This window comes from Salinispora cortesiana (genome assembly GCF_000484695.1).
Classification (GTDB): Bacteria; Actinomycetota; Actinomycetes; order Mycobacteriales; family Micromonosporaceae; genus Micromonospora; species Micromonospora cortesiana.
Genome location: NZ_AXVR01000001.1, coordinates 230,158 through 328,021, shown reverse-complemented (window position 1 = coordinate 328,021; position 97,864 = coordinate 230,158). Strand labels below are relative to the sequence as shown.

Annotated in this window: 89 protein-coding genes, 2 tRNA genes and 2 pseudogenes (1 of these 93 cut by a window edge); 38 read left to right on the top strand and 55 right to left on the bottom strand. The window is 71.2% G+C overall.

The features are described 5' to 3' along the window. From K228_RS30340 to K228_RS0101555, 4 genes and pseudogenes are all read right to left on the bottom strand, one after another. A pseudogene (locus K228_RS30340) lies at nucleotides 1-105 on the bottom strand (IS5 family transposase); the annotation flags it as partial. Nucleotides 106-326: 221 nt separating this feature from the next. Then, nucleotides 327-1,883 carry a S1C family serine protease gene (locus K228_RS0101565; RefSeq protein ID WP_025616823.1) on the bottom strand — a complete coding sequence of 519 codons (1,557 nt, stop codon included), beginning with the start codon at nucleotides 1,881-1,883 and terminating at the stop codon, nucleotides 327-329. Between the two features lie 62 nt (nucleotides 1,884-1,945). Continuing rightward, nucleotides 1,946-3,514: a sensor histidine kinase gene (locus tag K228_RS0101560; RefSeq protein WP_018252237.1), complete on the bottom strand. Its 1,569-nt coding sequence runs from the start codon at nucleotides 3,512-3,514 to the stop codon at nucleotides 1,946-1,948. Beyond that, nucleotides 3,511-4,212: a response regulator transcription factor gene (locus K228_RS0101555; protein ID WP_018252238.1), complete on the bottom strand. Its 702-nt coding sequence runs from the start codon at nucleotides 4,210-4,212 to the stop codon at nucleotides 3,511-3,513. Before K228_RS0101555 ends, K228_RS0101560 begins: the two co-directional genes overlap by 4 nt. Nucleotides 4,213-4,316: 104 nt before the next feature. Between K228_RS0101555 and K228_RS0101550 the strand changes: the two genes are divergently transcribed. The 7 genes from K228_RS0101550 to K228_RS0101520 all read left to right on the top strand — a co-directional run bounded on the left by K228_RS0101550 (nucleotide 4,317) and on the right by K228_RS0101520 (nucleotide 14,519). Beyond that, the gene (locus K228_RS0101550) at nucleotides 4,317-5,060 is read left to right on the top strand and encodes a hypothetical protein (RefSeq protein WP_188116151.1); all 744 of its coding nucleotides are present in this window, start codon (nucleotides 4,317-4,319) and stop codon (nucleotides 5,058-5,060) included. A 100-nt stretch (nucleotides 5,061-5,160) separates the two neighbouring features. Then, nucleotides 5,161-6,096 (top strand): ABC transporter ATP-binding protein, encoded by a 936-nt coding sequence (locus K228_RS0101545; RefSeq protein ID WP_018252240.1) that lies wholly within the window; start codon nucleotides 5,161-5,163, stop codon nucleotides 6,094-6,096. Then, a complete protein-coding gene (locus K228_RS0101540; protein ID WP_025616821.1) occupies nucleotides 6,093-6,917 on the top strand; it encodes an ABC transporter permease subunit in 825 nt (274 codons plus the stop codon). Before K228_RS0101545 ends, K228_RS0101540 begins: the two co-directional genes overlap by 4 nt. Before the next feature lie 261 nt (nucleotides 6,918-7,178). Further along, nucleotides 7,179-10,895: a multifunctional oxoglutarate decarboxylase/oxoglutarate dehydrogenase thiamine pyrophosphate-binding subunit/dihydrolipoyllysine-residue succinyltransferase subunit gene (locus tag K228_RS0101535; protein WP_025616820.1), complete on the top strand. Its 3,717-nt coding sequence runs from the start codon at nucleotides 7,179-7,181 to the stop codon at nucleotides 10,893-10,895. 63 nt (nucleotides 10,896-10,958) lie between these two features. Continuing rightward, on the top strand, nucleotides 10,959-11,153 hold the full coding sequence (locus K228_RS0101530; RefSeq protein ID WP_018726034.1) for a DUF6104 family protein: 195 nt from the start codon (nucleotides 10,959-10,961) through the stop codon (nucleotides 11,151-11,153). A gap of 178 nt (nucleotides 11,154-11,331) precedes the next feature. After that, nucleotides 11,332-13,407, top strand: coding sequence for a phosphate acetyltransferase (gene pta, locus K228_RS0101525; RefSeq protein ID WP_025616819.1), 2,076 nt, complete (start codon nucleotides 11,332-11,334; stop codon nucleotides 13,405-13,407). After that, complete coding sequence (locus K228_RS0101520; protein ID WP_025616818.1) at nucleotides 13,404-14,519, top strand: acetate/propionate family kinase; 1,116 nt, start codon at nucleotides 13,404-13,406, stop codon at nucleotides 14,517-14,519. The genes pta and K228_RS0101520 overlap by 4 nt, the downstream gene beginning before the upstream one ends. A 6-nt stretch (nucleotides 14,520-14,525) precedes the next feature. On the opposite strand, the gene K228_RS0101515 is transcribed toward K228_RS0101520, so the two are convergent. The 3 genes from K228_RS0101515 to K228_RS0101505 form a co-directional block, all read right to left on the bottom strand. Continuing rightward, on the bottom strand, nucleotides 14,526-15,488 hold the full coding sequence (locus tag K228_RS0101515; protein ID WP_025616817.1) for a zinc-binding dehydrogenase: 963 nt from the start codon (nucleotides 15,486-15,488) through the stop codon (nucleotides 14,526-14,528). Between the two features lie 96 nt (nucleotides 15,489-15,584). Continuing rightward, nucleotides 15,585-16,760 (bottom strand): NAD(P)-dependent malic enzyme, encoded by a 1,176-nt coding sequence (locus tag K228_RS0101510; protein ID WP_025616816.1) that lies wholly within the window; start codon nucleotides 16,758-16,760, stop codon nucleotides 15,585-15,587. 142 nt (nucleotides 16,761-16,902) lie between these two features. After that, the gene (locus tag K228_RS0101505) at nucleotides 16,903-17,304 is read right to left on the bottom strand and encodes a S24/S26 family peptidase (protein ID WP_033776349.1); all 402 of its coding nucleotides are present in this window, start codon (nucleotides 17,302-17,304) and stop codon (nucleotides 16,903-16,905) included. A 24-nt stretch (nucleotides 17,305-17,328) separates the two neighbouring features. Here K228_RS0101505 and sodN point away from each other — a divergent pair, with 24 nt between their 5' ends. Together sodN and K228_RS0101495 are read left to right on the top strand one after the other, a co-directional pair. After that, entirely contained in the window at nucleotides 17,329-17,733 is a 405-nt protein-coding gene (sodN, locus tag K228_RS0101500) for a superoxide dismutase, Ni (protein ID WP_018216841.1), read from the top strand. 143 nt (nucleotides 17,734-17,876) lie between these two features. Next, nucleotides 17,877-18,278, top strand: a complete 402-nt coding sequence (locus tag K228_RS0101495) for an ATP-binding protein (RefSeq protein ID WP_025616814.1) — start codon at nucleotides 17,877-17,879, stop codon at nucleotides 18,276-18,278. A gap of 49 nt (nucleotides 18,279-18,327) precedes the next feature. On the opposite strand, the gene K228_RS0101490 is transcribed toward K228_RS0101495, so the two are convergent. Beyond that, nucleotides 18,328-18,717 (bottom strand): hypothetical protein, encoded by a 390-nt coding sequence (locus tag K228_RS0101490; protein WP_025616813.1) that lies wholly within the window; start codon nucleotides 18,715-18,717, stop codon nucleotides 18,328-18,330. 42 nt (nucleotides 18,718-18,759) lie between these two features. Here K228_RS0101490 and K228_RS0101485 point away from each other — a divergent pair, with 42 nt between their 5' ends. Both K228_RS0101485 and K228_RS0101480 read left to right on the top strand, forming a co-directional pair. Then, nucleotides 18,760-19,710: a diacylglycerol/lipid kinase family protein gene (locus tag K228_RS0101485; protein ID WP_025616812.1), complete on the top strand. Its 951-nt coding sequence runs from the start codon at nucleotides 18,760-18,762 to the stop codon at nucleotides 19,708-19,710. A 424-nt stretch (nucleotides 19,711-20,134) separates the two neighbouring features. Further along, the gene (locus tag K228_RS0101480) at nucleotides 20,135-20,392 is read left to right on the top strand and encodes a WhiB family transcriptional regulator (protein WP_025616811.1); all 258 of its coding nucleotides are present in this window, start codon (nucleotides 20,135-20,137) and stop codon (nucleotides 20,390-20,392) included. 110 nt (nucleotides 20,393-20,502) lie between these two features. Here K228_RS0101480 and K228_RS0101475 read toward each other — a convergent pair whose 3' ends face one another. From K228_RS0101475 to K228_RS0101460, 4 genes are read right to left on the bottom strand one after another with little or no spacing between them, the layout of a single operon-like run. Further along, complete coding sequence (locus tag K228_RS0101475) at nucleotides 20,503-21,264, bottom strand: sirohydrochlorin chelatase (protein ID WP_025616810.1); 762 nt, start codon at nucleotides 21,262-21,264, stop codon at nucleotides 20,503-20,505. Next, nucleotides 21,246-22,001: a phosphoadenylyl-sulfate reductase gene (locus tag K228_RS0101470; RefSeq protein WP_025616809.1), complete on the bottom strand. Its 756-nt coding sequence runs from the start codon at nucleotides 21,999-22,001 to the stop codon at nucleotides 21,246-21,248. Before K228_RS0101470 ends, K228_RS0101475 begins: the two co-directional genes overlap by 19 nt. Then, on the bottom strand, nucleotides 21,998-22,156 hold the full coding sequence (locus tag K228_RS28700) for a hypothetical protein (protein ID WP_188116148.1): 159 nt from the start codon (nucleotides 22,154-22,156) through the stop codon (nucleotides 21,998-22,000). The genes K228_RS0101470 and K228_RS28700 overlap by 4 nt, the downstream gene beginning before the upstream one ends. After that, complete coding sequence (locus tag K228_RS0101460; protein WP_025616808.1) at nucleotides 22,153-23,862, bottom strand: nitrite/sulfite reductase; 1,710 nt, start codon at nucleotides 23,860-23,862, stop codon at nucleotides 22,153-22,155. Before K228_RS0101460 ends, K228_RS28700 begins: the two co-directional genes overlap by 4 nt. Before the next feature lie 338 nt (nucleotides 23,863-24,200). Here K228_RS0101460 and K228_RS0101455 point away from each other — a divergent pair, with 338 nt between their 5' ends. Then, nucleotides 24,201-25,649, top strand: a complete 1,449-nt coding sequence (locus K228_RS0101455; RefSeq protein WP_025616807.1) for a glycosyltransferase family 39 protein — start codon at nucleotides 24,201-24,203, stop codon at nucleotides 25,647-25,649. Nucleotides 25,650-25,704: 55 nt separating this feature from the next. Here K228_RS0101455 and K228_RS0101450 read toward each other — a convergent pair whose 3' ends face one another. Next, on the bottom strand, nucleotides 25,705-27,231 hold the full coding sequence (locus K228_RS0101450; protein ID WP_025616806.1) for a sensor histidine kinase: 1,527 nt from the start codon (nucleotides 27,229-27,231) through the stop codon (nucleotides 25,705-25,707). A gap of 25 nt (nucleotides 27,232-27,256) precedes the next feature. After that, nucleotides 27,257-28,288 carry an SIS domain-containing protein gene (locus K228_RS0101445; protein ID WP_025616805.1) on the bottom strand — a complete coding sequence of 344 codons (1,032 nt, stop codon included), beginning with the start codon at nucleotides 28,286-28,288 and terminating at the stop codon, nucleotides 27,257-27,259. Between the two features lie 185 nt (nucleotides 28,289-28,473). Here K228_RS0101445 and K228_RS0101440 point away from each other — a divergent pair, with 185 nt between their 5' ends. Then, nucleotides 28,474-30,288, top strand: coding sequence for a tetratricopeptide repeat protein (locus K228_RS0101440; protein ID WP_025616804.1), 1,815 nt, complete (start codon nucleotides 28,474-28,476; stop codon nucleotides 30,286-30,288). 43 nt (nucleotides 30,289-30,331) lie between these two features. Here K228_RS0101440 and K228_RS0101435 read toward each other — a convergent pair whose 3' ends face one another. Then, nucleotides 30,332-31,888 (bottom strand): MDR family MFS transporter, encoded by a 1,557-nt coding sequence (locus K228_RS0101435; RefSeq protein ID WP_029723269.1) that lies wholly within the window; start codon nucleotides 31,886-31,888, stop codon nucleotides 30,332-30,334. A gap of 104 nt (nucleotides 31,889-31,992) precedes the next feature. Between K228_RS0101435 and K228_RS0101430 the strand changes: the two genes are divergently transcribed. Continuing rightward, nucleotides 31,993-32,688 carry a TetR/AcrR family transcriptional regulator gene (locus K228_RS0101430; RefSeq protein WP_025616803.1) on the top strand — a complete coding sequence of 232 codons (696 nt, stop codon included), beginning with the start codon at nucleotides 31,993-31,995 and terminating at the stop codon, nucleotides 32,686-32,688. On the opposite strand, the gene K228_RS0101425 is transcribed toward K228_RS0101430, so the two are convergent. Together K228_RS0101425 and K228_RS0101420 are read right to left on the bottom strand one after the other, a co-directional pair. Beyond that, nucleotides 32,595-33,098, bottom strand: a complete 504-nt coding sequence (locus tag K228_RS0101425; RefSeq protein ID WP_025616802.1) for a GNAT family N-acetyltransferase — start codon at nucleotides 33,096-33,098, stop codon at nucleotides 32,595-32,597. The two genes, K228_RS0101430 and K228_RS0101425, sit on opposite strands and share 94 nt — an antisense overlap. Then, complete coding sequence (locus K228_RS0101420) at nucleotides 33,095-33,316, bottom strand: biotin/lipoyl-binding carrier protein (RefSeq protein ID WP_018216856.1); 222 nt, start codon at nucleotides 33,314-33,316, stop codon at nucleotides 33,095-33,097. The genes K228_RS0101425 and K228_RS0101420 overlap by 4 nt, the downstream gene beginning before the upstream one ends. Before the next feature lie 243 nt (nucleotides 33,317-33,559). Between K228_RS0101420 and K228_RS30335 the strand changes: the two genes are divergently transcribed. Next, complete coding sequence (locus K228_RS30335; protein ID WP_372492465.1) at nucleotides 33,560-33,634, top strand: 50S ribosomal protein bL37; 75 nt, start codon at nucleotides 33,560-33,562, stop codon at nucleotides 33,632-33,634. Nucleotides 33,635-33,726: 92 nt separating this feature from the next. Here K228_RS30335 and rsrA read toward each other — a convergent pair whose 3' ends face one another. The 5 genes from rsrA to K228_RS0101395 form a co-directional block, all read right to left on the bottom strand. Further along, nucleotides 33,727-34,014: a mycothiol system anti-sigma-R factor gene (rsrA, locus tag K228_RS0101415; RefSeq protein WP_025616801.1), complete on the bottom strand. Its 288-nt coding sequence runs from the start codon at nucleotides 34,012-34,014 to the stop codon at nucleotides 33,727-33,729. A gap of 1 nt (nucleotide 34,015) precedes the next feature. After that, the gene (locus tag K228_RS0101410) at nucleotides 34,016-34,822 is read right to left on the bottom strand and encodes a sigma-70 family RNA polymerase sigma factor (RefSeq protein ID WP_025616800.1); all 807 of its coding nucleotides are present in this window, start codon (nucleotides 34,820-34,822) and stop codon (nucleotides 34,016-34,018) included. Nucleotides 34,823-35,029: 207 nt separating this feature from the next. After that, the gene (locus K228_RS0101405; protein WP_025616799.1) at nucleotides 35,030-35,698 is read right to left on the bottom strand and encodes an alpha/beta hydrolase family protein; all 669 of its coding nucleotides are present in this window, start codon (nucleotides 35,696-35,698) and stop codon (nucleotides 35,030-35,032) included. Nucleotides 35,699-35,750: 52 nt separating this feature from the next. Continuing rightward, entirely contained in the window at nucleotides 35,751-36,140 is a 390-nt protein-coding gene (locus K228_RS0101400; protein ID WP_025616798.1) for a WhiB family transcriptional regulator, read from the bottom strand. A gap of 191 nt (nucleotides 36,141-36,331) precedes the next feature. Continuing rightward, entirely contained in the window at nucleotides 36,332-37,051 is a 720-nt protein-coding gene (locus tag K228_RS0101395; RefSeq protein ID WP_033776347.1) for an SOS response-associated peptidase, read from the bottom strand. Nucleotides 37,052-37,156: 105 nt separating this feature from the next. Between K228_RS0101395 and aroA the strand changes: the two genes are divergently transcribed. The 4 genes from aroA (at nucleotide 37,157) to K228_RS0101375 (ending at nucleotide 41,379) form a co-directional block, all read left to right on the top strand. Then, nucleotides 37,157-38,458 (top strand): 3-phosphoshikimate 1-carboxyvinyltransferase, encoded by a 1,302-nt coding sequence (gene aroA, locus K228_RS0101390; RefSeq protein ID WP_025616796.1) that lies wholly within the window; start codon nucleotides 37,157-37,159, stop codon nucleotides 38,456-38,458. Beyond that, nucleotides 38,428-39,552: a ribosome small subunit-dependent GTPase A gene (rsgA, locus tag K228_RS0101385; RefSeq protein WP_033776344.1), complete on the top strand. Its 1,125-nt coding sequence runs from the start codon at nucleotides 38,428-38,430 to the stop codon at nucleotides 39,550-39,552. Before aroA ends, rsgA begins: the two co-directional genes overlap by 31 nt. Nucleotides 39,553-39,577: 25 nt before the next feature. Further along, entirely contained in the window at nucleotides 39,578-40,381 is an 804-nt protein-coding gene (gene hisN / locus K228_RS0101380; protein WP_025616794.1) for a histidinol-phosphatase, read from the top strand. A gap of 74 nt (nucleotides 40,382-40,455) precedes the next feature. Further along, nucleotides 40,456-41,379, top strand: coding sequence for a hypothetical protein (locus K228_RS0101375; RefSeq protein ID WP_029723267.1), 924 nt, complete (start codon nucleotides 40,456-40,458; stop codon nucleotides 41,377-41,379). Here the strand turns inward: K228_RS0101375 and K228_RS0101370 are convergent. Continuing rightward, nucleotides 41,334-42,536 carry a glycosyltransferase gene (locus K228_RS0101370; RefSeq protein WP_025616792.1) on the bottom strand — a complete coding sequence of 401 codons (1,203 nt, stop codon included), beginning with the start codon at nucleotides 42,534-42,536 and terminating at the stop codon, nucleotides 41,334-41,336. The genes K228_RS0101375 and K228_RS0101370 overlap by 46 nt on opposite strands. A gap of 175 nt (nucleotides 42,537-42,711) precedes the next feature. On the opposite strand from K228_RS0101370, the gene K228_RS0101365 reads away from it, so the two are divergent. Further along, nucleotides 42,712-43,284 (top strand): DUF5709 domain-containing protein, encoded by a 573-nt coding sequence (locus tag K228_RS0101365; protein WP_025616791.1) that lies wholly within the window; start codon nucleotides 42,712-42,714, stop codon nucleotides 43,282-43,284. 91 nt (nucleotides 43,285-43,375) lie between these two features. Then, nucleotides 43,376-43,831 carry an ATP-binding protein gene (locus tag K228_RS0101360; protein WP_025616790.1) on the top strand — a complete coding sequence of 152 codons (456 nt, stop codon included), beginning with the start codon at nucleotides 43,376-43,378 and terminating at the stop codon, nucleotides 43,829-43,831. Nucleotides 43,832-43,846: 15 nt separating this feature from the next. Here the strand turns inward: K228_RS0101360 and K228_RS0101355 are convergent, their stop codons facing one another. From K228_RS0101355 to K228_RS0101340, 4 genes are all read right to left on the bottom strand, one after another. Then, nucleotides 43,847-44,785, bottom strand: a complete 939-nt coding sequence (locus K228_RS0101355; RefSeq protein ID WP_025616789.1) for a ribose-phosphate diphosphokinase — start codon at nucleotides 44,783-44,785, stop codon at nucleotides 43,847-43,849. 22 nt (nucleotides 44,786-44,807) lie between these two features. Continuing rightward, nucleotides 44,808-45,641, bottom strand: a complete 834-nt coding sequence (locus K228_RS0101350; protein WP_025616788.1) for a phosphoribosylaminoimidazolesuccinocarboxamide synthase — start codon at nucleotides 45,639-45,641, stop codon at nucleotides 44,808-44,810. Between the two features lie 99 nt (nucleotides 45,642-45,740). Further along, a complete protein-coding gene (locus K228_RS0101345) occupies nucleotides 45,741-45,983 on the bottom strand; it encodes a hypothetical protein (RefSeq protein ID WP_025616787.1) in 243 nt (80 codons plus the stop codon). Nucleotides 45,984-46,059: 76 nt separating this feature from the next. Then, nucleotides 46,060-46,133, bottom strand: a tRNA-Met gene (locus K228_RS0101340). Nucleotides 46,134-46,254: 121 nt separating this feature from the next. Here K228_RS0101340 and K228_RS0101335 point away from each other — a divergent pair. Continuing rightward, the gene (locus K228_RS0101335) at nucleotides 46,255-46,869 is read left to right on the top strand and encodes a dihydrofolate reductase family protein (RefSeq protein WP_025616786.1); all 615 of its coding nucleotides are present in this window, start codon (nucleotides 46,255-46,257) and stop codon (nucleotides 46,867-46,869) included. A gap of 79 nt (nucleotides 46,870-46,948) precedes the next feature. Here the strand turns inward: K228_RS0101335 and K228_RS0101330 are convergent. The 3 genes from K228_RS0101330 to K228_RS0101320 form a co-directional block, all read right to left on the bottom strand. Beyond that, nucleotides 46,949-47,022 (bottom strand) — tRNA-Met (locus K228_RS0101330). A 116-nt stretch (nucleotides 47,023-47,138) separates the two neighbouring features. Further along, on the bottom strand, nucleotides 47,139-50,132 hold the full coding sequence (locus K228_RS0101325; RefSeq protein ID WP_188116147.1) for a UPF0182 family membrane protein: 2,994 nt from the start codon (nucleotides 50,130-50,132) through the stop codon (nucleotides 47,139-47,141). Between the two features lie 109 nt (nucleotides 50,133-50,241). Further along, nucleotides 50,242-51,255: a YlbL family protein gene (locus tag K228_RS0101320; protein WP_025616784.1), complete on the bottom strand. Its 1,014-nt coding sequence runs from the start codon at nucleotides 51,253-51,255 to the stop codon at nucleotides 50,242-50,244. Nucleotides 51,256-51,437: 182 nt separating this feature from the next. Here K228_RS0101320 and K228_RS0101315 point away from each other — a divergent pair, with 182 nt between their 5' ends. Next, the gene (locus K228_RS0101315) at nucleotides 51,438-52,652 is read left to right on the top strand and encodes a zinc-dependent metalloprotease (protein ID WP_050580922.1); all 1,215 of its coding nucleotides are present in this window, start codon (nucleotides 51,438-51,440) and stop codon (nucleotides 52,650-52,652) included. Nucleotides 52,653-52,669: 17 nt separating this feature from the next. Here K228_RS0101315 and K228_RS0101310 read toward each other — a convergent pair whose 3' ends face one another. Together K228_RS0101310 and K228_RS0101305 are read right to left on the bottom strand one after the other, a co-directional pair. Then, a complete protein-coding gene (locus K228_RS0101310) occupies nucleotides 52,670-53,332 on the bottom strand; it encodes a hypothetical protein (RefSeq protein WP_025616782.1) in 663 nt (220 codons plus the stop codon). Between the two features lie 29 nt (nucleotides 53,333-53,361). Then, nucleotides 53,362-53,880, bottom strand: coding sequence for a M48 metallopeptidase family protein (locus K228_RS0101305; RefSeq protein ID WP_018216877.1), 519 nt, complete (start codon nucleotides 53,878-53,880; stop codon nucleotides 53,362-53,364). Nucleotides 53,881-54,356: 476 nt separating this feature from the next. On the opposite strand from K228_RS0101305, the gene K228_RS28695 reads away from it, so the two are divergent. From K228_RS28695 to K228_RS0101290, 3 genes are all read left to right on the top strand, one after another. Next, a complete protein-coding gene (locus tag K228_RS28695; protein ID WP_012014940.1) occupies nucleotides 54,357-54,524 on the top strand; it encodes a DUF5679 domain-containing protein in 168 nt (55 codons plus the stop codon). Between the two features lie 180 nt (nucleotides 54,525-54,704). Beyond that, nucleotides 54,705-55,757 carry a thiamine biosynthesis protein ThiF gene (locus K228_RS0101295; RefSeq protein ID WP_025616781.1) on the top strand — a complete coding sequence of 351 codons (1,053 nt, stop codon included), beginning with the start codon at nucleotides 54,705-54,707 and terminating at the stop codon, nucleotides 55,755-55,757. Nucleotides 55,758-55,890: 133 nt separating this feature from the next. Beyond that, nucleotides 55,891-57,237 (top strand): ABC1 kinase family protein, encoded by a 1,347-nt coding sequence (locus tag K228_RS0101290; protein WP_025616780.1) that lies wholly within the window; start codon nucleotides 55,891-55,893, stop codon nucleotides 57,235-57,237. 339 nt (nucleotides 57,238-57,576) lie between these two features. Here K228_RS0101290 and K228_RS0101285 read toward each other — a convergent pair whose 3' ends face one another. The 3 genes from K228_RS0101285 to K228_RS0101275 all read right to left on the bottom strand — a co-directional run bounded on the left by K228_RS0101285 (nucleotide 57,577) and on the right by K228_RS0101275 (nucleotide 60,604). After that, on the bottom strand, nucleotides 57,577-57,939 hold the full coding sequence (locus K228_RS0101285; protein ID WP_025616779.1) for a WhiB family transcriptional regulator: 363 nt from the start codon (nucleotides 57,937-57,939) through the stop codon (nucleotides 57,577-57,579). A gap of 129 nt (nucleotides 57,940-58,068) precedes the next feature. Continuing rightward, complete coding sequence (locus tag K228_RS0101280; RefSeq protein ID WP_025616778.1) at nucleotides 58,069-58,323, bottom strand: hypothetical protein; 255 nt, start codon at nucleotides 58,321-58,323, stop codon at nucleotides 58,069-58,071. 121 nt (nucleotides 58,324-58,444) lie between these two features. Continuing rightward, entirely contained in the window at nucleotides 58,445-60,604 is a 2,160-nt protein-coding gene (locus K228_RS0101275; protein WP_025616777.1) for an ATP-dependent DNA helicase UvrD2, read from the bottom strand. Nucleotides 60,605-60,686: 82 nt separating this feature from the next. On the opposite strand from K228_RS0101275, the gene K228_RS0101270 reads away from it, so the two are divergent. Beyond that, nucleotides 60,687-60,929 (top strand): mycoredoxin, encoded by a 243-nt coding sequence (locus K228_RS0101270; protein WP_025616776.1) that lies wholly within the window; start codon nucleotides 60,687-60,689, stop codon nucleotides 60,927-60,929. Here the strand turns inward: K228_RS0101270 and K228_RS0101265 are convergent. Continuing rightward, on the bottom strand, nucleotides 60,898-62,238 hold the full coding sequence (locus tag K228_RS0101265; RefSeq protein ID WP_025616775.1) for an MFS transporter: 1,341 nt from the start codon (nucleotides 62,236-62,238) through the stop codon (nucleotides 60,898-60,900). The genes K228_RS0101270 and K228_RS0101265 overlap by 32 nt on opposite strands. Before the next feature lie 159 nt (nucleotides 62,239-62,397). Here K228_RS0101265 and K228_RS0101260 point away from each other — a divergent pair, with 159 nt between their 5' ends. The 3 genes from K228_RS0101260 (at nucleotide 62,398) to K228_RS0101250 (ending at nucleotide 64,191) form a co-directional block, all read left to right on the top strand. Further along, nucleotides 62,398-63,378 (top strand): helix-turn-helix domain-containing protein, encoded by a 981-nt coding sequence (locus K228_RS0101260; RefSeq protein ID WP_025616774.1) that lies wholly within the window; start codon nucleotides 62,398-62,400, stop codon nucleotides 63,376-63,378. 71 nt (nucleotides 63,379-63,449) lie between these two features. Continuing rightward, nucleotides 63,450-63,677, top strand: a complete 228-nt coding sequence (locus K228_RS0101255) for a DUF397 domain-containing protein (protein WP_025616773.1) — start codon at nucleotides 63,450-63,452, stop codon at nucleotides 63,675-63,677. 238 nt (nucleotides 63,678-63,915) lie between these two features. After that, nucleotides 63,916-64,191, top strand: a complete 276-nt coding sequence (locus K228_RS0101250) for a hypothetical protein (RefSeq protein WP_025616772.1) — start codon at nucleotides 63,916-63,918, stop codon at nucleotides 64,189-64,191. 156 nt (nucleotides 64,192-64,347) lie between these two features. Here K228_RS0101250 and nudC read toward each other — a convergent pair whose 3' ends face one another. The 9 genes from nudC to dapE form a co-directional block, all read right to left on the bottom strand. Further along, on the bottom strand, nucleotides 64,348-65,295 hold the full coding sequence (gene nudC / locus K228_RS0101245) for an NAD(+) diphosphatase (RefSeq protein ID WP_025616771.1): 948 nt from the start codon (nucleotides 65,293-65,295) through the stop codon (nucleotides 64,348-64,350). Further along, a complete protein-coding gene (locus tag K228_RS0101240; RefSeq protein WP_025616770.1) occupies nucleotides 65,292-66,635 on the bottom strand; it encodes a M16 family metallopeptidase in 1,344 nt (447 codons plus the stop codon). Before K228_RS0101240 ends, nudC begins: the two co-directional genes overlap by 4 nt. Beyond that, nucleotides 66,632-67,945 carry a M16 family metallopeptidase gene (locus K228_RS0101235; RefSeq protein ID WP_025616769.1) on the bottom strand — a complete coding sequence of 438 codons (1,314 nt, stop codon included), beginning with the start codon at nucleotides 67,943-67,945 and terminating at the stop codon, nucleotides 66,632-66,634. Before K228_RS0101235 ends, K228_RS0101240 begins: the two co-directional genes overlap by 4 nt. 51 nt (nucleotides 67,946-67,996) lie before the next feature. Beyond that, nucleotides 67,997-68,179: a hypothetical protein gene (locus K228_RS0101230; protein ID WP_025616768.1), complete on the bottom strand. Its 183-nt coding sequence runs from the start codon at nucleotides 68,177-68,179 to the stop codon at nucleotides 67,997-67,999. A gap of 113 nt (nucleotides 68,180-68,292) precedes the next feature. Further along, nucleotides 68,293-71,724: an ATP-dependent helicase gene (locus K228_RS0101225; protein WP_025616767.1), complete on the bottom strand. Its 3,432-nt coding sequence runs from the start codon at nucleotides 71,722-71,724 to the stop codon at nucleotides 68,293-68,295. Beyond that, the gene (locus tag K228_RS0101220; RefSeq protein ID WP_025616766.1) at nucleotides 71,721-75,155 is read right to left on the bottom strand and encodes an ATP-dependent helicase; all 3,435 of its coding nucleotides are present in this window, start codon (nucleotides 75,153-75,155) and stop codon (nucleotides 71,721-71,723) included. Before K228_RS0101220 ends, K228_RS0101225 begins: the two co-directional genes overlap by 4 nt. A gap of 141 nt (nucleotides 75,156-75,296) precedes the next feature. After that, nucleotides 75,297-75,842: an LOG family protein gene (locus K228_RS0101215; protein ID WP_025616765.1), complete on the bottom strand. Its 546-nt coding sequence runs from the start codon at nucleotides 75,840-75,842 to the stop codon at nucleotides 75,297-75,299. Between the two features lie 2 nt (nucleotides 75,843-75,844). Next, nucleotides 75,845-76,696 carry an LOG family protein gene (locus K228_RS0101210; RefSeq protein ID WP_025616764.1) on the bottom strand — a complete coding sequence of 284 codons (852 nt, stop codon included), beginning with the start codon at nucleotides 76,694-76,696 and terminating at the stop codon, nucleotides 75,845-75,847. A gap of 50 nt (nucleotides 76,697-76,746) precedes the next feature. Beyond that, nucleotides 76,747-77,820, bottom strand: coding sequence for a succinyl-diaminopimelate desuccinylase (gene dapE, locus K228_RS0101205; protein WP_025616763.1), 1,074 nt, complete (start codon nucleotides 77,818-77,820; stop codon nucleotides 76,747-76,749). Between the two features lie 24 nt (nucleotides 77,821-77,844). Between dapE and dapD the strand changes: the two genes are divergently transcribed. Next, complete coding sequence (dapD, locus tag K228_RS0101200; RefSeq protein ID WP_025616762.1) at nucleotides 77,845-78,804, top strand: 2,3,4,5-tetrahydropyridine-2,6-dicarboxylate N-succinyltransferase; 960 nt, start codon at nucleotides 77,845-77,847, stop codon at nucleotides 78,802-78,804. A gap of 117 nt (nucleotides 78,805-78,921) precedes the next feature. On the opposite strand, the gene K228_RS0101195 is transcribed toward dapD, so the two are convergent. The 6 genes from K228_RS0101195 to fdxA form a co-directional block, all read right to left on the bottom strand. Further along, entirely contained in the window at nucleotides 78,922-82,278 is a 3,357-nt protein-coding gene (locus tag K228_RS0101195; RefSeq protein WP_025616761.1) for a S8 family serine peptidase, read from the bottom strand. Nucleotides 82,279-82,543: 265 nt separating this feature from the next. Then, nucleotides 82,544-83,191 (bottom strand): nucleoside/nucleotide kinase family protein, encoded by a 648-nt coding sequence (locus K228_RS0101190; protein WP_025616760.1) that lies wholly within the window; start codon nucleotides 83,189-83,191, stop codon nucleotides 82,544-82,546. Continuing rightward, a complete protein-coding gene (locus K228_RS0101185; protein WP_025616759.1) occupies nucleotides 83,191-83,829 on the bottom strand; it encodes an SIMPL domain-containing protein in 639 nt (212 codons plus the stop codon). Before K228_RS0101185 ends, K228_RS0101190 begins: the two co-directional genes overlap by 1 nt. A 9-nt stretch (nucleotides 83,830-83,838) precedes the next feature. After that, entirely contained in the window at nucleotides 83,839-84,900 is a 1,062-nt protein-coding gene (locus K228_RS0101180; RefSeq protein WP_025616758.1) for a prephenate dehydrogenase, read from the bottom strand. An 18-nt stretch (nucleotides 84,901-84,918) separates the two neighbouring features. Beyond that, the gene (gene dapC / locus K228_RS0101175; RefSeq protein WP_281171541.1) at nucleotides 84,919-86,025 is read right to left on the bottom strand and encodes a succinyldiaminopimelate transaminase; all 1,107 of its coding nucleotides are present in this window, start codon (nucleotides 86,023-86,025) and stop codon (nucleotides 84,919-84,921) included. After that, nucleotides 86,022-86,348: a ferredoxin gene (gene fdxA, locus K228_RS0101170; protein ID WP_012014965.1), complete on the bottom strand. Its 327-nt coding sequence runs from the start codon at nucleotides 86,346-86,348 to the stop codon at nucleotides 86,022-86,024. Before fdxA ends, dapC begins: the two co-directional genes overlap by 4 nt. A gap of 79 nt (nucleotides 86,349-86,427) precedes the next feature. Between fdxA and K228_RS0101165 the strand changes: the two genes are divergently transcribed. After that, a complete protein-coding gene (locus K228_RS0101165; RefSeq protein ID WP_025616756.1) occupies nucleotides 86,428-87,390 on the top strand; it encodes a GNAT family N-acetyltransferase in 963 nt (320 codons plus the stop codon). A gap of 6 nt (nucleotides 87,391-87,396) precedes the next feature. On the opposite strand, the gene K228_RS0101160 is transcribed toward K228_RS0101165, so the two are convergent. From K228_RS0101160 to mshB, 3 genes are all read right to left on the bottom strand, one after another. Beyond that, on the bottom strand, nucleotides 87,397-87,864 hold the full coding sequence (locus K228_RS0101160) for a hypothetical protein (protein WP_025616755.1): 468 nt from the start codon (nucleotides 87,862-87,864) through the stop codon (nucleotides 87,397-87,399). A gap of 81 nt (nucleotides 87,865-87,945) precedes the next feature. Beyond that, complete coding sequence (locus K228_RS0101155; RefSeq protein WP_033776340.1) at nucleotides 87,946-88,389, bottom strand: hypothetical protein; 444 nt, start codon at nucleotides 88,387-88,389, stop codon at nucleotides 87,946-87,948. Nucleotides 88,390-88,400: 11 nt separating this feature from the next. Then, on the bottom strand, nucleotides 88,401-89,378 hold the full coding sequence (mshB, locus tag K228_RS0101150) for an N-acetyl-1-D-myo-inositol-2-amino-2-deoxy-alpha-D-glucopyranoside deacetylase (protein WP_025616753.1): 978 nt from the start codon (nucleotides 89,376-89,378) through the stop codon (nucleotides 88,401-88,403). Between the two features lie 85 nt (nucleotides 89,379-89,463). Here mshB and K228_RS0101145 point away from each other — a divergent pair, with 85 nt between their 5' ends. Next, complete coding sequence (locus K228_RS0101145; RefSeq protein ID WP_025616752.1) at nucleotides 89,464-91,596, top strand: S9 family peptidase; 2,133 nt, start codon at nucleotides 89,464-89,466, stop codon at nucleotides 91,594-91,596. A gap of 67 nt (nucleotides 91,597-91,663) precedes the next feature. Here K228_RS0101145 and K228_RS0101140 read toward each other — a convergent pair whose 3' ends face one another. Beyond that, the gene (locus tag K228_RS0101140; RefSeq protein ID WP_025616751.1) at nucleotides 91,664-92,164 is read right to left on the bottom strand and encodes a VOC family protein; all 501 of its coding nucleotides are present in this window, start codon (nucleotides 92,162-92,164) and stop codon (nucleotides 91,664-91,666) included. Nucleotides 92,165-92,304: 140 nt separating this feature from the next. Between K228_RS0101140 and K228_RS26625 the strand changes: the two are divergent. From K228_RS26625 to K228_RS0101110, 5 genes and pseudogenes are all read left to right on the top strand, one after another. After that, nucleotides 92,305-93,028, top strand: a pseudogene (locus K228_RS26625) (helix-turn-helix domain-containing protein). Between the two features lie 75 nt (nucleotides 93,029-93,103). Then, entirely contained in the window at nucleotides 93,104-94,540 is a 1,437-nt protein-coding gene (locus tag K228_RS0101125; RefSeq protein WP_025616750.1) for a TldD/PmbA family protein, read from the top strand. Continuing rightward, nucleotides 94,537-95,949 (top strand): metallopeptidase TldD-related protein, encoded by a 1,413-nt coding sequence (locus tag K228_RS0101120; protein WP_025616749.1) that lies wholly within the window; start codon nucleotides 94,537-94,539, stop codon nucleotides 95,947-95,949. The genes K228_RS0101125 and K228_RS0101120 overlap by 4 nt, the downstream gene beginning before the upstream one ends. 271 nt (nucleotides 95,950-96,220) lie before the next feature. Continuing rightward, a complete protein-coding gene (locus tag K228_RS0101115) occupies nucleotides 96,221-97,039 on the top strand; it encodes a hypothetical protein (RefSeq protein ID WP_033776337.1) in 819 nt (272 codons plus the stop codon). An 11-nt stretch (nucleotides 97,040-97,050) separates the two neighbouring features. Then, nucleotides 97,051-97,864, top strand: the 5' end (the start) of a protein-coding gene (locus K228_RS0101110) for a fumarate reductase/succinate dehydrogenase flavoprotein subunit (RefSeq protein ID WP_025616747.1). 1,100 nt of this gene lie beyond the right edge of the window; only the first 814 of its 1,914 coding nucleotides appear in the window; its start codon is at nucleotides 97,051-97,053; the stop codon falls past the right edge of the window.

Sequence of the window (97,864 nt, the reverse complement as noted above, 5' to 3'; positions counted from 1 at the left end):
GACGCCGGCGTCGGTGCGGGCTTGCCGCCAGGCGGTGAGGCGGGGTGCGATGAGGGCCCAGCGGGCGTCGGACAGGTCGGACGGGTAGGGGCGCCGTTCGGTCATGAAGCAGGCGTACGGTGTTGGGGCCTCGACCTGGCGGACGTCATGTCCGTCAGTGCGGGATGAAAGTGAACCAGACACGATCCCGGGGTGATATGCGCTGAAACCGGGTAGGCCTATGTCCACCGATATGTTTTCTTTCTAGGTCGGGTCGGGTATTTCGCGCTACCGAGGTCGAGGCGCGAATCGGCCATTACCGGCCCGAAGATGAAGCAAACGTCCAGTTAGGACGCTTCGGCGAGCGTCACGGTTGCCGTCGCTTCAACATTGTTTCGCTTGTATGTCACATCCACCCGGTCGCCCACCTTGCCGGCCTGGACCACGGCGACCAGATCTTCGGAGTCGCTGATCACCTTGTCGCCGAACCGGATGATGACGTCGCCCCGCTGGAAGCCCGCCCGCTCGGCAGCACTGTCGGGGAGGACCTCGGCCACCAGGGCACCGCCGCCCTCCGCGGTGATGATGCTGACGCCGAGGGTGGGGTGGCTGACCTTCTCACCCCGTTGCAGCTTCTCGGCGACGTCCTCGGCCTTGTTGCTGGGGATGGCGAAGCCGACCCCGATGTTGCCGGTGCTGCCCTGGCCACTGGTGGCGATCGCGGTGTTGATCCCGATCACCTCACCCCGGGTGTTGACCAGCGCCCCGCCGGAGTTGCCCGGGTTGATCGGTGCGTCGGTCTGCAACAGCCCCGAGATCGAGGTGACCCCCGCCGTCGGGTCCTGCTCCGAACCGCCGGCCTGGATGGTGCGGTCCCGCGCGCTCAGGATGCCGGCGGTCACCGACCCCTGCAGACCCAGCGGACTACCGAGGGCGAGAACCTGATCGCCGACCTGCATCGCGTCGCTGTCGCCGAACTCCGCCGGCGTCAGGTCGCTGACCCCGGCGGCCTTCACCACCGCCAGATCGGTCTTGGGGTCGGTGCCGGTGATCTCCGCCGACGCCGTCTCGCCGTCGGCGAAGGTCACCAGCACGGTGTCGCCGCTGGCCGTGGCGATCACGTGGTTGTTGGTCAGCACATATCCGTCGGCGGTGAGGATCACGCCCGAGCCCCCGCCGCTGTCGGTGCCGATCGACACCACGCTGGGCTGCACCGCGGCGGCGATCCGCGGCAGGTCGGCGCTGTCGATGATCGGGGCCGCGGAGTAGGTGCGCGTGATGCCGGAGCCATCGCTCAGGGCGAGTGCGAGCGCGCCGCCGGCGACACCGGAGCCGAACATCAGGGCGAGCACCGCGACGCCGGCGCCAATGAACTTCGCCACCCGGCTACCCGGATTCGGACCGGTTCGCGGCGCCCCCCACGGTGGTGTGGGCTGCCCGGCCAGCTGCGCTGGCTGACCCGGGTAGAACGGGGCTCCGTACCCGCCTGGCTGCCCCCCGCTCCAGGCGGTGGACTGCGGCCCGTACCAGGCAGCGCCGGGGTGCTGCGGCGAGTAGCCGGGGGGATAGGGAGGCCCACCGGGCGGCCCGGCGACGGGCGTGGCGCCGGGCCGGGGGCCGAGCGGCACAGCGGGGTTGACCGACGGCGGGCCGTCCGGGGCCGAGGGCGGCAACACGTCAATGGGGTCGACCGACAGCGGCGTGTCCGGAGCCGAGGTCGGCACCACCTCAGTACGGTCGGCCGAGGTGTCGGCGGATGGCGCGGCGCCACTGTCCGCACCGGGGGTAGCGGCCGAAGAGTCGGACAAAGCGCGCTCGAGGCGGGACAGATCGGCAGTGGGATGCGACGACTCGGCGTCCCTGGGGGTCTGCCGACGCTGCGGGTCGGACTCGTAGTCGGTCATGGAACCACCTTCTCCCCTACCACTTCGATCAGCCTGAAGCCTAGCTGTGGATTGGCTGAAAATTACACCTCGTCACCGGTCGGTGCCGGCGCCAAGGGCAACCGGACCCGAAACGTCGCGCCTCCGCCCGGAGTCTGCGCCACCTCCACCGTGCCCTGGTGGGCGGCGACCAGGGCGGCGACGATCGCCAGGCCCAGCCCGGTCCCGGTGTTGCCACCGGCCCGGCGGGTCCGGGCCGCGTCCACCCGGTAGAAGCGCTCGAACACCCGCTCGGCCTGCTCACCGGAGAGCCCCGGCCCGGTGTCGGCGACCTCCACCACCGCCAACTGACCAGACTCGGAACGCAGCCGTAGCGTCACCGACGCCCCCGGTGGGGTGTGCGTCAGGGCATTGGTCATCAGGTTGCCGATCACCTGCCGCAGACGAGCGTCGTCGCCGTATACCACCAGCGGCCCGGCGCCCGCGACGATGTCCAGTTCAATTCGCCGGTCCGGCGCCACCGCCCGCGCTGCCGCCACGGCGTCGGCGGCCAGCACCGGCAGCTCGACCGGGGCCGGCGAGAGCGGACGCTCCCGGTCCAGCCGGGCGAGCAGCAGCAGATCCTCCACCAGCAGCCCCATCCGGGCCGCCTCGTCCTCGATCCGACGCAGCAGGTCACCGGTCTGCTCGGGATCCCGCGCAGCGCCCTGCCGGTACAGCTCGGCGAAGCCCCGGATGGTGGTCAGTGGCGTACGCAGCTCGTGCGAGGCGTCCGCGACGAACTGCCGCATCCGCTCCTCGGAACGCCGGGCGCGGGACTCGGACGCCTGCGCGTGCGCGGCGGCGTCCCGCGCGGTGGCCTCGGCGGCGCGGGCGGCGGTCTCCGAGGCGGCGCGGGCGGTGAAGGCCGCCTCGATCTGGGTGAGCATCATGTTGAGCGCCCGGGACAGCCGCCCCAGCTCCGAGGTCGGCTGGGGGTTACCCGCCTCGGGGTCCGGCACCCGGCGGGCCAGGTCCCCACCGGCGATCGCGGCGGCGGTCTGCTCGATCTCGTCGAGGGGCCTCAGGCTGGCCCGGACGATGCCCGCGCCGATCGAGGCGAGCAGGAGCAACACCGACGTGCCCACCATCAGATCGATCCAGATCAGCCGCTTGACGGCCTGATCCACCTCGATCAGGTGCTGCCCGACGGCCAGCCACGCTCCGCTCGGCAGCTCCGTGTAGAGCATTCGCCAGTGCACATCGCTGCCCTTGGCGCGGGCGGTGAACGGCTCACCGGCCAGGTCCCGAAACCCCGCGGCGTCCGTCGGCACCGGGGGCAGCTCCCAACTCTCGAACCGGCCTGTGTCGTACACCACGCCTTCGACCAGCCCGGTTTGGGCGCTCGTCACGACGATCAGGTAGTCCGTCGGGAAGATCAGCCGAACCGGCACGTGGAGAGCCTCGCCGGCCTTGAGCCGGGAGTCGATGTTGCTGGCCGAGCCCTCCAACCCCTGGTCAACCTGGCCGATAAGGTAGCTCCGGAGGAAGACGGTGGCCATCGTGCTGATCACCAGGAGCGCGACCGCCACCAGGCTGAGGACCGCGGCGATCAGCTTGACCCGGAGCGGGATCCGGCGCAGTCCGGCCTTCGCCTGTGCGAGGGCGTTCACGCTGCCGGCTTGCGGAGCACGTACCCGACCCCGCGGAGGGTGTGGATCAACCGGGGCTGGGTGTTGTCGACCTTGCGCCGAAGATACGAGATGTACGACTCGACGATGTTGTCGTCGCCCCGGAAGTCGTAGTTCCAGACGTGATCGAGGATCTGCGCCTTGGAGAGCACCCGGTTGGCGTTCAGCATCAGGTACCGCAGCAGCTTGAACTCCGTCGGGGAGAGCTGCACCCGCTGCCCCGCCCGGTGCACCTCGTGGGCCTCCTCGTCGAGTTCGAGGTCGGCGAAGGTGAGCCGGGCCGGGGCCTGCTCACCGCTGGCGCTGCGGCGCAGCACCGCCCGGATCCGCGCGGTCAACTCCTCCAGGCTGAACGGCTTGGTCACGTAGTCGTCGCCGCCCAGGGTCAGCCCACGGATCTTGTCGTCGGTGGCGTCCCGCGCGGTCAGGAAGACGACCGGAGTACGGGTGCCCCCCTCGCGCAGCAACCGGATGACCTCGAACCCGTCCAGATCGGGCAGCATGATGTCCAGCACGACCAGATCGGGGCGGTGTGTCTTCGCCGCGCTCAACGCGGCGCTGCCGCTGGTCGCGGTCGCCACGTCGAAACCAGCGAAGCGCAGGCTCGCGGAGAGCAGCTCGAGAATGTTCGGGTCGTCCTCGACGACGAGCAGTCGAGCCTCGGTCTGGGTAGCCGCCATGCGGCCATCATCCGCGACCCGACTGCGACGCGCCTGGGTGATTCCTGAATGAATTCTGTGAGCGGACGAGGCGACCTGGCCACCTGGGCGGCTGCGACATGACCATGGCAGGCTGCCAGGCGGACCGGCGACCGGGCTGGCTCCGATCGGAGGTGAACGACGTGATCATCGGCTCGCGGTACAACGGCCCGCCGGGCTCGGGGAACGGCGGGTGGAGCGCGGGTACGTTCGCGGTGGCCGCCCAGGGTGCTTCGCTACCGGCGCCCGGCGGGCGCCCTCGACGCGACGCCGAGCCGGTGGAGGTGACCCTACGCCGACCCCCGCCGCTGGAGACGCCGTTGACCCTCGACGCGGGCGAGGTCCGCGACCCCGCAGGCCGCCTCGTCGCCGAGGTCACGACAGTTGCCCCGTTCGACCCGGTGGCGGAGCCGGTGGACCTGGCGACCGCCCAGGCCGCCGCCGCCGACTATCCCGGGCTGGTCAACCACCCGTTCCCCGGCTGCTACGTCTGCGGCCCGCAGCACGCCGACGGGCTCCGGATCTTCCCTGGTCCACTCTCCGACGGGCGCACCGCCGCCCCGTTCCGGGCTCCGGAGGAAGCGGACGTGGTCACCACCTGGGCGGCGCTGGACTGTCCCGGAGGCTGGTCGGTGATCGCCCCCGGCCGGCCGTACCTGCTGGGCCGAATGTCCGCGGTGGTGCTGGCCACACCGCACCCCAATGACGAGTGCGTGGTGACCGGGGTGTTGGCCGGCGTCCAGGGCCGCAAAGCCGAGGTGCACAGCAGCTTGTTCGCCCCGGACGGTAGTCTCCTCGGCTACGCGCGCGCCACCTGGATCGCCGGATAGCAGCTGGACATCGGTCCCGGCTCCGCTGCCGGGCCGCAGGTGGCTCGCACCGCCCGGCAAGGCCAACGAGGGCGATCACCGACATGAACGTGGGAGAAGAATGACAGACGGACGGTCGAGCCCCAACACCACAGGCGAGATCGTGGTCTCCCGGCTGACGAAGATCTACGGCAACGCTCGCGCGGTCAACGACCTGTCGTTCCGGGTGGAGCCGGGTCGGGTCACCGGGTTCCTGGGCCCGAACGGTGCCGGCAAGACCACCACGCTGCGCATGCTGCTGAACCTGGTCACGCCGACGGCTGGCCAGGCGACCATCGGCGGGCGCCGGTATGCCGACCTGACCGACCCGGTGCGGCACGTCGGCGCGGTGCTGGAGGCGTCCAGCGCACACAAGGGGCGCACCGGCATCAACCACCTGCGGGTGATCTGCACCGCGGCCGGGCTGCCCCGTTCCCGGGCCGACGAGGTGCTGACCCAGGTCGGTCTGGCACCAGCGGCCCAGCGCAAGTTCAAGGGCTACTCGCTGGGCATGAAGCAGCGCCTGGGCATCGCCGCGGCGATGCTCGGCGACCCCCGGGTGCTGATTTTGGATGAGCCGGCCAACGGGCTCGACCCGGAGGGCATCCGGTGGATGCGCGGTTTCCTCAAGAGCCTGGCCGCCGAAGGGCGCACGGTCCTGGTCTCCAGCCACCTGCTGTCGGAGATGCAGCTTCTCGCGGACGATGTCGTCATCATCGCGGCCGGCCGGCTGATCCGGCAGGGCCCGGTGGACCGGGTCATCGGCTCGATGGCGCAGACCGCCCGGGTTCGGGTGCGCTCCCCGCAGGCCGAGACGCTGCGGGCCGCGCTCGAGCAGCAGTCGGCGACAGTGGACGTTGACGACCAGGGGGCCCTGCTGGTCCGGGGCGTGGACGCACCGACGATCGGCAGGGTGGCCCTGGCCGCCAGCGTGGAGCTGCATGAACTAGCCACCGAACGTCCTGACCTTGAGGGCGTCTTCCTCGAGCTGACGGCCGGAAAGGCGGGCATCCGATGAGTAACCTGGTCCGAGCCGAGCTGGTCAAGATCCGCACGACCAGCACCTGGTGGATCATGACTCTGATCTACCTGCCACTGTGGGGCATCACGTTGGCGTTCAACTGGTTGCAGACCGACGCGCTCACCCGGACCCGCCTCGACGACGTGCCGGCGGAGCAGTCCGAGGCGGTGGGGGCGGTCGCCCAGCCGGACGCGCTGGCGGCCAACCTCTACACCAACGGTCAGTTCTTCGGCCTGCTGATGGTGATGCTGCTCGGCATCGTCGTGGTGACCGGTGAATTCTTCCACCAGACCGTGACCACCACCTTCCTGACCACCCCGCGGCGGAGCGCGGTCGTCCTGGCCAAGCTCGCCGCGACCGCCTGCCTGGCACTGATCTTCTGGCTGGTGACGACCAGCGCGAACCTGCTCGCCGGGCCAGCGGTCCTGGAGGTGGTCGGGGTGAGCGCCCAGTGGGGCAGCGCCGTCTGGGAGGCCGTTGTGCTCAACGGGCTGGCCTACCTGCTCTGGGCGTTTTTCGGGGTCGGCCTGGGGACACTCATCCGCAGCCAACTCGGCGCCACCGTCACCGGAATTCTGCTGTACCTGGGAGGCACGATCGGGGCGCTGACCGTGCTCGTCATGGCCGCGAACCGCTTCGGTGACTGGATCAACAACCTGCAACTGCTGGTGCCGTCGTTGGCCTCGGCGCTCATGACCACCGGTGTCGACATTCCGGGGGAACCACCACGCTGGGCGGGCGCTGCCGTACTCATCGGGTACGGGCTGCTCTCCGGGCTGATCGGCATCCTCATCATGCGTCGGCGGGACGTCTCCTGACGGATCCGTCAGGAGACGGCCTACCTGCCCGAAAGGGCAGGTAGGCCCGTCCGCGCTGATGGGTTCGGGCCGCCTACCAGGAGGTGGCAGGACGCGCGGCGATGGACGCACTTCTGGCAATTTCTGTGAAACCCCCCGCGGAGCCGAGTCGGAAACTCCTATTGGTTGGGTACGGCGTAGCCTGGAGCCCGACTCGTGTGTCCGGGAGCCCCCGGCGTTCGGCGTAACCCACAAACTCGCGTGAAAGAGGCGATACCGGCCGTGTCGACCCAGCAGACCTCGCAGGAGAACCCACTGGCGGGTTTCGGCCCGAACGAGTGGATCGTCGAAGAGATGTACCAGCGGTACCTCACCGACCCCACCAGCGTCGACCCGGCCTGGCACGACTTTTTCGCCGACTACCGGCCCACCCCGGGCCCGGGAGAGACGCGGGATAACGAGCCGGCCGCGAAACCGGAACCCGACGGCCGGCCCGAGCCCTCCACCGCCCCGCCCGCTGCCACCCCGGAGCGCACATCCGTGTCGACCAAGGCCACCCCCAGCAAGCCCGCTCCCAAGCCGGCCGCCACGAAGCCGGCCGCCAAGCCCGCCCCCGCGAAGCCGACCGCCACGCCGACCTCATCCGGCCCGCAGACCGCACCGCTACGTGGGGTCGCCGCCAAGATCGTCCAGAACATGGACGCCTCGTTGAGCGTGCCGACCGCGACCAGTGTGCGTGCCGTCCCGGCCAAGCTGCTGGTGGACAATCGCATCGTGATCAACAACCACCTCGCCCGGGGCCGCGGTGGGAAGGTCAGCTTCACCCACCTGGTCGGATACGCGCTGGTCCGCGCGCTGGCGATGCACCCGGAGATGAACAACTCCTTCGCCGTCGTGGACGGCAAGCCGGCGCTGGTCCGCCCCGAGCACGTCAACCTCGGAATTGCGATCGACCTGGTCAAGCCGAACGGCAGCCGCAACCTGGTGGTGCCCTCCATCAAGGCCTGCGAGCAGCTGGACTTCCGTCAGTTCTGGCAGGCGTACGAGGATGTGGTCCGGCGGGCTCGGAAGAACGAGCTGACCATGGAGGACTACGGCGGCACCACCATCTCGCTGACCAACCCCGGCGGCATCGGCACCGTGCACTCGATGCCACGACTCATGACCGGCCAGAGCGCGATCATCGGCGTCGGCGCGATGGAGTACCCGGCGCCGTACCAGGGCATGAGCGAGGGCACCCTTGCCGAGCTGGCGGTCAGTAAGGTCATCACGCTGACCAGCACTTACGACCACCGGGTCATCCAGGGCGCGCAGTCCGGCGAGTTCCTCAAGGTGATGCATGAGGTGCTCCTCGGCGAGCACGGCTTCTACGACGAGATCTTCACCTCGCTCCGCATCCCGTACGAGCCGGTGCGCTGGATGCGCGACGTCGCGATCGACGGCGAGGGTCAGATCAACAAGACTGCCCGGGTCCACGAGCTGATCCACGCCTACCGGGTGCGGGGCCACCTGATGGCCGACACCGACCCGCTGGAGTTCAAGATCCGCAAGCACCCGGATCTGGACGTCCTCCAGCACGGGCTCACCCTCTGGGACCTGGACCGCCAGTTCCCGGTGAACGGCTTCGCCAGTCGGCAGCGGATGAAGTTGCGTGATGTCCTCGGCGTGCTCCGGGACACCTACTGCCGCCGGGTCGGCATCGAGTACATGCACATCCAGGACCCGGAGGAGCGGCGCTGGATCCAGCAGCGGGTTGAGCGCAAGTACGAGAAGCCGGCGGTCAACGAGCAGAAGCACGTCCTCAACCGGCTGAACGCCGCGGAGGCCTTCGAGACCTTCCTGCAGACCAAGTACGTCGGCCAGAAGCGCTTCTCGTTGGAGGGGGGCGAGTCGCTGATTCCGCTGCTCGGCGAGGTGTTGGAGGCCTCCGCCGAAGGTGGGCTGGACGAGGTCGTCATCGGCATGGCGCACCGGGGCCGGCTGAACGTGTTGGCCAACATCGTCGGCAAGCCGTACGAGAAGATCTTCTCCGAGTTCGAGGGGCACCTGGACCCGCGTTCCACGCAGGGCTCCGGCGACGTGAAGTACCACCTCGGGCAGAACGGCAAGTTCACCACCCCCGACGGCGAGCACTCGGTCAAGGTCTCGGTGGTGGCGAACCCGTCGCACCTGGAGGCCGTTGACCCGGTGCTGGAGGGCATCGTCCGGGCCAAGCAGGACCGGATCGACCTCAAGCTGGAGGGCTACACCGTACTGCCGCTGGCGGTACACGGGGACGCGGCCTTCGCCGGCCAGGGAGTCGTCGCCGAGACGCTGAACCTGTCCCAGCTACGCGGCTACCGCACCGGCGGCACGGTGCACGTGGTGGTCAACAACCAGGTCGGCTTCACCACCGCGCCGGAGTACAGCCGCTCCAGCCTCTACAGCACCGACGTGGCCCGGATGATCCAGGCACCGATCTTCCACGTCAACGGCGACGACCCGGAGGCCGTGGTGCGGGTCGCCCAGCTGGCCTTCGAGTACCGGCAGACGTTCAACAAGGATGTCGTCATCGACCTGGTCTGCTACCGGCGACGCGGGCACAACGAGGGCGACGACCCGTCGATGTCGAACCCGGAGATGTACCGGATCATCGACTCGAAGCGATCGGTTCGCAAGCTCTACACCGAGGAGCTGATCGGGCGCGGCGACATCACCGTGGAGGACGCGGAGGAGCTGCTGCGCGACTACCAGGCGCAGCTGGAGCGGGTCTTCAAGGCCACCCGGGACGCCGCCACCGCACCCCGTCAACTCAGCCGCCCGAAGCGGGAGGATGAGCCGGAGCCACCGGTGGAGACCGCCACGGACGCCGATGTCATCCGGGCGGTTGGCGAGGCACACCTCAACCTGCCGGAAGGCTTCACCCCGCACAAGCGGATCCAGCAGCTGCTCGACCGACGGGCCAAGATGGCCAGCGAGGGCAACATCGACTGGGGCTTCGGCGAGATCATCGCCTTCGGTGCGTTGCTGCACGACGGGGTCACCATCCGGCTCGCCGGCCAGGACTCGCGCCGCGGCACGTTCGTGCAGCGGCACGCCTCCGTTGTCGACGCCGAGACCGGCGACGACCACCTGCCCCTGGAGGCGCTCACCGCCGGCGGTGAGCGGTCCCGGTTCTTCGCGCACGACTCGCTGCTGTCCGAGTATGCGGCGATGGGCTTCGAATACGGCTACTCGGTGGAGAACGTCAACGCGCTGGTCTGCTGGGAGGCCCAGTTCGGTGACTTCGTCAACGGTGCCCAGTCGGTGATTGACGAGTTCATCTCCTCCGGTGAGGTGAAGTGGGGTCAGCGCTCCGCGGTCACACTGCTGCTGCCGCACGGCCACGAGGGCCAGGGCCCGGACCACACCTCCGGCCGTCCGGAACGGTTCCTCCAGCTCTGCGCCGAGGACAACATGCGGGTGGCGATCCCGACGACGCCGGCGAACTACTTCCACCTGCTGCGTCGCCAGGCCCTGTCGCCGAAGCGCAAGCCCCTCATCGTCTTCACGCCGAAGTCCCTGCTGCGGCACCGGCTCTGTGTCTCACAGGTCGAGGACTTCACCAACGGCACCTTCCAGCCGGTGCTGCCCGACGGTGGCACCCCCGCACCAGAGCAGGTGAAGCGGGTTCTGCTCTGCTCTGGCAAGGTCTACTACGACCTGTTCCAAGCCCGGCAGGATCGCGGTATCACCGACACCGCGATCATCCGGGTCGAGCAGCTCTACCCGATGCCGATCGAGGAAATTCGGGCCGCACTCGCGGCATACACCAACGCGGTGGACTTCGCCTGGGCCCAGGAGGAGCCGGCCAACCAGGGTGCCTGGTCTTTTGTTGCGCTCAACATGCTGGAGCACCTGGACGGAGTACGGCTGCGCCGCATCTCCCGCCCAGCGGCAGCCGCCCCGGCGGTCGGCTCGGCCAAGATGCACGACGTCGAGCTCTCCGCCCTGCTCGACGCCGCACTCCCCCGCCCGTAGGCACCACCCAACCCGTGCTGGTGGTGGGGGCTGGGACACTGTCCCGGCCCCCACCACCACGACGTGACCGAGGAACGCATGTACTTCACCGACCGAGGGATCGAGGAACTGACCGAGCGCCGCGGCGACGAGCAGGTCAGCATCGAATGGCTCGCCGAGCGCCTACGCGACTTCGTCGACCAGAACCCCGAATTCGAGACCCCGATCGAGCGCTTCGCCACCTACCTGGCTCGGCTGGACGACGAGGACGACGAGTAGGGCCGCGAACGGCAGCCCCGCCGCCCCCAACTCGACGGCGATCACTCCCCCGGGAGGCTGCGCACACTCTCCGGTAGCGGCGAGACCTCCCCCGGCAGCGGCGCGAAGCGAACACCCTGGCCCCGGGCCGGATGACCGGGCCGAAGGACCCGGGCGGAGAGCCCGGCGAGCTCCTAGAGTGGATCTCGTGGCGCGGAGTGTGTATCTGACCAGCGTGAGTTCCGGCGGCGGCAAGTCCACCGTCGCCCTGGGACTGGCGGAGCTGTTGTCCCGGCAGGTTGGCCGAATCGGCATCTTCCGGCCGTTGGTCCGGGGCGAGCAGCCGGACCCGATCCTCGCCCTACTCAGCGAACGCTACCGGGTCGAACTACCGATCGAGGACCTCACCGGCACCACCTACACCGAGGCCACCGGGATGGTCGCCGAGGGCCGGAGGGAGCAGCTGGTCTCCCGCATCGTGGAGCGATACCGCGCGGTCGAGCGGCAGTACCCGGCGGTGGTCGTGGTGGGCAGCGACTTCGCCGACGACGGCGACGGCGCCGGCCCCCGGGAACTGGCCTTCAACGCCCGGCTCGCGACCGAGTTCGGCAGCGTCGTGGTCCCCGTGGTGGACGGGTACGAGCAGGAAACCGCCACCATCGCGGCGTCGGCCCGGGGGGCGTACCACGACCTGGCGGACCTCGGTGCGACGGTGCTGGCGGTCGTCGCGAACCGGGTGACCGGTCCACTCACGCTGCCCGAGCTGCCGGTGCCCGCGTACCTGATCCCCGAGGTGCCCAGCGTGTCGGCACCGACCGTCGCCGAGGTCGCGACCGCGCTCGGTGCCACCCAGCTCGGTGGAGACGACGCCGCGCTCAGCCGCGACGTACTCGACTATGTCGTCGGCGCGGCCCACGTGCCCACGCTGCTCGACCATCTGACCGAAGGCGCCCTGGTGATCATGCCGGGGGATCGGGACGATCTCCTGGTCGCCACCAACGCCGCGCACGTCGCGGGACAGGTCGCGCTCTCCGGGCTGGTTCTCACCCTCGGCGAAACGCCGGACCCGCGCACAATGCGGCTGGTCGAGCGGCTCCGGCCAGGTCTTGCCGTGCTCTCCGTGCCCAGCGACAGCTACGACACGGTGGCTGCCTGCAACCGAATCGAGGGCCGGCTCAGCGCCAGCAATCCGCGCAAGGTGGAGGCCGCGCTGGGCGCCTTCGAACGCTGCGTGGACGCCGACGACCTCTCCCGCCGGCTGCGGGTCACCCGTTCACAGCGGGTCACCCCGCTGATGTTCGAGTACGACCTGATCGACCGGGCCCGGGCCCAGCGCCGGCATGTGGTGCTGCCGGAGGGGAACGAGGAGCGGATCCTGCGGGCAGCCGAGATCCTGCTGCGCCGGGATGTGGCCGAGCTGACCCTGCTCGGCCGGCCCGACGATATCGCCCGGCGAACCCGGGAGCTGGGCGTCGACATCGCCGGTGCACGGGTGATCGATCCGTTCACCAGCGAGTGGCGCGACGAGTTCGCCGACGGGTACGCGCGGCTCCGCGCCCACCGGGGCGTCACCCCGGACCTCGCCCACGACATCGTGCCCCAGTCGAACTACTTCGGCACGATGATGGTGTGGGCCGGGTACGCCGACGGCATGGTCTCCGGCGCCACCCACACCACCGCCGCCACCATCCGTCCCGCCTTCGAGATCATCCGCAACCTGCCCGACGTCTCCATCGCCTCCAGCGTCTTCTTCATGCTGCTCGCCGACCGGGTACTCGTCTACGGCGACTGCGCGGTCAATCCCGACCCGGACGCCGCCCAACTCGCCGACATCGCGATATCGTCCGCCGACACCGCCGTCCGGTTCGGCATCGAACCACGGGTGGCGATGCTGTCGTACTCGACCGGCAGCTCGGGCGCCGGCGCCGATGTGGAGAAGGTCGCGGAGGCCACCCGACAGGTTCGGGAGCGCCGACCGGATCTGCTGGTCGAGGGGCCGATCCAGTACGACGCGGCGATCGACCCGACGGTGGCGGCGACGAAGCTGCCCGGCAGTACGGTCGCCGGGCGGGCGACGGTCTTCGTCTTCCCGGATCTGAACACGGGCAACAACACGTACAAGGCGGTGCAGCGGTCTGCCCGAGCGGTGGCGGTCGGGCCGGTTATGCAAGGGCTACGCCGGCCGGTGAACGACCTCTCCCGGGGTGCGACCGTCCCGGACATCGTCAACACGGTGGCGATCACCGCGATCCAGGCCGGGGAGGCAGGCAAGTGAGCCGGGTGCTGGTACTCAACTGTGGGTCGTCGTCGGTCAAGTGGCGGCTCTATGACGGCGACGATGTCCTCGACCGGGGCGCCGTCGAGCGGATCGGTGAACCCGGGGGCGGGCCGGCGGACCACGGCACCGCCATCCGGGGGATCCTCGCCGAGCTCGACCTGACCGGACTCACCGCCATCGGGCACCGGGTGGTGCACGGTGGACGCCGCTTCGGCGAGCCGGTACTGATCGACGACGCGGTGCTCACCGCGATCCGGGAGCTGGTGCCACTCGCCCCGTTACACAACCCCGCCAACCTGGCTGGGATCGAGGTCGCCCGGGCGACGCTGCCCGGTGTCCCCCAGGTCGCCGTCTTCGACACCGCCTTCCACACCACGCTGCCCGAGTCCGCCGCCACCTATGCGATCGACCGGGCGACAGCCGACCGGTACGGCATCCGGCGGTACGGCTTCCACGGCACCTCCCACGCGTACGTCTCCCGGCGCACGGCGGAGTTGCTGGGTCGTCCGTACGCCGACACCAACACCATCACCCTGCACCTGGGCAACGGCGCGAGCGCCGCCGCCGTGGCCGGCGGGCGCAGCGTGGCCACCTCGATGGGGATGTCCCCGCTCGAGGGGCTGGTCATGGGCACCCGGAGCGGCGACCTGGACCCAACGGTGATCTTTCACCTGCGGCGGGAGGGTGGGTTGGGCATCGACGAGATCGACGACCTGCTCAACCACCGCAGCGGCCTGTACGGGCTCACCGGCGCCAACGACATGCGCGAGGTGCTCGCCCGCCGGGCCGAGGGCGACCAGGCCGCCCTCCTCGCCTTCGAGGTGTACTGCCGCCGGATCACCAGCTACGTCGGGGCGTACTACGCGCTGCTCGGCCGGGTGGACGCGGTGACCTTCACCGCCGGTGTCGGCGAGCACGCCGCGCCGGTCCGCGCGGCGGCCCTGGCCGGACTCGAACGACTCGGCATCACGATCGATCCGGAGCGCAATGCCGGCAGTGGCGACCGGGTCATCTCGCCGGACGGGAGCGAGGTGGCGGTCTGCGTCATCGGCACCGACGAGGAGCGGGAGATCGCCCGTGCCGCCCGGGAGGTGGCGGGCCGCCGCTGACGTCGCTCAGACGGCGTGGTCAACGACCACCTTGCCGAAGACGTTACCGGAGTGCAGGCGGGCGAACGCCTCCTCGACCGCGGTGAACGGCACCACCCGGTCCACCACCGGACGCAGCCCCCGCTCGGCACAGAAGGCCAGCAACGCCGCCAGCTCGTCCGGGGTGCCCATGGAGGTGCCGAGGATCTCCAGCTGCATGGCGAAGACACGGCGCAGGTTGACTTTGGGTTCGTGCCCGGCGGTAGCGCCGGAGACCACGATCCGGGCCATCGGCGCGGCTGACTTCAGCGAGTGGTCGAAGGTCGCGGCACCAACTGTCTCGATCACCAGGTCCACCCGCTCCGGCAGCCGGGCGCCCGGTTCGACGGCGGTCGCGCCGAGCGCCGCGACCCGCTCCCGTTTGGCGGCGTCCCGGCTGGTCGCATAGACCCGCTTACCCATCGCGGCGGCGAGCGCGACGGCCGCGGTGGCCACACCTCCACCCGCCCCCTGCACCAGCACGGCGGCGGCCTCGTCCACCCGGCCGCGGGTGGTGAGCATCCGCCACGCGGTCAGCCAGGCGGTGGGCAGGCAGGCGGCATCCGTCGCCGCCAGGCCCGCCGGCAGCGGCAGCAGGTTCGCCCGGGGTACGGCGACCCGTTCGGCCAGCGTGCCCGGGAAGTGCTCGGAGAGGATCGAGATTCCGCGTGGATCGCTCGGGGTGGGGAGTACCGGGTAGACGACCACCGGGTTGCCGTCCGGGTCAACGCCGGCAGCGTCGCAGCCCAGAATCATCGGCAGCTGCTCCGCGCGCAGTCCGACGCCGCGTAGCGACCAGAGATCGTGGTGATTGAGCGAGCTGGCGGTGACCTGGACGGTCACCCAGTCGTCGCCGTGGTGCGCGGGTTCCGGCCGCTCGCCGACGGCGAGCGCGGCGAGCGGGTTGGCGTCGTCGAAGCGGGAGGCGAAGGCAGCACGCATGATCGGCACGGTAACAACCCGGGCGGGTGACCAGAAGGCCCATTGGCATGTGCGAGGCGACACGTCGCGGTGAGCCGCCGCGGCGCGCGGATCCCGCCGCCGCACCTACCGGGCTACCCCGTCGCGCCGCGCGGCCTCGGCGACCGCCTCGGCAACAGCGGGGGCGACCCGCGGGTCGAGTGGTGACGGGACGATCGCCTCGGGTGCGAGCGAGTCGGCCACCACCCCGGCGATCGCGTCCGCCGCGGCCACCTTCATGCCATCGGTAATCCGGGTGGCCCGGGCGTCCAGCGCGCCGCGGAAGACACCGGGGAAGGCGAGCACGTTGTTGATCTGGTTGGGGTGATCGCTTCGACCGGTGGCGACCACCGCGACGTGCCGGGCGGCCACCTCCGGCTGCACCTCGGGGGTGGGGTTGGCCAGGGCGAAGACGATCCCGCCGGGCGCCATGCCGGCCACTGCCGCCTCGGCGATCTGACCACCAGAGACACCGATCAGCACATCGGCGCCGCGCAGCGCCTCGGCCACGTCGCCCCGCCGGCCGTCACCGTTGGTCAGCTCTGCCAGCTCGGCCTTGGCGCTGGTGAGACCTTCGCGGTGCGGCCCGATGATGCCCCGGGAGTCACAGACCACCACCTGCTCCGGGTTCACTCCGCCGGCAACGAGCATCTTGGTCACCGCCACTCCGGCGGCACCCGCGCCACTGATCGCCACCCGAAGGTCGCCGAGCTTTCGGGTGAGCAACGCCGCCGCGTTGCGGAGCGCGGCGAGCACGACGATCGCGGTGCCGTGCTGGTCGTCGTGGAAGACCGGGATGTCCAGCGCCTCGTCGAGGCGTCGCTCGACCTCGAAGCAGCGCGGCGCGCTGATGTCCTCCAGGTTGATGCCGCCGAAGGAGGGGGCGAGGGCCCGTACCGTCGCCACGATCTCGTCCACGTCTTGCGTGTTCAGACAGATCGGCACCGCGTCCACCCCGCCGAGCTGCTTGAAGAGCACGGCCTTGCCCTCCATGACCGGCAACGCGGCGTGTGGGCCGATGTTGCCAAGCCCCAGCACGGCGGAGCCGTCGGTGACGACCGCGACCGTGTGCCCGGCCCAGGTGTAGTCATCGGCGAGCCGGGTGTCGGCGGCGATGGCCGCACAGACCTGGGCTACCCCTGGGGTGTACGCCAGCGAGAGGTCCTCCCGGCTGGTCAGCGGGACGGTCGAGGCGACAGCCAGCTTGCCGCCCCGATGCAGTCGGAAGACCGGATCCGCAGGGTCCACGGTGGACGATGACATTGGTGACTCCAGGATCTGTCGATACAGCTGGACCAGCCGGTCCGGGCGCGAGGTGGGCGCTGACCGGCGGCGCGAGGTGTGGGGGTCACCCGGGACACCTGCCGAGCATAGTGTGACGCCCGCCGCCCGGATGTGAGTAGGGTCATACTCCACGGCGATGCAGCAGCCGAGGCCGCGGCCAGTAGCGTGCCACCACCCGCCCCCAGATGTCCGCCCCACCGTACGCCCGCGAATCGTCAGTGATCAACGGGTTGTCGCCCGCGAGCCACCAGCCCTCCGCGGTCGGACCGACCGCCCGCTTGACCACCAGCAGGTCGGGACGACTCCGAAAGACCGCGACTACCACGTCACCAGCCCGGATACCGCGGTCCCCACGGCGCACCAGGACCGCGTCACCGTGCCGCAGGGTTGGTGCCATGGAGGGACCCGTCACCAGGACGGCGGAGAACGACCACCGGGTGGCCGGCGCCGGGCACGGCGGGGGCGGGGGCATGCCGTTCACCTCCACCAGGTACGGCGTCCAAGTAATGTCGTGCACGATCATCGCAAACTTCCCAGGAGGCTCCTGATGCGACTTCCACGCATCCTCACCCCCCGAGTGACCGCCAGCGCCCACTGCGACCTGCCCTGCGGTGTCTACGACCCGGCACAGGCCCGGATCGAGGCCGAGTCGGTAAAAATGATCTGTGAGAAGTACCAGGCCAACACCGACCCGGAGTTCCGCACCCGGGCAATCCTGATCAAGGAGCAGCGGGCCGAGCTGGTGAAGCACCACCTGTGGGTGCTGTGGACCGACTACTTCAAGCCGGCCCACTTCGAGAAGTACCCGCACCTGCACCAGCTCTTCAACGAGGCCACCAAGCTGGCCGGCGCGGCCGGCGCCAAGGGCGCGACCGACCCGGCGAAGGCCGACGAGTTGCTGCAGAAGATCGACGAGATCTCGAAGATCTTCTGGGAGACCAAGAAGGCGTAGGCGAAACGCCAACGACGACGGCCGGCGCGTCCGCGGAGGCGCCGGCCGTCGTCGTGGTAGCCGGGTCGGTGGTACCGGGTAGAGTTCCCTGACGGGCCGCCACCCCCGATCCGGGTAGCGGGGGCGCCCCGGGGAGATGACGCGTGACTCCGACGACCAGCCAACCCGCCAGCGACGACATGGTGCACCTGACCGTGCCCGCAGACGGCGGCTATCTGAGCGTGCTCCGCACGGCCACGGCCGGGCTCGCGGCCCGGCTGCAGTTCGCCCTCGACGAGATCGAGGATCTCCGCATCGCGGTTGACGAGGCGTGCGCCATGCTGCTTTCGATCGCCACCCAGCACGCCGAGCTGGAGTGCCGGTTCTTCGTAACCGACGATGCGCTCGCCGTCGAGGTCACGGTGCCAACCTCCCGCGGTGCGCGACTGCCGGCCGAGTCCTCCTTTGCCTGGAAGGTACTCACCGCACTGACCACCTCGGCCGCCGCTACCGCTAACAACGACCGCGCGACGATCTCCCTGCTGACCCGCCGCGTCGCCGGCTAGGTCGAACCGGTCGCACCCCACCGGCTAGGACCGATTGCGGCCAACGCCCTCACTCGAAGCCGAGGGCACGGGTCGTCGGGGTGCTGAGCAGCAGGGCGGTGACGCCGAGGCCGAGTGCCATCAGCGGCCCGCCCAGCCAACCGACCCCGCCCTGGATCATGAACCATCCGATCGGCAACAGCATCAGCTGAAGCACGATCGACGGGGCCCGGGCACCCGCCCGACACCGCGCGAGCGCCCCGCCCAGCGCCCAGAGCACGGCCGCCGCACCCGCGGCGAACACCGGCAACAGCAGCGCCGACGTCAGGTCGACGGTGGGCGCCACGAGGTTGGCCCAGAGCAGCCAGCCAGCGATCAGACCGACGGCGACCGCCTCACCGCGCAGCGTCAGGACGGCCCACCGGAGCGGGCCGGGTATCTGGTTGGAGGCGATCGTCACGCGACCACGATACCGGTGTCGCCACGCGGTACAGTGCCGCCCATGCGGGCCATCCTGGTGGTCAACCCCAAGGCCACCACCACCAGCGAGCGCAGCCGGGATGTCCTGGTCCGGGCGCTGCGCAGTGAAGTCGACCTGTCGGTGCGCTACACCCGACGCCGGGGGCACGCCACCACCTTGGCCCACCAGGCGGCCGAGGAGGGCGTCGACCTGGTCGTCACGCTCGGTGGCGACGGCACGGTCAACGAGGTCGTCAACGGCCTGATGTCCGCGCTGCCAACAACGGGGCCGACCGGAAGAGCGCCGGCCGAGCAGTTGCCCGCCCTGGCACCCGTGCCGGGCGGTTCGACGAACGTCTTCGCCCGCGCTCTCGGCCTACCCCGGGAGTGGCCGGACAGCACCAGCATGATCTTGGAAGGGCTACGGCTGAACCGGCACCGTACCATCGGCCTGGGTCGGGCGGACGAGCGCTACTTCACCTTCTGTGCCGGCTTCGGTATCGACGCCGCGGTGATCCACCGGGTGGAACGGTCCCGCCGGCGCGGGCAGATCTCCACCGCCGGCCTGTACTTCCGATCAACCCTCGCCCAGTACTTCCTCGCCTCGGACCGCCGGCACCCCGCGATCGCCCTCGAGCGGCCGGACCAGCCCACCGAGGAGCAACTCGCCACAGTGATCGTCCAGAACACCGCACCCTGGACGTACCTCGGCGACCAGGAGGTGAACCCGAATCCGGAGGCATCGTTCGACCTCGGCCTGGACGCGTTCGCACTACGGCAGCTCCGGGTGACCAGCACAACACGGACGATCACTCAATTCTTCGGTCGCGCGCCGGGGCCGCGCGGCAAACAGGTACTCCGACTCCATGATCTAACCGAGTTCACCTTGATCGCCCGTCACCCACAGGCGTTCCAGCTCGACGGTGAGTACTTGGGCGAGCGCGAAAAAGTCGAATTCACCGCCGTGCCCGCGGCGGTGCGAGTAATCTGCTAGCCCTCGGGTACTCCCCTCGGTTGAGCCGGCCCGTCCGATGACGATTGGCGCCACGTTGGGGTGAGTGACGGAAATGTCAGCGAAATCAGCGGCGCCGCACTATATTGATCCCCGACTGTGGTACTCCGAGTATCCGGAGCCTCGGGCAAATCAGGACAAACAGGTTGTGGGCTTGCTCACCGCGCGGAGTTTTCCGAGCGTCACCCTTGACATCGCGAGCGTTCGTGAAAGTATTCACAAGCGACTTGAGTTTCCGGGACATCGCCTGGATGCGCTCAGCAGAATGAGCGGTTCCAGCACGTCTACGGAGCCAACAGCCTGCTCACGCACTGCCAGCAAGCCGGGCGCGAACCGTTACGGCCGGCGCTGCGGATGCATATAGCAAGCCATCTGCCACCCATCCAGAATGAGGAGTGTTGCCGCCATGGACTGGCGTCACCATGCTGTCTGCCGCGACGAGGACCCCGAGCTGTTCTTCCCGATCGGGACGTCCGGTCCGGCCCTCCTGCAGGTGGAGCAGGCCAAAGCCGTCTGCCGGCGCTGCCCGGTGACGGACCAGTGCCTGCAGTGGGCCCTCGAGTCCGGCCAGGACGCAGGCGTCTGGGGCGGGATGAGCGAGGAGGAGCGGCGCGCCGTCAAGCGTCGCGGTGGCCTCCGGGTGCTACGCGCTCACACCGCCTGACCACCAGCCGAAAGCGGAACGCCCCGGGTCGGCCCGACCGCCGGGGCGTTCCGCTGCCCGGCCGATGTCAACCGCGACCCGCTACCACCGGGACGACATCGCAACGGGGTCTAACCGAATACCGCGTCAACCCGGCGCAGGACCAGGTCAACCAGCTCGGGAGCGTCCGAGAGCGGGGCCGCCACCGCCACCGCACCGGCCTGCCGGGCCGAGAGGGTCACCGCATCGTGGAACAGCCCGGGCGCCAGGAAGTACGCGGCCACAGCCACCCGCCGGGCACCCCGTACTCGCAGGCGGGTCACCGCCACGCCAGCGGCGGGCGGGGCAGCCGAGGCGTAGGAGACCCGGGTCGGAACGGCCAGGGTCGCCCGCAGCGACGCCGCCACCCGCCCCACCGAGGCACGCGCGACCGGGTCCCGAGTGCCCGCAGCGGCCAGCACCAGCCCGTCGTAGCCCCCGGGCTCTGCCTCGGCCAGACGGCGGCGCAGCCCGGCCAGCAACGCCGGATCGACCCCCCGGACGGCGGGACCGAGCACCTCGGTCACCCGTACCGCCAGCTCGGGAACCGTCTGGCGGACCGCCGCAACGGCCGCCGGGATGTCCACCCGCCGGTGATACGCGGCGGTCAGCAGCAACGGCACCAGCACCACCCGGGAGAAACCAGCGCCAGCCAACTCCCGCAACGCCTCCGTTGGACCGGGGCGGGTGTGGTCCAGCCAGCTCGGCACCACCCGCCGGCCAGGCCGAGCGGCGGACACCGCCGCAGCCAGCGCCCGCGTCGCCGTGGCGGCCCGCGGGTCCCGACTGCCATGTGCGACCAGGAGCACCGGGTCCCCGTGGCCCCCGGTCTCGCTCAGCCGTGCAGGCCGCACTCGGCCTTCTCGAACATCGCCCACCGGCCGGCCCGCGGATCCTCCCCCGCCTTCGTCCGCCGGGTACAGGGCCAGCAGCCGACCGAGCTGTAGGCCCGGCCGAACAGCTCGTTGACCGGCACATCCCAGCGGGAGATGTACGTCTCCACATCGACCTGCGTCCACGCCGCGATCGGGTTGACCTTCACCTTGCCCCGACGCTCGTCGAAGGTCACCACCGGGGTGTGCGCCCGGGACGGCGACTCGTCCCGGCGCAGCCCCGCGGCCCACGCGTCGTACCCAGCCAGGGCCCGCTCCAGCGACTCCACCTTGCGCAGCTGGCAGCAGTCATCCGGGGAGCGGTGGAACAGCCGCGGCCCGTACTCGCCGTCCTGCTGGCCGACGGTCAGCCGGGGTCGGATCGAGCGGACGTTCACCGGCATGGTGCGGGCGACCTGATCCCGGACCTTGAGCGTCTCCGGGAAGTGCAGCCCGGTGTCCAGGAAGACCACGTCAACGCCGGGCGCGACCCGAGAGAACAGGTGGACGAGCACCGCGTCGGCCATCGAACTGGTGACGCAGAACCGATCCCCGAACGTCTCGACCGCCCACCGCGCCACCGCCAGCGCCGGTGCGCCCGCCAACTCCCGGCCGGCCGCCTCTGCCAGCATCCGCAACTCCTGCCGGTGCGCTTGCGCAGCGGCCGGTTCGCCGGCCCCGACCAAGCCGAGACCAGCCGCCCAGACCAGACCGCTCACCGCAGCACCGCCTTCGCCAACAGCCCATGCAGCCGTACGGTGAAGACCCGGGCGCAGGCGTGGCACTCCCAACCGCCGTGCCCGGCCTCGCTGGGCCACAGCTCCTCCTCACCGCAGTACGGGCAGTACAGCGGGGTGGAACGGGTGTCACTCATCGCAGCTCTCCCTCGTCGGCCCGGACCACCCAGCTGGCGAACGTCTCGCCGTCGGCGCGACCAGCGAGGTAGCGCCGGGCCAGCTGCTCGACGTACTCCGGAAGCTCCGCCGCCGTGACCTTCAGGCCCCGCGGCTTGCGACCGAACCCCGCGGCCCGGCCCTGCGCCATGCCCAGACCACCGCCGAGATGCACCTGGAAGCCCTCCACCTGGCGGCCGTCCTCGCCGAGCATCAGCTGGCCTCGGAGACCGATGTCGGCAACCTGGGTACGGGCACATGCGTTCGGGCAGCCGTTGAGGTAGATGGTGATGTCGGCGTCGAAGTCCCGCAGCCGCTCCTCCAGCCGGGCCACCAACTCCGCGCCCCGTGCCTTGGTCTCGACGATGGCCAGCTTGCAGAACTCGAGGCCGGTGCAGGCCATGGCGCCACGCCGCCAGGCCGATGGCCGGGCCGCCAGGCCGATCTCACCCAGCGCCGCGACCAGGGACTCTGTCCGGTCCGGCGGCACGTCCAGCACCAGCAGATTCTGGTACGGAGTCAGCCGAACGCGGTCGCTGCCGTGCGCCTCGGCCACGTCGGCGAGCCGGGTGAGCTGGCTACCCGAGACCCGACCGACCGTCGCGGCGGCCCCGACGTAGTTGCGCCCGTCGCGCTGCTCGTGCACCCCGATGTGGTCGATCTGCTGCGCCGGCAGCTCGGGCGATGGTCCGTCCCGCAGCGCACGGCCCAGGTACTCCTGCTCCAGCACCGCCCGGAACTTCGCCACCCCCCAGTCGGCGACCAGGAATTTCAGTCGAGCGCGGTGACGCAGCCGTCGGTAGCCGTAGTCGCGGAAGATGCCCACCACCCCCGCCCAGACGTCCGGCACCTCGTCCAGCGGCACCCACACACCCAGCCGCTGGGCGAGCATCGGGTTCGTGGAGAGGCCGCCGCCAACCCAGAGGTCGAAGCCGGGGCCGTGGTCGGGGTGCACCGCCCCGAGGAAGGCGATGTCGTTCGTCTCGTACGGCGTGTCCACCAGCCAGGAGATCGAGGACTTGAACTTGCGGGGCAGGTTGGCGTACTGCTTGTCGCCGACGTAGCGACGGACGATCTCGTCGATCGCCGGCGTCGGATCGATCACTTCGTCGCGGGCCACCCCAGCGACCGGGCTACCGAGCACGATCCGGGGGCAGTCCCCGCAGGCCTCGGTGGTCTGCAGGCCGACCGACTCCAGTCGACGCCAGATCTCCGGCATATCCTCGACCCGGATCCAGTGGTACTGGATGTTCTGCCGGTCGGTGAGGTCGGCGGTGTCCCGGGCGAACTCATGGGAGATCTCGGCCACCACCCGGAGCTGGGCAACGGAGAGCTGCCCGCCGTCGATCCGCACCCGGAGCATGAAGAACTCGTCCTCAAGCTCGTGCGGCTCCAGCACGGCGGTACGCCCACCGTCGATGCCGGCCTTGCGTTGCGTGTACAGCCCCCACCAGCGGAACCGACCCCGCAGGTCCTGTGGGTCGATCGAGGCGAAGCCCTGGTGGGCGTAGATGTTCTCGATCCGGGCCCGGACGTTGAGTGGGTCGTCGTCCTTCTTGATCCGCTCGTTGGCGTTGAGCGGCTCGTGGTGACCGAGTGCCCACTGGCCCTCCCCGCGGGGGCGGCGGGGAGCCCGGACCGACTGGAACGTCGGGTCCTCGAGCCGGGCCGGGTCGCGCAGCGCCATCGTGGCGTCCTCCATTGTCTGCGATGCCTCGTGGCCGCTGCGCCGAGCGCGGTGGCCGGCCCCGGCACGACGGGCTGGGCTGGGGCTGAGCAGCCGGCGCAGAGCGCCCGAGACAGCTGGGTCGGGCGTCGTCAGTGGGCCGGACAGATCGCGCTGCGCACGCGGCCAAAATCGACGTGGCGACGGGCCACGAAGTAGCGAACAACGGCGGCAGCCATGACGTTATGCTGCCACGGCGTCACCGAAGCAGCCAAGGTTCGGGTGCGGCATCCCACATCACGGTCGGCGGTGTTCCGGTCCGGCCCCCGGGGCCCCGGGGCTGTGCGAGGCTCAGCGACATGGGCGCGCGAACCGTGCCGCAGCTGCCGGTGTGGCTGCCGCCGGCGCTGCTGACGCTCGCGGTCACCCTCACCGACGTGGCCGGGGCGCAGCTCTGGCGAGACGAGTTGGCGACGTGGAGCGCCGCCACCCGCCCGCTCGGCGACCTGGTCCGGCTCGCCGGCACGATCGACGCGGCAACCGGGCCGTACTACCTGCTGATGCACCTCTGGGTGGCCGGAGCGGGCGATTCGGTGGCTGCCCTGCGGCTGCCGGCCGTGCTCGCCATGACCACCGCCGCGGCCCTGACCGCGCTCCTCGGCGCCCGGCTGTACGGTCGGTCGGCCGGGCTGCTCGCCGGCCTCCTCTTCGCGGTGCTGCCCAGCACCTCCCGGTATGGACAGGAGGCCCGCCCGTACGCGCTGGCTACCGCCCTCGCCGTCCTGGCGACGCTGTTGCTGGTCGTTGCCGTAGCTCCGGTGCCGGCGGGCCGGCGGGCCGGACCTCGAATCCGCTGGGCCGGCTACGCCGCCGCGCTGGCCACGCTGGGCCTGACCCACCTGGTCGCCCTCACCCTGCTCCCGGCCCACGCGGTGGTGGTGCTCGCCGCCCGGCGGCGGTACCCCGACCGACGCATCGTTGGAGCCGGGCTGCTCGCGCTCGTGCCGGTGGTGCTGCTGGTCGGTCCGCTGCTCTGGGTCGCCCACGGCCAGCACGCCCGCCAGCTCGACTGGGTGGACCCCGCCCGCCCCGGCGATCTCGCCGCGCTGGCCGGGTCGGTGACGCAGAGCGGGGTGGTCGGGGGCCTGCTGGTCGGGCTCGCCGCACTCGGCGCCGCAGTGCTGGGGCGGTCGGCGCTGCTGCCCGGGTTGGCCGTGCTCCTGCCGGTGCTGCTGGTCTTCGCCGTCGGCGCGGTTGCCCCCCTCTGGGTACCCCGATACCTGGTCTTCGTGGTGCCGTTCGGCTGTCTGCTGGCCGGTGTCGCCCTGGCCGGGGTGCCGCTGCTACCGGCGCTGACCGTCGTGGCCCTGGCCGGGGCGCTCGGCCTGCCGGCCCAGGCGGCGCTGCGGCGTACCCACGAGTGGCCCCGCTCGGCTCTGGTCGACTACGCCGGGGCGGCCCAGATCGTGGCGGATGGCCAGCGCCCCACCGACGCGGTCGTCTACTCGCCCCGGGAGGGCTGGCTCTTCCTCGACCTGGGCCTGGCCTATCACCTGGGCGACCACCGCCCCCAGGACGTGCTGCTCACCGCCAGCCCGGCCCGCCGGGGTGACCTGTGGGCCGCCGAGTGCACCCGCCCGGCCCGGTGCCTGGCCGACGCGGATCGGGTCTGGCTGGTGCTGGCCGGTCGGCACGACGACCCGCTGGCCGCCGTACCCGGCGCGAAGGGGACGGCGCTGCGCGACGGACGAGTGGTCGAGCAGGTCTGGCACCCCCCTGGGCTGACCGTCGCCCTGGTACGCCGCTAGCCAGCGCCGCATCGCCCGAGGCGCGCCGTTGGCCGACGCCGCACGCCCGTGGTGGTCACAGTCGGTTGAGGGGCAGGACGAGCAGCGCCTCGGTGCCGCCGCTGGCACTCGTCCGCAGCTCGATCGTGCCGCGCAGCTCCCCGGTGACCAGCGCACGGACGATCTGCAGGCCGAGGCTGCCGCCACGCTCGGCGTCGAAGCCCGGCGGCAGTCCACCACCGTTGTCGGCCACCGACACATGCAGGATCTTGCGAAAGCGATGCGCCGAGACCACCACCTCGGGGGAGAAGCCGGCGGCTCCCGGCTGCTCACCGGCCTCGTCATCGGCGGGGAACCCGTGCTCGACGGCGTTCAGCAGGAGCTCGTTGAGGACCATCACCAGCGACGTGGCGAGTTCGGCGGGGAGCACGCCGAAGCTGCCCTGACGGCGCATCCGGACGGTCGACTCGGTCGCCGCCACCTCGGTCGCCGCGCTCGCCACCCGGTCCACGATCCCGTCGAACTCGACCACCTCATCGTTGGACATGGAGAGGGTCTCGTGTACCAGCGCGATCGAGGCGACCCGGCGGACCGACTCCTCCAGCGCGATCCGCGCCTCCGGCATGGCTACCCGGCGGGCCTGCAGCCGCAACAGGGCGGCGACCGTCTGGAGGTTGTTCTTCACCCGGTGATGGATCTCCCGAATGGTGGCGTCTTTGGTCATCAACGCTCGGTCCCGGCGTCGGACCTCGGTGACGTCGCGGACCAGTACCAGCGCGCCGATCGGCACTCCGGCGGGGATCAGCGGTAGCGCCCGGGTCAGCATGGTCGCCCCGCGCGCGTTGATCTCCCGGCGGGGCGGTGCCTCGCCCCGAAGCGCGGCGAGCGCCGCGTTGGCCGCGTCGGTCCCCTCCAGCGGGTCGTCGGCGAGGCGCCGGTGCAGCGCCGCGAGGTCCTCCCCCACCAGGTCCGAGGCGTAGCCAACCCGCCGGTACGCCGACTGCGCGTTCGGGCTCGAATACGTCACCCTGCCCCCCGCGTCCAGCCGGACCAGCCCATCGCCGACCCGGGGAGCCGAGGTGGTCTCCCCCGGGTGCCGGGGCGGCGGGAAGGTGCCGTCGGCGAGCATCTGCGCCAGGTCGTCCGCCGTGGTCAGATAGTTCAGCTCCAGTTGGCTGGGGGTCCGGGCGGTCGACAGGTTGGTGTCCCGGCCGACCACGGCGATCACCTCGGCCTGCTCACCGTCGGCCGCCCGCAGCCGCACCGGGATCGCCTCGTGCCGCGCGGGCACGTCCCCGTACCAGACCGGATCGCCCTCCCGCCAGATCCGGCCGCGCCGGTAGGCGACCTCCAGGTGGTCCACCTCTGGCCCACCGGTGATGCGGCCTACCTGGTCATGCTGGTACGCGGTGGGCGCGGTGGTCGGGCGAACCTGGGCCACGCAGAGGAACGTCCCGTCCTCGCCCACCGGCACCCAGAGCAGCAGGTCGGCAAAGGACATGTCAGAGAGCAACTGCCAGTCGCCCGCGATCCGGTGCAGATGATCGATGTCAGCGGGACGTAGCTGGGTGTGCTCGTCGGCGAGGTCGCGCAGCGTGGACACGCCGCCCAGCCTGCCACGCCGGGGCTCACATCGTCGCGGTGACCTTCTTCAGGCCCCGGGGCGCGTCCGGGTCCTCGCCTCGGGCCAGCGCGAGCGCCAGGGCCAGGCGCTGCAGCGGCAGGATGTCCAGCAGCGGCGCGTACCGCTCGTCAACCTCGGGAACGGCGATCCGCGTCGTGCTGGGCACCTCCGCCGAGCCGACCACCACCACATCGGCGCGGCGCTCGCCGAGCCGTGGCAGCACCTCCCCCATCGCCTGGCCGCCGGGGCCGGAGCCGACCACCGCGAGCACTGGCACGTCCGGATCGGTCATGGCGAGCGGACCGTGCAACAGATCGGCGCCGGAGAAGGCGAGCGCCGGTAGGTATGAGGTCTCCATCAGCTTCAGCGCGGCCTCCCGCGCGGTCGGGTACGCGTACCCCCGGCCGGTGGTGACCAGCTGCGCGGCGAACCGGTACCGGGGGGCGAGCTGGGCGGGCGTCGGGTCGGCGAGGGTACGCGCGGCGAGTTCGGGCAGCGTGTCGAGGGCGCTGCGCTCAGCGGCCGGCAGCACGCCGTCGCCAGCCCGGATGCCCTCCACCAACATGAGCAGGGCGAGCAGCTCAGCCGTGTATGTCTTGGTGGCGGCCACTGCCCGTTCGTGCCCGGCGGCGATGTCCACGCTCAGCTCCGCCGCCTCGGCGAGCGGCGAGTCCGGCGCGTTGGTGACCGCGAGGGTGAGCGCGCCGGAGTTCCGGGCGGCCCGCAGCACCTCGGTGAGGTCCGGGGAGCCGCCGCTCTGGCTCACCCCGACCACGAGCGCGGCGGAGAGGTCCGGGCGGGCGCCGTACGCGGTGACGGAGCTGGGCGAGGCGAGCCCGGCGGGCAGACCCAACCGGATCTCGGTCAGGTAGGTGCCGTAGAGCGCGGCGTGGTCTGAGGTGCCACGGGCGGTGAACACCACGTGCCGCGGTCGGTGCTCGGCGATGGCGGCGGCGACCCGAGCGATCGGCCCGGCATGCTCGGCGGAGAGCAGGCGGGCGTATGCCGCCGGCTGCTCGTCAATGTCGGCGGCCATGCCGGCCCCTGGACGCGTCACAGAAACTCCTCCTGGTGCGCGATTCCCGCGCGTTTGTGTTCAGTCTTGCACTTTTAAGCGCCCAAGCGCAACACAACGAACAGCAGCGCTCAACCATCGCTAAAAATCCTCACTATCACTACGCTGGCCGACCGGAGCGCATACCACCACGGCGGGAGAAGAACGTGTCCCCGGACGAGCGAGACCTGCCGGCGGCGGAGGAACTCACCCTGGCCCGACTAGCCCTCACCGCGGGCGATCTGGCGCACGCCGCCGCCCACATCGCGGGGGCGCTGGCGCAGGCGCCGACCCTTCCCGAGGCCCACGAGCTACTCTCCCGGCTCGCCGCCGTTGACGGCGACGGGCTCGACCTCTTTCCCCTGCACCAGAACGTCTTCGTCGGAACCGTGGTCGCCCGGGCCCACCTACTCGCCGCTGCCGGCCGGCCCGCCGAAGGGTTGGACCTGCTCGCTGCGGCAACCGGCTACGCGCCGGCCGAGCCGTGGGCGGAGGTGCCCTGGGTGACCGCACCCGAGCTGGCCGAACGCCTCGGGCCGGAGCGCATCGCCCAGATTCTCATGCAGATCTGCGCCGCGACCGCCGATCCGGTTCCCCGAGCCAGCCGAGCCGCCCTCACTCCGTACCTCACGCTGGCCCGCAACGCGGTGACGGCGCATCACGGACACGCGCTGCTGTTCGGGGCCGCCTCCGCACTGGCCCGGCGGCTCGGCGAGGTATCGCTCGCCGTTCGGTGGGCGTCTCAGGGGTTGCGCGCCGAGCCATCCAAGATCGGCGAGGTGTGGCTCGGGTACGCCTATCGAAGCGCGGGACGAATCCGAGACGCCCTCGCGGCGCTGGAACGTGCCGTTGCGCACGACCCGGACGACCTGGCCGTCTATGCCGACATCGCCGGCACCCTCGCCGACCATGGACAGTTGGACGAGGCGCTCGACTGGATCAACCGGGCGCTCGCCCGGGACCCGACGTTTGACTGCGCCGTACACACCGCCCAGCGGCTGCGCTTTCAGCGCGACGGCGATGTCGCCCACCTGGTCGCACTGGCGGATTTCCTCCGGGAGCACCCGGAGGACTCCCACGAACACACCGACCTCGCCGAGTCCTGCGCCGGCCAACCCTGGCTTGGGCAGATCACTCCGGCCACCGGCCCCGCTGTCGACGCACTCCGGGCCAGCCATGCCGGCGGTCAGCTGGGAGCCACCATCCGGTTCGAGTCGCCGGTGCCGCCGAGTGCCCTGCACACCCTCACCCGGGCCGCGCCCGGGCTGCGCGCCCAGTTGGCGCAGGGGCCGGGCCCGGACCCGCGGGAACCCCGACGCCCGGTGGACTGGCGCCTGTGGCGACACGACGGCACACCCGCCGTCGAAGCCCCTTCGCCACTGGCGGCGGACCACCTCCGACAGTTCGTGCATCCGGCGTGGCCCCATCCGCCGGCGGCGTACGACGCCGCCGTGGCCCTGGCCACCCTGGACCTGACCGACCTACTCGGTCTGCTGGCCCATCCGCCGGCGACCCCACCGACCGCGCTGGGCCGGGTCCTCGACGAGCAGGACCCGTCCCTCTGGGTCCGCAGCGTTCAGGTGTGGGCCTGCCTCGGGCTGCTGCACCATCGCACCGACGAGCCGTGGCCGACCTCCACCCGCCGGTCCGTGCTGCTGGACCTGACCTGGGGCGTCGAGGACTGGGCCACCGAGGCCGCGCTCTTCGCCCTGGTCACCGTCGCCTGGGTCGACCCGGCGGTCCGCCCCGAGGTCGCCGTGGTGGTCGCCGAACGACTCGCCGATGCGGTCGAGGTGGCACGAACCCGTCCGGTCCCGATCGCCCGGTCCCTGGCGCACCTGGCACTGGCCACCCCGGACCTGGACCCAGAATCCCGAGCGCTGGCCCGGACGGTGACCGGTGGCCGGCCGCCGGCTCCAGTGCCGCCCGGACCGCTGCGCCGCCTCTGGCGGCGCAGCACGAGATTCTTCCGCCGCCACTGATCTCGTCGAGCCCGACTCGGGGTCAGCGGTGGGCGTCCGGGCGTCAGCGCTCCGCCTCGCCGGCCGGCACCGGGACGTTCTCGGTACGCAGCGGAATCTCCCTGATGAGCCAGGCGAGCACCGGCACCACGAGGGTGAACAGCACGGCCCACAGGAACACGTGCGAGATCGCGTCGGCGAGGCCGCCGAGAACCAACTCCCGGACCGCCTCCGGCAGCTCCCGAAGCTTCGCGAGGTCCATCGCCGCCCCGGCCTCACCGCCGCCGAACATCCCGCCGCCGGGGGAGCTGGCCAGCCGGCTGGCGAAGACGGCCCCGAAGAGCGAGATCCCGAACGAACCGCCGATCGAGCGGAAGAAGGTCGCCGCGCCGCTGGCCGCGCCCAGATCACGCTGATCAACGCTGTTCTGCGCGATCAGCATCGTCGTCTGCATGAGGAAGCCCATGCCGACGCCGAGCACGAGTAGGTAGAGCGAGGACTCCGCCACTTCGGTCTGCGCGTCGAGCCGCGTGAGCAGGACCATGCCAGCACTCATCACCACACCGCCGATGATCGGGAAGACCCGGTACCGGCCGGTCCTGGTGATCGTCCGCCCCACCACCAACGAGACCACCAGCATGCCGAACATCAACGGCAGCAGGAGCAGCCCAGATTCGGTGGCTGAGGCGCCCTGCACGGTCTGCTGGTAGAGCGGCAGGAAGCTCATCGCCCCGTACATCGCGAAGCCGAGCAGGAAGCCGATCACCGAGATCAGCGCGAAGTTGCGGTTGGCGAAGAGTGAAAGCGGCAGGACCGGCTCAGCCGCCCGCCGCTCGACGACCGCGAAGACGGCGAGCGAAGCCACAGCGAGGACGATCAGACCAACGATCTGCGGAGAACGCCAGGCGTACTCGTTGCCGCCCCACGTGGTGATCAGCACGATCGCGGTGATGCCGACCGCGAGCAGTGCGGCACCGAGCCAGTCGATCCGTTGCTCGGTGCGATGCCGGGGCAGGCGCAGGGTCGCGACGAGTAGTACCAGCGCGACCCCACCGAGGGGCAGGTTGACATAGAAGGCCCAGCGCCAGGAGAGATGGTCGGTGATGAAGCCGCCGACCAGCGGGCCAGCCACCAGGGCGACTGCCATGATCCCGGCAATCATCCCTTGGTAGCGGCCCCGCTCGCGGGGCGGCACCAGGTCGCCGATGATCGCCAACACCCCGACCATCAGGCCGCCCGCACCGAGGCCCTGCACCGCGCGGAAGGCGATCAGCTCCACCATCCCGTCCTCCGGCCCGCCGAGCAGGTCGGAGCCCGCCATGCCGCAGAGCGCGGACCCGACCAGGAAGATCACCACCGAGGTCAGGAAGATCGGCTTCCGGCCGAAGAGGTCACCGAGCTTGCCCCAGATCGGAGTGGAGACGGTGGTCCCGAGAACATAGGCGGTAACAACCCAGGTGAAGTGGTCCAGCCCGCCGAACTCACCCACGATCCTCGGCAGGGCGGTGCTGACGATCATGTTGTCCAACATCGCCAGCATCATGGCGATCATCAGGCTGAAGAGCACGATCCGGATATTCGGTCGCGTCGGTGCCGGAGCTGCCTGGGTTGCCTGGGTCATCCGTCGTTCCCCTCGGGGGTGATGAGCTTACTTGCCGACCGGCTAGCCAGCTTACTAGCCGTACGGTAAGTTGGGGGGCCAATGACAGTCAAGCGGGTCAGGTGATGAGAGTGCGGGAGAGCACCAGCAACACACGGGAACGGATCAAGACCGTCGCCCTGGAGCTCTTCACCGAGCAGGGCTACGAGAAGACCTCACTCCGAGAGATCGCCGAACGGCTCGACGTGACGAAGGCGGCGCTCTACTACCACTTCAAGAGCAAGGACGAAATCGTCAACAGCTTCGTCGAGGACCGCCTCGATCGACTGGATGACCTCGTCGCCTGGGCCGAGGCCCAACCCGCCACACTGACCACCCGACGGGCCATCATCGGTCGGTACGCGGACACCATGTGCGCCGGGCAATACCCGTCGGTGATGCGCTTCTTCGAACAGAACCAGACGGCGTTACGGAGTCTCGCCGCCGGGCAGCGGATGCGGGAGCGGATGTTCCAACTGGCCAACCTGCTCTGCGGCGACGACGACTCCCCCGAGGCCCAGCTCCGGGCCGCCCTCGCGCTCTTCTCCGTACACAGCAGTTGGTTCGGGGTACGAGCACCCGGCCTGACCGACCAGGAACGCAGGGAGGTCGCCCTGAAGGTGGCCGACGAGCTCATCGCCGCCATCGGCCCACCCCGACCGACGACCCCCGCTGACCGACCGCCGGCTCAGGTGGGAAGCGAAAGCCGCAGTCCGCGCAGGAGCACATTGGCCACCGGCGACCAGTCCAACTCCGGCGCCCGAGTGAACCCCCGCCGCTGATAGATCCGCTGCGCCGAGGCGGCGAGGCCATCCCGGATGCAGATCACCAGGGCGGAGCAGCCCAACTCGGTCGCCCGTGCCACGCATGCCTCCACCAGAGCCGCACCAACTCCCCGCCCCTGCACTGCCGGGTCCACGGCGAGCATCCGGAACTCCGCCTCACCGGCCCCGGAGAGCTCGGCGTAACGGGTACCGGGCAGGACGAAGAGGACCGAACCGAGCACGGCGTCGGTGCCGGCATCCACGGCGACCAGCACTTCACCGTGCTCCACCCGATCCTGGACGTCGGCGAGCACAGCCGCATACCCGTGCTCCCCCTTGAGCTGCCCGTCCGCCTCGTAGGCGGCGACCGTCAGCCGGGCGACCGCGGCATGGTCAGCCGGCTTGACGGAGCGGACCAGGACGCTCAACCGATCACCGCGATCAGGTCGCCGTCCTGCACCACGTCTCCCTCGTTGACCGCCAGCTCCTGCACGACGCCGTCGGACTCGCTGACGACCGGGATCTCCATCTTCATCGACTCCAGGATCACCAGCGTGTCCCCCTCGGACACGGTGTCCCCGGCCGACGCGACGACCTTCCAGACGTTCGCCACCATCTCGGCGCGGATCTCCTCGGCCATCTCCACAGCCCTTTCTCTCGCGACTGTCCTGCCGACGTATCCAATCATGAGCCGGGTCGGGGCGGGGCGGCCACGCCAAGACAAGCCAGTCCCGCCCGAGCACGCCTCAAGTAACGGCGCCTGCCCCGCGCCGGGCGAAGCCGCGGGCCGGGCCCGCCAGCCGGCGGCAACGGCACTAGGGTCGGACGCGTCCGGTTTCCCGCCGCGGCGGTCACGCCGCCGTGGCGCCCCACCAACGAGGAGGTCACCATGGCCAAGAGGGCCCGGAAGAAGAAGGCCCGCAAGAAGGGCGCGGCCAACCACGGCAAGCGCCCCAACTCCTGAGCCACCACCGCGACCGGGCCCAGCCGGCTCGGCCAGCGGGAACGACGGTGGCCCGGACCGAGATCGGTCCGGGCCACCGGGGTGTCACCCGGTCAGTCAGCCAACTCGCGCGACTCACTGCTGCCGAAGACCACAAGTTCGGCGAGCTTGCTGCGGAGCCGCTCGCGAAGCTGGTCAGGAGCGGTCTCATTGCCGCAGCAGCGGGCCACGAGCGCCTGGACCTCCTGCTCGATGCCGTATTCGCGCAGGCACGGACCACACTCGTCGAGGTGGTGCCGGATCAGCTTTCGCCGCTCCTCGGCGCACTCCAGGTCCAGGTACAGGTAGACCTCCGCCAACACCTCACGGCAGTCCGTCTCGTGCGGCTCTCCACAACTCACGTCACACCCCCCGGCCGGTCGAGCCCTTGGCCGACGACGCAGAGCTGAAGCCCCGCTCGGCCGCATACTGCTCCAGCAGCTTGCGCAAGTTACGACGGCCGCGGTGTAGGCGCGACATCACTGTGCCGATCGGCGTACCCATGATCTCGGCAACCTCCTTGTAGGAGAAGCCCTCGACATCGGTGAGGTAGACAGCCAGCCGGAACTCCTCGGGTAGCTGCTGGAGGGCCTGCTTGATGTCGCTGTCCGGCAACCGGTCCAGCGCCTCCGTCTCAGCGGAGCGCAGCCCGCTGGAGGTGTGCGACTCGGCCTCGGCGAGCTGCCAGTCGGTGATCTCATCGGTCGGCGCCTGAATCGGCTGCCGCTGCCGTCGCCGGTAGGAGTTGATGTAGGTATTGGTCAGGATTCGATACAGCCAGGCCTTCAGGTTGGTGCCCTGCTCGAACTGGTGAAAGGCCGCGTACGCCTTCAGGTACGTCTCCTGGACCAGGTCCTCGGCATCTGCGGGGTTGCGGGTCATCCGTAGCCCAGCAGCGTAGAGCTGGTCAACGAAGGGCATCGCGTCCCGCTCGAAGCGGGCCCTGCGCTCGTCCGTCTTCTCGGTGGTCAACCGCACATCCCCTCGGGTCGGATGTTTTCTCGCCGAGGATACGTGTAACCGATCGCCGACAGATTCACTTCCGCCCAGGTGCCCGACCGAGACCCGGGCCGCCGACGCCATTGCCGGCCAGCTCGGCCCCGCCAGCACGCGGTGCAGCCGCCGCGTGTCCTGATCGTCCAGCTCCCGGGCCTGCGTCTCGACCGGCACCGGCCACCCCCCTCGTCGGAAAAGACATCCGCGGGGTGTAACGCAGGTCGGCGGGGCGGGAATTCCAGCCATCGGCCCCCTTTCCTGGTCCCGGCCCGACCTCGGCGGGGACCGGAGCTGGGACCAGGAAGGGCCCGGGAGGACCGGCGCCGCCGCCGGGCTGGGGCGGGCGGCACCATCCAGAGCAACGAGAGTCTCCCACCGCGGTCACGCCTCATCGGCGCGGTCGGACGGTGGGCTCCCCGCGACGACCGATCCGCAGGGGCGGGTCCAGCCACCGGCTCGCAGCCAGTCGAGGACGACCGCCGCCGTGCCCAGCGGATCCTTGCGCAGCTCATGCCGTTCCCCCGGCCGGGCGATGACACGCACCGTCGGCACCGCGGCCACCGGCATCCCGAACGGGTCCCGGTCACCGTTCACCACCAACGTTGGCACGCTGGCCGGCAGCTCGGCGGCGCGAGACCGCTCCGGTCGGCCCGGTGGGTGCAGCGGAAACGCCAGGGCCACCACGCCGGCTGCCCCAACCGCGTCGGCGGTACGGCAGGCCACCCGGGCACCACTGGAGCGGCCGCCGACCACCAGCGGAACTTCCGGGCACCGCGCCCGCAGCACGGACAGCACCACTGTCCAGGCCACGTCGAGCTGCCGCGCGGGCGCGGGCGCACGCCGGCCCGCGAGCCGGTAGGGCTGAGTCACGCGGGCAACAACCAGGCCAGCGGCCAGCGCGGCGTCTCGGAGCGCTAGCAGGTCCGGCGCATCCACCCCGCCGCCCGCTCCGTGACCGAGCACCAACAGAGCGGCCGGCGGACCGGCTGGCTGGTCAAGCTGCACTCCGGCTGGCCCGTGCGCAGTGATGATCTCCTCGGTCGGCGTCACCCAACTATTCTGACCGTCGCGCCGCTGCTCCGGTCACGCGGCCGCGCCGACCTCAACGCCCGAGTGACACCGGGGCCAGCCGTCGGCCCCGGACCAGCGGCCGGGCAGCGTCGGTCAGTGCCGGCGCAACCTCGCCGCGCCAGGCGACCAGCATGGCCCGGCGCTCGCGTGGGGTGGTGCCACCCCAGACGCCATAGCAGTCGCCGACCTCCAGCGCCCAGGCGAGACAGGCACCCTGCACGTCGCAGGTGTGACAGAGCGCCATGGCGGCGTCCGCCGGCTCGTTTGGCGCCGGAAAGAAGGTTTCCGGGTCAACGCTTTGGCAGAGGCCTCTGGTACGCCATGCTTCGTCTCGCTGACGTTCGTGCAGGGCCCGCAACAGGCGCGTGTCACGTCGTGCAGCAGCAACCTCGTGTGGACGGGGCATACGTGCCCTGGTCATCCACCCACCTCCCCCGTGGGACCGGAAATCTAGGGCGCGACTCGCCGCATGCGAATCGACGCCCACCACCGGCGCTCTGGTGTATCGCACTTTTTGAAGTCGATACAAGGGGTAGCGGGAAAAAGTTGAATTAACCAAGAAAGTTTTGCCCTTAAAGCCGACAAATCACCTGGCCCAAAGTCGCGAATACGTCAGAAAAGCGTCTCCTCCCCGAGCCCGCTGCCACGCCGGCGCGGCGCCGACGCGGTGACCCGTTCGACGAGGCTCGGACCGTCGTTACGGACATTGCCAACCGCCGGCCCAACCGGACGGATCTCCAGCCCGGCCAGCCACTCCAGCGACGGCGGGGCGAGCAGGTCCTCCGGCCGGTCCGTGGACCCCAGCCAGGCACCCCACCGCTCGATGGGCACCAACAGCGGCATCCGGTCGTGCACGTCGGCCAGGTCACCGCGGGCCGGGGTGGTCACGATGCTGCAGGTGCGCAACGGACCGCCCGGGCCCTCCCACACCGACCAAATGCCGGCGAAGACGACCGGCGAGCCGTCTCGGGGCGTCAGGTAGTACGCCTGCTTGCCACCCGGATGACGGACCCACTCGTACCACCCGTCCGCCGGCAGCAGACACCGGTGGCGGGCGAAGGCACGGGCATACGCCCGACTCGTGGCCACCGTCTCAGCCCGAGCATTGATCATGCGAGCAGCGCCGGCCAGGGAGCGCGACCAAGCCGGGACGAAGCCCCAGCGCCCCAGCGAGAGCACCCGCTGGCCCGCCGCGGTGGTCTGCACCAACGGCACCGGATCGGTGGGGGCGACGTTGTAGGCCGCGCCGAGCCGACCACCCGTTTCGTCGTACGACTCGAACATCGCGCTCAGGTCCCCCGCGGACCGGGTCGTCGCGTATCTCCCGCACACACCGGACACGCTAGCGCCCCAACCGGTCGCCCGCCGTCCCGCGAACCGGGCCGACAACCGGGGGTAGCCGACAATGACCGTTAGTGAAGGCGGCAGAATGTAACCGTGGGACATCTGACCGCTACCCGGCCGCTGCGGCCATGGACCGCGCCGACCGCCTCGGACCCGGTTTCGACGAGGCTGCGCCTGCCCGGCTCCAAGTCACTCACCGCGCGCGCCCTGGTGCTCAGCGGCCTGGCTACCGGCCCATCGACGCTCGCCCGGCCGCTGCGAGCCCGGGACACCGAGTTGATGGCCAACGGGCTACGGGCGATGGGTGCACACGTCTCGATCAGCGACGACGAGCGTTGGCTGGTCCGGCCGCACCCGCTGGCCGGGCCGGCGCACATCGATGTCGGCCTCGCCGGCACGGTGATGCGCTTCCTGCCCCCGGTTGGCGGCCTCGCGGACGGTCGCATCACCTTCGACGGCGACCCGCAGGCCCGCCAGCGTCCGCTGGGGCCGCTCCTGGACGCCCTGCGCCGCCTCGGTGTCCGGATCACCTCGCCGGCCTCCGGGAGCCTGCCGCTGACCGTGCTCGGTGGCGGAGGCATTCGCGGCGGTGAGGTCGTGATCGACGCCAGCGCCTCCAGTCAGCTCGTCTCCGGGCTACTCCTGGCGGCTCCCCGCTTCGACCGAGGGGTGGTCGTTCGACACGTCGGCCCGCCGGTGCCCTCCGCGCCCCACCTACGGATGACCGTGCAGATGCTGCGAGCCGCCGGTGCCGCCATCGACGACACCACCCCCAATGTCTGGACGGTCGAGCCGGGCCCACTGACCGGTCGTGGCTGGGAAATCGAACCAGACCTCTCCGGCGCGGTTCCCTTCTTCGCCGCCGCACTGGTCACCGGTGGAGAGGTAACCGTTACCGGCTGGCCGGGCGGCAGTGTCCAACCAGTCGAGCGGCTTCGCGGGTTGTTCCAGGCGATGGGGGGCGAGGTGTCCCTCTCCACCGCCGGGCTGACCGTACGGGGCACCGGCACCGTGCACGGCCTGACCGCCGACCTCTCCGACGTAAGCGAGCTGACCCCGGCGTTGACCGCGCTGGCGATGCTCGCCGACTCCCCCTCCCGGTTTACCGGGATCGCCCACATCCGGGGGCACGAGACCGATCGAATCTCGGCGCTCGCCCGCGAGTTCACCGCTCTCGGCGCCGACCTCACCGAATCCCAGGACGGGCTGGCGATCCGACCCCGGCCGCTTCGCGGCGGAGTGTTTGAGACCTACCACGACCATCGGATGGCACACGCCGCCGCGATCGCCGGGCTGGCCGTGCCCGGCATCGAGCTGAGCGACGTTGCCTGCACCTCGAAGACGATGCCGGAATTCCCGGCGCTATGGTCAGCGATGGTGACCGGCAAGAGCTGAGGGGAGCTGTCCTGGCGACGAGGCGGCGGGAGTACGACGAGGACGACGTCCGGATTCGGCCCGGCAGGTCCTCACGCCCACGTACCCGGAGGCGGCCACGCCACGCGGACGCGGTCGAGGGGTTCGTCACCGCCGTGGACCGAGGGCGCTACACCTGCGTACTGGAGGACGCCGACCCGAAGCAGGCGCCGGTGACCGCGATGCGGGCCCGGGAGTTGGGCCGCAAGTCCGTCGTGGTGGGCGACCGGGTTGGGCTGGTTGGCGACACCTCCGGTCAGCCCGGGGCGCTGGCCCGGATCGTCCGCATAGCCAGCCGCAGCTCAGTGCTGCGACGCACCGCCGAGGATGACGCGACCACCGCCGAAGGGCGCCTGGAACGGGTCGTCGTCGCCAACGCCGACCAACTCGTGATCGTCAGCGCACTGGCCGATCCGCCGCCCCGGACCGGCTTCATCGACCGCTGCCTGGTAGCCGCGTACGACGCCGACATCGAGCCGCTGCTCTGCCTCACCAAGGCCGACCTCGCCGGGCCGGAGGAGGTGCTCGGGTACTACGCCGAACTGGAGCTGCCCTCCGTCCTGATCTGCCCCGACTCGACCCTGGACGCGCTACGCGGCCGGCTCGCCGGACGGATCTCGGTGCTGGTGGGGCACTCCGGGGTAGGCAAGTCGACACTGGTCAACCGCCTGGTCCCCGCAGCCACCCGGGCAGTTGGCCAGGTCAGCGCGATCGGTCGGGGCCGGCACACGTCAACCAGCGTGGTGGCGCTACAGCTGCCGTCGGTCGCCGACGCCGCCCAGGGCTGGATCATCGACACCCCGGGAATTCGCAGCTTCGGGCTCGCCCACGTCTCCGCCGAGAGCCTGCTACACGGCTTTCCCGACCTCGCCGAGGGGGCGGCCGACTGCCCGACGAACTGCCCACACGCCGCCGGTGAGCCGCGCTGCGGGCTGGGCGCCCGGGTCGCCGCCGGCCAGGCCGACCCGCGCCGGCTGGCCTCGTACCGGCGGCTCCTCGCCTCGCGCACGGGCGAAAGCGAGCCGCGCACCAAGCCCAGTTCCCGAGACCCGAGTAGCCCGTCGGCGGGAAGCTGACCAGACCGGCACTACTGTTCCCGGGATGAAGGGTTACGCCGCCGACATCACCCTCGCCCACCGCCTCGCGGACGCCGCCGACGCGGTCTCCGCCGCACGGTTTCGCGCCCTGGACCTTCGGGTGGACACGAAGCCGGATCTCACCCCCGTCTCCGACGCCGACACCGCGGTCGAGCAGGAGATCCGGGCCCTACTCGCCGCCGAGCGCCCCGACGACGGCCTACTCGGCGAGGAGTACGGCGAGCAGCCCGCCGCCGACCCAGGCGGGCGGCGGTGGGTGATCGACCCGATCGACGGGACGAAGAACTTCATTCGCGGCGTACCGGTGTGGGCCACGCTCATCGCCCTACTCGAGGGGGACAAACCGGTCACCGGTCTGGTCTCCGCACCGGCCCTGGGGCGGCGCTGGTGGGGGGCGCTCGGCGAGGGGGCGTACGCGGGGCCGGACCGGGCGTCCGGTGCGCCGATCCGGGTGTCGGCGGTGGCCGAGCTGACCGATGCCAGCTTCTGCTACTCCTCGCTCGGCGGCTGGGAGGAGAACGGCCGGCTGCCGGCGGTCCTACAGCTCATGCGAGACGCGTGGCGCAGTCGGGCGTACGGCGACTTCTACGGCTACATGCTGCTGGCCGAGGGCGCGCTGGACATCATGGTGGAGCCGGAGCTGTCGCTGTGGGACATCGCCGCGCTGGTGCCGATCGTGACCGAGGCGGGCGGCACCTTCACTGACCTGGCGGGCCAGCCCGCCCCCGGGGACATCGGCTCCGGCCCGATCAGCGCGATCGCCACGAACGGTCCGCTGCACACCGGCGTCCTCGCCCGCCTGGGTTGAGCACCTGCGCACTGATTTCGGCCAGCCTCTATCCTCGCGCTGTGGTTTCCTCCGGTTGGTGCTTCCTCGCGGCAATGATCATCGCTTACGGGGTCGCCAACCTGCTCCAGTCGGTCGCGGCGGCCCGCACCACCGTGCACCACTCGTTCGATCCGGGGTTGCTGCTGCGACTGGCCGGACACCGCACCTACCTGCTCGGTCTGGGCTGCCAGGTCGGCGGCTTCGTGCTGGCCTTTCTGGCCCGACGGGACCTTCCGCTCTTCCTGGTGCAGGCCAGCATGGCGGCGGGGCTCGGCGTGACCGCGCTCCTCGGGGTGCTCCTGCTGAGGTGGCGACTGCCCAGGGCGGAGGTCGTTCTGCTGGTGCTGCTCGTCGCCGGGATCACCGGGCTGGTGCTCTCGGCCCGGCCAGCGCCCTCCCGGCAGCTCGGCACCGCCGGCCTGGTCACCCTGGCGGCGACCTTCGGCGTGATCGCCCTACTGGGCTTCTTCGCGGTACGGCTGCACGGCGCGCCCGGATCGGTCGCGCTCGGCTCCCTCGCCGGCCTGGCCTTCTCTGCCGCGGCGGTGGCGGCCCGGCCACTCGCCTCGACCCACTCGGCGGAGGAGTTCCTCGGCAATCCGCTGTTCTACCTGCTGGTGGCCCACTCAGTCATCGGCCAGCTCCTCCTCGGCCTGGCGATGCAACGCGGGTCAACCACGGCCGCCGTCGCCGCGATGGACGCGGCCGGGGCGGTGCCGGCCGCCATCATCGGGCTGCTGCTGCTCGGCGACCAGATCTGGCCGGGACGGGAGTGGCTGGCCGCGGCCGGCTTCCTGGTCACCCTCGCCGCCGTGCTCGGGCTGACCCGGTACGCGGAGCCGCAGCACCAGCACGCCGTGACCGGTAGCCGGGAACGGGTGGTGGTCAGCGTCGGCCCGTCCAGATCAGCTCCGCCAGCGCGGGTGAGCGCTCAGGCGGCCTCAACCGGGGCACGGCAGCGGGCCACCCGCTCGTAGAGCCGTTCCAGCGCAGCGCCGGTCCGCTCCCACGTGTAGCTGCACCGCACCCGGTCCACGGCGGCGTGCCCGTAGGCGAACCGCCCGGCGCTGTCGGTCATCAGCCGACGCAACGTCACCCCCAGGGCGCGTACGTCGCCCGGCGGCACCAGCTGTCCGGTGACCTCGTCCACGACCACGTCGGCGACCCCACCCATCGCGTACCCGACGACCGGCACGCCACAGGCCATCGCCTCCAACGACACCCGGCCGGCCGAGGCGTAACCCGACGTACACGCCACCACGTCCGCCGAGCGGTACCAGGTGGCCAGTTGCTCGTGCGGCACCGCTCCCACCAGAGTCACCTGATCGGCCACCCCGTTGCGCTCGGCCAGTTCCTGGAGCTGGCGTGCCTCGGTGTGCCCGGCGAGCTGCTCGCCCGGTGGGCCCCCGACGATCACCAGTTCCGCGTCGCCAGCCATCCGGATCACCCGGATCAAATCCTCCTGGCCATGGCCGGGGTCGAGGTTGGTCACGGAGAGGATCCGCGGTCGCGCCTCGCGCGGTGCCGCCTCCCCGTCGGGGTGAAACAGCTCCGCGTCTACCCCTGGTGGGACCAGCGCCACCGAGGCACGTTGTAGACCCATCCGGCCTAGTTCGTCCACCTCGTCGTTGGACTGGGCCACCGCGATGTCCACCACCCGAACGAGTGCCCGCTCCAGCGGAATCCGCTCCACTGGCGCGCTGTAGCGCGCGCCGAGGCGGCGCAGTTGTTCCAACCCGAGCGAGTGGAACGTCTGCACGATCGGGATGTCGGTCTCGCGGACAGCGTGCGCGGCGGCGAGCCCACCGAGCCAGTAGTGCCCGTGCACCATCTCCGGCGCCCAGTCGTCCGCCCACCGATCGGTCAGCCAACGGCCGTATTCGGCGAGGTAGCCAACCAACTCGCCGGTGGGCACCGCCGCGGCGGGACCGACCGGGACCCGCTCAACCCGGTAGCCGTCCGCCGTCGCCGTCACCGCCTGGTCCGGGGCGTCTCGGCGCTCGTAGAGCCGGACGTCGTGGCCCCGCCCAGCGAGTTCAGCGGCGACCCGGGCGATGTGCTGGTGGGTCCCGACAGACGGGCCGCCGGCACGCCGGGACGGGTCAGCGTGCGCGCAGACGAGACCGACGCGCATGGTTACCTCCAGGCATCGTCACAGTGGCGGGGTCCTCCCGGTCAGAGGGTCCCATTAACCCGGGGTCGGGGAGTCAAAACCTGGCAGATCGGCGGCACCGAAACGGCTGTGGCAGCCGGCCGATGGCTGCCACAGCGACGGTTACGAGACGTGGGGCAGCGGGTAGAGCATCGGCATGCGCGACGACGAGTACCCGACCCCGGTGTCTGACCCGGAGGCGGTGGGCCTGCCCGACACCGCCGACGACGACTCGACCGCGAACGACGATGTCCGGACTGGGCGGGAGGCAGACGGCCCGGACCCGGCGCAGCTGCCCGGGGACCGGATGCCGGTCGCGGTCGACCGGTTCGGGACCACCGCCGACGAGCAGCTCGACGGCGAGTCGCTGAATGCCAAACTCGGCCGGGAACGGTACGAGCGGCCGGCGGATGATCCGTTGGCCGGCCCGGTGGACCCGGACATCGCCGCTGAGGCGAACAGCCCGGAGCAGGCCGCCCAGGCCCAGCTCGACGCTGACGTGTTCGAACCGGGACCGTCCTCCGATCCGAACTCCCCGGTCTCCCTCTACGACCACGGCCTGCTCGGCAGCGGCGCCGACGCCCAGGTGGGTCGGCTGGTTGAGCCGGACGAGGGTGCCCATCCCGACCAGGAGACCGACTCGGTCGCATACGACGCGGGTTCGGCCGGCGGCGGTGCGAGCGCCGAGGAGCTGGCGGTCCACGAGACCCGCCCGCCGCCGGCGGGCTAGCCCTCGACGGTCGGACATCGATGTGGGTAGCGGCCCTGGCGTACGGTGAAAATGCCACTATTCCGCACCGTGATCCCTGCCGGGAAGGGCCATGACGAACGCAGACCCGGACCTACCGCGCGCGGCGGCACCCCCGGAACCCTGTCTGTTGATCGCCACCGCCTTCGACCAGAGACAGGTGACCCAGCTACGCCACTCGGTCTCCGCGTGCGCGCACGCGGCGGGCCTGCGGGGCCAGCGGCTCAACGACTTTGTGCTGGCGGTCAACGAACTGACCACCAACGCGGTTCGTCACGGTGGCGGCCGTGGGTCGCTACGGATATGGCGGCAGGCCGGGAGCCTGGTCTGCGAGGTCTCCGACCATGGGGAGGGAGTCAACAGCCGCCTGCTCGGGGACCACCGCCGCCCAGCCCCGGAATCGGTCGGTGGCTGGGGGCTCTGGCTGGCTCGCGAGCTGAGCGACACCATGGACGTGACGTCCGACCGAGCCGGCACGGTCGTCCGCATCACGACCCTGCTGCCGATCCCACACCCCGCTCCCGACTAGCCAGGGCAGGCTGGTTCAGCCGAAGAGCGCGCTCACCGACTCGCCGTTGTGAATCCGACGAATCGCCTCGGCCAACGCAGGGGCCACCGACAGTACGGTCAGCTTGGGCACCCGCTTCTCGGTGGGGACGGGAACCGTGTTGGTGCAGACGATCTCCCGCACCTCCTCCTGCTCGCTCAACCGCTGCACGGCTCCGTTCACGAGGAGGCCGTGGGTGCAGGCCAGTCGGATCGAGCGGACCTCCAACTCGCGCAGGTGCCCCATCAGCTCGACCACCGTGCTGCCCTTAACGATCTCGTCATCCACCACAATCACGTCCCGGCCCCGCACCTCGCCGATGATCGTGCTGATCTCCACCCGGTCGCCCCCGAAGCGCTGCTTGGCAGCGGCGGCGACCGGCGTACCGAGCTGCCGGGCGAAGACCGCCGCCTCCTTGACGTAGCCCAGATCTGGCGAGACCACCACGGTGTTGCTCAGGTCGAGCGCCCGGAAGTGGGCGGCTAGTTCGCGTATCGCATGCAGGTGATCGACCGGGATGCCGAAGAAGCCATAGACCTGCGGCGAGTGCAGGGTCATCGTGAGTACCCGATCGGCGCCGGCCGCGGTGAGCAGGTCCGCGACCAACCGGCCACCGATCGAGATCCGCGGCGCATCCTTCTTGTCGGAGCGGGCGTACGCGTAGTGCGGTAGCACCACGCTGATCCGACCGGCCGAGGCTCCCCGGGCCGCGTTGACCATGAACAGCAGCTCGACCAGGTGCTCCTGCACTGGCGGGACCAGCGGCTGGATCAGGAAGACGTCCCGTTCCCGGCAGTTGGCCTGTAACTGCACTTCCAGGCAGTCGTTGGCGAATCGGGACACCCGAGTCGGGTACAGCGGCACCCCCAGGTGGGTGCAGATCTCCGCACTGAGCTCAGGATGGGCGCTTCCACTGAAAACGGCGAGCTGGCGCACAGCTGCCGATTCTACGACCCGATCAGCCCCAGCGCTCGCCGGTGAGTTTCTCGTAGACATCGACGTAGCGGGCACGGGTGGCGTCAACGACCTCACCCGGCACCTCCGGCGCCGGGCTCTGCTTGTCCCACCCGCTCCTGGTGGCCCAGTCCCGCACGTACTGCTTGTCGTACGAGAACTGGGCGCGTCCCGGCTGGTACGACTCGGCCGGCCAGAACCGGGACGAGTCCGAGGTCAACAGCTCGTCGCCGACCGTCAGCGTGCCATCGGCAGCCCAACCCAACTCGATCTTGGTGTCGGCGATCAAAATTCCTCGGTCGGCGGCGAGTTCGGCTCCCCGTCGGTAAACGTCGAGCGTGATCTGGCGCAGCCGCTCGGCGGTCTCGGCGCCAACCTTCTCCACCACCTCACCGAAGGTCATTGGCTGGTCGTGCTCTCCAACCGGCGCCTTGGTGGAGGGAGTGAAGATCGGCTCCGGCAGGGCGGCCGCCTCGACCATTCCGCGCGGCAGTTCGATCCCGGAGACCATTCCGGTGCGCTGGTACTCGGCGAAGCCGCCACCGACCAGGTAGCCCCGGGCCACGCACTCCACCGGAACCATCTCCAGTCGCCGGCACCGAATCGCCCGGCCGGCGAACTCCGGCGGCACGTCGGTCGCCGAGAGCACGTGATTCGGCACCAGCTCGGCGAGCTGGTCGAACCACCACAGGGAGAGTGCCGTGAGAAGTTTGCCCTTCTCCGGGATCGGCGTCGGCAGCACGACGTCGTAGACAGAGACGCGGTCCGAGGCGACCAGGATCAGGTCGTCGCCGTCAGCGTAGACATCCCGAACCTTGCCCGAGTGCAGAAGTTCCACGCGAGCTAGTACATCACGCGACCCAGATCGACCCGCGGCGGCAGAGCTCGGCCCGCAAGACCCGACGCAGGAGGCACGCCGGGGACCCCGCTGGTCGGCTCAGCGCCGGGGGCCGCGCCGACCACGGAGGACCCGCAGGACGAGCAACACGATCACGACGACCACGACCAGGCAACAAAAGAACCCGAGGAAACCGAAGCCTCCGCGGCGGCGCCGGGCGGCCTCAACCGCCAGCTCACCCGGGCCACTGGCCGCCCAGGCCGCCACCGGGACAAAGACCGCCAGTACGACCGCACCGAGGACCGTGCTGAGCCGGCCCCACCACTTCGCGAATGCAGACATGACCCCATCCTGACCGAGCCACGCAAGCCGGGTACGGCGAAGGCCCTGGAGGAAACCTCCAGGGCCTTCGCACAAGTAGCGGGGACAGGATTTGAACCTGCGACCTCTGGGTTATGAGCCCAGCGAGCTACCGAGCTGCTCCACCCCGCGTCGGCTTCACTACTGTACCCCACCAGATCCGGCCATGATCCGCACCCCCCCGATGCTCGGGTATTTACCCAGTACATCCACGACCGGTGTTGTAGATTCGCGCCGATCCACGACCACCTCTGTGGACCACCCGAACATCGGAGTCGCTTTGCGAAAGCTCGTCTACTTCGTCGCCGCCACGCTCGACGGCTTCATCGCCGCGCCCGACGGATCGTTCGACTTCTTCCCCCTGGAGCCCGATGTAGCGCCCTACCTGGTGGCCGAATGGCCCCAGACGCTACCCACCTTCACCCACACCCAGCTCGGCGTCGCATCCCCGCCCACCGGTCGTTTCGACACCGTGCTGATGGGCCGCGTCACCTACGAGCCGGGCCTCAAGCTCGGTTACACCAGCCCCTACGACCACCTGAAGCAGTACGTCTTCAGCCGCTCGCTGGCCCCGGCCAGCTACCCGGACGTGGAGGTCGTCTCCGGCGACCCGAGCGCCTTCGTCCGCCAGCTCAGGGCACGGCCCGGCCGCGACATCTGGCTCTGCGGTGGCGGACAGCTCGCCGGTCAGCTTCTCGACGAAATCGACGAACTGGTGCTCAAACTCAACCCGGTCGTCGCCGGCAGCGGTATCCCGCTGGTTGACCGGGGCTTCGACCCGCACCGCCTCACGCTCACCTCGACGCGCCCGTTTGCCAGTGGTGTGGTCGTCCTGCACTACACCCGGCAAACCGACGACCCCGCCTAACAAACCTCATCGGGACAGTCCCGCCGGGCCTACCAATACGCGAAAGCCCCGGAGGATTCCTCCGGGGCTTTCGAACAAGTAGCGGGGACAGGATTTGAACCTGCGACCTCTGGGTTATGAGCCCAGCGAGCTACCGAGCTGCTCCACCCCGCGTCGGCTCGTAAACGTTAGCGCACCACCCCGGGCTAATGCAAAACGGCCCCTCCGCCGGGCAGACACAACGACGCCCCCGGTATTCCCAGGGGCGTCGTTGATCGTAGGGTGCGGGGTCAGCCGCCGGTCGGTGAACCCGTCGGCGCCGTGGTCGGCGTGGCCGCGGGGGGCGACCCCGCTGCCTGCTCGAAGGCCGCTGTCGCCTCATCCAACGCCTGCAGCGCCCGGCCGTAGCGCTCGAAGTCACCGGATTCCTGCGCGGCCCGGAGCTCCACGATCGCCGCCTGAACCCGCTGGGCTGCCTCAGCCACGTCGCCCGTGAACGGGGGTGGGGTAGCGCTCGGAGTCGTCGGGGCCGGGGTCGGGGTCGCGGTCGGGCCCGGACTCGGGGGCGTCTCGTCGTCGGAGGGTGGAGGCGTTGGTGCGCCGGCCTTTTCACCCTGCTCGACGAGCTGTTTGATGCCGTCAGGGAGGTTGTCGGCCAGGACGACGAACGATCCACCGTCACCGTAGGAGAGGAGCACCTTCTGCAACAGGGGATAAGCCTGCTGTTGGTTGCTCTTCACATAGACCGGCTCGACGTAGAGCATGCCGTTGCCAAACGGCAGGGAGAGCAGGTTGCCGTACTGGACCTGAGCCTGGTTCGACGAGAGCAGGTTCAGCTGCTGCCGAATCTGGGCGTTGTTGGTCATCTGCTGGTGCACCTGCACCGGGCCGGAGATCCGAGTGTCTTCCGGCAGCTCATAGACCTCAAGCCGAGGCTTGCCGTCCACGTACGAGCCAGAGATCAGTGCCGCGAGGTTCTGCCGTCGGTTCGGCGTCACCGCCGAGGTGAGCTGGAACCGCGGCTCGTCCTGCCCGGGCATCTGGGTGAAGAGGTAGTACGGGGGCTGCTTCTGGCCGCTGTCCGGCGCGTCCGGCACGTTCGGCACCTGCCAGAAGTCCTGCCCGGAGTAGAAGTCACCGGGGTTGGTCACGTGGAACCGGGTGAAGACGTTCCGCTGCACCTTGAACAGGTCAGCCGGGTAGCGGAAGTGGGCGCTCAACTCGGCCGGGATCTCCGTCTTCGGCTTGATCAGGTCGCCGCCGAAGGCCTTGTTCCACGCCCGGAGCACCGGGTCACCGTCGTCGAACTCGTAGAGCGTGACCGTGCCGTCGTACGCGTCAACCGTCGCCTTGACCGAGTTCCGGATGTAGTTGATGTTTTCCCGGGCCTGCTGGAAGGTGCCCCGGTTGGTGAGCTCGTCGGTGGTCTCGGTCTGGAGGTTGATCCGCTCGGCGTAGGGGTAGGTCGCGGCGGTGGTGTAGCCGTCGATGATCCACGTCACCCGACCATCGATCACCGCTGGATACGGGTCACCGTCCACGGTGAGGAACGGGGCGACCTTCTCCACCCGCTCCCGTGGGTTACGGACGTAGAGCAGCTTCGAGTTCTCGTTGACCGCCTCGGAGAGCAGGAAGTTCGACTCCTGCTCCTTGATCGCGTAGAGCAGCCGACGACCGAACGAGCCGACATCGACACCGCCGGAGCCGGTGTAGGTGTAGTAGGACTCGGATCCGTCCTCGCCGACCGGCCGATCGAACTCGGCGGGGCTGGCCTCCGGGTTCGCCTTACCGACGATGGCGTAGTCGCCGGCCTCCATCCGCTCGCCGTAGTAGATCCGCGGCTGGCTGGCCGGAATTTGGTCAACCTGCGCGGCGCACCCCTCCTGCGACCGCTCCCCGAGGAATCCGGAGACGAAGTAGGGCTGGCCACCGCAGACCACCCGGTTCGCTGGGGCCGCGACCAGACCATACCCATGGGTGTAGACGGTGTGCCGGTTGATCCAGTTGCTCTGCTGCGTGGTCAGCTCGCCATAGTTGATCTCACGGACCCCGACCACGTAGTCCTGGGTCTTCCCGTCGACGGTGTAGCGGTCGATGTCGAGCTTGGGGCCGAAATCGTAGAAGCCACGAACCTGCTGAAGCTGCGTGTACGTCTCGCTGACCAGCTGCGGATCCAGCAGTCGGGCGTTCGGCACCACCGAGGTGTCGGTGGCGAGGCTCGCCGGTGGTTGCAGGTTACTCGCCGCGTACCGCGTGGTATCGGCCTCGCCCAGACTGAAGGCCGCCCGAGTCGCCTCGATGCTGCGCTCGATGTACTGCGCCTCCTTGTCCCGGGCGCTCGGCTTCACCTCGAAGGTCTGCACGGCCCACGGGTAGATGCCGCCGATGGCGACCGCGGAGACCCCGAGCAGGGCCAGCGAGATACCCGGCCAGACCAGGTTCCGCATCCAGGCGTTGGAGAAGACGAGGACCGCGATCGCCACGACGACCGAGATGTAGGCGAGGATCTCCTTCGCCGGCAGCAACGCGTTGACGTCGGCGTAACCGGCACCGTAGACGTTGGCGCCGTCGTTGTACTCCAACAGCATCGTCCGCCGGTCGAGCACGTACGCGACGGCCTTGAGCAACACGAAGAACGCGATCAACGTGCTCAGGTGGGCCCGCGCCGCAGTGCTCATCCGGTCGCCCACGCCCTGGAGCCGGATCCCGCCGAACACATAGTGCACAGCCAGCGCCCCGAGCAGGGCCAACACCACGGCGGTGAAGGCGACCCCGAGCAGATAGCGCCAGAACGGCAGGTCAAAGACGTAGAAGCCGATGTCCACCCCGAACTCCGGGTCCTTAACTCCGAAGTCCCCGCCGTTGCGGAACAGCAGCCACTCGCTCCACCTGCTCTGCGCCGACAGCCCCGCGAAGAGGCCGACCACGACGGCGGCCATCGTGAACCAGATGCCGAGCCGAGGGCTGAGCAGCATCCGGTATCGCTCCAGGGTGGCCTGCTCCGGCGACTGCGGTCGCAGTCGAGGCCGCAGTCGATGTGCCAGCCAGAGGTTGCCGCCGACGATGGCCGCCATGGCCAGGCCGACCACGACGAAGAGCAGCAGCCGGGTGACGAGCACCCCGCTGAAGACCGCGGTGTAGTCGACCTCGCCGAACCAGAGCCAGTCGGTCCACGCCTGCACACCCCAACCGAGCAGGGTGAAGAGCACGAACACCCCGACCAGGACACCAATCGTGACGCGTCCGCGTCGGCTCATCCTCGGCATGGGGGCGCTGCTACGCATAACCACTGTTGGCTCCGCACGTTCGGTTGATCGGCTCCGACCAGGCCACCAGAGTACGGGGTCTTCCCAAACCTGTCGTCCGCGGTCATGCCGAGTGCCGGCGGTTGGCTCAGCAGCGGGTCGGCTCGCCCCCTGTTCGCAGCTCCCCAAGAGCGGTCAACGCATCGTCCAGCGTCGCCACCTTGAGCAGCGGAAGGTCGGGCTGGGGACTGCGGACCGCCTCGGCGCAGTTCTCCGCCGGGACCAGGAAGGCGGTAGCGCCGGCCTCCTTGGCGCCGACCAGCTTCTGGGGGATGCCGCCGATCGGGCCGACCCGACCCGCGTCATCGATCGTGCCGGTGCCCGCGACGATCTGCCCACCGGTCAGATCGTCCGGGGTCAGCTTGTCGATGATGCCAAGGGCAAACATGAGCCCGGCGCTCGGACCACCGATGTCCGCCAGGTCGATTGTCAGCGTGAACGGGTGCGGTTGCCGCTGCTCGATCCCGATCCCGATCCGGGGCCTGCCGTCCCGCTCCTGAGTCGTGATCCGCGCAGTCCCGGGGGTCGCGTCGCGGGTGTAGCCGATCTCCAGGACGGTGCCGACCGGCTCGGCCTGGATCAGCTCGGTAAGCCGGATGGCCACCGGGACCGGCTCTCCGTTGACGGAGGTCACCACGTCGCCGGGACGGAGCAGACCGGCCGAGGGCCCATCCTCGGCCACCGTCTTGACCTCCACCGTCACCGGGAATCCGAGCTCGCGCAGCGCGACCGTCTCCGCGCTGGACTGGGAGGCCTCGAAGTCCTCCGCATTGCGTTCCTCGACCTCCTCACGGCTCTCTCCCGGCGGGTACACCAGTTCCCGCGGCACCACCGCCTCGTCGTCGGAGAACCAGCCCTGGATCGCCCCACGCAGCTTGACCGAGGGCTGCACCCCCACCGTGGTCAACCGCAGCTCCCCCGCCGAGGTGAAGGTCTCCCGGTCCTTGACCTGAATGACCTCCTTGCCGTCATCGGTGCCCAGCGTGTTGACGGTGGGGCCGGGCCCCAGCACCACGTACGGAATGGGCGCCGCGAGCACGCCGATGCCAAGCAGGGCAACAAAGATGGCACCGAGCAGGACGGTCATGCCGCGACGTCTCATGCGGCAGAGCGTACCGACCGAGTGCGCTCGCCCCCGCGGACCTGCCAGGACTTCACCGTTGACGCGACGCCAGCCGACGCGACCTGGGGCGCGGCGCGCGTACCGTAGACCCCGTGCCTGATATTCCGTTCGGTTTCGCGCTCCCCGGTGGCCAGCCACCAGACCCCAACGACCCCGCGCAGATGCAGCAGTTCATGTCCCAGCTGCAGCACCTGCTCGCCGCGCCCGGCAGTGGACCGGTGAACTGGGACCTGGCCCGCCAGGTGGCGGCGAGCCAGCTCAGCGCCGGGGGTGATCCGGCTGTCTCGCCGTACGAGCGCAACGCGGTGGAGGAGGCGCTGCGTCTGGCCGACCTCTGGTTGGAGTCGGGCTCGGCGCTCCCGTCGGGCATCCGCGCCTCGGTGGCGTGGAACCGGAATGAGTGGATCTACAAAACCCTCGACGTCTGGCGCAAGTTGTGTGACCCGGTGGCCAGCCGGATGGTCGGCGCCATGGGTGACCTGGTGCCGCCGGAGGCGCGGGCCCAACTCGGCCCGATGCAGTCGATGGTGGCCACCCTCGGCGGGGCCCTCTTCGGGGGCCAGCTGGGCCAGGCCCTCGGCTCGCTCGCCGCCGAGGTGCTCTCCGCCGGCGACATCGGGCTGCCGCTCGGCCCGGCCGGCACGGCGGCGCTCGTCCCGGCCAACATCCGGGACTACGGTGCCGGGCTGGAACTTCCCGAGGACGAGGTACGCCTCTACGTGGCCCTGCGCGAGGCCGCTCACCAGCGCCTCTTCGAGCATGTTCCATGGCTGCGCGGACACGTGCTCAACGCGGTGGAGATGTACGCCTCCGGCATCCGGGTCAACCGCGAGGCGATTGAGGAGGCGATGGGCCGCGTTGACCCGACCGACCCGGAGTCGATGCAGGCGATCGCGCTGGAGGGGATCTTCACCCCGGAGGACAATCCAGCCCAGAAGGCATCGCTGGCCCGGCTGGAGACGGCCCTCGCGCTCGTCGAGGGCTGGGTCTGCCACGTGGTCGACAGCGCGGCCGGGGAGCGGCTGCCCAACGTCGTCCGACTCGGGGAGGCGTTCCGGCGGCGGCGGGCCGCCGGGGGTCCGGCCGAGCAGACCTTCGCCGCCCTGGTCGGCCTGGAGCTTCGGCCGCGGCGGCTGCGCGAGGCGGCGGCGCTCTGGGCGGCCCTCACCGAGCACCGGGGCATCGCCGGGCGGGATGCGCTCTGGGGCCACCCCGACCTGCTGCCCTCCGACGACGACTTCGCCGACCCGGTTGCCTTCGCTCAGTCCCGACTCGATGTTGACGAGTTGGAGAGCTTCGACTTCAGCGCGCCGGGCGGCCCGCCGGAGAAGGCCCCCGGCGAGCCCGACGGAGAGGACCCACCCACCGTCAGCTGACTCCGGCCCCGCCGGGGTCAGCCGAGGATGCCGGCGCCGGCAAGCAGGGTGCGGGTGGCGTCCCAACCGGCCAGGGCGGGGTCGAGTCGGGCCAGGTCGGCCGGGCCACGCAGCCGGTGCCACCCCGCGGTGACGGCGAGTTCCCCGGGGCGAGGTGCCGCCGCGCGCACCGCAGCCGGCACCGCCCGATCCAGGTCCAGCGCCGGTAGCCACTCCGGTTGGGGCATGCGGGCCGCCGCACCGAGCAGGCCGGTGTCGGCACCGGCGACCGGGGCCACCGCCAGCGGTCGGGTGGTCAGCGGCCGGAGTAGCTTGCCGATGGTCAACCCCGGCAGGTCCGGGGCGTCCCCGGCGACAACCGCCACCTGGTCGTAGCCGTGCCCGGCCTCGGCACGGTTGACGCTGGCCGGCTGGCTCGGCTGGGCGGTCCGCCCGCAGCTGGCGAGGACGGCGCCGACGGTGGGCCGCGGGACCTGGTAGACGGTGGTGCCGGGCCAGACCACGGCGTCGGCCAGCCACTGGTCGGCCTCGGTCACCGCAACTGCGGTCTCGACCTCGTTCAGCGTGGCGAGGACGTCAACCACATCCTCGGCGAGCGCCGTCCGCCAGTCAGTCGGGTCGATCTCTGGCGGCGTCCAGGTGACCGGCGCGAGCAGGGCAACCACCAACCGTCGTACCACGCACCGACCCTACGCCCCGCCGGCGGAGATCAGGAGGAGGAGACCGCTGCGACGCCCTCCAGGTAGCCGCGGGCCCGCTCGGTCTTCGGGTACCGGCCCACAAGCTGCCAGAAGCGGGCGTTGTGGCTCGGGACGATGAGGTGGGCCAGTTCGTGCAACAGGACATAGTCGATCACCCAGTCCGGCATGTCCTGCAGCCGGTGGGAGATGCGAATGGTCCGATCGGCTGGGGTGCAGGAGCCCCAACGCCCGGTCTGATTGGTCACCCAACGGACGCTTGCCGGAATCGCGTCGCGGCCATGGTCGGCCAGGTAGAGGGCGATCAGTCGAGTGGCACGGGCGAGTAGTTCGTCGTCGGACCGGACCAGCCGGCCCTCCCGGGCGGCGAGCCGGGCAAGCATTCGGTCCACCCACTCGCTCTCCTCAGCTCGGGAGAACTGGTCTGGGATCAGGACGACAACCCGCTCGCCGTCGCGGTACGCGGACACCGTTCGCCGGCGGCGCTGGCTGCGCCGTACCTCGACCACCGGCTTCCGCGGCGCTGCCATCAGCCGACCGCGCCGCCTCGGATTCCTGCCACGAAGAAAAGTTACTTCGTGGTGACCAGGGGTCCGCAAGGGTCAACCCGCGACACGCGCCCGAAAAATAAGTGTTGGTCGCCAGGAGTCCCGAAAATTTCTCTGCGTTAGGGTGCTCGGGAATAGCCCGAAGGCAGACCAACGCCAGGTGATCACGTTACCTCCCGTCACCTGCGGGCACCCTGCGCCGTTTTTCAGGGCATCCGTCCGGCGTGTCCCCACCAAACTCACTTATCCAAGCTAATTCGCCGTGCACACTCTCGTCGTCAACTTGCTCACAGTGTCGATGAGGAGTTGACATGGAACCCCCCAGACCTGGGTAGGGTCCGCGGACCGGTGGTCACGCCTGTGACCACGACGGAAGGCCTAGCGCCGGTGCCCTCGTGGCCCGCCGCTGGAACCCCGCCGGATGAGCGTTCGCCGGCGGACGAGACGAGGAGGCACCCGTGGCCGACCAGGCCCAGACTTACAACGGTTACTGCGTCAAGTGCAAGGAGAAGCGGGACTTCGAGGGGCGCGTAGAGGTTTCCAAGACCGGGATGAACATGGCCAAGGGCAAGTGTCCGGTGTGCGGCACAACAGTGAACCGCATTCTGGGTAAAGCGAAGGTCTAACGCCTTTCCGGGTGGTGGAAGGGGCGACCCTTCCACCACCCAGCCAATGTCGGCTGCCGGACAGGCGCGGCCGAGACCTGTGGAGAACCAGCCACTTCCTGTGGAAAACCCTGGGTCCAACTCCGCATACCTGTGGACAACGTTCGACGGAAAGCTCTGACGCGAGCACTATTCGTGCCCATGAACCTTACCGCCCTGCCCCGGCCCACCCTGCTGCCCGGCCTCACCCGACTCTGGCGGGACCGACACACGCTGCAACTGGGCGTCGATCCGAGCCGAGCCGTCCTGCTGGAGTTGGCCAACCCCCGTACCGCCCGACTCCTCGACCTGCTCGACGGCGCGCACAGCGAGCGGCACGTCCTGGAACAGGCCAACCGAATCGAGGTGGGGCGGGAGGCGGCCCGCACCCTGCTCGAGGCGCTCCGCACCGCCGGCCTGGTCGTACCCGCTCACACCCTCCTACCCCGCGACCTGACCGGGCCGCCCCGAACCCGCCTCGCCGCCGAGGCCGGCGCCCTCGCCCTGGCCAACCAACGAACAACCGGCACGCCCGCACAGGTACTGCGCCGCCGCCAGACGGCACGGGTGCTGGTAACCGGCGCCGGTCGCCTCGGCGCTCCCGTCGCCGTCGCCCTGGCCCAGGCCGGGGTCGGGCACGTACAACCACGCCTGGCCGGCCCGGTCGCGCCGGCGGACCTCGTCGGCACCGGAATCCCCACCGCAGACCTCGGCCAGCCGCTCGCCAGCGCGGTCCGGGAGGCCCTCGGCCGCACCGCCACCGGCACCGCCACCAACCGGCTCCGACCCGGCCGGATCGACCTCGTGATTCAGTGCGGTACGGACCGCCCGGCTCCCCTGCTCGCCGCCGCCCACCACCAACGCCGGCAGGTACACCTGCTGCTCGACCTCCGGGAGGGGGTGCCGGTCGTCGGCCCGCTGGTCCGGCCACCGATCGGTCCCTGCCTGAACTGCCTCGACCTACATCGAAGGGACCGCGACCCGAGCTGGCCAGCACTCGCCGCCCAGCTTGCCAGCGGCACGCCGGAGTGGGCCTGCGCGACGACAACGCTGCTCGCCGCCGTGGCGTACGCCACCGGCGAAGCCCTGGGCCACCTCGATGGCGGCGTCCCAGCCACCGTCGGCGGCTCCGTCGAGGTCACCGCCGACGGCCGGCAACGTCGCCGGCATTGGGCGCCCCACCCCTCCTGCACCTGCTCCGGCCGCAGAACGTGACCTCGATCCGCGGCTCCCGGTGAGCCCGCAACCCGACCGGATCCGCTGCCGCCCCGGGCGCCCATCCGCCCGAAGGCCAGCCGGCCCGGCCGCACGGCAGCCGCGGGCCCGCCCGGTCGGTCACAATAACCAGGTGACCGAAATCCCGCGCCGGGCCGTCTCCCGGACCGCCAAGCTCGCCGCTCTGCCGCTCGGCTTCGCCGGCCGGACCGTCCTCGGCGTGGGCAAGCGCGTCACCGGGCTCGCCTCTGACGTGATCTCCGCAGAGATCCAGCAACGCACCGCCGAACAGCTCTTCAGCGTCCTCGGGCAGCTCAAAGGCGGCGCGATGAAGTTCGGCCAGGCGCTGTCGGTCTTCGAGGCGGCGCTGCCCGAGGAGATGGCCGCCCCCTACCGACAGGCGCTGACCAAACTCCAGGAGGCCGCGCCCCCGCTGCCCGCCGCCTCCGTCCACCGGGTGCTCGCCGAGCAACTCGGCCCGGACTGGCGGGACCGGTTCGTGGAGTTCGACGACACGCCGGTCGCCGCCGCCAGCATCGGTCAGGTACACCGCGCGCAGTGGCGAGAGCCGGGCTACGACGCGACCGGCGCGCCGAACACCCGCGACGTGGCGATCAAGATTCAGTACCCAGGTGCGGGGGAGGCCCTGCTCACCGACCTCAAACAGCTCTCCCGGCTCGGTGGGATGTTCCGGGCGATCCAGCCGGGGCTGGACATCAAACCACTCCTCGCCGAGCTACGGGAACGAATCACCGAGGAGCTCGACTACGAGCTGGAGGCCGAGTCGCAGCGCGCCTTCGCCACGGCGTACGCGGACGACCCGGAGATCCACATCCCGGCCGTGGTCGCGGCGTCGCCGCGGGTCCTCGTCACCGGGTGGGTCGAGGGAACTCCACTGTCGCAGATCATCCGGGAGGGCTCCGAACAAGAGCGGGACGAGGCAGGCCGGTTGATGGCCACCCTGCACCTCTCCGCGCCGATGCGGGCCGGGCTGCTCCACGCCGACCCGCATCCGGGCAACTTTCGGTTGCTGCCCGACGGCCGGCTTGGGGTGGTCGACTTCGGCGCGGTGGCCCGGCTACCCGAGGGGACACCCGAGCCGATCGGCCGCATCGCCGGACTGGCCTTGCGGGGAGATGCCGAAGAGGTGATGACCGGCTTGAGTGACGAGGGCTTCGTCAGCAACAGTGCGGCGATCGACGGGCCAGCACTGCTGGAGTTCCTCCAACCGATGCTGAAGCCGGTCGCTGCCGAAGAGTTCCGGTTCACCCGGGCCTGGCTACGGGCCGAGGCGGCCCGACTGGCCAGCCCTCGCTCGCCCGCGTACCAGCTCAGCCGAAATCTCAACCTGCCCCCGTCGTACCTGCTGATCCACCGGGTCACGCTCGGCTCGATCGGGGTGCTCTGCCAGTTGGAGGCGAAGGCGCCGTACCGGGGAATCCTGGAGCGCTGGTTGCCCGGCTTCGCCCAGGTCGCCTGATGTGATGACGGGCACGTCCGGGGTAACCGAACGTGCCCGTCGCAGTGATGTTGGCTACGGGCCCGCTCCCCACCCACGAGGGGGGAACGGGCCCGCTGCCTAACCGATTCCCGACTCGCGCGCCGCCCGCCGACGGGCGGCCATGGCGACGGTGCGGGCGGAACGATAAGCCTCAGTGCTCGTGGTGGTACGACCGGCCTGAGGCCGGGGCATTCGAGCCCTCGCCAACACTTCGTTCAGTAATTGCAGTTCGAATTTATTCGATTGCTTGAGCATCCTCGTCAGCTTTCTCGTGGCCGGTGCGAACACCGGCGAAGGGTTGAACGGATCGGGTGGTTGTCAGGCCGCCAGCCGGACCGCGTCGCGCCGGGCCAGTCCACTGGCCTCCAGTCGCGCCTCGGCCTCGACCCGGAGCGTGGCGTCTCGGGCGACATCTTCCTTACGGGGACGGCCTCGTGGCCGCTTACGCGGGACCACCGCGCCACGCTCGAAGATCTCGCCACCCCAGACGCCCCAAGGCTCGGCCCGCTCCACCGCGCCAGCGAGGCACTCGACGCGCAGCGGGCAGTCCCCGCAGAGCGACTTGGCCACCTCAAGCTCGGAGGGCGAGTCAGAGAACCACAGGTCGGGGTCGAACTTCCGGCAGGGCAGGTTCGCCTCCAGCTCGACGCTCAGGTCGAGTGGGGCCAACGCCAGACTCATCGCCCGGTCACCTCTCTCTCACTTCGATCTCTTGGATCGCATTTCCGACATACTTCGGCGGGACAAAAACAAAGGCCGCGGATCCCGGTATGCGGGTTCCGCGGCCTCGAGGTGAGCCGGTGGTCTGTCTCAGACCGGTCTACCTCGAGGTGGAACACCGCGGACGTCCGTGCGCCGCTCGGCGCCATCAACGCCCTTGCCCGTGTAACCACTGGTCCCCTGAGTTCCGAATGGCGCCAGCGCGAGAGTCAGCTCGGCCTGAGTCTCGACCTGGTGCACCTGCGGAACCGACGGTCGCGCAGCGGTGAGGGCCACCTGGACGGCCGGCAGGGGAGCGATGGCAGCAGGCAGCACCATCGGACGCGCATTGCTGTAGATCTCCATTGGGGCCACCTCCCTAACTTTCCTCGTGCCGACCGAATCACGCCCGTGAGCAGCCCGAATGCCGCCGCTCGCGAGGTATGCCCCGAGGCTATGCCGCACCTGGGGGCGAGGGCAAACGAATTTACGGCAAGATTTCAGAAGTTCTCTCCGGGCAGACCTCGTCCACCGTCGCGCCAGCTACCAGGGCCAGCACCGCCTCCCCGTAGAGTCCCAACTTGCGGGCCCCGATTCCGGCGATCGCGGTGAGGTCACGGGGCTGCTGTGGGCGCCGCTCCGCCAACGCGACCAAGGTCGCGTCGGTGAACACCACATAATCCGGTACCCGCTGGCCGCTGGCCACCCGACGCCGCCACTCACCCAGCCGCCCGTGCAGCTCCTGGTCCATATCAGACGGACAGGCGGTGCACCGGCCCAGCTTTCGCTCCGCGCCGGCGAGCAGCGTCGTACCGCAGACCCGGCAGGAGACGATCTGGGTACGCCGACGCTCGGTCCGCCGCACCCCGTTCACGCTGGCCCGCCCACTGGCACCGGATGAGCCCAGCCGGGGTAGGAAGCGACAGGGCCGCCGGGGACGCCCACCCGGCGAGCGGGCTGAGGCGTACGACAGCCACAGCCACTCCCGAGCCCGGGTGATGCCCACGTAGAGCAGCCGGCGCTCCTCCTCCACCTGCTCCGGTGTCTTCGCATAGGTGGTGGGCAGGGTGCCCTCGGCGAGGCCGACCAGGAAGACGGCATCCCACTCCAGCCCCTTCGCCGAGTGCAGGGAGGCGAGGGTCACGCCCTCGACCGTCGGCACGTGCTGGGCGGCGGCGCGCCGGGCCAGCTCGTCGGTGAAGTCGGCCAGCGTGGCCGGCCGCTCGACCGCGGCGGCCGGTCCGATCGACAGCACCGGGGCGCTGGCCGCGTACTCCTCGGCGAGTTGGACCAGGGCGGCGAGGGCCGCCCACCGTTCCCGGGCGGCACCACCGGCTGGCGGTGTGTCCGGCGCCCACCCCACCGCGGCCAACGCCTCGACCACGGCCGCCGGCAGCGGGGTGTCGCCGGGCAGGGAGCGGGTGGCGGCGCGCAGCGCGACCATCGCCTGCCGCACCTCGACGCGCTCGAAGAACCGCTCCGCACCCTGCACCTGGTACGGCACCTCGGCCTCGGTCAACGCCTCCTCGTACGCCTCGGACTGCGCGTTGGCCCGAAACAGCACGGCGATCTCCCGGGCCGGTGTGCCGGCATCCACCAGGGCACGGCAGCGGGCGGCGACGGCGGCAGCCTCGGCCGGCTCGTCGGTGAAGATCCTCAACTCGGGCTCGGGGCCAGCCGGGCGCTGGCCGACCAGCTCCAGCCGAAGCCGCGCCTCAGCGCCTCGGGACGGCGCGATGACCGAGTTGGCCAGCCCGACCACCTGGGGGGTGGAGCGGTAGTCGCGCACCAGGCGGACCACCGTCGCGCCCCGGTGCCGACGGGGGAAGTCGACCAGGTAGGACGAGGTCGCGCCGGTGAACGAGTAGATCGTCTGGCTCGCGTCACCCACCACCGTCAGGTCGTCTCCACCACCGAGCCACGCCTCCAGCAACCGCTGCTGCAGCGGGTTGACGTCCTGGTACTCGTCGACGACGAAGTGCCGGTACTGGGCGCGTACCTGGTCGGCCACGTCCGGGTGCTCTTCGATCCCCCAGATCGCGGCGCGCAGCATGTCCTCGAAATCGATCACTCCGCCGGCACGTTTGGCCTTCTCATATGCGGCGAAGACATCGGCTACCTTCGCCGGCTCGTACGGGGTGTCTCGCAGCGCCCGGGCGGCCGCGACCACGTACTCCCCGGGCTCGACCAAGGACGACTTCGCCCACTCGATCTCGCCCGCGAGGTCCCGGGCACCGGCCCGGTCGGAGCGGATCCCGACCTTCGCCGCGGCGAGGGTGACCAGCCGGACCTTACTGTCCAGCAGCTCGGGCATCGCCCGACCGGCGAGCAGCCGAGGCGCGAAGTAGCGCACCTGACGCAGCGCCGCGGCGTGGAAGGTGCGCGCCTGCACCCCCGGCACCCCGAGCGTGGTGAGTCGGCTGCGCAGCTCGGCGGCGGCCCGCGCGGTGAAGGTGACCGCGAGCAGGTGCCGGGCCAGGATTTCCCCGGTCAACGTCCGGTGCGCGATCCGGGAGGTGACCGCCCGGGTCTTCCCAGTGCCGGCGCCGGCCAGGACGCAGACCGGGCCAGCCGGGGCGGTTACCGCCGCCCGCTGCTCTGGGTCGAGGCCGGCGAGCACCCGGTCAGACGCTGAGTGGGACACCACAGCGAGGAATTGTTCCAGCCGCTCCCAACGTTGGTGCAGTTAGCCTGGCTTGAATCACGACCAACCCCTTGGAGGTCTGCCGATGTTGACGATGTACTCCACGCCTTGGTGCGGCTACTGCCACCGGCTGAAGTCACAGCTGGACCGGGAGGGCATCGGGTACGAGGTGGTCGACATCGAGCAGGAGCCGGCGGCCGCCGAGTTCGTGATGAGCGTCAACGGCGGCAACCAGACCGTGCCGACGCTGCGCTTCGCGGACGGCAGCGCGCTGACCAACCCCACTATTCGGCAGGTCAAGGAGCACCTGTCGGGGATCTCCGCCTGACCGGTACGGGCCCGACGGGTGCCGGCTGGGCCGGCGGGCTCAGCCGGCGCCCACCCCAGAGGTAGCTGCTGGCCAGTAGGGTGACCAGGCCCACCACCACGAAGAGCAGCCGGTAGTCGAAGACGCTGACGAGCAGTGCACCGCCCCCGATCGAGACGGCCCGCGGGCCGCTGACCACCGCATCGGCGCCGGCGGCGACCCGACCGATCAGCGGTGCCGGCGTACGCCGTTGGATCAGCGTGTGCAGGCCGACCATGGTGAGCGGCAGGGACACCCCAGCCAGCAGGAGGGCGGCGCAGCCCAGCCAGAGGTTGGGGTAGGCGAGCGTCAGCGCGGCTGACCCGAACAGCGCCACCCCCACCGCGAGCGCGCCGACCTCTCCCACCCGCCGGATCACGCCGGAGGAGACCAGCCCACCAGCGAGGCCGCCGACCCCCTGCACGGTCACGAGCACACCCACGAACGCCGCGTCGCGGCGAAGCCCGTGGTCAACGTAGGCAAAGATCAGCGACTCGCTGAATCCCATCACCAGCGAACCGAGACCATAGCCGAGCAGCGCCCGGCGCAGCGCCGGCTCGTCGGCCAGGTACCGCAGGCCAGCGCCGAGCTCGGTCGACCAGCGCAACGTGTGGCGCGGTCGCCTTGCCGGGCTGGACGGCTGGGCGGGGCCCGGGGGGCAGCAGCCGCATCGAGCCCCTCCGGCCCGTCGGCCGGGACAGCTACGCCCTGGTCGCGACCGGGGCGGCTCGGTGACCCGGAGCAGGCCCACCAGCACCGCCGCGGCCACGAAGCCGACTATCGCCACGCCGGCCAACAGTCCGCCGCCGACGGCGGTGTAGAGGGCGGCCCCCGCCAGCGGGCCGATCAACCGCAGCCCCTGCCGCACCGTCTGCAGCGCGCCGTTGGCGTCGGCCAGCAACTCTGCCGGCACCAGGTGTCGCAGGAGGCCGCTGAGCCCTGCGCTGAGGGTGATGTACGCCAGGCCGTAGAAGATCGCAACCAGGTAGATGAGCCAGAGGTCGGTACGGTCTTCGACGGCGAACAACGGAGTGAGTAGGGCGGCCGTGACCAGGTTGGCGGCCACGAACAGCGGCCGGCGCGGATACCGGTCAACGATCCAGCCGACCAGTGGTGCCAGCGTCATCGGGGCGATGATCGCGAAGATGGTGGCCCCGGCCAGCCCACTCGACCCGGTCAGTTCCTTGACCCAGATGGCGAGCGCGAGCAGCAGGATCGACTCGGCGGTCATGCTGGCCACCAGGCCACCGAAGAGCAGCCGGAAGTCCGGGCGGCGCAGGACGGTGCGCATCTACCCTCCGTCGGAAGTGGTGCACGGTGTGCCGCCTTTGGTCGAGACACGCCCCCCGCCAGAACCTTCTGCGCCGGCCGCGTCGTTCCATACTGAGGGTTAGGGGCGAATTCAGAGAGTTACCGTCGCATCTACGACGGTCTACGGAAAAGAGGGCACGTGCCTCCAGTCGCACCCAGCCCTATCCTGCGGCGCCGCAGGTTGGGCTCCGAACTGCGTCGGCTGCGCGAGACCACCGGCCTCACCGGGGACCAGGTGGTCGAGCGGGTCGGCTGGGCCTCCGCCTCCAAACTGTCTCGCCTGGAGAATGGTCGTAGCCGGCCGGACCCGCAGGATGTCCGCGCACTGCTCGATCTCTACCGAGTGGACGTGACGCTGCGGGACGAGTTGCTGACCATCACCGGGGAGGCGGGCGACATCCGCGGCTGGCTTCGGAACTACCCGGTCATGACCCCGCAGCAGCGCGGCTTCGCCGAGTTGGAGGCGGGCTGTGTGGAGATCTCGGAGTATCACCCGCTGCTCGTACCGGGGCTACTCCAGACGCCCGGTTACGCCCGCATCCGAATCGCCTCCGCCCGGGATGTCGACGAAGCGGCCGGCGAGCCGGATGGCACCGAGGACATCGAGACCGAGGTGGGCGCCCGGCTGGCCCGTCAGTCGCTGCTTACCCGGGGACCGGACGCACCCCGATACACGGCCGTACTCGAGGAGGCGGCGCTCGGGGGCCGGGCCGGGCCGGCCGACGTGCTCCGGGAGCAGCTCACGCAGCTCTACGAGTTGGCCAAGCTGCCCAACGTCACGCTGCATGTGCTGCCTCGGGACACCCAGGCGAGCGGCTGGTACCTGCCACCGACGGCGTTCTCCCTCTACCGGTTCACCGACCCGCAGGATCCCGAGACTCTGGCGATCGAAAGCGCGTTCTTGAACACCATGTCAACCGAGGCAAAAATCCTAAATCGCTATAAAGTGGTCTTTGAGTGGTTATGCACGGCAGCACTCCCCGCATCGGAGACTCTCTCCTGGCTGAGTCAGGCGAGGGGACAGCCATTCGATGCAGCACCCTCGTCGGCAGCGGCGTTCGGGGCGGCAGCACCGCCGGCCCAGCGTCGCCGGCGCCCCGGGCGATTGACGGAACGCTGATCCACCGGCACCCAGCGTCGGTCCGTGCGGGCACTACTCGTCCATCGGCCGGTTCACACAGGAGTGCAACCATGAACGAGATCCACGACACGCCGACTGCCTTCCCCGACCTGGCGCGGGCGGCGTGGCGAAAGAGCACCCGCAGCCAGACCTCAAACTGCGTCGAGGTAGCACCGATGCCAGCCACGGTGGCCCTCCGGGACAGCAAGGATCGGGGCGGTCCGGTGCTGCTGTTCGCCCCCGGCGAGTGGCGAAACTTCCTGGCCGCGACCAAGGAAGGCCGGCTCGACCGGTTCTGACTCGCAGCTTCGTCGGGGCCGCCGGTGAGTAGGTACACCGGCGGCCCCGCATCGTCTTCGAACGCCGGGTGGCGGTCAGTTCTGGCACCCGGCCCGGGCACCCTCGCCCGACCGGCCACTCTGCCGGCCGATCACGGCATTTCGGTTGCCAGGCCTGCTATGCGGCGTAGCATGACCCGCAGTGACGTGGAACTTCCACTCCGTTCCCGATCGTCGCGGCACACATCCGGAGACCGACATGCGGTTCCTGATCGTTCGCACCGACGTCCGCGCAGCGGCTGACGTGGACCTCACCGCCGCCTGGGCCCACGGGGGCCGGCTGCGCGACGAGACCGTTGCGCCCGAGCCACGCCGGCAGGTCGTCCACGCCGACGACCGCGAAGCCGCACTCCTGCTCGCGCGCGCCCTCGCCGCGGTCGGCGCGGTCCGTGCCGGTCGGCAACGGGTCAAGGTGCTCCCGCTCGACGAACCCCCGTCCGCCTGGCCGAGCTGGCCGGACGACCGCGGTGGCTGAGCGGCTACCCGTCCGTCGGAACCGGACCGGCTCCCCCGCCGCGCTCCTCGCCCCAGCCGGTCTCGACGGCACGGTCCCCGGCCCGTGACCGTCGCGGCAACGGCGGTCGCGGGCCGGGACCACGTTCGGGGTCAACCACCGCCGTCCGGCGGCACCTCAACAGTGGCCGTCGAGCCAGTAGTGCAGCAGGAAGGAGGCGATCGACGATGACGGCGGCAGGACCAGCCGAGCACCCTGGACGTCAACGTTCTCCCCGGCCAGCGCCGCGCTGACCTCGGCCCGGGTGAACCAGCGGGCCGCCGCAATCTCCGCTGGGTCGACCCGCATCGGACGCCGCGGGTCGGCCACCGCCTGGAAGCCCAGCATCAACGAACCGGGGAACGGCCAGGCCTGGCTACCCACGTACGTGATGTCCGTGACCGGGACGTCAACCTCCTCGCGTACCTCACGCAGCACCGCCGCCTCGGCCGACTCCCCGGGCTCCACGTAGCCCGCGATGCAGGAGAAGCGCAGCTCACCCGGCACCCGTGGCCAGGCGGCATTGTTGCCCAACAGGCAGCGCCCGTCCGGACCGGACCCCCCGTCGTGCACCAGGACGATCATCGCCGGATCGGTCCGCGGCCACATCCGCTCCCCCGCCGGGGCGACCCGGGACCAACCGGCCTCATCCATCGTGGTGGCCTGCCCGGTCCGCGGGGAGTACCGGTGCCCACGGTGCCAGTTGAGCAGGGCCAGACCGGTGGTGAGCAGGCCCGCGTCCCGGTCGGTGAGCAGGTGACCGACCTCCAACAGGTGCGCCGCACGGGTGCCGGGGAGCACTGGCAGGGGTGCGTCCACCGTAAACACTGGTACACCGTCGGGCTCGACGCCGAGGAACACCGCCCGCAGGGCCACCCCCTCCGGCACCTCCTCCGAGCCGACCAGCACCAACACCGGCGGCTCCGGTCCGGCCGACACCAACGCCCGCCCCCCGTTGCCGCTGTCCAACACCAGCACCCGGCACCGTCCCCAGGCCTGACCCAGCCAGTCGGGATCGGTACGCCGGTGCGCGGCCCGGTCCAGGGTGGAGCGGGCCAGCGTCGGGGCCGGTCCGCCGTCCGTCACGGAACCGCCGGTTCGGTCACAACCTCGGCAAGCGTCCCCAACTGGCCGGCGACCCGCTGTGCGTCCCCCAGCACGACGGTGACCGCCCGGGCCGGGGCGAGGTACTGGGCTGCCGCGTCGGCGACATCAGCCACCGTCGCCTTCGCCAGCCGAGCCGCGTGTTCGGCCAAGAAGTCCAGGCGCAGGCCGCTGCCCGCGTACGCGCTGGTCAGCGCCGCCAGCCCGGCCTGGGTGGAGATACCGAGTTGGAGCGTGCCGAGAGCATACTGGCGGGCCTGCTCCAGCTCCTCTGCTCCGGGTGCGACGCAGGCCAGCCGACCCAACTCATACTGGGTCTCCAGCAACGCCGCTCCGGTCACGTCGGTGGCCACCTCGGCGGCCGCGAGCAGGACCGACCCGGCGACCGAGTGCTCGACCAGCGAGTGCGGTCCGTACGTGTAGCCCTTCTCCTCGCGAATGTTCTCCACCCAGCGGGACGAGAAGTAACCTCCGAAGATCAGGTTCGCCAGTTGCAGGGCGGCGTGGTCGGGGTCGGTGCGCGGCACCGCCGGCAGCGCCACCCGCAGCGACGACTGCACCGATCCGGGGCGGTCAACGAGGAGCAGCGGCCCCGGCTCCAATGGTGGCGTGGCCGGTAGCTCGACGACCTGACCGGCGCCACTCCAGCCGCCGAGCGCCTGCTCGGCCGCGTCCAACGCCCGTTCCGGCTGGACATCCCCGACCAGCACGAGGACCGCACCCGTCGGATGCACCCGCTCGTCATGCAGCTTCCGCAGCACGCTCGGACGCACCGCGCGGACCTGATCCGGGGTCGGCGTCTGCACCGCGTACGGGTGTCGGCCGTAGATCCGCTTTAGCAGGGCGGTGCGGGCCAGGTGCCCGGGCTGGCACTGGGCCAGCTGGATCCGGTCAACCAGCCGGTCCCGCTCGGTGGCGACCTCGTCGGCCGGGTAGGCCGCCGAGGTCAGCACCCCGGCCAGCAGCTCCAGCATCCGGTCCAGGCCAGTCACCAAGCCCGCGCCGGAGAGCATCAGCCGGTCTGGATCGACCCCGGCGGAGAGTCCACCGCCGACCTTCTGCAACTCGGCGGCGAGCTGCACCCCGGTCAGCGTCGTCGTACCGGAGAGCAGGGTCTGTGCGAGCATCGCGGCCCGGGCCGGGTGCACCCGCCCGAACGGCATCCCGAGCCGCAGCTCGACCAGGGGCACCGCCGGCCGACGGACCGCGATCACGGTAAGACCGTTGCCGAGCGTACGTTCGGCCTGCTTCGGCAGCTTCAGTTCCCGGGTCGGACCGAGCGACGGCAGGATACGCGACGCGGTCGTCATCGCGGCGCTCACTGCTCCGCCCCCGCGAGCACCTCGATGGTGGCCCGGCGCTGTGGGCGCAGGGTGGCGGCGGCGGCGCGGACCGACTCCTCGGTGACCTCGCCGACCAGGCGGGGCAACTCGTTGATCAGGCCGGGCTCGCCACGTTGCTGCTCCAGGACGGCCATCCGTAGGGCCCGGCCGAGCACCGCGTCGGTGTCCCGCAACAGGTGCGTGGCCATCCGGGCCTGGGTACGGGCCAGCTCACCGTCGGCCAGCCCGTCGGTGGCCAGCCGGTCCAGCTCCTCATCCACCGTCTGCAGCACCTTGTCCACGTCACCGTCGGGTGGCAGGTGCGCCTGGAGCAGGAGGGCCGTCGGGTCGCGAACATCGAACGGGTCCCCCATGAAGCCCAGGTAGCCGCCGACGCTGGTGACCAACCTGTCCCGCTGGACCAGCCGTTCGACCAGCCGGGCGGCATCCCCGTCGGTGAGCACCTCGGCGAGCACCGCATACGGGAGGTAGGCGGCGAAGTCGCCGATCGGGTCCGGCACCCGCCATGCCGAGGCGACCGCCGGCAGTGGGGCCAACCGATCGGTGTACGACACCCGCCGCTCGGCGGCCAGGTCCGGCTCGGCGAAGCTTGGCCGGACCTGGGCCGGACGGGCCGGCACGTCGCCGAAGTGCCGCTCAACCAGCTTGACCGCCTCGGCCACGTCGATGTCGCCGCTGACCGCCAGTACCGCGTTACCGCTGGCGTAGTAGTGCCGGAAGAAGTCGGCGGCGTCGGGCACCGTCGCCGACTCGAGGTCGGCAAAGGACCCGTAGCCGTCGTGCGCGTTGGGGAAGGTGTCGAAAAGCACCGGTGGCAGGGTGAGCCAGGGAAACCCGCCGTACGGCCGGTTCAGCACGTTGACCCGAATCTCCTCCTTGACCACGTCGACCTGGTTGCGCAGGTTCTCCTCGGTCAACCGGGGGCCGCGCATCCGGTCCGCCTCAAGGAAGAGAGCCCGTTCGAGGGCGTTGCCCGGCAACGTTTCGTAGTAGTCGGTGTAGTCCAGGTGGGTGGAGCCGTTGAAGGTGCCGCCCGCCCCCTGTACGTGCCGGAAGTGGGCCAGCTTCTCCAGGTTCTCTGAGCCCTGGAACATCAGGTGTTCGAAGAGGTGCGCGAAGCCGGTGCGCCCCTCGGGCTCGGAGCGGATGCCGACGTCATAGACGACTGCCACCCCGATCACCGGGGCGCTGCGGTCCGGGGTGAGCACCACCCGCAGGCCGTTGTCGAGGGTGAATCGCTCGACGGGGTACCTCGTTGCTGGAATCGTCGCTCTACGGGTAGTCGACACGCGTCGACCCTAACCCGTCCGCGCTGATGCACCGATAGCCTCCCGCCGGACTCAGCCCACGGTCGCTGTCGGTTCCGGACTGCGCAGCTCAACCGGGGCCGCCGGCGCGGCCTTGTCCGGCCCGGCGTGCCACGGGCTGAAGACGACGATCAGGGCGAGTATTACCCCGACCACGGCGACCGCCGCAACCAACAGCAGTTCCCTTACCGCGTCCAGGCCACTTTGCCCCGTCATTCATACCCCTCCCACACCGCATGGACGGCGGTGTCATCCCCTCGGACCCAGCCTCACCGGCCCGGCTGCCAGATACAGTCACCATCCAGACCCATCCGACGCTAGTTGCTGACTCAGCCAACGGTGGCCCCCTCGGCCCCACGTTCTTCCGGGACCGCGGCGATCAGCGCGGTGAGGCCCGCCGCGTCCAGCAGGTCCACCGGCCGCACCGTCGCACCGTCGCGGACGTAGTGGAACGCCGCACCCACCTGCGCGACCGGAACTCCCGCCAGCTCCGCCCAGGCCAGTCGATAGACGGCGAGCTGCACCGCTGCCGCGGCGGCGACCGCTCCGGTGGGCTGCCGGCCGGTCTTCCAGTCCACCACGTCGAACCGGTTGCCGGGCCGGCCGAAGACCGCGTCCATCCGGCCCCGGACGACCACCCCGGCGATCACCGTCGCGAACGGCACCTCGACCTCAGCCGGCGTCCGATCCGCCCACTCGCTGGCCAGGAAGCGCTCCTGGAGTTCGGCGAGCGCCTCGTCCGGCGCGGCGTCCGCATCCGCGGCGCCGGGCAACTCGTCCACGTCGAGCAGCCGGCCAGCCCCGAACCGCTGCTCCAGCCAGGTGTGGAAGGCGGTGCCCCGACGGGCGTACGGGTTCGGCTCGGTGGGTAGGGGTCGACGCAGTGACCGGGCCAGGGCCGCCGGATCCCGCCGCAGCGCCACCAGTTGGGTGACCGAGAGCGCGGCGGGCAGCGCGACCTCAATCGGGCCGGTCTGCCGGGTTAGCTCGGCCCGCTCGGCGAGCAGCAGATCGGCCTCCCGGCGCCAACGCGCCGCCTCCGGGTCGTCGCCACCCGGATCGTCCGCGACCAGGTCGTCCACGCCCGGCACCGGGGGGCTGGCCGCAGTCACGCTGCCGGGTCGGGTCGGCACCCCCTCCGTCAGGTAGCGCCGAACCAACGTGGCTGCCTCGGTGAGCACCGGTCGACGGGCTCCCAACGGGTCAGCCGGCCACTCCGCCCGGAGCACCACCTCGGTCGTGGGATTCACCGCGTCCGGGGCGGGCTCCGCGGCCCACTCGTCAACCACCTGCCCAGTGCCCCCGTCCCGGCAGGCCTGATGCAGGTCCCGCAGGAACGCCGAGGGGCCACGCGGGCGCTTGGTGCCCTCCCCCCACCAATGCCCGGAGCAGAGCAACAGCCGGCGGGGACGAGTCACCGCGACGTACGCCAGCCGCCGCTCCTCCCGCTCGTCGTGCGCCCGCCACGCTGCGGTGAAGTCCGCCAGGGCCTGCGCCACCCCGCGCTGCTCCTCCGCCGCGGCCAGCGCCAGCACCGGCAACCCGTCAGCGTCGCCGCGCAGCGGGAACGGCAGCACCCCCAGCCCGCCGAGCCAGTGATCGGAGTTGCGCACCGGCCCCGGCCACACCCCGCGGCTGAGCCCCGCCACCGCCACGATGTCCCACTCCAGGCCCTTGGCCGCGTGCGCGGTGAGAACCTGCACCGCCCCCTCGACCACCTCTACCTCACCGGGAGCGAGCCCGCGCTCCTCGTCCTCCGCCGCCGCCAGGTAGGCCAGGAAGGCCGAGAGGGTGGCGCCCGGCGTCTCCCCGCTGAACCGGGCCGCGACGTCACCGAGCGCGTCCAGGTGCCCCCGGGCCAGCCCCGCATCGCCGGCCCCGTCCCGGCCGGCACGCACCGCCACCTCCACGTCCAGGCCAATCGTCCGCTCGACATCCGCGATCAGGTCTGGCAACGACTGGTCCAGCCGGTAGCGCAGCAGGCCCAACTCCTGGGCGGCGGCGCGGAGCCGGGCATAGCCCTCCGCCGAGTACGCCGGCGCCGGCCCCAGATCGGCCAGGGCCTCCACCAGGGTCGCCTCATCCAGCACATCCGGGACGATCTCCGGCTCGTCATCCGCCGCCAGCTGCCGGCGCGCGGCGGCGATGGCCCGAGCCCGACGGTGCAGGGCCACCAGGTCCCGCGGTCCGATCCGCCACCGGGCACCGGTCAGCAACCGAAGCAGCGCCGCCCCGTCGGTCGGGTCGGCCAGCACCCGCAGGGTGCAGACCACGTCCCGCACCTCCGGCGTGTCCAGCAGGCCACCTAGCCCCACCACGTCGACCGGCAGGCCCCGGGCCCGCAGCGCCGACTCGATCGCCGGAATCTGGCTGCGTAGCCGGACCAGCACCGCGGTGGTGGGGCGCGCCACGACCGGGAGGTGCTCGGGCAACGCGCCGGGCATCCCCGCCGCTCCCTGCCAGGCGCGCAGCAGGCTGTCGGCGATCCAGTTCGCCTCGTCCGCGTAGGTGTCCAACAACGCGCAGTGGACGGTGCCGGCGGCGGCCCCGCGGGGGGTGCGGTGCGGGATCGGTTCCTTGACGCTGAGCGCGGCACGCAGCTCCGGCACCCGGGCACCGGCGGCGCGGAGGGGGGTGGCGAGGGCGTTCGCCACCCCCAAGATCTCTGGTCGGTTGCGCCAGCTGGTGGTCAGGGTGCAGACCTGGGCCGAAGCACCGTCGGCCTGGGCAAACTCGGTGCGGAACCGGTCGAGGGTGCCCGCACTCGCCCCCCGCCAGCCGTAGATCGACTGGCAGGGGTCACCGACCGCGGTCACCGGGTGCCCGCCGCCGAAGAGCGCGTTCAGCAGCACCACCTGGGCGTGGCTGGTGTCCTGATACTCGTCGAGCAGCACCACCCGGTAGCGGTCCCGCTCGATCTCACCGACCACCGGGTGGTCCCGGGCGACCCGGGCCGCCCGGGCCAGCTGGTCGGCGAAGTCCATCGCCTCGAAATCCTCCTTGCGCCGGGCGTACGCCCGGACCAGCGGCAGCAGCTTCAACCGGACCTGCGCAAGGGTGAGCGCCCGACGCACGTCGGCGTAGACGCGGCCGGGGCGGGACTGTACGTCGGCGAAGAACCGCCCGGTCCAGGCCGCCAGGTGGTCCGGCTCGACCAGGTGCTCGTCCAGCTCGCCGGCGAGGGCCAGCACCGCGTCGGTGATCGTGCTCGGCATTCTATCCACTTCGGACATATCGCCGTCGTAGGTGCGCACGATCAGATCGACGAGCTGCCAGCGAGACGCCTCGGTGAGCAGCCGGGTGGCGGGCTCGTACCCGGCGCGCAGCCCGTGCTCGGTCACCACCCGCCCGGCATACGAGTGGTAGGTGGCGACCGTCGGCTCCCCGGACAACGGATCGTCGAGCGGGTGTCGCCCGTTGCGCCCGAGCCGGCGAACGAGCTGACCGAGCCGGGTCCGGATACGGTGCGCCAGCTCCCCGGCGGCCTTACGGGTGAACGTCAGACCGAGTACCTGCTCCGGTTGGACGTACGAATTGGCCACCAGCCAGACCACCCGGGCGGCCATCGTCTCGGTCTTGCCGGAACCAGCGCCCGCGACGACGAGCAACGGCTCCACCGGTGCGGCGATGATCGCCGCCTGTTCCCGGGTGGGCGCCGGCAGTCGCAGCAGCTTCGCCAACTCGACCGGGGTGTACCGGGGCCCGGCGTCGGCCCTACGGGGAGCCGGGGTCGCCGCGCTGAACAGGGTCGGCTGGGTCACGGGCCCTCCGGTGGGCGAGTACTCGGCGGTTCGACGACCTGACGCCCCTGCCCGGACACCGGGCAGCTGGTGCGCACCGGGCAGACCCGACACTTCGAGTTGGCGACCGCGGCGAAGGTGGCGGCGGCCATCGTCTCGGCGGTACGCCGGACCAGGGCGGTCGCCCAGCCGGCCGCCGGCCCCTCACCGGCCGGCGGTTGGGCCTGTTCCCGGGCTTCCTTGGCGCCGGTGCCGAGCTGCACCAGGGATGCCCCCCCGGACTCGGTCCCGAACTCGGCGAACGCGCCCGCCTCGACCGCCGCCTGGTATGCGCCCAGCTGGGGATGATCGGCGAGATCCGCTGCGGTCACCGCGGTCGACTTGCCGGTCTTGAGGTCAACCACCACGAGCCGGCCGTCCGGGTCAACCTCCAGCCGGTCCACCCGGCCGACCAGGTCGACCGGGTGGCGTGGATCGTCCAGTCGGACGGCGAACTCGTGCTCGATGGCGAGCAGCCGACGCGGATTGGTGGCCAGCCAGCGCAGCAGCTTGTCCACCATCGCCTCGGCGCGGGCCTGCTCCGGGCCGACCATCCAACGGGCCGCCAGCTCGATCGCGTCGAACCGGGCCGCCACGTAGTCGAGCAACGCCCGCCGGTCCGAGCTGGCGTTCTCGGCCAGCATCGCGGCGGCGTGCACCAGGTTTCCCACCCCCTGCGCCGCACTGGCCGGTGCGCCACCGCCGTGGCGTTCGAGTAGCCAGCGCAGGCTGCACCGCAGGGCGCTCTCCATCCCGGACGGGGTGACCCGCACCGACTCGCCGTCGGCGACCAACGGCCGTTCATCGGAGAGCGGACGCAACCCCCACCAGTCATCCGGATGCGCCCCGGCGACCCCCTCGGCGGCGAGCCGGGCCAGCTCGGCCGCGGCCGCCCGCCGCCGGAGCACCGGCGCGCTCGGGTCGGTCACCGCGGTGCGCAGCTCCGCCACCAGCGACGCCAGCGTGAGCGCCCGGGGCGGCCGACTGAGCGGCAACGTGGCCGTCCGGGCGTCGTCCGGTCCCGCGTCCCTGTCCGGCCCTGTGCCACCGCCCGGACCCGCACCACCGCCCGGACCCGCACCACCGTCCGGTGGCGGGTCGGCCACGCCGAGTTCGTGCAGGAACCGGCTCGGCTGCTCGTCGTGGTCGTCGCCACCGACGGCGGCGCTGGCGACGGCGCTGACCATCAGCCGGCGTCGCGCCCGGGTCACCGCGACGTGAAAGAGCCGCCGCTCCTCGTCCAGCAGGGCCGAGGTCTGGCTAACGACGGAGACCCGCCGCCCCTCGCCGGCCGAGCGGCCGGCGAGCACGTCCACGAGGCGCTCCGACCCGAGCAGACTGCCCCGCAGCCGCAGGTCCGGCCAGACGCCCTCCTGCACTCCGGCGACGGCGACCAGATCCCACTCCAGCCCCTTCGCGGCGTGCGCGGTGAGCAGCCGGACCGCGTCGCCCCGGTCAGCGGTCGGGGCGATGGTGTCGGCGGGCAGATCCTGCCCGAGCACGTGGTCGAGGAAGACCTCGACCCGCGCCCCGGGCAGCCGGTCGGTGAACCGGGCGGCGGCATCGAAGAGCACCAGCACCGCGTCCAGGTCCCGGTCAGCCGCCTCAGCGCGACGACGCCGGGCGACCTCCCCCTCCCCGGCCGTCGCCGGGGTTCGGGCCAGCGCCGCCGACCATAGCTCGGCGAGGCCACTGGCCCGCCAGACCGCCCAGAGCACCTCCTCGGCGGTGGCACCCGGCCGGGCGGCCGCGTCCCGGGTGACCGCCAGTAGCCCGGCCACCGTCTGCGCCGGCTCCGCCCACCGGCGGTCGATGCCGGCCAGCTCAGCCGGGTCCCGCAGCGCCTCGACGATCAGCTCACCGGAGGGTCGGCGGTCGCCGGCGGCCAGAGCCATGACCCGCAGCCCCTGCCGCAACCGCCGTTCCGCCAGCGGATCCGCGCCGCCCAACGGCGAGTGCAGCAGGGCGACGGCCGCCTCCTCGTCGAGCCGGTCCGGGGCGAGCGCACAGCGCAACAACAGCAGCAGCGGGGCGACCGCCGGTTGCAGGTGCAGCGGCAGGTCCTCGCCGTGCACGACAGTGGGCACCCCGGCGGCGTGCAGGGCGCGCCGCAGCGAGGGCAACGCTCGCCCGGTGGAGCGCACCACCACGGCCATCTCCGACCAGGGCACCCCGTCGAGCAGGTGCGCCGCCCGCAGTGCGTGCGCCAGCCAGGCCGCCTCACTGGCGGCCGAGCGAAATGTATGGACCTCCGCCACGCCCGCCGCCGCGGCGGGTAACGCCCGGGTCCGCCGGTGCGTGGCCGGGCCGCGCAGCCGGCGGGCCAGCCGCGCGTGCGCCGCCAGCAGCCGGGGACCGGCCCGGTACGACGTGCTAAGGACGACCTGCGCGGCCGGCGCCCCGGAGGCGGTCCGGAATCGGTGCGGGAAGGTCACCACACCGCCCGGGTCGGCACCCCGGAAGGCGTACGTGGAGGAGTCGGGATCGGCGAGGACGACCAGCGCCTTGCCGCCCCCCGCCACGGTCGCCAGCAGCTCCTGCTGGGCGGGGTCGGTATCGGCGTACTCGTCCACGTAGACGTGCACCAGCCGGCGCCGCTCCGCGGCCAGCAGCGCCGGATCGTCGAGCAGCATTCCGGTGGCGGCGCGGACCAGCTCGGCCGGGTCGTAGGCGATCGAACCGCGGTTGCCGACATCGCGCAGCGCGAGCACGGCGACGTACTCCCGGAGGAACCGGGCGGCGGCCGGCCAGTCGGCCCGGCCAAGCCGCTCGCCCAACCGAGCCAGCTCCACCGGACCGACGCCGCGCTCGGCGGCGCGCATCAGCAGGTCCCGCAGCTGGGTGGCGAAGGCGCGGGTGCGCAGGGCCGGCCGTAGGTCCTCCGGCCAGCCCACCGGGTCGGCGCCCGGCTCCTCGCCCACCAGGTCCAGCAACTCCCGAATGATCAGATCCTGCTCGGGGCCGGTGAGCAGCCGGGGCGACGGCTCGCCGCGCTCCGCGGCGGCCCGGCGCAACAGCCCGAACGCGTACGCCGGGAAGGTGCGCACCAGTGGCTCCCGCAGCACCCGGTGGCCGGCGCCGGCGATCCGGGCCTCGATGCGCTGGCGCAGGCCGGCGGCTTGTCGGCGACTGAAGGTGAGCACCAGGATGCGCTCGGGATCCACCCCCTCGGCTACCCGCGCGGCGACCGCCTCGACCAGGGTGGCGGTCTTACCGGTGCCCGGCCCACCGAGCACCAGCATCGGCCCGATGGTGTGTCCGACCACCTCCGCCTGCCGGGGGTCGTCGATCCGCCCGCCCAACCGACCGTGCCCGCCCGACGGAGCATGCCCGCCCAACAGAGCATGCTCGCCCGCCGAAGTGGGCGCCTCCACCGGCCCGCCGGACCGGCGCACCAGCCGGTATGCCTGCATCCCCCCATCCCACCAGACCCGGCCGACAGATCCACATCCGCCCACGCCCACCGGGCGCCCCGGACCTACCGCGCAACGCCAGCGGGGGCGGTCACGCCGGGCTGCCGCAGAACTGGCCGCATCGCCCCCGGGGGGTGGCGCTCAGCTCAGCCGGGACTCCAGGACGTCGAAGGCCGCGGGGACGGTCGCCGCGACGGAAAGCAACTCCAGGCCCGCCGGCTTCAGAAAGGTCTGCCCGGCCAGGCCACCCAGCCAGTCGAGCAGCGGGCGGTAGAAGCCGTCCGCGTCCACCAGCATCATCGGCTTGCTGTGCAGCGTCAGGGTGGCGGTCGTCCAGACCTCGAAGAGCTCGTCCAGCGTGCCGAGGCCACCGGGGAGGGCGAGGAAGGCATCCGACTTGTCGATCATGATCGTCTTGCGGTCGGCCATCGACTCGGTGACCAACAGCTCGTCGGAGGCGAGGTCAGCGACCTCCAGATCGACCAGGGACTGCGGGATGATGCCCAGCGTCCGCCCACCGGCGGCCCGGGCGCCGGCCGCCACCGCTCCCATCATCCCGACCCGGCCACCACCGCTGACGAGCGTGTGACCACGCCGGGCCAGCTCCGCGCCGGTCTCGGCGGCCAGGTCCAGAAAACGCTGGTCAAGCGTGCGGGAAGACGCGCAGAAGATGCAGATGGCCGCCACGGTCAGCCCCGATCCCCCTCGTCTGCGGCGGCCTGCTGCTCGGCCGCGGTGACCGCGACGGACTCCTCGCGGATCGCCTCCTGCTCGGCGGAGAGCACCGCCTCCGCCTCGACGATGTGCCGCACGGCCGCGTTCACGTCGTCGGTGAGGCAGATCAGATCAAGATCAACTGCCCCGATCTTGCCCTCGGCCGCCATCGTGTCCCGCAGCCAGTCGAGCAGCCCGCGCCAGTAGTCCGTGCCCATCAGCACCACCGGGAACCGGGTCACCTTGCCGGTCTGCACCAGGGTGAGGGCCTCGAACAGCTCGTCCATCGTGCCGAAACCGCCCGGGAGCACCACGAACGCCTGGGCGTACTTCACGAACATGGTCTTCCGCGCGAAGAAGTACCGAAACTCGATCGCCACATCGACCCAGTCGTTGAGGCCCTGCTCGAAGGGGAGCTCGATGCCCAGGCCGACGGAGAGCCCGCCGGCCTCGCTGGCCCCCCGGTTCGCCGCCTGCATCACCCCCGGCCCCCCACCGGTAATGACCGCGTAGCCGGCCCGGGCCAGCGCCCCACCCAACTCCTCGGCCAGCCGGCACTCCGGGCTGTCCGGCAGGCTCCGCGCCGACCCGAAAACGCTCACCGCTGGCTGCAGGTCGGAGAGGGTGTCGAAGCCCTCGACAAACTCGGAGAGGATCCGCAGCGCCCGCCAGGCGTCCCGGGTCTTCCAGTCACTGCGCTGGTGGGAGTCGAGCAGCCGCTGATCGGCGGTGCTGCCGCCAATCACTGACCGACGTGGTGCTCCAGCGCCCCGGCGCTGGTCCCGCGGGGCCGCACCGGCAGCCTCCCGCCCGTTGCTCTCGCTCATGCAGGCAACCGTAGTGGAGATACGCCGACCGGCGGGGGGAGCAGGGCCGTTCAGGCGACCGAGAGCCAGCGACGCAGCACAGCCGCACCGTCGCGGATCTTTCCGATCTCGACGTGTTCATCCGGGTGGTGGGCGAGGTTGGGGTCCCCGGGGCCGAAATTCAGCGCCGGGGTGCCCAACGCCGCGAAGCGGGCAACGTCCGTCCAGCCCAGCTTGCCGATCGGTGCGGTACCGACGGCGGCCAGGAACTCCTGCGCCGGCGCGGCCTCCAGCCCCGGCATCGCGCCGGCCGCCAGGTCGGTGAACGCCACCTCGAAGTCGGCGAACACCTCCCGCACATGCGCCTCGGCCTGCTCCGGGCTGCGGTCCGGCGCGAACCGGTAGTTGACCTCGACCGTGCAGCGGTCCGGCACCACGTTGCCCGCGACCCCGCCGTTGATGCGCACCGCGTTCATCCCCTCGCGGTACTCGCAACCATCGACCGTCACCCGGCGGGCCTCGTACGCCTCGAGCCGGCGCAGCACCTCCCCAGCGGCGTGGATCGCGTTGACGCCGTGCCAGGAGCGCGCCGAGTGCGCCCGTACACCGCTGGTGCCGACGGTTGCCCGCAGGGTGCCCTGGCAGCCCGCCTCGACGATCCCGTGCGTCGGCTCCAGCAGCAGCGCGAAGTCGGCCGCGAGCCACTCCGGGTGCGCCTCGGAGACGAGGAAGAGACCGTTGTACGACGACTCGATCTCCTCGGCCTCGTAGAAGAAGTACGTCACGTCGTACCGCGGCTCGGTCAGGGTCACCGCGAGGTGCAACGCGTACGCGACCCCGCTCTTCATGTCCGAGGTGCCGCAGCCGTACATCAGGTCGCCGCGCACCGTGGCCGGAAAGTTGTTGTTGATCGGGACCGTGTCGAGGTGGCCGGCGAGCACCACCCGCTGGTCCCGGCCGAGGTTGGTACGGGCCATCACGGTGTTGCCGTACCGAAAGGTGGTCAGGTGCGGCTCACCGCGCAGCACATCCTCGACACAGTCGGCGATCGCCTTCTCGTTCCGGGAGACGGACTCGATGTCGACCAGGGCGCGGGTCAGGGCCACCGGATCAGCGAGGACCTCGGGGGTCAACGGGTTCTTCATAATCCGCACGGTACCGTCACAGAGGTGACCACTACGCAGTCTGCCTGGGGCATCGGCCTGGCCACCGTAACCGCTGACGACCAGGTGCTCGATACCTGGTACCCGACCGGCAAGCTGGGCCTCGGCGAACTGCCACTGGTCCCGGGCGAGGATGAGGCGGATGTCCTCGACCTGCCGCCGGGAGCGGTCGGCGACCGGGCGCTGCCGGGCCTGCGGACCGTCCAGCTGGTGACCGTACTCGGCTCGCTGGCCGACCCGATCAAGGACGCCGCGGACGCGTACCTCAGGCTGCATCTCCTCTCGCACCGGCTGGTGCGGCCCAACGAGCTCAACCTCGACGGCATCTTCGGCAAGCTGGCCAACGTCGCCTGGACCTCCGCCGGGCCCTGCCCGCCGGAGCGGGTGGACGAGCTGCGGGTCATCGAGCGCTCCGCCGGCCGCCACCTGACCGTGTACGGGGTGGACAAGTTCCCCCGAATGACCGACTACGTGGTGCCCTCCGGGGTCCGGATCGCCGACGCGGACCGAGTCCGGATCGGCGCCCACCTCGCCGCCGGCACGACGGTGATGCACGAGGGCTTCGTGAACTTCAACGCCGGCACGCTCGGCGCCTCCATGGTTGAGGGGCGCATCGTGCAGGGCGTGGTGATCGGGGACGGCTCCGACATCGGTGGCGGCGCCTCGATCATGGGCACCCTCTCCGGGGGTGGCACCGAGAAGGTCCGCATCGGCGAACGGAGCCTGATCGGCGCGAACGCGGGCGTGGGCATCTCGCTCGGCGACGACTGCGTGGTCGAGGCCGGCTGCTACATCACGGCCAGCTCAAAGCTCACGCTGCCGGACGGTCGGGTGGTGAAGGCCCGCGAGCTGTCCGGCGTCGACGGCCTGCTCTTCTGGCGCAACTCGGTCACCGGCGGACTCGAGGCGAAGCCGCGCACCGGGCAGGGCATCGCGCTGAACGCCGCGCTGCACGCCAACGACTGACCGGCTGACCGCCGGGATCACGGAGGACCTTGGGCCGGTCGCCTCCCCGGCGAGCGGCCTGAACCCGCCCGCCACGGGCGACGGCGGGTCCGCGGAAGCCGCGGACCCGCCAACGGCTCACCTCAGGCGATACGCCTGCAGGATTCGCGTACTCACCGTGTTGCCCTCGGTGTCCCGGGCGCTGGCCCGCAGCGACACGTATCCCGGGGCCTCGTCGGGGTGCCGGACCAGGGCGGTCCAGCCGTCGCCCGTACGCCGTACCGGTGCCTCGCGCCACGTCCTCCCGCCGTCGTACGAGGCGTCAACGGTCAGCTTCGCGACGGTCGCGGTGCCCGCACCGGTTTGGCGCCGCACCTCGACCGGGACCGGCAGCAGCCGACCGGCGCGGGCACTGTTGTCGGCGGCCAGCGGCGGGTTGAACCGGATCGACGACAGCGGTAGCCGGACCGGTTCCGGGCCGGCCTCGTGTTCCGAACGGAAGGTCCAGGTGGACTCCACCTCCGTGCTGAGGTCGGTGAAGCCGCGGGTCGCCTCGACGGTAAGCCGGTAGTCGGCCGCGGCCGGCGGCACCGGGAACTCGCCCAAGCGGGCCACCTCCGACTCGCCGACCAGCTCCCCGTCGCGCCACAGCCGCATCCGCTCGGTCTCTTCCAGCGAGTTGCCGCGGTGGCCGGCGGCGTCGGTGAAGATCGGGATACCGGCGTGAATGGTGTCGCCCAACCGGCTCACGTGAATGACGTCCGCCGGGTCGTCCACGGTCAGCACGGGGAAGGACGGCCCGAGCGGGGCCCTGTTCCAGACTTCCCGGGTGACCCGGCCGGCCCGGTACGTTGTCGGCTCGGACACCAGCCAGGCCGTCGGCTCGTGCCACGCCGCCTTCAGGTCTGGTGCGTCAAAATTGATCACGGCACTCCAGCGCACCCCCGTGGTGTTGTAGTACTCGACCCGTTGACCGGGCACCGTGGTGGGCAGCCTGACGAATGCCCCGTAGAAGGGGTGCTCCAGTGTGGCCAGGACGTACCGCTCCGCGACCATCCCCTCATAGCCACCGTGGAACCGATGCTGCACGGTAGCGAGGTCGCTCTTGCGGTAGTCCCGGACGAAGCCGGTGGGTGCCCGTCCCGGGATCGTCTCACTGAGCGCGTACAGGTAGGGGCTGTGTGCCGCCTCCAGATCGGCCCACTGACTACTGATGGTGGCGACGAATATCTCGTCGGAGACGCTGCCGTTCCCGATCTGACCGACGGTGATGCCGTCGAAGTCGGCCGCCCGCAGGGAGAGGTTGGCGGAGCCGCCGTCGGCACTGTAGAAGGACGAGCCGAGATCGACCACAGCCGGCGTCGCATCCCGCCGGGGGACGGTGACCCGGATCGGCTCCGCGGTCCGCGCGTCCACGGTGACAGCTCGTTCACCGTCGATCACCAGCTCCGGCGCGACCAGATCGGTCGCGCCGCCGGGCCCCTCCCCGGCCGGCTCGAAGATCGCCGACTTCAGCCCGTACCGGCCCTTCGGCAGCCGCACCTCCACCGTCCCGTCGGCGTCGTAGGCGAGCCAACGACCGAACGAGTCCAGCCCGACCAGGTTGGTCCAGTACTCCGCCGCGGCCGCTCCGGCCCGATCCCGGTGGGTCAGGGTGAGGTCGTAGCTCTCCACCTCACGGTTCACCGCCAACGGGGTGACCGCCATGGTCTCGCCCGAGCGAGCCACCACCCGACCGGTCCAGTAGCCGTCGATGTCACCCAGCCGGGTGTCCACGGTGACGGTGGTCTCGACCCGACCGCCGGCCGGGATGGTGACCCGATCCGTACCGAGCGTGAACATGCCGGCGGGTGCCGGGCGGCCGCCGGGGCCGGCCGCCTCGACCGTGAGGTCGAGCGCGACCGGGCTGGATCCCGAGTTGCGCCAGGAGACGGCACGAGTGATCGGCTGGTCGTCGTCGTGTGGCCAGCGGACCAGGCCGAACGAGACGCTGACCGGATCGCTGGTCACCGTCTGCCCGATCGCCCGGGTCAGGTCGACCCGCCCGGCTCCCTGCTGGTACGCGGTCTGCGCCGGATGCGGCCGGGCGGCCGCCATCAGGGTCGACTTGAGCTGCTCCGCCGTCCAGCCCGGATGCTGTTGGGCGAGCAGTGCCGCCGCACCGGCCACGTGCGGGGCGGCCATCGAGGTACCGGAGAGCCGGGTGTAGTGCTCCCCTACCGGTTCACCGATGCTGCCCTGGGCCGACCGAGCGGCGACGATGTCGACCCCGGGGGCGGTGATGTCGGGCTTCAGCGCGTCGTCACCTACTCGCGGCCCCCGACTGCTGAAGTCGGCGAGCTCGTCCGCCCGGTCGACCGCCCCGACGGCCAGGGCGGCGTCCGCACTGGCCGGAGAGCCGACCGTGGCGTCTCCGCCGACCTTGCCGGCATTGCCGGCCGAGATCACGAAGAGCGCGCCGGTCTGCGCCGTCAGCGCTCCAACCGCCTCCTCCAGCGGGTCGATCTCTGGGCTGTCCGGCGCGCCCAGACTCATGTTGACCACGTCAGCTCCGTGGTCGACCGCGGCCCACTGCATTCCGGCCAGGATTGCCGACTCGGAGCAGCCGAACAGGTGGCAGACCTTGCCATCGAGCAGCGTCGCGTCGGGTGCCACGCCCTTGTACCGGCCCGCGGAGGCGGCACCGCTGCCGGCGATGGTGGCGGCGACGTGGGTACCGTGCCCGACGGGGTCGTGGGCATCGGGCGTCCCGATGAAGTTGCGCGCCTCGGCGATCTTGCCGATCACGTCCGGATGGGTGGCATCGATGCCCGTGTCCAGCACCGCCACGGTCACCCCCGCTCCGGTGAGGCCCGCCGACCAGGCGGCGGGTGCCCCGATCTGGCCGACGCTGTGGTCGAGATTGATCGTGCGACGACCGTCGAGCCAGAGCCGCTCGACGCCCTCCTCCGCACCGAACCGAACGTCGGTCGCACCCGCGTTGAGAGCAGACCAGACCGCGGCGGCTTCGGATTTGCCGACGGTCACCGCGGCACCGTTGATCGCCGGCAGGTCGCGGGTCACCCGCACGCCGGCCGGCACGACCGCACCGCGGCTGCCCGGGGCGTCCGGATACGACACGAGCAACGGCAGCGTGTCCCGGCTGGCATCGTCGTAGCCGGCGGCGATCAGCCCGGTGACGTCGAAGAGCCGACGGTCGACCCGATCGGCCTGGATCAGCCCGACCGCGTCCTGTGGCACGACGGAGAGCTGGCCGCCGCGCTCGTGGTCGATCAGGAAGCGCATGCCCTTCCGGTCCGGTCCGGGACGCACCTCGGCGTTGCCGGCGGCGGTCACCGTGACTCGGTCCCCGGTGATCAAGGTAACGGTGTGCAACTTGTCGGACTCGACCTGCGCCGCTCCTGCCGTGGTGGCGGGAACGGCGAACGGCGCGGCGGGAACGGCGGACGGCGCGGCAGGAGCAGCGGACGGCGCAGCCAACGCCAGCGGGAGCACGAGGCCGATGACGGCCGTTGTTCTTCTCCGGTGCAACGGGGCCTCCTCGTCGAGGATTACATCTACGGGAGTCGCATTGACAGGTCGCAGAATTGCATTCCCAAGCGCACGCTCCGGCATCCGACAGATAACGTTCTATCTACGCTTACGAACTCGTCACAAGTGCTGACGCCATCGCCGGATGGACACGCTTCGACCACGAAGCGCAGGTCAGCAACGGGAAGCGGCGAGCGGCCGGCCTACCACACCGCAGTCGTACGGCGACTCAGCCCAGTGGTGGCTCGGCGAGGCGCACCACCAGGTCGGCCCGGTGCGCCGTGCTCGCCACCAGCGCGGCGTTGGCCTCGTCGGTGCCGTGCGCCCAGGCCCGGGCCTGGGCGCACGAGCGCCCGTACGCCTCGTGCCGCGCGGTGAGCCGGCGCAGCCGCTGCTCCGCATCGAGATCCAGGAACCACGCCTCGTGCAGCAGCGGCCGGACCTCCTCCCACGGCCAATCCGGCAGCAGCAGGTAATTACCCTCGGTAACCACCAGCCGGACCGCCGGCGGCACCTCGACCGCCCCGGCCACCGGCTCTTCCAGTTCCCGCCGGAACTCCGGCGCGTAGACCGAGGTGGGCTCCAGGCGCCGCAGCCGGCGCAGCAGCGAGACGTAGCCGTTGGCGTCGAACGTGTCCGCGGCGCCCTTCCGCTCCGCCCGGCCCAACCGGACAAGCTCGGCCTGCGCAAGGTGGAACCCGTCCATCGACACCAGTCGGGCCGCCGGCCCGACCCCGGCGACGATCTGCGCGGCCAGGGTGGACTTGCCCGCGCCGGGAGCGCCGGCGATGCCCAGCAGCTGGCGCGAGCCGGTGTCGGCGAGCGCGCGGGCCCGCGCCACCAACTCGGCGACAGGTGCCACTCGGGCCGGACCCATCAGCTGAGATCTGGTTCGCTGATCGTGAACCGGGCCTGCACCACCGCCTGCACCGACTGGGGTCGCGGGTCCAGGTCGAGCTCGGGCGCTCCCTCGGCAGTAGCCGAGAAGGACCGGGCAGCCAAGGTTGCTGGTCGATCGATACCAGCGTCGGCGAGCTCGACCAGCGCGGTTACCTGGGCGCCGAGGGCCTCCGCGTACTCGTGGGCCCGCCGCAGCGCGTCGGCGATCGCCGCCTGCCGGGCCTCGCGGTAGACCGGGCTGTCCGGACGCAGCGACCACCACGGCCCCGACACCTCGACCTGGTCCTGGTCAGCCAGGCGCAGCAGCAGCTCGCCCAAGGCGGTGAAATCGGTAACCGTGACGGTGGTGCGCACGCTGCCGTGATATGCGCGCACCTTCTCCCCCGAGCGTCGTAGCTCCGGGGAGACCCGCAGCTCGCCGGTCTCCCGCCGCTCGATCATCGAGCCGTACCCGTCGAGGAGCACCCGGACGGCGGCCGCCCGCTCGGCCAGCCGGCTCAGCGTGGCCTCCCGATCCCGGTCCCGGGCCATCACGGCCACCGCGAACCGGGCCCGCTCTGGCGCGACCTCCCGAAAAGACTCCCCGCGAACCGCCACCACCGGTCCAGCCACCATGTGCACACCCTAGCGGCGGTCAACCGCGCCGGCAGGCCCGTCGGGCCGTGGCAGCGCGGCGGTGTAGCGGACCCGACCCTCGTGCACCTGGCAGCCGCCCAGATAGCCGCCGGCCGCGCCGATCTCCCGAAGCCAGTCGACCTCCGCGGTGTGCTCCCCATTGACCGGGAATTCGCGGACCTGGGTGGTGTACGCCCGGTCGGACAGCATGCGCCGGATCGCCCCCGCCTCGTCGTAGCGCGCGGTGAGCCGCTCCCGGTCTCCGGAGCGCAGGGCCTCGGCCAGGTCGTCCAGGTACGCCCGCACCCCGGTCAGCTCCCGCAGCACCTCGTCCCGGTTGCCGAGCAGCAAGTTGGCCGTCCGCTCCGCCGGGGTGGCCGCGACCCGGGTGCCGTCGCGGAAGCTGCCGGCGGCGAGGGCGAGAACGGCATCCGGTGCGGCTGCCCGGCCACTCGCCCCGGCCAGCGCCCCGGCGAGCAGGTGCGGCACGTGCGACGCGAGGGCGGCGGCCCGGTCGTGCTCCGCCGCGGCCAGCGGCACCACCCGAGCCCCGAACACGGCCAGGATCAGCCCGGTGAGCCAGCGGAACGGGGCCGTCGCCGGCCCCGGGCACAGCACCCACGCGGCGCTGTCGAGCAGCGTCGGCCCGGCTGCCGCAAGCCCGGCGAACTCGGCGCCCGCCATCGGGTGCCCCGGCACGAACCGGTGCAGCAGACCAAGCCGGGCCGCCGCCGCGGCCACCTCTGCCTTGGTACTACCCACGTCGGTGAGGACGCAGTCGGGCCCGCTGGCCGCGGCGACCGTCGACAGGGTGGCCGGCAGGGTCGGTAGCGGCCCGCACAGGAATACCAGCTCCCGTCCAGCGACCGCCGCCTCGACGGTCTCCGGGACCGGCACTCCCCGCTCGCGCGCCTGGTCCCGGGTCGTCGGGTCTGGATCCCAGCCAGTGACGTCCAGACCGGCTTCGCGGAGCCGAAGCAGGATGGATCCCCCGATCAGACCGGTCCCCACGACCGCGGCCCGGACCCCGCGGTACGCCGCCCCGGCCGCGGTGCTCCCAGCGTCGGTCACGGTCGACACCCGCCGCTCTCAGTCGGCCAACCGGTCGGCGACCGCCGCCACGTGCTGGTCGGATGCGGTCAGCGCCACCCGGACGTGCCGAGCGCCGGTGGGCCCGTAGAGGGCGCCCGCCGCCACCAGGATGCCCCGCCGGGCCAGCCAGTCGACCGTCGCCCAGCAGTCCTCGTCCCGGGTCAGCCACAGGTAGAGGCCAGCCTCCGAGTGCTCGACGGTGAACCCGGCGGCGGTGAACGCGGCGTGCAGCACGGCCCGCCGAGCCCGGTAGCGCTCCCGCTGCTCGGTGGCGTCCCGCTCGTCCTCGAGCGCGGCCACCATCGCGGCCTGCACCGGCGCTGGCATGATCATCCCGGCGTGCTTGCGCACCTTGAGCAGCTCGGCGACGAGCGCCGGATCGCCGGCGACGAAGCCGGCCCGGTAGCCGGCGAGGTTGGACCGCTTGGACAGCGAGTGCACCGCTAGGACGCTGTCGTACGAGTCGCCGCAGACCTGCGGCGACAGCACCGAGACCGGCTCGGCCTCCCAGCCCAGCGGCAGGTAACACTCGTCACTGGCGACAACCGCACCGCGCTCCCGGGCCCAGTCGACCACCTTGCGCAGGTGGGCGGCGGGCAGCACCCGCCCCGTCGGGTTCCCCGGCGAGTTCACCCAGACCAGGCGGACCCGGGGGGTCGGACCGAGGGCGGTCAACGAGTCAGCCCGCACGACGGTCGCCCCGGCGAGCCGCCCCCCGTCCTCGTAGGTCGGGTACGCCACCGACGGCACCACGACCACGTCCCGCGGCCCGATCCCGAGCAGCGTGGGTAACCAGGCGACCAGTTCCTTCGACCCGACCACCGGGAGCACGCCGAGCCCCTCCGGGTCGGCACCGCAGGCACGCGCCGCCCAGGCCACCATCGCGGCCCGCAGCGCTGGCGAGCCGGCGGTCAGCGGGTAACCGGGGGCGTCCGAGGCGTCCGCCAGCGCCTGCCGGATCGACGGCGGCACCGGGTCAACCGGCGTACCGATGGAGAGGTTGATCAGGCCCCCCGGGTGCGCCGCGGCCAGAGTGGCCGCGGCCTCCAGGGCGTCCCAGGTGAACTCCGGCAGCCGAGCCGAGACCGGCGTGGGCCGGTTCAGTGTGCCTCTCCACGCGGCGCCTGCGCCGCGACGAAGGTGGCGTCCTTCTCCACCTTGCCGATCTTCGAGGCTCCGCCCGGCGAGCCCAGGTCCTCGAAGAACTCGTAGTTGGCCGCGGTGTAGTCCTTCCACTGCTCCGGCACGTCGTCCTCGTAGAAGATCGCCTCGACCGGGCACACCGGCTCACAGGCACCACAGTCGACGCACTCGTCGGGGTGGATGTAGAGCATCCGGTTGCCCTCGTAGATGCAGTCGACCGGGCACTCCTCGATGCATGCCTTGTCGAGCACATCCACGCACGGCTCGGCGATGATGTAGGTCACCGATCTTCTCCTCCGCAGACACGCCGCGATCACCCGCGACGGGTATGAGCCTAGTATCTCGTCGGGGAGGAGGTCGATCGTGCTCCAACCAGAGGATGTGGGACAGCGGGTCGTGGTCCGCCGGATTGTGGGGATTCGCGCAGGCCGGCCCTGCTTCTCCGACGCCCTCGGCGAGTTGGCGGAGCTGAACGAGAGCCATCTCACCCTCATCACCGCGCAGGGTCGACTCGAGGTGCCGAGAGCCGAGATCCACCGGGCGCGGCGAGTACCCCCCTCCCGACGGCCGGCAGCTGCCGCGGTGGCCGCGCTGGAGCACGCGGCCGACGCAGCCTGGCCTGCACCGAACCGGGCCCAACTGGGCGACTGGCTGCTGCGCAGCGCCGATGGCTGGACCGGACGCGCCAACTCGGCGCTACCGGTCGGCGACCCGGACCGGCCACTTCCCGCCGCGATCGACGCGGTGCAGCGCTGGTACGCCGACCTCGGTCGACCAGCCATGATCAACACGCCGCTTCCACTCGCCGCGCCGGTCAGCGCGGAGCTCGACGCCCGGGGGTGGAGCAGCGGCTCGCCGGTGCTTGTCCAGACGGTGTCGCTGGCCGCGCTGCCGCCCGCCCGGCCCGACATCAGCGACGCACCGCCGGTCGAGCTGACCGCCGCGCCGTCGGCGGACTGGCTGGCGGTCGCCGCCAACCGCAAGGGCGACCTGCCGGCCGCCGCCCGGCACGTGCTCACCGCCGTGCCCCAGATCCGCTTCGCCCAGGTACGCGTCGACGGCCGGCTGGTCGCCACCGGCCGGGGAACCGTCACCGGGACGGGCCGCTGGCTCGGCCTCAGTCTGATCGAGGTGGCACCCGAGGCACGCCGGCAAGGACTGGCCCGGCGGGTGGTCCGCGCCCTGGCGCAGTGGGGTACGGCGGTCGGCGCGACGAACGCCTTCCTCCAGGTCGAACGGGGCAACGCGGAGGCGGTGCCGCTCTATCGAGCCCTCGGCTTCACCACCCATCACACCTACCGGACCCGAACCGCACCAGCCGACTGAACCGGGTCAGCGGCGGACCGGCTTGTGTGGCTTCGCCGCCTTGGACTCGGCGTACCGCCTCAGCACCCCGGAGCGGTGGTCCAGGCCGAGCGCGACGGCCAGCAGATAGCCCAGCAACACCCCGACGCCAGCGACCGCGGCATAGAGCCAGATCTGCGCGAAGAAGGTCCCCGCACCGTCCCCGAACGGATTCTTCCCCACCAGCAGCGGCGCGACCAGTACGGTCAGCGCCAGCGCGACGCCGACCGCGGCGCCGATGTCCGCCCCCCACTCGGCGGCGGGCCGGCTTCGACTCCAAGCGAAAGCGACCGCGGCCAGGCCCACCCCGATCACCACGAACATCCCGAGTGACACCCGGTCAGCCGCGGTCGTGTCCGCATCGTCGAACCCCACCCGGATGATCAACCGAGCGACCACGTTGACTACGAACAACGCACCCGCCAGCGCTCCGGTCACCCGCCACCGCTGCCTCATCGCACCCTCCCGCCATACCGCCCGCCACCACTCGTACGGGTCGTCCTGGCAGGAATGTCTACCACCGGAGGGCGGGTGTCGTCAGGCCCCGGGCCGGGTAGCCGGCGGGGCAGCCAGGATCTGCCGGAACCCCAGCACCGCGAAGGTCATCGCGCCGGCCACCACGAGCAACAGGTCCACCCAGGTGCCGGCCAGCAGCACGTCTCCCTCCGAGGTGCGGATCCCGGCGACTGCGACCAGGAAGAACCACGGCACGGCGGGCAGCGCCACCGCCCACCGACGCCCGACGGTAGCCAGGGCGAACCAGCTCAGGCCCACGTTCAACCCGACCGCGACCAGCACGGCCACACCGATCAGATGGCCGCCGACCCGCAGCGGGGCGAGCAGGAGCTCCAGCACCGCGCTGAGGGCCCCGCCAGCGACGGCCAACACGCCGCCGGTGAATCGCAACGCCCGGCTGACCAGCCGGACGTCGCCCCGGGCTGGAGGCGGGGCGCTCTCGTCGGGCACGACCGACACCGGCACGGCGGGAAGACTCACCACTGACCGGTCGCGCCGACCGGGGCCCGGTTGACGCCGTCGGCAAGAGTCCGGTCCGAGCCCTCCGCGGCCGAAGTCCGGTCCGAGCCCTCCGCGACCGGCAGCCCGGCGAAGAGGTCGTCCTCCCACCCGTACGGGCCGAAGCCGGGGCCCTTGTCGCCGACGGCGAGGGTGTAGTACTCCACCCCCATGAACTCGCTGCCGAAGTTACCGGCGATCGAGTACAGCCAGGAGTTGTCCGGAATCTGGGTGGCGTGCGCGCGCATCGCCGCCTCCTTCGCGGCGTGCTGCCCGCTCGCGTCGATCCGGGCGGCGATGCGCTCATCCGGCGTGCAGAACGGCAACTCCACCGCCTCCTGGATGCCCTCGAACGGGTTGTCCGACGAGCCGGCGAAGTGCGTCATCCCGGCCTCCAGCACACTGCGCGGCATCGCCGTCCAGTAGACCTTCGCCGGAGCGAACCCCTCGGCGGCGGCCAACTCGTGTGCCCGCATCGCCACCCGGTGGGCCTGGATGTGATCCGGATGGCCGTAGAACCCGTTGCCGTCATAGGTGACCATGACCTGGGGGCGGAGCTCCCGCATGAGCTCCACCAGCTGCCCGGCGGCCACATCGAGATCGGCCTGCCAGAAGGCACGCGGGTGCTCGTTGGTGGCCAGGCCCATCATCCCGGAGTCGCGATAGCGGCCGGCGCCGCCGAGGAAACGGTGGTCGGTGACCCCGAGCGCGCGGCAGGCCGCCGCCAGCTCCCCGATCCGGTAGCCGCCGAGCTGGTCGGCTTCGGCTGCGGCGAGCTGCGCCAACTCCGGCACGTGCACCTCACCCTCCTCACCCAGGGTGCAGGTGACCAGCGTGACGTGAGCACCGGTGGCCGCGTAGTGGGCCATCGTCGCGCCGGTGCCGATGGCTTCGTCGTCGGGATGCGCATGGACCAGCAGGAGCCGGCGATCGGGCAGTGTCGTCACGTCCGTCACTCTATCCGGCGGTTCTCGCAGCCGACCTGGATGCGTCCGGGCAGGTCCGCCACATCACCCACGGCACCGCCCTACGATCCGACGTGTGGACTTTCCGGAGCTGGCCGCGCGGACCCGTCGGTTCCGCCACGGAGCGCCGCGCGCGATCTCGGTGGCCGACGACGGCTCCCGGGTGCTCTTCCTTCGCTCCGGCGGGCCGACGGACGCCACCGAGGCGCTCTGGCTCCTCGACGTCGACACCGGGCAGGAGCGGCTCGTCGCCGATCCGGCGGCGCTCCTGTCGGAGGATGCCGACCAGCTCAGCCCGGGAGAACGCACGCTGCGGGAGCGGCTGCGGCTGAGCGCCGCCGGCATCGGCTCGTACGCCCTCGACTCGGCCGGCCGGGTGGCGATCTTCGCCCTCGGTGGCCGACTCTTCCGGGCCGACCTGATCCACGGCGACGTGGTCGAGGTGGCCGCCGCCGGCCCGGTGCTCGATCCCCGCCCCGACCCGACCGGGCAGCGGCTGGCGTACGTGACCGACGCCGCGGCCGGGGTCCGCCGGGGGGAGCTTCGGGTGATCGAGCACGACGGCACCGACACCATGCTCGCCGGCGAGGACGCGGGGGTCATCTGGGGGCTGGCCGAGCACGTCGCGGCGGAGGAGTTCAACCGGTTCCGGGGCTACTGGTGGGCGCCGGACGGTCGCTCGGTGCTCGCCGCCCGGGTAGACGAGTCCCGACTGGGCCGGTGGCACCTGCATGACCCGGCCGAGCCGGCGACCGCGCCGACCACCGTCGCCTACCCCCGGGCTGGCGGACCCAACGCCGAGGTCAGCCTGCACCTGCTCGATCTCGACGACGGCTGGGTCGACGTGCACTGGGACCGGGAGACCTACCCGTACCTGACCGCCGTGCACTGGGCTGACGGCGGCCCGCTGATCACCGTGCTGCGCCGCTCCCAACAGCACGGACTGGTGCTCGCGGTGGACCCACGCACCGGGGAGACCCAGGTGCACGCCGAGCTGGCCGACCCGCGCTGGGTGGAGCCGGTCCCCGGCACTCCCGCCCACCTGCCGGACGGCCGGGTGCTGGTCGGCGGGGAACTGGCCCACGACGGCTACGACGCACGTTGCCTCTTCGCCGACGGAACGCTGCTGACGCCGCCGTCGCTCTACGTGCGCCGGGTGGTGGGACGGCTCCCGGCCCTCACCGGCACCGGAGCGGCCGACCTGCTGGTGGAGGCGGCCGAGGGGGAGCCGAGCGAGCAGCACCTGTTCCGGGTGCGCACCACGGTCGGCGGCGGCATGGACGTACGCCGGATCACCCCGGACTCCGGCTGGCACGTCGGTGTCGTGGGCGGGGACGTGTTGGTGGTGGGCAGCGCTTCCCTGGACCACCCGGGTCTGCGTTGGAAGGTCTGGCGCGGCGACCGGGAGGTGGCGACGCTGCGGTCGTTCGCAGCGGCCCCACCGTACGCTCCGCTGCCGTTGCTGGAGCGGGTGACCGACCGGCGGCTGCCGGCCGCGGTGCTCTACCCGGAGCACCACGTCTCCGGGCGGCGGCTGCCGGTGCTGCTGGACGTGTACGGCGGCCCCGGCCACCAGGAGGTGCTGGCGGCGCGGTCGGCGTGGTTGGAGCGGCAGTGGTGGGCCGACGCCGGGTTCGCGGTGGTCGTGATCGACAACCGCGGTACGCCGGGGGTGGCGCCGTCATTCGAGAAAGCGATCCACCGGCGGGTGGCGGACATGGTCCTCACCGATCAGGTGGAGGGGCTCACCGCGCTCGCCGACAAACATCCGGACCTGGACCTCGACCGGGTGGCGGTGCGGGGCTGGTCGTTCGGCGGCTGGCTGGCGGCGCTGGCGGTGCTGCGCCGCCCGGAGCTGTTCCGGTGTGGGATCGCCGGGGCGCCGGTAACCGACTGGAGTCTGTACGACACCGCCTACACCGAACGCTACCTGGGCCTGCCCGAGGACGGGATGGACGTGTACGCCCACCATTCCCTGGTGGAGCTGGCCGCCACCACGGAGCAGGCCCGGCCGCTGCTGCTGGTGCACGGGCTGGCCGACGACAACGTGGTGGCGGCGCACACGCTGCGACTGTCGGCCGCGCTGTTGGCCAACGGACACCCACATTCGGTGCTGCCGCTCACCGGCGCGACCCACATGGCGGCCGGCGGCGTCAGTGAGCATCTGTTGAAGCTGGAGCTGGCCTTCCTCCGTACCCACCTGGGGTGAGCGCCGTCGCCGGCGGGTACGGAGAACTCGGGTCAACCGCGCGGTGATGCCCGTTACCCGCGCCCGGTCACCCCGCCTGTTGCTTGGCCCAGTCGGCGACGCGTCGCGCGCTCTCCTCCTCGGAGAGGTCCTCCACCCGGGTCAGGACCGACCACCGTACGCCGAACGGATCCCGGATGCTGGCGTAGCGGTCACCCGAGACGAAGGTAGACGGGGCTTCCCGGATGACCGCGCCGGCCGCCTGGGCCTGTTCGACCACGGTGTCGACGTCCGGACAGTAGAAGCCGATGGAGTAGCAGTCCTGCTCCCCTTCGGGTGCCGGGACGAGCCCATACTTGGGCATCGGCTCCCCGAGCTGCAGCAGCCCCTGGCCGAAGTCGAGGACGGCGTGGGCCACGACACCACCCAGCTCGGTCACGTCAACCACCCGCGCACCGAAGACCTTCTGGTAGAAGTCGATGGCCCCGCGGGCATCCGGGATGGCCAGAAAGGGAGTCAGGCTGGTAGCTCCGCGCGGCGTGCCGTTCGTGTTGTACTCGCCGTCGGCGGCTTGGCTCGGATCAGTCATAGGAGTTGACGATAGGTAGGCGCAGCGTGCACCGGCTTGAAGATTCGCGACAGAAATCCGAGCTCGGTACGGCGAGCCGGCGGGGTGTCCTCTATCCGGCGCGGCTTCCCACGTTCGCCCGCCTTCCGGCACCAGATTCGGTGGCACAGTTGGTGCACTGGTTCTGGATTCCGGAGTGGCGTCTCCCGGCCGGGCAGACCTCCCGACAGCAGCTGATCGCCTTTCCCGCCTGCAATCTCGTGGTCGAACCAGCCACGGTCGGCCTCGCCGGACCAACGACCGGCAGCTCGTACCGCGAACTGACCGGCACCGGCTGGGCGGTCGGAGCCCTACTCCGGCCAGCGGCGGTGCCCCACTTCGCCACCGCACCGGCGGTGCTACGGGACCGGTACCAACTCCTGGACCTCCCAGTCCTGCGGGAGCGGGTGGGGCGAGCGATGCTCGGGCCGGATGATCCACCCATTCGGCACCGCCAGGCCGTGGACGCGTTCGCGACGTGGCTTTCCGATACGGTGCCACCACCGCAGCACGAGGCGCTGTTAGCCAACCGGATGGCAGATGTCATCAATGCCGATCCGACGGTGCGCACAGTAGCGGATGTCGCCCGCCACCTACATCTGTCCGCCCGATCGATGCAGCGGCTCGCGGCCCGGTTCGTCGGGTTGCCGCCGGCAGCGATGATCCGCCGCCGCCGGCTACAGGAAGCTGCCCAACGTCTGCGGGATGATCCCGGTACGACCCTGGCCGATGTCGCCGCTGACCTCGGTTACAGCGACCACGCCCACCTCGCCAACGAATTCCGGTCGGGTCCTCGGTCTCACGCCGGGCGGGTACCGACGGCGGGTCGGTCCAGCGGCCAGCTGATCCGGCTGCCCGGAGCGCAACAGGGGCGGCGCCCGGCGGCCAGACGGATCCGGCCGGCTCCCCTAGGGTCGAGCTATGACCGAGTTCGACGCGGCGTCCACCGCTGTCCAAGCCGCTCTCGACGCGGGCGCCCGGTACGCGGATGCCCGGGTGATGCACCGGCGCTACGAGTCAATGACGGCCCGCAACGGCGACGTCGAGGAGCTGACCCAGGACGAGAGCATCGGGCTGGGGGTCCGGGCGCTGGTCGGATCGAGCTGGGGCTTCCACGCCGTACCCGACCTGTCCGACCCCGCCGCCCGTGACGCCGGCCGACGGGCGGCGCGGATCGCCGCGGCCAGTGCCCGCGTTCCGGGCCCGCCGATCGACCCGATCCCGGCCGAGCCGGTCACGGCGAGTTGGGCCTCGGCCTGCGCGGTGGATCCGCTCCGTGTGCCGCTGTCGACCAAGGGCGACCTGCTGGTCGAGGCGACCCGGCTGATGGCCGAGCATGGAGCCGACCTCGCCGAGGGCCTCTACCAGATCTGGGACACGGCGAAGTGGTTCGTCTCCAGCGAGGGCCACCGGATCGACCAGCGCATCCGCGAGTGCGGCGGCGGCATCTCGGCCACCTCGATCGGCGCCGGCCAGACCCAGCGCCGGTCGTACCCGAGCTACCGGGGCCAGTACGGCACCAGTGGGTGGGAACTGGTCGACTCGCTCGACCTGACCGCGCACGCGGCACGAATGGCCGAGGAGTCCCGGGCACTGCTCACCGCACCACCCTGCCCCGCTGGCGAGACCGACCTGATCCTCGGCGGCGAGCAGCTCGCCCTCCAGATCCACGAGTCGGTCGGGCACGCCATCGAGCTGGACCGGATCCTCGGCTGGGAGGCGGCCTTCGCCGGTACCTCCTGGCTGGAGCTGGCCCAGCTCGGGTCGCTGCGGTACGGCTCGGAGCTGATGACCGTCACCATCGACCCGACACTCCCCGGGGCGCTGGGCAGCTTCGGCTACGACGACGAGGGTTCCCCGGCGGTCCGCCGGGACGCCGTCCGGGAGGGGCGCTGGGTGGGCGTGCTCGCGGGCCGTGACTCGGCCGCCGTCGCGGGCCTGGACTACGGCGGCAGCGTCCGGGCGGACGGCTGGGCCCGGCTGCCGATGGTGCGGATGACCAACGTCGGGCTGGAGCCAGGTCCACACAGCCTCGACGAGATCATCGCCGCCACCGACGAGGGGGTGCTGATGGATATCAACCGGTCCTGGTCCATTGACGACAAGCGGCTCAACTTCCAGTTCGGCTGCGAGGTCGGCTGGGAGATCAAGAAGGGGAGACGGGGACGGATGCTGCGCAACCCCACGTACACCGGGATCAGCCCGCTCTTCTGGCGGTCGATGGACATGCTCTCCGGCGAGACGGTGGCCTGGGGCACGCCCAACTGCGGCAAGGGCCAACCAGGGCAGGTGGGGCACACCGGCCATCCGGCCGCACCCGCCCGCTTCCGTGGCATCCGGGTGGGGGTGCGCGCGTGAGGGCGACGAACCGGCCCGGGTCCGAGCTGGATCTGGCGGGCCAGGTGATCGAGCTGGTCCACCGGCTGGCCGGGCCGGCCGCGGCGGCCGAGGCGACGGTGACCCGGGCCGAGCTGGCGCTGACCCGGTTCGCCAACTCGTTCATCCACCAGAACGTCGAGGAAGCCCACCACACCGTACGGCTGCGGCTGCACGTCGCCGGGCGGACCGTCGCCAGCAGTGGCAGCGTCGGCACCCCGGACGGGCTGCGGGCGCTGGTCGAGCGCACCCTGGCGGCGGTGCGACCCGGTCCGCTCGACCCAGCCTGGCCGGGGCTCACCCCACCTACCCCGATTCCGCCCGGAGCGCCGGTGGACGAGGCGACCGCGTACGCGGAGCCGGGTGAGCGGGCCGACCGGGTCCGTGCCTTCGTGGCGGCGGCCGACGGGCTGGAGACGGCCGGCTACTGCCGCACCGCCCACCGCTCGTCGGCGTTCGCCAACTCGGCCGGTCACTCGGCCCAGGGCCGGACCGCCGAGGCGGCGATGGACGGCATCGCCCGTACCGGTGGGTCGGACGGGGTGGCCCGGCTGGCCGCCGACCGCCTGGCCGACCTGGACGGCGCCGTCCTCGGCGCCCGCGCCGCCGGCAAGGCTCGGGCGGCGGCCGACCCCGTCGAGCTGCCGCCCGGCCGGTACGAGGTGGTGCTGGAGCCGGCGGCCGTCGCCGACCTGCTCCAGCACCTGTCCGCCTACGGCTTCAACGGCAAGCGGCACCACGAAGGTCAGTCCTTCGCCGAGCCGGGCACGGCCCAGTTCGACCCGATGGTGACCCTGGTGGACGCCCCACTCGACCGGTCCGGTCCGCCGTTCGACGTGGAGGGTACCCGGCGGGCGGCGTTGACCCTGGTAGACGCGGGTGTAACCGCTGCCGTCGCGCACGATCGGCGCACCGCCGCCCTGGCCGGTGCCACCTCAACCGGGCACGCCGTCCCCGGCGGCGCCGCCTGGGGCCCGGTCCCCCGCAACCTGCGCCTCACCGCCACCTCGACCGAGGCGGTGCGGCAGCCCGGGTCCGGCGACGCCCGCGGCGCGGCGGTCGTTGACCCGGACACCGCCGCGCTGCTCGCCGGCGTCCGCCGTGGCCTGCTGGTCAGCGACTTCTGGTACACCCGGGTACTCGACCCGAAAAGCCTGGTCATCACGGGTCTGACCCGCAACGGGGTGTGGCTGGTGGAGGAGGGCGTGGTGACTCGGGCGGTACGTGACCTCCGGTTCACCGAGTCCTATCCGCGCATGCTCGGCCCCGGGGCGGTACTCGGCGTCGGGCACACGCTGGCCCGCCAGCCCGACCGGGTGGACGGAGTCTGGTGGGAGGCGCCGGCGCTGCGCCTCGCCGGGTGGAACTTCACCGGCGGGGCCTCCGGCTGAGTCCCCGACCGCCGGTGGGCGGGGCTGGCCGGCGCCGTCGAACGAACGGGTTGGCATCGATGCACCGACAGGCCTTTTCAAGAACGGGGACACACGGGACACTGCCTTGCGCGGACGGCTCGCAAAGATCGGCGTAACGTGTGTCACTTAGCTGCGCCGTTTCTGTGGCGCGGTCGTTGGTGTGCGCATGACGTTGGCAAGCGGGTGCGGCCTGGTTGCCTACCGAACTTGATCCGCCGCCCATCCGGGCCCCGTCAGGGAGACGACTCGAATGACATCAACGGCAACGAGGCCGGGAGGGCCGGGCACGCGTCCGCGTGCCGCCATCGCGGCGAGAACGTTGCGTACCGACCGCTGGTGGGTGCAGCCCGTCGGCATCGCCGCAATCCTGCTCTTCTTCATCGTTTATTCGACGATCCGCGTCTTCATGGCGGACTGGTACTACGTGGAGGACTACCACTACCTCACACCGCTGTACTCGCCGTGCCTGACCGACTCGTGCGTTCCCGGCTCATCGCACTTCGGCACCCCGTTCGGGGAGTTCCCCTTCTTCCTCCCCCTCGGCATCGTCGCCTTCCCGATCGTCGCCGGGTTCCGGGTGACCTGCTACTACTACCGCAAGGCGGGCTATCGCTCGTTGTGGGCGTCCCCGCCGGCCTGCGGGGTGACCGAGCCGCACCAGAAGTACACCGGGGAGACCCGGTTCCCGCTGTTCGTCATGAACTGGCACCGGTACTTCTTCTACCTGGCCTTCGTGGTCCTGCTGATCAACATCTACGACGCAATCCTCGCGTTCCGCGGGCCGGACGGTGCCTTCGGGGTCGGCCTGGGCTCGCTGATCATCCTGGTCAACATCGTCGCGCTCGCCGGCTACACACTCTCCTGCCACGCCTGCCGGCACGTGATGGGCGGGCGACTGAAGCACTTCTCCCGGAACCCGGTGCGGTACCGCTTCTGGACGTTGGTCTCGAAGCTGAACGTCCGGCACGGCACGTTCGCCATGGTGTCGCTGTTCACGGTGCTCTTCACCGACTTCTACATCATGGCCGTCTCCGCCAACTGGATCACCGACCTGCGGTTCATCAACTAGAGGGCCCCGATATGACCACTACCACGCGAATCGAACGACACCACTACGACGTCGTCGTGATCGGGGCCGGCGGCGCCGGGCTGCGGGCGGCGATCGAGGCCCGGCTGGCCGGCAAGAAGACCGCGATCATCTCGAAGTCGCTCTTCGGCAAGGCGCACACGGTGATGGCCGAGGGCGGCGCCGCCGCCGCGATGGGGAACGTGAACAGCCGGGACAGCTGGCAGGTGCACTTCCGCGACACCATGCGCGGTGGCAAGTTCCTGAACAACTTCCGCATGGCCGAGCTGCACGCGAAGGAGTCGCCGCAGCGAATCTGGGAGTTGGAGACCTACGGTGCCCTCTTCGACCGGACGAAGGACGGGAAGATCTCCCAGCGCAACTTCGGCGGGCACGAGTACCCGCGCCTTGCGCACGTGGGCGACCGCACCGGCCTGGAGCTGATCCGCACCCTCCAGCAGAAGATCGTCTCCCTCCAGCAGGAAGATCGGCGCGAGCACGGCTCCTACGACGCCCGGATCCGGGTCTTCGCCGAGACCACCATCACCGAGCTGCTGCTCGACGGCGACCGGGTCGCCGGCGCCTTCGGCTACTACCGGGAGTCGGGGGAGTTCGTTCTCTTCGAGGCGCCGGCCGTGGTGCTGGCGACCGGCGGGGTCGGCCGCTCGTACAAGGTCACCTCGAACTCGTGGGAGTACACCGGGGACGGCCACGCGCTGGCGCTGCGCGCCGGGGCGACGCTGATCAACATGGAGTTTCTCCAGTTCCACCCGACCGGCATGGTCTGGCCGCCCTCGGTGAAGGGAATCCTGGTCACCGAGTCGGTCC

Bases quoted from the DNA above. Each gene is read 5' to 3' on its own strand.
- K228_RS0101565 (WP_025616823.1), bottom strand. From the start codon at position 1,883: ATGACCGACTACGAGTCCGACCCGCAGCGTCGGCAGACCCCCAGGGAC.
- K228_RS0101555 (WP_018252238.1), bottom strand. From the start codon at position 4,212: ATGGCGGCTACCCAGACCGAGGCTCGACTGCTCGTCGTCGAGGACGAC.
- K228_RS0101550 (WP_188116151.1), top strand. From the start codon at position 4,317: ATGGCAGGCTGCCAGGCGGACCGGCGACCGGGCTGGCTCCGATCGGAG.
- K228_RS0101545 (WP_018252240.1), top strand. From the start codon at position 5,161: ATGACAGACGGACGGTCGAGCCCCAACACCACAGGCGAGATCGTGGTC.
- K228_RS0101540 (WP_025616821.1), top strand. From the start codon at position 6,093: ATGAGTAACCTGGTCCGAGCCGAGCTGGTCAAGATCCGCACGACCAGC.
- K228_RS0101510 (WP_025616816.1), bottom strand. From the start codon at position 16,760: ATGTCATCGTCCACCGTGGACCCTGCGGATCCGGTCTTCCGACTGCAT.
- K228_RS0101505 (WP_033776349.1), bottom strand. From the start codon at position 17,304: ATGATCGTGCACGACATTACTTGGACGCCGTACCTGGTGGAGGTGAAC.
- sodN (WP_018216841.1), top strand. From the start codon at position 17,329: ATGCGACTTCCACGCATCCTCACCCCCCGAGTGACCGCCAGCGCCCAC.
- K228_RS0101485 (WP_025616812.1), top strand. From the start codon at position 18,760: ATGCGGGCCATCCTGGTGGTCAACCCCAAGGCCACCACCACCAGCGAG.
- K228_RS0101480 (WP_025616811.1), top strand. From the start codon at position 20,135: ATGGACTGGCGTCACCATGCTGTCTGCCGCGACGAGGACCCCGAGCTG.
- K228_RS28700 (WP_188116148.1), bottom strand. From the start codon at position 22,156: ATGAGTGACACCCGTTCCACCCCGCTGTACTGCCCGTACTGCGGTGAG.
- K228_RS0101460 (WP_025616808.1), bottom strand. From the start codon at position 23,862: ATGGCGCTGCGCGACCCGGCCCGGCTCGAGGACCCGACGTTCCAGTCG.
- K228_RS0101455 (WP_025616807.1), top strand. From the start codon at position 24,201: ATGGGCGCGCGAACCGTGCCGCAGCTGCCGGTGTGGCTGCCGCCGGCG.
- K228_RS0101445 (WP_025616805.1), bottom strand. From the start codon at position 28,288: ATGGCCGCCGACATTGACGAGCAGCCGGCGGCATACGCCCGCCTGCTC.
- K228_RS0101435 (WP_029723269.1), bottom strand. From the start codon at position 31,888: ATGACCCAGGCAACCCAGGCAGCTCCGGCACCGACGCGACCGAATATC.
- K228_RS0101430 (WP_025616803.1), top strand. From the start codon at position 31,993: ATGAGAGTGCGGGAGAGCACCAGCAACACACGGGAACGGATCAAGACC.
- K228_RS0101400 (WP_025616798.1), bottom strand. From the start codon at position 36,140: ATGACCAGGGCACGTATGCCCCGTCCACACGAGGTTGCTGCTGCACGA.
- rsgA (WP_033776344.1), top strand. From the start codon at position 38,428: ATGGTCAGCGATGGTGACCGGCAAGAGCTGAGGGGAGCTGTCCTGGCG.
- hisN (WP_025616794.1), top strand. From the start codon at position 39,578: ATGAAGGGTTACGCCGCCGACATCACCCTCGCCCACCGCCTCGCGGAC.
- K228_RS0101375 (WP_029723267.1), top strand. From the start codon at position 40,456: ATGATCATCGCTTACGGGGTCGCCAACCTGCTCCAGTCGGTCGCGGCG.
- K228_RS0101370 (WP_025616792.1), bottom strand. From the start codon at position 42,536: ATGCGCGTCGGTCTCGTCTGCGCGCACGCTGACCCGTCCCGGCGTGCC.
- K228_RS0101365 (WP_025616791.1), top strand. From the start codon at position 42,712: ATGCGCGACGACGAGTACCCGACCCCGGTGTCTGACCCGGAGGCGGTG.
- K228_RS0101360 (WP_025616790.1), top strand. From the start codon at position 43,376: ATGACGAACGCAGACCCGGACCTACCGCGCGCGGCGGCACCCCCGGAA.
- K228_RS0101345 (WP_025616787.1), bottom strand. From the start codon at position 45,983: ATGTCTGCATTCGCGAAGTGGTGGGGCCGGCTCAGCACGGTCCTCGGT.
- K228_RS0101325 (WP_188116147.1), bottom strand. From the start codon at position 50,132: ATGCGTAGCAGCGCCCCCATGCCGAGGATGAGCCGACGCGGACGCGTC.
- K228_RS0101320 (WP_025616784.1), bottom strand. From the start codon at position 51,255: ATGAGACGTCGCGGCATGACCGTCCTGCTCGGTGCCATCTTTGTTGCC.
- K228_RS0101315 (WP_050580922.1), top strand. From the start codon at position 51,438: ATGCAGCAGTTCATGTCCCAGCTGCAGCACCTGCTCGCCGCGCCCGGC.
- K228_RS0101305 (WP_018216877.1), bottom strand. From the start codon at position 53,880: ATGGCAGCGCCGCGGAAGCCGGTGGTCGAGGTACGGCGCAGCCAGCGC.
- K228_RS0101295 (WP_025616781.1), top strand. From the start codon at position 54,705: ATGAACCTTACCGCCCTGCCCCGGCCCACCCTGCTGCCCGGCCTCACC.
- K228_RS0101285 (WP_025616779.1), bottom strand. From the start codon at position 57,939: ATGAGTCTGGCGTTGGCCCCACTCGACCTGAGCGTCGAGCTGGAGGCG.
- K228_RS0101280 (WP_025616778.1), bottom strand. From the start codon at position 58,323: ATGGAGATCTACAGCAATGCGCGTCCGATGGTGCTGCCTGCTGCCATC.
- K228_RS0101270 (WP_025616776.1), top strand. From the start codon at position 60,687: ATGTTGACGATGTACTCCACGCCTTGGTGCGGCTACTGCCACCGGCTG.
- K228_RS0101265 (WP_025616775.1), bottom strand. From the start codon at position 62,238: ATGCGCACCGTCCTGCGCCGCCCGGACTTCCGGCTGCTCTTCGGTGGC.
- K228_RS0101255 (WP_025616773.1), top strand. From the start codon at position 63,450: ATGAACGAGATCCACGACACGCCGACTGCCTTCCCCGACCTGGCGCGG.
- K228_RS0101250 (WP_025616772.1), top strand. From the start codon at position 63,916: ATGCGGTTCCTGATCGTTCGCACCGACGTCCGCGCAGCGGCTGACGTG.
- K228_RS0101230 (WP_025616768.1), bottom strand. From the start codon at position 68,179: ATGACGGGGCAAAGTGGCCTGGACGCGGTAAGGGAACTGCTGTTGGTT.
- K228_RS0101220 (WP_025616766.1), bottom strand. From the start codon at position 75,155: ATGCAGGCATACCGGCTGGTGCGCCGGTCCGGCGGGCCGGTGGAGGCG.
- K228_RS0101210 (WP_025616764.1), bottom strand. From the start codon at position 76,696: ATGAGCGAGAGCAACGGGCGGGAGGCTGCCGGTGCGGCCCCGCGGGAC.
- dapE (WP_025616763.1), bottom strand. From the start codon at position 77,820: ATGAAGAACCCGTTGACCCCCGAGGTCCTCGCTGATCCGGTGGCCCTG.
- K228_RS0101190 (WP_025616760.1), bottom strand. From the start codon at position 83,191: ATGGGTCCGGCCCGAGTGGCACCTGTCGCCGAGTTGGTGGCGCGGGCC.
- K228_RS0101185 (WP_025616759.1), bottom strand. From the start codon at position 83,829: ATGGTGGCTGGACCGGTGGTGGCGGTTCGCGGGGAGTCTTTTCGGGAG.
- K228_RS0101160 (WP_025616755.1), bottom strand. From the start codon at position 87,864: ATGAGGCAGCGGTGGCGGGTGACCGGAGCGCTGGCGGGTGCGTTGTTC.
- K228_RS0101140 (WP_025616751.1), bottom strand. From the start codon at position 92,164: ATGACTGATCCGAGCCAAGCCGCCGACGGCGAGTACAACACGAACGGC.
- K228_RS0101125 (WP_025616750.1), top strand. From the start codon at position 93,104: ATGACCGAGTTCGACGCGGCGTCCACCGCTGTCCAAGCCGCTCTCGAC.
- K228_RS0101115 (WP_033776337.1), top strand. From the start codon at position 96,221: ATGACATCAACGGCAACGAGGCCGGGAGGGCCGGGCACGCGTCCGCGT.